This window comes from Ruegeria marisflavi (assembly GCF_025673445.1).
GTDB lineage: Bacteria > Pseudomonadota > Alphaproteobacteria > Rhodobacterales > Rhodobacteraceae > Ruegeria_B > Ruegeria_B marisflavi.
Window position 1 is genome coordinate 164,500 of sequence record NZ_JAOVQN010000001.1, and the last position, 113,566, is coordinate 278,065.

General features: G+C 63.1%; 100 protein-coding genes (2 of these 100 running past the window's edge). 45 read left to right on the top strand and 55 right to left on the bottom strand.

Annotation, left to right across the window (positions count from 1 at the left end; all coding sequences use genetic code 11):
* Both recF and dnaN read right to left on the bottom strand, forming a co-directional pair.
* Positions 1-394 carry the beginning of a DNA replication/repair protein RecF gene (gene recF, locus OEZ49_RS00845; protein WP_397545640.1) on the bottom strand. Its footprint begins 731 nt before the window's first position, so 394 of the gene's 1,125 nt are visible here — the first part of the coding sequence; the start codon lies at positions 392-394; its stop codon lies off the left edge, out of view.
* A gap of 44 nt (positions 395-438) precedes the next feature.
* A complete protein-coding gene (gene dnaN / locus OEZ49_RS00850; RefSeq protein ID WP_263386552.1) occupies positions 439-1,557 on the bottom strand; it encodes a DNA polymerase III subunit beta in 1,119 nt (372 codons plus the stop codon).
* A 130-nt stretch (positions 1,558-1,687) separates the two neighbouring features.
* Here dnaN and OEZ49_RS00855 point away from each other — a divergent pair, with 130 nt between their 5' ends.
* Positions 1,688-2,635 carry a phytanoyl-CoA dioxygenase family protein gene (locus OEZ49_RS00855; RefSeq protein ID WP_263386553.1) on the top strand — a complete coding sequence of 316 codons (948 nt, stop codon included), beginning with the start codon at positions 1,688-1,690 and terminating at the stop codon, positions 2,633-2,635.
* A gap of 52 nt (positions 2,636-2,687) precedes the next feature.
* Here OEZ49_RS00855 and dnaA read toward each other — a convergent pair whose 3' ends face one another.
* The 4 genes from dnaA to mutM all read right to left on the bottom strand — a co-directional run bounded on the left by dnaA (position 2,688) and on the right by mutM (position 6,795).
* A complete protein-coding gene (gene dnaA, locus OEZ49_RS00860; RefSeq protein WP_263386554.1) occupies positions 2,688-4,067 on the bottom strand; it encodes a chromosomal replication initiator protein DnaA in 1,380 nt (459 codons plus the stop codon).
* A gap of 547 nt (positions 4,068-4,614) precedes the next feature.
* The gene (rpsT, locus tag OEZ49_RS00865) at positions 4,615-4,878 is read right to left on the bottom strand and encodes a 30S ribosomal protein S20 (protein WP_164131160.1); all 264 of its coding nucleotides are present in this window, start codon (positions 4,876-4,878) and stop codon (positions 4,615-4,617) included.
* 222 nt (positions 4,879-5,100) lie between these two features.
* On the bottom strand, positions 5,101-5,877 hold the full coding sequence (locus OEZ49_RS00870) for an enoyl-CoA hydratase (RefSeq protein WP_263386555.1): 777 nt from the start codon (positions 5,875-5,877) through the stop codon (positions 5,101-5,103).
* 66 nt (positions 5,878-5,943) lie between these two features.
* Positions 5,944-6,795: a bifunctional DNA-formamidopyrimidine glycosylase/DNA-(apurinic or apyrimidinic site) lyase gene (mutM, locus tag OEZ49_RS00875; protein WP_263386556.1), complete on the bottom strand. Its 852-nt coding sequence runs from the start codon at positions 6,793-6,795 to the stop codon at positions 5,944-5,946.
* Between the two features lie 85 nt (positions 6,796-6,880).
* Between mutM and ubiE the strand changes: the two genes are divergently transcribed.
* The 3 genes from ubiE to OEZ49_RS00890 are packed head-to-tail and all read left to right on the top strand — an operon-like array spanning position 6,881 to position 10,191.
* Positions 6,881-7,633, top strand: coding sequence for a bifunctional demethylmenaquinone methyltransferase/2-methoxy-6-polyprenyl-1,4-benzoquinol methylase UbiE (gene ubiE / locus OEZ49_RS00880; RefSeq protein WP_263386557.1), 753 nt, complete (start codon positions 6,881-6,883; stop codon positions 7,631-7,633).
* 3 nt (positions 7,634-7,636) lie between these two features.
* A complete protein-coding gene (gene ubiB / locus OEZ49_RS00885; protein ID WP_263386558.1) occupies positions 7,637-9,166 on the top strand; it encodes a 2-polyprenylphenol 6-hydroxylase in 1,530 nt (509 codons plus the stop codon).
* Positions 9,167-9,204: 38 nt separating this feature from the next.
* Complete coding sequence (locus OEZ49_RS00890) at positions 9,205-10,191, top strand: 4Fe-4S dicluster domain-containing protein (protein ID WP_263386559.1); 987 nt, start codon at positions 9,205-9,207, stop codon at positions 10,189-10,191.
* A 69-nt stretch (positions 10,192-10,260) separates the two neighbouring features.
* Here OEZ49_RS00890 and OEZ49_RS00895 read toward each other — a convergent pair whose 3' ends face one another.
* Entirely contained in the window at positions 10,261-11,436 is a 1,176-nt protein-coding gene (locus tag OEZ49_RS00895) for an acetyl-CoA C-acyltransferase family protein (RefSeq protein WP_263386560.1), read from the bottom strand.
* A gap of 123 nt (positions 11,437-11,559) precedes the next feature.
* Here OEZ49_RS00895 and OEZ49_RS00900 point away from each other — a divergent pair, with 123 nt between their 5' ends.
* A complete protein-coding gene (locus tag OEZ49_RS00900; protein WP_263386561.1) occupies positions 11,560-12,126 on the top strand; it encodes a helix-turn-helix domain-containing protein in 567 nt (188 codons plus the stop codon).
* 6 nt (positions 12,127-12,132) lie between these two features.
* Here the strand turns inward: OEZ49_RS00900 and OEZ49_RS00905 are convergent, their stop codons facing one another.
* Positions 12,133-13,827, bottom strand: coding sequence for an alkaline phosphatase family protein (locus OEZ49_RS00905; protein WP_263386562.1), 1,695 nt, complete (start codon positions 13,825-13,827; stop codon positions 12,133-12,135).
* Between the two features lie 76 nt (positions 13,828-13,903).
* On the bottom strand, positions 13,904-14,476 hold the full coding sequence (locus OEZ49_RS00910) for a DUF1285 domain-containing protein (RefSeq protein WP_263386563.1): 573 nt from the start codon (positions 14,474-14,476) through the stop codon (positions 13,904-13,906).
* Between the two features lie 65 nt (positions 14,477-14,541).
* Here OEZ49_RS00910 and OEZ49_RS00915 point away from each other — a divergent pair, with 65 nt between their 5' ends.
* From OEZ49_RS00915 to OEZ49_RS00930, 4 genes are read left to right on the top strand one after another with little or no spacing between them, the layout of a single operon-like run.
* Positions 14,542-15,549, top strand: coding sequence for an AAA family ATPase (locus OEZ49_RS00915; protein WP_263386564.1), 1,008 nt, complete (start codon positions 14,542-14,544; stop codon positions 15,547-15,549).
* Positions 15,546-16,421: a DUF58 domain-containing protein gene (locus OEZ49_RS00920; protein WP_263386565.1), complete on the top strand. Its 876-nt coding sequence runs from the start codon at positions 15,546-15,548 to the stop codon at positions 16,419-16,421. The genes OEZ49_RS00915 and OEZ49_RS00920 overlap by 4 nt, the downstream gene beginning before the upstream one ends.
* Positions 16,418-19,186 carry a DUF4159 domain-containing protein gene (locus OEZ49_RS00925; RefSeq protein WP_263386566.1) on the top strand — a complete coding sequence of 923 codons (2,769 nt, stop codon included), beginning with the start codon at positions 16,418-16,420 and terminating at the stop codon, positions 19,184-19,186. The genes OEZ49_RS00920 and OEZ49_RS00925 overlap by 4 nt, the downstream gene beginning before the upstream one ends.
* The gene (locus tag OEZ49_RS00930; RefSeq protein ID WP_263386567.1) at positions 19,183-21,228 is read left to right on the top strand and encodes a hypothetical protein; all 2,046 of its coding nucleotides are present in this window, start codon (positions 19,183-19,185) and stop codon (positions 21,226-21,228) included. The genes OEZ49_RS00925 and OEZ49_RS00930 overlap by 4 nt, the downstream gene beginning before the upstream one ends.
* A gap of 21 nt (positions 21,229-21,249) precedes the next feature.
* Here the strand turns inward: OEZ49_RS00930 and pbpC are convergent, their stop codons facing one another.
* From pbpC to OEZ49_RS00945, 3 genes are read right to left on the bottom strand one after another with little or no spacing between them, the layout of a single operon-like run.
* Positions 21,250-23,229 carry a penicillin-binding protein 1C gene (pbpC, locus tag OEZ49_RS00935; RefSeq protein ID WP_263386568.1) on the bottom strand — a complete coding sequence of 660 codons (1,980 nt, stop codon included), beginning with the start codon at positions 23,227-23,229 and terminating at the stop codon, positions 21,250-21,252.
* A gap of 49 nt (positions 23,230-23,278) precedes the next feature.
* Complete coding sequence (locus OEZ49_RS00940; protein ID WP_263386569.1) at positions 23,279-23,845, bottom strand: putative glycolipid-binding domain-containing protein; 567 nt, start codon at positions 23,843-23,845, stop codon at positions 23,279-23,281.
* A complete protein-coding gene (locus tag OEZ49_RS00945) occupies positions 23,842-29,268 on the bottom strand; it encodes an alpha-2-macroglobulin family protein (protein ID WP_263386570.1) in 5,427 nt (1,808 codons plus the stop codon). The genes OEZ49_RS00940 and OEZ49_RS00945 overlap by 4 nt, the downstream gene beginning before the upstream one ends.
* A 134-nt stretch (positions 29,269-29,402) precedes the next feature.
* Between OEZ49_RS00945 and OEZ49_RS00950 the strand changes: the two genes are divergently transcribed.
* Entirely contained in the window at positions 29,403-31,625 is a 2,223-nt protein-coding gene (locus OEZ49_RS00950; RefSeq protein ID WP_263386571.1) for a response regulator, read from the top strand.
* A 2-nt stretch (positions 31,626-31,627) separates the two neighbouring features.
* On the opposite strand, the gene OEZ49_RS00955 is transcribed toward OEZ49_RS00950, so the two are convergent.
* The 9 genes from OEZ49_RS00955 to OEZ49_RS00995 form a co-directional block, all read right to left on the bottom strand.
* Complete coding sequence (locus tag OEZ49_RS00955; protein WP_263386572.1) at positions 31,628-32,170, bottom strand: isopentenyl-diphosphate Delta-isomerase; 543 nt, start codon at positions 32,168-32,170, stop codon at positions 31,628-31,630.
* A gap of 220 nt (positions 32,171-32,390) precedes the next feature.
* Positions 32,391-32,804 (bottom strand): c-type cytochrome, encoded by a 414-nt coding sequence (locus OEZ49_RS00960; RefSeq protein ID WP_263386573.1) that lies wholly within the window; start codon positions 32,802-32,804, stop codon positions 32,391-32,393.
* Between the two features lie 110 nt (positions 32,805-32,914).
* On the bottom strand, positions 32,915-33,931 hold the full coding sequence (locus OEZ49_RS00965; RefSeq protein WP_263386574.1) for a P1 family peptidase: 1,017 nt from the start codon (positions 33,929-33,931) through the stop codon (positions 32,915-32,917).
* A gap of 24 nt (positions 33,932-33,955) precedes the next feature.
* Positions 33,956-34,702 carry an SDR family oxidoreductase gene (locus OEZ49_RS00970; protein WP_263386575.1) on the bottom strand — a complete coding sequence of 249 codons (747 nt, stop codon included), beginning with the start codon at positions 34,700-34,702 and terminating at the stop codon, positions 33,956-33,958.
* Positions 34,703-34,758: 56 nt separating this feature from the next.
* The gene (gene arfB / locus OEZ49_RS00975; protein ID WP_263386576.1) at positions 34,759-35,178 is read right to left on the bottom strand and encodes an alternative ribosome rescue aminoacyl-tRNA hydrolase ArfB; all 420 of its coding nucleotides are present in this window, start codon (positions 35,176-35,178) and stop codon (positions 34,759-34,761) included.
* Between the two features lie 257 nt (positions 35,179-35,435).
* On the bottom strand, positions 35,436-36,086 hold the full coding sequence (locus OEZ49_RS00980; protein ID WP_263386577.1) for a queuosine precursor transporter: 651 nt from the start codon (positions 36,084-36,086) through the stop codon (positions 35,436-35,438).
* A gap of 92 nt (positions 36,087-36,178) precedes the next feature.
* A complete protein-coding gene (locus OEZ49_RS00985) occupies positions 36,179-37,027 on the bottom strand; it encodes an esterase-like activity of phytase family protein (RefSeq protein WP_317853154.1) in 849 nt (282 codons plus the stop codon).
* A gap of 11 nt (positions 37,028-37,038) precedes the next feature.
* Positions 37,039-37,890, bottom strand: coding sequence for a penicillin-insensitive murein endopeptidase (gene mepA, locus OEZ49_RS00990; protein WP_263386739.1), 852 nt, complete (start codon positions 37,888-37,890; stop codon positions 37,039-37,041).
* Between the two features lie 29 nt (positions 37,891-37,919).
* Positions 37,920-39,284, bottom strand: a complete 1,365-nt coding sequence (locus tag OEZ49_RS00995; protein ID WP_263386579.1) for an MFS transporter — start codon at positions 39,282-39,284, stop codon at positions 37,920-37,922.
* Positions 39,285-39,412: 128 nt separating this feature from the next.
* Between OEZ49_RS00995 and OEZ49_RS01000 the strand changes: the two genes are divergently transcribed.
* The 6 genes from OEZ49_RS01000 (at position 39,413) to OEZ49_RS01025 (ending at position 46,642) form a co-directional block, all read left to right on the top strand.
* The gene (locus OEZ49_RS01000) at positions 39,413-39,700 is read left to right on the top strand and encodes a YggT family protein (protein ID WP_263386580.1); all 288 of its coding nucleotides are present in this window, start codon (positions 39,413-39,415) and stop codon (positions 39,698-39,700) included.
* Between the two features lie 392 nt (positions 39,701-40,092).
* A complete protein-coding gene (rsgA, locus tag OEZ49_RS01005; RefSeq protein WP_263386581.1) occupies positions 40,093-41,175 on the top strand; it encodes a ribosome small subunit-dependent GTPase A in 1,083 nt (360 codons plus the stop codon).
* 7 nt (positions 41,176-41,182) lie between these two features.
* A complete protein-coding gene (locus tag OEZ49_RS01010; protein ID WP_263386740.1) occupies positions 41,183-41,947 on the top strand; it encodes a VOC family protein in 765 nt (254 codons plus the stop codon).
* Between the two features lie 530 nt (positions 41,948-42,477).
* Complete coding sequence (gene recQ / locus OEZ49_RS01015; protein ID WP_263386582.1) at positions 42,478-44,517, top strand: DNA helicase RecQ; 2,040 nt, start codon at positions 42,478-42,480, stop codon at positions 44,515-44,517.
* Between the two features lie 33 nt (positions 44,518-44,550).
* Positions 44,551-45,321, top strand: coding sequence for a peroxide stress protein YaaA (gene yaaA, locus OEZ49_RS01020; protein ID WP_263386583.1), 771 nt, complete (start codon positions 44,551-44,553; stop codon positions 45,319-45,321).
* 61 nt (positions 45,322-45,382) lie between these two features.
* Positions 45,383-46,642, top strand: a complete 1,260-nt coding sequence (locus OEZ49_RS01025; RefSeq protein ID WP_263386584.1) for a flavin-dependent oxidoreductase — start codon at positions 45,383-45,385, stop codon at positions 46,640-46,642.
* Here OEZ49_RS01025 and glpK read toward each other — a convergent pair.
* The 3 genes from glpK to panB form a co-directional block, all read right to left on the bottom strand.
* A complete protein-coding gene (glpK, locus tag OEZ49_RS01030) occupies positions 46,639-48,117 on the bottom strand; it encodes a glycerol kinase GlpK (RefSeq protein ID WP_263386585.1) in 1,479 nt (492 codons plus the stop codon). The two genes, OEZ49_RS01025 and glpK, sit on opposite strands and share 4 nt — an antisense overlap.
* Positions 48,118-48,187: 70 nt before the next feature.
* On the bottom strand, positions 48,188-49,045 hold the full coding sequence (panC, locus tag OEZ49_RS01035; RefSeq protein WP_263386586.1) for a pantoate--beta-alanine ligase: 858 nt from the start codon (positions 49,043-49,045) through the stop codon (positions 48,188-48,190).
* On the bottom strand, positions 49,042-49,881 hold the full coding sequence (panB, locus tag OEZ49_RS01040; RefSeq protein WP_263386587.1) for a 3-methyl-2-oxobutanoate hydroxymethyltransferase: 840 nt from the start codon (positions 49,879-49,881) through the stop codon (positions 49,042-49,044). The genes panC and panB overlap by 4 nt, the downstream gene beginning before the upstream one ends.
* A gap of 169 nt (positions 49,882-50,050) precedes the next feature.
* Between panB and OEZ49_RS01045 the strand changes: the two genes are divergently transcribed.
* From OEZ49_RS01045 to OEZ49_RS01060, 4 genes are all read left to right on the top strand, one after another.
* Complete coding sequence (locus OEZ49_RS01045) at positions 50,051-51,538, top strand: ABC transporter substrate-binding protein (protein WP_263386588.1); 1,488 nt, start codon at positions 50,051-50,053, stop codon at positions 51,536-51,538.
* Between the two features lie 108 nt (positions 51,539-51,646).
* Positions 51,647-52,594 carry an ABC transporter permease gene (locus OEZ49_RS01050; RefSeq protein ID WP_263386589.1) on the top strand — a complete coding sequence of 316 codons (948 nt, stop codon included), beginning with the start codon at positions 51,647-51,649 and terminating at the stop codon, positions 52,592-52,594.
* The gene (locus OEZ49_RS01055) at positions 52,591-53,406 is read left to right on the top strand and encodes an ABC transporter permease (RefSeq protein WP_164130672.1); all 816 of its coding nucleotides are present in this window, start codon (positions 52,591-52,593) and stop codon (positions 53,404-53,406) included. Before OEZ49_RS01050 ends, OEZ49_RS01055 begins: the two co-directional genes overlap by 4 nt.
* On the top strand, positions 53,403-55,004 hold the full coding sequence (locus OEZ49_RS01060; protein ID WP_263386590.1) for an ABC transporter ATP-binding protein: 1,602 nt from the start codon (positions 53,403-53,405) through the stop codon (positions 55,002-55,004). The genes OEZ49_RS01055 and OEZ49_RS01060 overlap by 4 nt, the downstream gene beginning before the upstream one ends.
* Here OEZ49_RS01060 and OEZ49_RS01065 read toward each other — a convergent pair.
* Complete coding sequence (locus OEZ49_RS01065; RefSeq protein ID WP_263386591.1) at positions 54,938-55,300, bottom strand: hypothetical protein; 363 nt, start codon at positions 55,298-55,300, stop codon at positions 54,938-54,940. The genes OEZ49_RS01060 and OEZ49_RS01065 overlap by 67 nt on opposite strands.
* 165 nt (positions 55,301-55,465) lie before the next feature.
* Between OEZ49_RS01065 and OEZ49_RS01070 the strand changes: the two genes are divergently transcribed.
* Positions 55,466-56,917: an aldehyde dehydrogenase family protein gene (locus OEZ49_RS01070; protein ID WP_263386592.1), complete on the top strand. Its 1,452-nt coding sequence runs from the start codon at positions 55,466-55,468 to the stop codon at positions 56,915-56,917.
* 2 nt (positions 56,918-56,919) lie between these two features.
* Positions 56,920-57,819 carry a DMT family transporter gene (locus OEZ49_RS01075; RefSeq protein WP_263386593.1) on the top strand — a complete coding sequence of 300 codons (900 nt, stop codon included), beginning with the start codon at positions 56,920-56,922 and terminating at the stop codon, positions 57,817-57,819.
* A gap of 5 nt (positions 57,820-57,824) precedes the next feature.
* Here the strand turns inward: OEZ49_RS01075 and pncB are convergent, their stop codons facing one another.
* From pncB to pncA, 3 genes are all read right to left on the bottom strand, one after another.
* Positions 57,825-59,114 carry a nicotinate phosphoribosyltransferase gene (pncB, locus tag OEZ49_RS01080; RefSeq protein WP_263386594.1) on the bottom strand — a complete coding sequence of 430 codons (1,290 nt, stop codon included), beginning with the start codon at positions 59,112-59,114 and terminating at the stop codon, positions 57,825-57,827.
* Positions 59,115-59,204: 90 nt separating this feature from the next.
* Positions 59,205-61,439 (bottom strand): PAS domain-containing sensor histidine kinase, encoded by a 2,235-nt coding sequence (locus OEZ49_RS01085; protein ID WP_263386595.1) that lies wholly within the window; start codon positions 61,437-61,439, stop codon positions 59,205-59,207.
* A 68-nt stretch (positions 61,440-61,507) separates the two neighbouring features.
* Positions 61,508-62,101 (bottom strand): bifunctional nicotinamidase/pyrazinamidase, encoded by a 594-nt coding sequence (gene pncA / locus OEZ49_RS01090; RefSeq protein WP_263386596.1) that lies wholly within the window; start codon positions 62,099-62,101, stop codon positions 61,508-61,510.
* A 142-nt stretch (positions 62,102-62,243) separates the two neighbouring features.
* Between pncA and OEZ49_RS01095 the strand changes: the two genes are divergently transcribed.
* From OEZ49_RS01095 to OEZ49_RS01105, 3 genes are all read left to right on the top strand, one after another.
* Positions 62,244-63,467: an Hsp70 family protein gene (locus tag OEZ49_RS01095; protein ID WP_263386597.1), complete on the top strand. Its 1,224-nt coding sequence runs from the start codon at positions 62,244-62,246 to the stop codon at positions 63,465-63,467.
* Between the two features lie 76 nt (positions 63,468-63,543).
* Complete coding sequence (gene trhO / locus OEZ49_RS01100; protein WP_263386598.1) at positions 63,544-64,449, top strand: oxygen-dependent tRNA uridine(34) hydroxylase TrhO; 906 nt, start codon at positions 63,544-63,546, stop codon at positions 64,447-64,449.
* Between the two features lie 67 nt (positions 64,450-64,516).
* On the top strand, positions 64,517-65,023 hold the full coding sequence (locus OEZ49_RS01105) for a potassium channel family protein (protein WP_263386599.1): 507 nt from the start codon (positions 64,517-64,519) through the stop codon (positions 65,021-65,023).
* A gap of 6 nt (positions 65,024-65,029) precedes the next feature.
* On the opposite strand, the gene OEZ49_RS01110 is transcribed toward OEZ49_RS01105, so the two are convergent.
* The 7 genes from OEZ49_RS01110 to OEZ49_RS01140 form a co-directional block, all read right to left on the bottom strand.
* On the bottom strand, positions 65,030-66,106 hold the full coding sequence (locus tag OEZ49_RS01110) for a DUF1513 domain-containing protein (RefSeq protein ID WP_263386600.1): 1,077 nt from the start codon (positions 66,104-66,106) through the stop codon (positions 65,030-65,032).
* Positions 66,107-66,109: 3 nt separating this feature from the next.
* On the bottom strand, positions 66,110-67,108 hold the full coding sequence (locus OEZ49_RS01115; protein WP_263386601.1) for an imelysin family protein: 999 nt from the start codon (positions 67,106-67,108) through the stop codon (positions 66,110-66,112).
* Between the two features lies 1 nt (position 67,109).
* Complete coding sequence (locus OEZ49_RS01120) at positions 67,110-68,531, bottom strand: di-heme oxidoreductase family protein (RefSeq protein WP_397545643.1); 1,422 nt, start codon at positions 68,529-68,531, stop codon at positions 67,110-67,112.
* A 28-nt stretch (positions 68,532-68,559) separates the two neighbouring features.
* Positions 68,560-69,561, bottom strand: a complete 1,002-nt coding sequence (locus OEZ49_RS01125) for a porin (protein WP_263386602.1) — start codon at positions 69,559-69,561, stop codon at positions 68,560-68,562.
* A 58-nt stretch (positions 69,562-69,619) separates the two neighbouring features.
* On the bottom strand, positions 69,620-70,882 hold the full coding sequence (locus OEZ49_RS01130) for an imelysin family protein (protein WP_263386603.1): 1,263 nt from the start codon (positions 70,880-70,882) through the stop codon (positions 69,620-69,622).
* Positions 70,883-70,987: 105 nt separating this feature from the next.
* Positions 70,988-71,317, bottom strand: coding sequence for a hypothetical protein (locus OEZ49_RS01135; protein WP_263386604.1), 330 nt, complete (start codon positions 71,315-71,317; stop codon positions 70,988-70,990).
* Between the two features lie 428 nt (positions 71,318-71,745).
* Positions 71,746-74,031, bottom strand: coding sequence for an arginine/lysine/ornithine decarboxylase (locus tag OEZ49_RS01140; RefSeq protein WP_263386605.1), 2,286 nt, complete (start codon positions 74,029-74,031; stop codon positions 71,746-71,748).
* 219 nt (positions 74,032-74,250) lie between these two features.
* On the opposite strand from OEZ49_RS01140, the gene OEZ49_RS01145 reads away from it, so the two are divergent.
* The gene (locus tag OEZ49_RS01145) at positions 74,251-75,501 is read left to right on the top strand and encodes an aminotransferase class V-fold PLP-dependent enzyme (protein ID WP_263386606.1); all 1,251 of its coding nucleotides are present in this window, start codon (positions 74,251-74,253) and stop codon (positions 75,499-75,501) included.
* 99 nt (positions 75,502-75,600) lie between these two features.
* Positions 75,601-78,018: a GcvT family protein gene (locus tag OEZ49_RS01150; RefSeq protein WP_263386607.1), complete on the top strand. Its 2,418-nt coding sequence runs from the start codon at positions 75,601-75,603 to the stop codon at positions 78,016-78,018.
* A gap of 95 nt (positions 78,019-78,113) precedes the next feature.
* On the opposite strand, the gene OEZ49_RS01155 is transcribed toward OEZ49_RS01150, so the two are convergent.
* Positions 78,114-79,001: a LysR substrate-binding domain-containing protein gene (locus tag OEZ49_RS01155; RefSeq protein WP_263386608.1), complete on the bottom strand. Its 888-nt coding sequence runs from the start codon at positions 78,999-79,001 to the stop codon at positions 78,114-78,116.
* 182 nt (positions 79,002-79,183) lie between these two features.
* On the opposite strand from OEZ49_RS01155, the gene OEZ49_RS01160 reads away from it, so the two are divergent.
* Positions 79,184-80,557 (top strand): MmgE/PrpD family protein, encoded by a 1,374-nt coding sequence (locus tag OEZ49_RS01160; protein ID WP_263386609.1) that lies wholly within the window; start codon positions 79,184-79,186, stop codon positions 80,555-80,557.
* 4 nt (positions 80,558-80,561) lie between these two features.
* The gene (locus OEZ49_RS01165) at positions 80,562-82,097 is read left to right on the top strand and encodes a trimethylamine methyltransferase family protein (protein ID WP_263386610.1); all 1,536 of its coding nucleotides are present in this window, start codon (positions 80,562-80,564) and stop codon (positions 82,095-82,097) included.
* Between the two features lie 3 nt (positions 82,098-82,100).
* Here OEZ49_RS01165 and thpR read toward each other — a convergent pair whose 3' ends face one another.
* From thpR to OEZ49_RS01195, 6 genes are all read right to left on the bottom strand, one after another.
* Positions 82,101-82,658: an RNA 2',3'-cyclic phosphodiesterase gene (gene thpR / locus OEZ49_RS01170; RefSeq protein WP_263386611.1), complete on the bottom strand. Its 558-nt coding sequence runs from the start codon at positions 82,656-82,658 to the stop codon at positions 82,101-82,103.
* A gap of 65 nt (positions 82,659-82,723) precedes the next feature.
* A complete protein-coding gene (locus OEZ49_RS01175) occupies positions 82,724-84,928 on the bottom strand; it encodes a hypothetical protein (RefSeq protein WP_263386612.1) in 2,205 nt (734 codons plus the stop codon).
* On the bottom strand, positions 84,928-85,797 hold the full coding sequence (gene motA / locus OEZ49_RS01180; RefSeq protein ID WP_263386613.1) for a flagellar motor stator protein MotA: 870 nt from the start codon (positions 85,795-85,797) through the stop codon (positions 84,928-84,930). Before motA ends, OEZ49_RS01175 begins: the two co-directional genes overlap by 1 nt.
* Before the next feature lie 63 nt (positions 85,798-85,860).
* Positions 85,861-86,460, bottom strand: a complete 600-nt coding sequence (locus OEZ49_RS01185; RefSeq protein ID WP_263386614.1) for a MotE family protein — start codon at positions 86,458-86,460, stop codon at positions 85,861-85,863.
* On the bottom strand, positions 86,457-86,897 hold the full coding sequence (locus OEZ49_RS01190; protein WP_263386615.1) for a DUF6468 domain-containing protein: 441 nt from the start codon (positions 86,895-86,897) through the stop codon (positions 86,457-86,459). The genes OEZ49_RS01185 and OEZ49_RS01190 overlap by 4 nt, the downstream gene beginning before the upstream one ends.
* A gap of 9 nt (positions 86,898-86,906) precedes the next feature.
* Positions 86,907-87,413, bottom strand: a complete 507-nt coding sequence (locus tag OEZ49_RS01195; RefSeq protein WP_263386616.1) for a flagellar basal body-associated FliL family protein — start codon at positions 87,411-87,413, stop codon at positions 86,907-86,909.
* A 118-nt stretch (positions 87,414-87,531) separates the two neighbouring features.
* Between OEZ49_RS01195 and fliF the strand changes: the two genes are divergently transcribed.
* Genes fliF through fliP form a run of 4 tightly spaced genes read left to right on the top strand, consistent with a single transcriptional unit; the run spans position 87,532 to position 90,758 of the window.
* Positions 87,532-89,136 (top strand): flagellar basal-body MS-ring/collar protein FliF, encoded by a 1,605-nt coding sequence (gene fliF / locus OEZ49_RS01200; protein WP_263386617.1) that lies wholly within the window; start codon positions 87,532-87,534, stop codon positions 89,134-89,136.
* Positions 89,136-89,726 (top strand): ABC transporter ATP-binding protein, encoded by a 591-nt coding sequence (locus tag OEZ49_RS01205; RefSeq protein WP_263386618.1) that lies wholly within the window; start codon positions 89,136-89,138, stop codon positions 89,724-89,726. Before fliF ends, OEZ49_RS01205 begins: the two co-directional genes overlap by 1 nt.
* A 1-nt stretch (position 89,727) precedes the next feature.
* Positions 89,728-90,012, top strand: a complete 285-nt coding sequence (locus tag OEZ49_RS01210) for a FliM/FliN family flagellar motor switch protein (protein WP_164130725.1) — start codon at positions 89,728-89,730, stop codon at positions 90,010-90,012.
* Positions 90,009-90,758, top strand: coding sequence for a flagellar type III secretion system pore protein FliP (gene fliP, locus OEZ49_RS01215; protein WP_263386619.1), 750 nt, complete (start codon positions 90,009-90,011; stop codon positions 90,756-90,758). Before OEZ49_RS01210 ends, fliP begins: the two co-directional genes overlap by 4 nt.
* Positions 90,759-90,995: 237 nt before the next feature.
* On the opposite strand, the gene OEZ49_RS01220 is transcribed toward fliP, so the two are convergent.
* The 8 genes from OEZ49_RS01220 to OEZ49_RS01255 all read right to left on the bottom strand — a co-directional run bounded on the left by OEZ49_RS01220 (position 90,996) and on the right by OEZ49_RS01255 (position 99,949).
* Positions 90,996-92,096 carry a flagellar basal body P-ring protein FlgI gene (locus OEZ49_RS01220; protein ID WP_263386620.1) on the bottom strand — a complete coding sequence of 367 codons (1,101 nt, stop codon included), beginning with the start codon at positions 92,094-92,096 and terminating at the stop codon, positions 90,996-90,998.
* Positions 92,093-93,100: a flagellin gene (locus tag OEZ49_RS01225; RefSeq protein ID WP_263386621.1), complete on the bottom strand. Its 1,008-nt coding sequence runs from the start codon at positions 93,098-93,100 to the stop codon at positions 92,093-92,095. Before OEZ49_RS01225 ends, OEZ49_RS01220 begins: the two co-directional genes overlap by 4 nt.
* Before the next feature lie 3 nt (positions 93,101-93,103).
* The gene (gene flgK, locus OEZ49_RS01230) at positions 93,104-94,555 is read right to left on the bottom strand and encodes a flagellar hook-associated protein FlgK (RefSeq protein WP_263386622.1); all 1,452 of its coding nucleotides are present in this window, start codon (positions 94,553-94,555) and stop codon (positions 93,104-93,106) included.
* A gap of 26 nt (positions 94,556-94,581) precedes the next feature.
* Entirely contained in the window at positions 94,582-95,877 is a 1,296-nt protein-coding gene (locus OEZ49_RS01235; RefSeq protein WP_263386623.1) for a flagellar hook protein FlgE, read from the bottom strand.
* A gap of 90 nt (positions 95,878-95,967) precedes the next feature.
* On the bottom strand, positions 95,968-96,819 hold the full coding sequence (locus OEZ49_RS01240; protein WP_263386624.1) for a flagellar motor protein MotB: 852 nt from the start codon (positions 96,817-96,819) through the stop codon (positions 95,968-95,970).
* Between the two features lie 90 nt (positions 96,820-96,909).
* Complete coding sequence (locus OEZ49_RS01245) at positions 96,910-97,935, bottom strand: ABC transporter substrate-binding protein (RefSeq protein WP_263386625.1); 1,026 nt, start codon at positions 97,933-97,935, stop codon at positions 96,910-96,912.
* A complete protein-coding gene (locus tag OEZ49_RS01250) occupies positions 97,905-99,287 on the bottom strand; it encodes a sensor histidine kinase (protein WP_263386626.1) in 1,383 nt (460 codons plus the stop codon). The genes OEZ49_RS01245 and OEZ49_RS01250 overlap by 31 nt, the downstream gene beginning before the upstream one ends.
* Positions 99,284-99,949: a response regulator transcription factor gene (locus OEZ49_RS01255; RefSeq protein WP_164130744.1), complete on the bottom strand. Its 666-nt coding sequence runs from the start codon at positions 99,947-99,949 to the stop codon at positions 99,284-99,286. Before OEZ49_RS01255 ends, OEZ49_RS01250 begins: the two co-directional genes overlap by 4 nt.
* Positions 99,950-100,056: 107 nt before the next feature.
* Between OEZ49_RS01255 and OEZ49_RS01260 the strand changes: the two genes are divergently transcribed.
* The 3 genes from OEZ49_RS01260 (at position 100,057) to OEZ49_RS01270 (ending at position 103,350) form a co-directional block, all read left to right on the top strand.
* A complete protein-coding gene (locus OEZ49_RS01260) occupies positions 100,057-101,037 on the top strand; it encodes a tripartite tricarboxylate transporter substrate binding protein (RefSeq protein WP_263386627.1) in 981 nt (326 codons plus the stop codon).
* 299 nt (positions 101,038-101,336) lie between these two features.
* Entirely contained in the window at positions 101,337-101,831 is a 495-nt protein-coding gene (locus OEZ49_RS01265; RefSeq protein ID WP_164130748.1) for a tripartite tricarboxylate transporter TctB family protein, read from the top strand.
* 1 nt (position 101,832) lies between these two features.
* Positions 101,833-103,350 (top strand): tripartite tricarboxylate transporter permease, encoded by a 1,518-nt coding sequence (locus OEZ49_RS01270; RefSeq protein ID WP_263386628.1) that lies wholly within the window; start codon positions 101,833-101,835, stop codon positions 103,348-103,350.
* 33 nt (positions 103,351-103,383) lie between these two features.
* Here OEZ49_RS01270 and OEZ49_RS01275 read toward each other — a convergent pair whose 3' ends face one another.
* A complete protein-coding gene (locus OEZ49_RS01275) occupies positions 103,384-104,721 on the bottom strand; it encodes a FliI/YscN family ATPase (protein WP_263386629.1) in 1,338 nt (445 codons plus the stop codon).
* 86 nt (positions 104,722-104,807) lie between these two features.
* Between OEZ49_RS01275 and OEZ49_RS01280 the strand changes: the two genes are divergently transcribed.
* The 9 genes from OEZ49_RS01280 to OEZ49_RS01320 are packed head-to-tail and all read left to right on the top strand — an operon-like array spanning position 104,808 to position 109,399.
* Positions 104,808-105,197: a FlgB family protein gene (locus OEZ49_RS01280; RefSeq protein ID WP_263386630.1), complete on the top strand. Its 390-nt coding sequence runs from the start codon at positions 104,808-104,810 to the stop codon at positions 105,195-105,197.
* A gap of 12 nt (positions 105,198-105,209) precedes the next feature.
* On the top strand, positions 105,210-105,602 hold the full coding sequence (gene flgC / locus OEZ49_RS01285; protein ID WP_263386631.1) for a flagellar basal body rod protein FlgC: 393 nt from the start codon (positions 105,210-105,212) through the stop codon (positions 105,600-105,602).
* A gap of 26 nt (positions 105,603-105,628) precedes the next feature.
* Positions 105,629-105,919, top strand: a complete 291-nt coding sequence (fliE, locus tag OEZ49_RS01290) for a flagellar hook-basal body complex protein FliE (protein WP_263386632.1) — start codon at positions 105,629-105,631, stop codon at positions 105,917-105,919.
* A 3-nt stretch (positions 105,920-105,922) separates the two neighbouring features.
* Positions 105,923-106,195, top strand: a complete 273-nt coding sequence (locus OEZ49_RS01295) for a flagellar biosynthetic protein FliQ (RefSeq protein ID WP_263386633.1) — start codon at positions 105,923-105,925, stop codon at positions 106,193-106,195.
* Positions 106,195-106,908 (top strand): flagellar hook-basal body complex protein, encoded by a 714-nt coding sequence (locus OEZ49_RS01300; RefSeq protein WP_263386634.1) that lies wholly within the window; start codon positions 106,195-106,197, stop codon positions 106,906-106,908. Before OEZ49_RS01295 ends, OEZ49_RS01300 begins: the two co-directional genes overlap by 1 nt.
* 21 nt (positions 106,909-106,929) lie before the next feature.
* Positions 106,930-107,715: a flagellar basal-body rod protein FlgG gene (gene flgG, locus OEZ49_RS01305; RefSeq protein ID WP_263386635.1), complete on the top strand. Its 786-nt coding sequence runs from the start codon at positions 106,930-106,932 to the stop codon at positions 107,713-107,715.
* Positions 107,715-108,131, top strand: coding sequence for a flagellar basal body P-ring formation chaperone FlgA (gene flgA / locus OEZ49_RS01310; RefSeq protein ID WP_263386636.1), 417 nt, complete (start codon positions 107,715-107,717; stop codon positions 108,129-108,131). Before flgG ends, flgA begins: the two co-directional genes overlap by 1 nt.
* On the top strand, positions 108,131-108,868 hold the full coding sequence (flgH, locus tag OEZ49_RS01315; protein WP_263386637.1) for a flagellar basal body L-ring protein FlgH: 738 nt from the start codon (positions 108,131-108,133) through the stop codon (positions 108,866-108,868). Before flgA ends, flgH begins: the two co-directional genes overlap by 1 nt.
* 9 nt (positions 108,869-108,877) lie before the next feature.
* Positions 108,878-109,399, top strand: a complete 522-nt coding sequence (locus OEZ49_RS01320) for a flagellar basal body-associated FliL family protein (protein WP_164130770.1) — start codon at positions 108,878-108,880, stop codon at positions 109,397-109,399.
* A gap of 30 nt (positions 109,400-109,429) precedes the next feature.
* Here the strand turns inward: OEZ49_RS01320 and OEZ49_RS01325 are convergent, their stop codons facing one another.
* The 4 genes in view from OEZ49_RS01325 to flhA are tightly spaced (each overlapping or abutting the next) and all read right to left on the bottom strand, a layout consistent with a single transcriptional unit that may run on beyond the window.
* Positions 109,430-109,852, bottom strand: a complete 423-nt coding sequence (locus tag OEZ49_RS01325) for a hypothetical protein (protein ID WP_263386638.1) — start codon at positions 109,850-109,852, stop codon at positions 109,430-109,432.
* Positions 109,849-110,937, bottom strand: a complete 1,089-nt coding sequence (flhB, locus tag OEZ49_RS01330) for a flagellar type III secretion system protein FlhB (RefSeq protein WP_263386639.1) — start codon at positions 110,935-110,937, stop codon at positions 109,849-109,851. Before flhB ends, OEZ49_RS01325 begins: the two co-directional genes overlap by 4 nt.
* The gene (locus OEZ49_RS01335) at positions 110,934-111,707 is read right to left on the bottom strand and encodes a flagellar biosynthetic protein FliR (protein ID WP_263386640.1); all 774 of its coding nucleotides are present in this window, start codon (positions 111,705-111,707) and stop codon (positions 110,934-110,936) included. The genes flhB and OEZ49_RS01335 overlap by 4 nt, the downstream gene beginning before the upstream one ends.
* On the bottom strand, positions 111,704-113,566 hold the 3' portion of the coding sequence (gene flhA, locus OEZ49_RS01340; protein WP_397545641.1) for a flagellar biosynthesis protein FlhA. 210 nt of this gene lie beyond the right edge of the window; the window shows 1,863 of its 2,073 coding nt (coding positions 211-2,073); its start codon lies beyond the right edge, outside the window — the gene reads right to left on this strand; its stop codon occupies positions 111,704-111,706. Before flhA ends, OEZ49_RS01335 begins: the two co-directional genes overlap by 4 nt.

A 113,566-nucleotide genomic window follows, 5' to 3' on the forward strand; every position in this document is an offset into this window, starting at 1 on the left:
ATAGCCTGTCCATTGCGGGGACAAGCCAGACCATGCGCACGAGACGACCCAGGGCAACCTGGCTTGCCGGCTTGCCGTCGATACGAATCAGTCTGGAGGCACCTTCCTCCGACCAGGTTTCAATTTCGTGCGACTGTTCCTGAGATCGCAACTCTGCCGACAGCTTCCACCCCGGCGCGCCGGGGCGGCGGGTCATGTCCGCGGCGCTTGCCCGTCTGATGCCCCGCCCTGGCGAAAACATCGAGACCGCTTCCAGAATGTTGGTCTTGCCTGCGCCATTGGGCCCAAAGATCGCCACGGGGCGGCCATCGAAGTTCAGGCGCGCCAGTTGGTGCGAGCGGAAATGCGAAATCGTCAAGCGAGTCAGGGCCAGCACCAGGACCCCTCCCTTCATCTATTCAAAGATACGCCCAACGGTCGTTCAAAACGCAGGCGGCGTCAGACACGCATCGGCATGACGACATAGACCGCGCTTTGGTCATTGCCTTCGCGCATCAGGGTCGGATCGCCGGATGAGTTGAACAGGAACACCGCGTTTTCGCGATCCACCTGGCTGGCAATCTCCAGCAGGTACTTGGCATTAAATCCAATTTCCAACCGTTCATCGTCATAGGCAACGGCCAGCTCTTCTTCGGCGGCACCGCTGTCCGGGGCGTTCACCGACAGCACCAGCTTGTCGTTTTCCAGTTGCAACTTGACCGCGCGGGACCGTTCCGAACTGACGGTTGCGACCCGGTCGACAGCCTTGGCGAATTCCGCCGCATCCACCTCAAGCCGCCGTGAATTGGCTTGCGGGATCACTCGTGTATAGTCAGGGAAGGTTCCGTCGATCACCTTGGACGTCAGCGTGATATCCGGCGTCGCGAAACGTACCTTGGTCTCGCTCACCGATACGGCGATATCCATCTCGTCGTCGTCGAGCAGCTTGCGCAGTTCACCGACTGTTTTTCGGGGAACGATTACGCCGGGCATGTCTACTGCACCGGCAGGCAGGTCGGCATCGACCCGCGCCAGACGGTGGCCATCGGTTGCAACGCAGCGAAGTACCTTGCCGTCCGGGCCATCTGACACGTGCATGTAGACGCCGTTGAGATAATAGCGCGTCTCCTCGGTCGAAATCGCGAATTTCGACTTGTCGAACAGCCGGCGTAGCACGGCGGCATTGGCAGCAAAGTTCGACTGATACTCGGATGAGGCCATGACGGGGAAGTCTTCGCGTGGCAGGGTGGCCAGCGAGAAATTCGAGCGCCCGGCGTCAACTGTCAAGCGGCCTGCGGCCACGTCCGCCGTCAGGGTTACCAGCGCGCCGTCCGGCAGTTTCCGAACGATTTCGTGTAGGGTCGTGGCCGCCACTGTGGTCGCCCCCGCCCGTTCGACCATGGCCGGGGCCTTGTCGACCACTTCGATATCCAGATCCGTGGCACGGAACTGAACACTATCGCCTTCGGCCTCAATCAGAACATTAGCCAGGATCGGGATTGTGTTGCGCCTTTCGACAACAGACTGTGCCTGTGCCACGGCTTTCAGCAGGGCGCCGCGTTCGATGCTGATCTTCATTTCCCTTCATCCTCCGAGTAGGCCGGGAAGGGCAAACTAACGGTTTCCCCCTTCGACACAAGGCTTTTTATGGATTTCTCGGGTGTATCGGGAAGGGCGTCAAGGGGGCGAGGGCATCTGGGGCAACGATATGGCGCGGATGCAATTGTTTGACGCCTGGAACAGTGCCATTGTGCACGTGTTTAGGGAGGGCACGATCGTGATTTCTCAAACCCAGGCCCGGGCAGCCGCTGACCAGTACCGCGAAGAAGGATACGCATTGGTCCGTCAGTTCATCGACGGCGACGAAGTGGTCCGTCTGCGTGCAGAAACCCGACGGATTTATGAAGAGGGCATGAATCATCCCTCCACATGGCGCCATGGGAATTTGTGCTTTGAAATCCTGCCAGAGGCCGATTTCGGGGCCAGATATTTGATCCAGGCCTATTGGATGAGCTGGATATCGGAATATTTCGAGAGGTTTCGCCGGTCGGACGCCTACTTGACACTTCTCGGGCCTGTTCTTGGCGACAGCATCAAGCAGGTGGCGCAACAGATTCACTGGAAGCCACCGGGGTCACGGTTGAATGGCTATCGCTTTCACCAGGACCTGCGGTTCCGGGAAGCCCGGGATGCTTACCGCGATATTGCAGGATCGACAGTCAACACCGGTCTGGCAATTGATCCCGCGACCCGGGAGAACGGTTGCCTTCAGGTGATCCCCGGGTCGCACAAGATGGGGTATCTGGGGCTGTCGGACGATAGCGAAGGGGGGCAGATCATGAAGGGGTTGACCGCCGAAGATGAGTTGCGCGCCAAAGGGCTGGATCCCGACACCATCGTCTGGCTCGAGCAGGAACCCGGCGACATTGCGCTGTGGGGCCTGCTGACGGTGCATGGATCCTTGCCGAACATGTCGGACAAGGATCGGGCCTTTGCGATTTCCAGCTATGTGCGTGCCGAGAACTCGGAACGTGGCGAGTGGGCGTTTCGCGAAGGTGTTTCCGTCTCGCTCGGGACGGCGCCGCAACTATGCAAATACGAGGCATTGCATGACCGGCCCGAACCGCACTACGTAGATACCAAATGGTACACTTGATGAGTTCCCCGGGGCGGGGCTTCGGGACGGCAATTGCCGTCCCGTAAAGGTGTTACGCTTCCAGCGCCCGGCGCAGCATTTCCACGTCTTCGGCGATTTGGCCATCGACCATCTTCAGCTCTTCGATACGCTTGACGCCATGCATCACGGTGGTGTGGTCACGGCCCCCGAAACGGCGACCGATCTCGGGCAGCGACCGGCTGGTCAGCTGTTTGCACAAATACATGGCGACCTGCCGCGGCCGTGCATAAGAGCGCAGACGCTTGGGCCCGATGATGTCGCTTAGGCGGATGTTGTAGTAGTCGGACACCTTCCGCTGGATTTCTTCAACGGTGATCTTGCGCTCCGAGGCGCGAAGAACGTCGGCCAGACAATCCTGGGTCAGTTCCATATCGATTTCGCGACCAACCAGCGACGCAAAGGCAAAGAGTCGCGTCAGCGCGCCCTCGAGTACGCGGACGTTGGTTGAAATCCGATGGGCCAGAAACTCCAGAACTCCATCGGCGATCACAAGTTCGGGATAGTTGGCGCGGTACATCTGAACTTTGGTTTGCAGGATGCCAAGGCGCAATTCATAGTCGGTCGGATGCAGGTCAACCACCAGACCGCATTGCAGACGGGACTTCACTCGATCCTCGAGATCCTTTATCTCGCCCGGCGCCCGGTCAGCGGAAATGATGATCTGCTTGTTCTGGTCCACCAATGCATTAAAAGTGTGAAAGAATTCTTCCTGCGTGCTGTCCTTTCCGGCGATAAATTGAACGTCATCCACCATGAGGACGTCAACAGACCGGAAGAGGTGCTTGAAGTCCATCATTCGGCGTTCCCGCAGGGCTTGTACAAAGCGGTACATGAACTGTTCCGCGGACAGATAGAGCACGTTGAGATCCGGGCGCCTTGCCTTCAACTCCCAGGCAATTGCATGCATCAGGTGAGTCTTACCGAGCCCGACGCCGCCGTAGAGAACCAGGGGATTGAAGGTGACCGGGCCTCCTTCGGAGACACGGCGCGCCGCGGCATGGGCCAATTCGTTCGGCTTGCCCACGACAAAGCTGTCGAAAGTGAAGCGCGGATCGAGTGGTGCCGCTTGCAGGGCATCCATCGGGTCGGCGGCCTCCGTCACACGGGCGCTGGGCACCTCGTGGTTTGCTGGGCGTGCCGTTGCGCTTCGCATGGGGCGAACTGGTGAATTGGCCGCGACGCGGAATGCGAGGCGCTGAACCGCTTCGCCGGAATTGTTCAATTCGTACAAAATCAGATCAGAGAAGTTCTGGCTGACATAGTTCCCCATGAAATTAGTTGGAACGGAGAAAACAGCAACGCCATCCTCGAGCGCCTTGAACTCTAGCGGTTCGATCCAGGTCGTATAGTTGTTCTGCCCCACTGTCTTGAGCAATTTCTGACAGAGTTGTCCCCATTTTTCTTGTGTCATTAATGCCTCACGCGTCCCGTTCAATAGCCATTTCGGCCTTATTGCCCATCCAAGGTTAGCCGGGGTGCCCCGACCCGAATTCACCTCCCAATGGGCACAGCGTAACGCCCCGTGAAACACGGTGCGCGTTGCCCGTCCGGGCAACTGAAATGAACACGTGTATGATCCCTATTGAGCCAGCCAAAGACTCACAGGTACTGAGTACACCGTTCAAAACACACTTCAGACAGGGCGGATCGCCGGGGCAGCCCGGTTACCACAAGGATCGAGAGGTCCATCAATAAACGCTCTCAACTATCTTACGACTGCTTCGTATGTCGATCAAAGCCACCGCAAGATGCCTGTCCCCCCAAGCGAGTGAATCGCTGGGACAGTGGTAGCAATTTGGCCAGCGGAGCGGCAACGAAACTATGATGTTGACTCCGGATTTCGCTGCAAAGAATCTCTCGGCATCGTGCCAGAGAGGATTCAATGCAACACGACGGAAAAAGGCGCTGCCCAAGCAACGCCTTTTGCTGAAAAAGATTTTCAGGATTCGTTTTTTGGATCAGGCCATCGCTTTGACGCGGGCCGACAGGCGCGACATCTTGCGAGACGCGGTGTTCTTGTGGAACACGCCTTTGGTGACGCCGCGCATCAGTTCCGGCTGAGCGACGCGCAGAGCGGTTGCCGCTGCATCCTTGTCGCCCGAAGCGATCGCTTCTTCGACTTTGCGCAGGTAGGTGCGGATCCGCGAACGGCGGGCTTTGTTGATTGCGAAACGTTTTTCGTTTTGGCGGGCGCGTTTAGCAGCCTGGGGCGAATTAGCCATTTTGTACGTACCTCGGATCGGGTTGTGTTCGTTTTGTACACGCATGGCACGCCCGAACCGGATTTGGTACCGGTCTGATTCTAGCCTAAGCGGGCCCCACGCGCATGTATGACGGCGGCATCTATCGGATGCGGCAGAAAAAGCCAAGCCCAATCTGCCCGGAATCGAAATCAGGCGGGAATGACCCCGCCTGACCCATGCAAGTGATTCCCTTACGCGACGTCATTTGTCGCGGAATTGAGCCGCGCGTTTTTCCAGGAAGGCGGCCATGCCTTCCTTTTGATCCTCGGTTGCGAACATCGAATGGAACACCCGGCGTTCGAACAGCAGCCCCTCGCTCAGCGTGGTCTCGTAGGAACGGTTGACCGCCTCCTTGACCGCAAAGGCGGTGATCATCGACTTCTCGGCGATCTTCTGGGCCGCGCTCAGCGCCTCCTCGATCAGCTTCTTGGCCGGGACGACACGGCTGACCAGTCCGGCGCGCTCGGCCTCTTCGGCATCCATGAACCGTCCGGTCATGTTCAGGTCCATCGACTTGGACTTGCCGACAAACCGAGTCAGACGCTGAGTGCCGCCGATACCGGCAATCACGCCCAGATTGATCTCGGGCTGGCCGAACTTGGCGGTGTCCGCTGCGATGATGAAATCGCACAGCATCGCCAGTTCACAACCACCGCCCAGAGCATAGCCCGCCACGGCCGCGATGATCGGCTTGCGGATCGCCGAGATCCGGTCGTTGGCATCGGCAAACAGGTTCTCGTCGAACACTTCGACAAAGGTCTTTTGCGACATCTCGCGAATGTCGGCGCCGGCGGCAAAGGCCTTTTCGCTGCCGGTGATGACAATGCAGCGGACCTTGTCGTTGGAATCGGCTTCTTCCAAAGCGGCGCACAACTCTCCCACCAGTTGGGAATTGAGTGCATTCAGCGCATCCGGACGGTTCAGCCGGATGAGGGCTACGTGGGTGTCCACTTCGACGATGATCGTCTCAAAGGCCATGGGGCTTTCGCTCTCGCTTGTTCCGTTTCGGGACGATTCCTTATCACGGGGGCACGATGGTTCAAGTTATCTTTGGCATTGCACACAATAGAAAGACGATCTTCCCGATTGGGTGATTCTCTTGATCGACCCCGAGCATGAGGGGCGCCGACAGGGTTCGCCATCGCGTCCGTACACATCGAAGCTGTGCTGAAAATATCCAAGTTCTCCATCGGCTTGCCGGAAATCCCGCAGCGAGGAACCGCCCGCCTCGATGGCCTCGGACAGGACCTGTCGGATGATCGGAACCAGGGCGCCGACACGGGGGGCCGCGATCTGACCGGCCTTGCGACGCGGCGACACACCGGCCCGAAACAATGTTTCACAGACATAGATATTGCCCAGCCCTGCGACGATTCCCTGATCGAGCAGGGCGGATTTGACCGGGGTGTTCTTGCCCTTGAACGCCGCAATCAGGTGGTTTTCGTGGAAATCGTTTCCCAGCGGCTCGGGTCCAAGAACTGACAACAGCTTGTGATCTTCGGCGTTTGCGGTCGGCATCAGGTCCATCGCGCCGAACCGGCGCGGGTCATTGAAGGTGATGCGGGCGCCGTTGTCCATGTGGAACACCACATGGTCATGTTTCTGCGCCGCCGGGTGGGCGTGCACGAACTGGCCCAGCGGATCGCCCGATACGGTCATCCGCCCTGACATGCCCAGATGGATGAGCAGCGTCTCGCCCCCCGACAGATCGGCCAGAATGTATTTCGACCGCCGCCGCAGCCGTTCGACCCGCTGGCCTGTCAGCCGCTCGGCCATGCGATCGGGGAAGGGCCAGCGCAGGTCGGGCCGGTTGACCTCGGCCCGCGCGATCACCGCGCCCTCCATCGCGGGGGCCAATCCGCGCCGAACGGTCTCGACCTCGGGCAATTCAGGCATTAGACGCTCCTCATCCAAAGGGCCGCATTGTGCCCCGGTCTCAGCACCCTATAACAGGGGCGAAATGCGAGGAACGGCAAGACCCATGTCCGACACATCCGACAAGACCACCCATTTCGGCTTTGAAACCGTGCCCGAGCATGAAAAGGCGGGTCGGGTGCGGGGCGTGTTCGGGTCGGTCGCCTCGAAATACGATGTCATGAACGATGTGATGTCGATGGGCATCCACCGGGTCTGGAAAGACGCGATGATGGACTGGCTGGCGCCGCGCCCTGGTCAGCGGCTGCTGGATGTGGCGGGGGGGACCGGCGATATCTCTTTCCGGTTTCTGAAACGCGCGGGCCATGGTCAAGCCACCGTTCTGGACCTGACCGAGCCGATGCTGGTCGAGGGCCGCAAACGGGCCGAGGCCGAGCGCATGGCCGACAGTCTCGACTGGGTGGTGGGCGACGCGATGGCGCTGCCGTTCGAGGATAACACGTTCGACGTCTACACCATCTCGTTCGGCATCCGGAACGTGACCCGGCCGCAAGAGGCCCTGAACGAAGCTTACCGCGTGCTGCGCCCCGGTGGCCGCCTGATGGTGCTGGAGTTCAGCCAGTTGCCCAATGACGGGCTGCAAAAGCTCTATGATCTTTATAGTTTCAACGTCATTCCGCGCATGGGTCAGTTGATCGCAAACGACCGCGACAGCTATCAATACCTGGTGGAATCGATCCGCAAGTTTCCCGATCAGGAAACGTTCCTGGGCATGGTCAAAGCGGCGGGTTTCGGCAATGCCAAGTACAGCAACCTGAGCATGGGTATCGCCGCGCTGCATTCCGGCTGGAAGATCTGATCAATGCGCGGCCCCCACAATATCATCCGCCTGATCCGCACGGGCGCCACGCTGGAGCGCAACGGCGCCATGGGCGCGGTGCTGGATGCGTTTGACGCGCCGCGCCCGCTGCGCATTCTGGCCCGCATGCTGGGCAAGCCGTTCCAGTGGCTGGGCTTCAAGGGCGACCCCAGTCTGCCGCCCGCCACCCGCGCGCTGATGGCGATGGGACCGGCCTATATCAAGTTCGGTCAGGTGCTTTCGACCCGGCCCGACGTGGTGGGGCAGGATCTGGCCGACCAGCTGCGCGTCTTGCAGGATCAATTGCCACCCTTTCCCCGCGCCACCGCCATGCGCGAGGTGGAGCGGGAACTGGGCCGCCCGCTGCCCGAAATGTTCAGCGAGTTCAGCGAACCGATTGCGGCGGCGTCCATCGCGCAGGTACACCGGGCGCGTCTGGCCGACAGCGGCGAGGATGTGGCCGTCAAGGTGCTGCGCCCCGGTATCGAGCGCGCCTTTCGCAAGGATGTGGATGCGTTCTATTTCGCCGCCCGCATCGTCGATCTGTTTGCCCCCGGTGCTCGCCGCCTGCGCCCGATGGAGGTGATCGAGCATTTCGACGGCGTCGTGCGCGGAGAGCTGGATCTGCGGCTGGAAAGTGCCGCCGCCTCGGAATTCGCCGACAACACTAAGGAGGATGCCGGGTTCCGCCTGCCGCCGGTGCGCTGGTCGCTGTCGGCGCGGCGGGTGATGACGCTGGGCTGGGCCGATGGCGTGCCGCTGGGCGACAATGCCGCGCTGGACGCCGCCGAACACAACCGGCGCGACCTTGGCGAACGGGTGCTTCGCCTGTTCCTGCTGCACGCGCTGCGCGATGGCTTTTTCCACGCCGACATGCATCAGGGCAACCTGAAGGTCGCCGCCGATGGCGATATCATCGCCTATGACTTCGGCATCATGGGCCATATCGACGAATACACCCGCAGGGTCTATGCCGAGATCCTGTTCGGCTTCATCCGCCGCGACTACAAACGCGTCGCCGAGGTGCATTTCGAGGCCGGTTACGTGCCCGCAACACAGGATGTCGACGAGTTTGCCCGCGCCCTGCGCGCGGTGGGCGAACCGATCTTTGGCATGGATGCGACCCATATCTCAATGGGTCGGCTGCTGAGCTACCTCTTCGAGGTCACCGAACGTTTCGGCATGGAAACCCGGACCGAGCTGATCCTCTTGCAACGCACCATGGTCGTGGTCGAAGGCGTGGCGCGCTCGCTCGATCCGCATATCAACATCTGGGAGGTGGCCCGCCCGGTGGTCGAGGATTACATCAAGCAATCCATCGGCCCGCGCGCGGTGCTGGCCGATCTGGGCAAGACGGCGCTGGTAGTGGCCCGCTTCGGCCCGCGCCTGCCCGATCTGGTCGAGCGGGCGCTGGTGGCGCAGTCGCAACCGGGTCTGGACGAGAAGCCGGGTCGCAGCGCCGCGTTCTGGCCCGCCCTGGGTGGCGCGCTGATCGGTGGCGGAGTGGTGCTACTGGCCAACCTGCTCATGTGAACGGGTGACAGGCGCGGCCTTCGTGCTAGGCTGCGCCCATGGCTCGCACCAATCCATATCGCCCATTTACCCCAGATCCCGAACAGGCAGCCCTTGCGCCCGGGATCAGCGGGAACGACATCAATGGGCTGGGCGAAACAGCGTTTCGCCGCCCGCGCATGGTCTATTGGGCACCCGATCCGGGCGACATCCCGCACGGGCTGCTGCAACACTATTTCTACCGGCAATCGGCAAAAGAGCCTGACTTTGCCAGCCGACGTGCCGCGCGACAGGCGGTACTGGACGCGCCCCTGCCTCCACTGGCCGACATCGCCATCATTCGCGCGCCCGCGGATTGGACCGCCGCGCTGACGCAGTTCGTGGACAGCGGCGCCTGTGACCTGACCGGTGTCGCCGAGATGAACCCTGACTGGGTCTTCGAAGGGTACGAGATCCCTCAATCCCGTGTCATCATGATCGGTGTGGGTCATGATTTCGACGCCATAGCCACCGCGCCCCGGCCAAGCGCAGGGCTAGAGGTGATGACGCAATACAGTCGCGCCGCTCAGGCCGCCAAGATCATCGCCGGATGGCTGCGGGTGCAGGGGTGGGAGGCCGAGCCCCTGACCGGTCCGATGACCGGCGCTCTGGCGATGATCCCACCGGCGCTGGCCTGCGGCTTTGGCGAGTTGGGCAAGCATGGGTCAATCATTAACCCCGACCTCGGTGCCTCGTTCCGCCTGTCGGCGGTGCTGACGGATGCGCCCTTTGCCCCGACCCCGGCTCAGGATCACGGCATCGACGCTTTTTGCGCAAACTGCCGCATCTGTCAGGACGCTTGCCCACCCGAGGCGCTGTTCGCGGAAAAACAGACCGTGCGCGGCGCCCGCAAGTGGTATGTCGATTTCGACAAATGCCTGCCCTTCTTCAACCAGACCCATGGCTGCGCCATCTGCATCGCCGAATGCCCCTGGTCGCGCCCGGGCGTTGGCCCGAATCTGGCTGCGAAACTGGCCCGCAAACGGAACAGGGACGCGACCGGCTGATCGCGCCCCTGCTTCTTTCTGGTCTGAAATACTCCGGGGGTCTGGGGGCAGCGCCCCCAGCCTCTCCGCTCAGAGCCGCTCGATGGCGATCGCAATGCCCTGTCCGCCACCGATGCACATGGTGATCAGACCTTTGGATCCGCCGATGCGCTCCAGTTCATAAAGCGTTTTCAGCGTGATGATCGCGCCGGTCGCACCGACCGGGTGGCCCAGCGCAATCGCGCCGCCATTGGGGTTCACCTTGGCCGCATCCAGGCCCAGTTCCTTGTTCACCGCCAGTGCCTGAGCCGCAAAGGCCTCGTTCGATTCGATCACGTCAAAATCACCGATGCTCAACCCGGTGCGCGCCAACAGGTTCTGCACCGCCGGAACCGGGCCGATGCCCATCACCTCGGGGCGGACACCCGCATGGGCATAGCCCAGAATGCGCGCCTTGGGTTTCAGCCCGGACTTTTCGGCCGCATCCGCCGTGGCGAGCACCATCGCTGCCGCGCCGTCGTTGATGCCGCTGGCGTTGCCTGCGGTGACCCGGCCATCCTTCTTGAACACCGGCTTCAGCCCCGCCAGCGCCTCGACCGAAGTTGCCTTGGGGTGTTCGTCGACCTTGAAATCGACCATGTCGCGCTTGACCTTGACCTGCACGGGCGTGATCTGGCCGTCGAAATGGCCCGCCGCAATTGCCGCCGCTGCGCGGTCTTGCGAGGTTATGGCGAACTGGTCCATCTGCTCGCGGCTGATCTGATGCTCGTCGGCGACATTCTCGGCAGTCACGCCCATATGGCCGGTTCCGAACGGGCAGCTCAGCGCACCCACCATCATGTCGAGCGATTTGACATCGCCCATCTTGGCGCCCCAGCGGGCCTGGGTCATGATGAACGGGCTGCGCGACATGCTTTCGGCACCACCGGCGACGGCAAATTCCGCATCGCCCAGCATCAGCGACTGCACCGCAGAGACGATGGCCTGCGCGCCGGACCCGCACAGGCGGTTCACGTTCATAGCAGGCGTTCCGTTCGGGATGCCCGCCTGCATGGCGGCAACCCGGCTCAGGTACATGTCGCGCGGCTCGGTGTTGATCACGTGGCCGAACACCACATGGCCGATCTGGCCGCCTTCGACGCCCGAACGTTCCAGCGCTGCCTCGGTCACCACTGTGGCCAGGTCGATGGGCGCGGTCGAGGCGAGTGCCCCGCCAAAAGTACCGATGGCGGTGCGGGCACCATCGAGAATCACGATGTCAGTCATGTTGTCCTCCTCAGGGTTTGGCGCATTATGCAGGTGCAGCATGATTCGTCTCCTGAGACGTGCCGTCGCGCCCCAAGCGGCCCGGAATTGACAATTCCCCTGAATGAGCGCAGAGAATCCGTCATGACGGACGAAGCCGACGATATCCTGAACCTGCTGCCCGCGCGTCTAAAAGAGGCGCGGCGCGCGCAGGGCCTGTCGCTGGAAGCTGTGGCGAACCTGAGCGGGGTCTCGCGTTCGATGGTCAGCCAGATCGAGCGGGGCGAGAGCAGCCCGACCATTGCGACCCTGTGGAACCTGACCCGCGCGTTGCAGGTCGATTTCGCGGGTCTGCTGGAAACCTCGGAGAGCGCCGACCAGATCGACACGCTGCGCGCGGCGCAGGTGCCCAGCATCGACAACATGGGGCAGGGCTGCCGGATCCGCATCCTGTCGCCGCCCGAGGATGCCGGCGGGCACGAGGTCTATGATATCGCCTTTCGCCCGGGTGAGGCATTGGTCAGCCAGCCGCATGGCCGCGGCACCCGCGAACAGCTGACCGTGCTCGAAGGCGCGGTCAGGGTGACGTCGGGCACCGCCGTTCAGGATCTTGGGCCCGGCGACACCGCGCGCTATGCCGCCGATATCGCCCATTCGATCACCGCGACGTCAGACGGGGCGCGGGTGTTCCTGATCGTCAAGTCGGCCTGAGCCGACCTATTGCCCCAACACTTCGAGCAGGACCTCGCCCGCCGCCGCCGACGGCGGGGTGGTGCCTGCGATCATCGCCAGGGTCAGTGCCACATCCACCGTGTGCACGCGGCGCGAGACCCGGCGCGGTTCCAGCCCGAATCCGGCAAAGAACACTGGGACATAAGTGTCATAGCGCCAGGGCGAGCCATGGGTCACTGTAACGGAAAGCCCATCCATATCGTTGATGAACCAGCCGGGATCGAAGACCACATAGATATCGCCAGACCGGTCCGGGTGATAATTGTTCAGAACCGCCCGGGTCATGGCGTTTTCGGGCAGTGCCCCAAGGCGCAGGCGCGCGCTTGGCACCGCATAGGCCACCCCGTCAAAGGCCATGAGTTCCTGCGCGATGACGGTTTCCAGCGTGCTCTGGACGATGGCAGGATTCCGGCGCACCGCTTCGTCGAGGTAGAGATAGGGGTGATCGTAGCCGGTGATCAGCGGGCCGCTGATGCCGAACCGGGCCTTGATCCGCGCTATCGCGGCGTCGGTGTCCCATGTATCGGGCGAGACATATCCGCCGAGACTGCCCAGTTGCTCCAGATAGCCCGGCGCCTCGGGCGCGCCGTGATCGGCCGACAGCACCACCAGCGTGTTTTCCAGCCCGACCCGGTCGTCCACATGGGCCAGCAGATCGGCCAGCGTGCGGTCGAGATGCATCAGGTTGTCTTCGCTCTCCAGGCTCGACGGGCCGTAGAAATGGCCGACGTAATCGGTTGAAGAGAAGCTGACGCCAAGGAAGTCTGTCACCTCGTCCGCGCCCAGGTTTTCGTTGTCGATCAGGGCCTTGGCAAAGGCCGCCGTCAGTTCGTCGCCTGCCGGGCTGACGGTCAGCAGGGTGGTGAAGTACTTGTTGTCCGATGCCGGAAACGAATGCGGAAAGGTGCGGCCGAACCCTGCAAAGTCAGGCTCCCACGGTTGATCGTCGCGGGTGCCGAACAGGTAGGATTCGGGCGGGTTCAGCAGGGACCAGGAGGTACCGGCATAGGTTTCCGGCAGGCGTTGATCGTTCCATTCGGTCACCCAGTCTGGATACCGATCGTAGTAATAGTTGCTGGTGACGAACTGGCCTGCGGATTTCGAGAACCAGAACGCTTTGCCCACATGTCCGGCCATGGTGACGGCACCGCGATCCTTGACGGAAACGCCGAAAACCTTGGCCTGCCCGGCCGTATGCCCGGACAGCTCATCCCCGAACGTTGTGGTCAGAATCGCCTTGGGCGAACGCCCATCTGTCTTGGCGGCACGTTGCGTCGGGTCGATTTCGGTTTCTGCGTCGACCCCGGCACCACTGGTCAGGATGGCATAACCGGGATCCTCGATATTATACACGGTGCGCCCCTGGCCGCGATCGTACCAGAGGTTCCCGACCATTCCATGCCCCGCCGGATGTGCGCCGGTGGCGAGCGTGGCATGACCTACCACGGTTTCGGTGTTCGCGTGGGCATGGTGGGCGTTGTCGAAATGAATGCCCTGTTCCATCAGGTACCGAAAGCCGCCTTCGCCGAACTGATCCGAATAGCGCATGGGCAGGTCGCCACGCAGCTGGTCGATGGTGATTTGCAGGATCAGCCGGGGTTTTTCCCGGGCATCAGCGACGCTGGACATCGCGGCGAGGCAAACGGAAACAACGAAAGAAACGCGAAGAGAATAGCCCATGTGAACACCCGAAAGCTGAAACACATTCAGGCTAGCATATGTTCAGCGCGCGAACCAAGCGCGACGCTTCAGTTCGTCAAAGCTGGTCCGCCGGAGCAAGCGGGAAAAACTGGCCGGATGACCAGACGCCGAACCATCCCTGATGCTCGGTTCCCTGGTCCACCAGACGATAAAACGTCTTGCGGTCGATCAATGCCTCGAGCCCGGCGCGTACATGGACATAGGGCGACGGCTCACCCGTTTCCGGATCGCGCTCCAGTCTGATTCTGTTTTCTGGTCCGGCAATGGTCGTATCACCGACGTTGGTGGTAAAGGTCAGCACCTGATCCCGCCCGTCGCCGGTCACATCGCAGTCGACTGCGACAAAGGGCGCATCGTCGACGGTGATGGCCACTTTTTCGACCGGTGTCACCAGAAAGAACTGCCCGTCCTCCAGTTTGAGAATGGAGGAGAACAGGCGCACCATGTTGGACCGGTTTATCGGTGTGCCTTCGTGATACCAGGTACCGTTGCGGGCGATCCGCATGTCCATTTCGCCGGTCAGCGGTGGATTCCACAGGTGAACGGGCGGCAAACCCCTTGGTTTCACTGTCCGCACCGCTGCCGCCAGACTGTCGGCAGATGGTTTCACAGGCTTTTGTCCGCTCATTGTTTTTGCCATTTCCTGTCAGCGCGATACACTCATACCCATATAGTTGTCGCGGAGGGAAAACCATGTCCGAACCTGCCGATCTTATCGGGGAAATCGACGCGCTTGGAGAGAAGCTGAGGCAGGCGCGCGCGTCGATCACCCGGCGGTTCATCGGGCAGGAACGCGTGGTGGACCTTACCCTGACCGCGCTTTTGTGCGGTGGTCATGCGTTGCTGATCGGCCTGCCGGGACTGGGCAAGACGCGGCTGGTCGAGACGCTGAGCACCGTGATGGGGCTGCATGGCAATCGCATCCAGTTCACGCCAGACCTGATGCCCGCTGATATCCTGGGGTCCGAGGTGCTGGATACCGCCGAGGACGGCAGCCGCCATTTCCGGTTCATTCCCGGCCCGATCTTTTGCCAGCTTTTGATGGCGGACGAGATCAACCGGGCCAGCCCGCGCACCCAGTCGGCGCTGTTGCAGGCGATGCAGGAAAGGACCGTGACGGTCGCGGGCGAGAATCGTTCGCTGGGCACCCCGTTCCATGTGCTGGCGACACAGAACCCGATTGAGCAGGAGGGGACCTATCCGTTGCCAGAGGCGCAGTTGGACCGGTTCCTGGTGCAGGTCGACGTGCATTACCCGGACCGCGCGACGGAACGCGAGATCCTGCTGGCCACCACTGGTGCCGAAGAGGCCGAGGCGCATCAGGTGATGACACGGGACGAGTTGCTGGCAGCGCAGGTTCTGCTCAGGCGGATGCCGGTAGGCGAATCGGTGGTCGAGATGATCCTGGATCTGGTGCGCGCGTTCCGGCCCGACGAACCCGGCGCCAGTGAGCGGGTGCGTGACACGGTTGCATGGGGTCCCGGACCACGCGCGGCGCAGGCGCTGATGCTGACGGTGCGGGCGCGTGCCTTGTTGCAGGGGCGGTTGGCGCCCAATGCCGAAGACGTGATCGACATGGCCCGCCCGGTGTTGAGCCACCGGATGGCACTCAACTTTGCCGCCCGTGCGCGCGGCGACAGCCTGGCGCAACTGATCGACGCGACCGCTGCCGGATTGGCCCGTACCGAGGCCGCCGCGTGAGCGCCCCGCGCGCCCTGAGGCAACGGGCCGAGGCACAGGCCGAGACCCTGCCGCCTCTTTTGGCGCGCGCGGAACATCTGGCCGGTACGGTCCTGCTTGGCGATCATGGACGCAGGCGAGCCGGGCTGGGGGATGATTTCTGGCAGTATCGCCCGGCGCAGCCGGGCGACAGTCGGCGAATGATCGACCACCGCCGTTCGGCGCGCGGAGATGTGCAATACGTGCGCGAACGCGAGTGGGAGATCGCGCAATCGGTCATGCTGTGGGTCGATCAGGGCGCGTCCATGCGGTTCACCTCTGACAAGGCGCTTGAGACCAAGGCCGATCGGGCTCGGTTGCTGAGTCTTGCGGTGGCGATCCTGCTGGTGCGGGCGGGCGAACGGGTTGGACTAACCGGAACCACCTTGCCGCCGCGGCGGGGTAACGGCCAGATCCACCGGCTTGCCGAAGCCTGGTCGCGGGATGTGGCGACCGACTATGCGCCGCCCGAGCATCGGGCGATGATCCCACATGCGCGCGCGCTGTTCATATCCGATTTCCTGGGCGACATGGCCGAGGTGGAGCTGGCCCTGACCAAGGCCGCCGACCGGGGGGTCAGGGGCGTTGTCTTTCAGGTTCTCGACCCAAGCGAGGAAAGCTTTCCCTATCAGGGGCGGACCATTTTCGAAAGCGTCGGCGGATCGATCCGTCATGAAACCCTGAAGGCAGGTGAATTGCGGGGCCGTTACCTGGAGCGGCTCGCCGAGCGGCGGGATGCCCTGACCCACCTTTGCCGTGCGACCGGGTGGCAACTGGGCCTGCACCATACGGGTGACAGTGCGCAAACTGCCTTGCTCTGGCTGTGGCGCGCGCTGGATGGAGGCACGCGATGACGGTGCTGGGCGGTATCGGTTTCGCGTCGCCCTGGTTGTTGACCGGGCTTCTGGCGCTGCCGATCTTGTGGCTGATCCTGCGTGCGGTGCCGCCGGCGCCGATCCGGCGTATGTTCCCGGCGGTGACGCTGCTGCTTGGCCTGCGCGACGACGAAAGCGTGTCGGATCGCACGCCATGGTGGCTGTTGCTGATCCGAATGCTCGCGGTCGCGGCGGTGATCGTCGGGCTGGCCGGTCCGGTCTTGAATCCTCAGCGCGAGGCGGATGGCACAGGTCCGCTCTTGCTGTTGCTTGATGCCAGCTGGGCCGGGTCGGCAGGGAGGGGTCAGCGGATGGAGCTGCTCGATACCCAACTGACCGAGGCAGGCCGGGCCGACAGGCCGGTGGCGGTGATGAGACTGTCCGCGCCAGAGGCGCCCGTGTTCCAGTCGGCGGTCAGCTGGAAAACCCGTCTTGCGGGGCTGAAGCCGGAACCATGGCAGCCGGGGGCTGCGCAAATTGCTGCGGCTGTGGAAGACATCCGGTCGGTCTCTGGCGGGTTTGATACGCATTGGTTGAGCGACGGTTTGGATTTCGACGGGCGGGAACAGGTTTTGTCGGCGCTTGCCGACCGCGGCGATGTGACGGTTTTTCAATCGCCCGACCCGGTGATTGCACTGCGCCCGGCGCAATACGCTGACGGTGCAATTCAGCTTTCGCTGGTGCGGTCCGCTGGTGGCAGCGAGCGGGTGCAGGGGGTCGTCGCGCTTGGCCCCGATCCTTCGGGCACCGTGCGGGTACTGGAACGGGCCGAGGTTGGTTTTGACGTCGAGGCGACCGAGGCAACGATTGCCTTGTCGCTCCCCTCGGAACTGCGGGCGCGGATCACCCGGTTTGAACTGGAGGGCCAACGCTCGGCTGGGGCAGTGGCCTTGACCGATGACGGTTTGCGCCGGCGCGAAGTGGCCCTGTTCGCGGGGCGTCAGGACCGCGAAGGTTTGGAGCTTCTCTCGCCGCTGCACTATTTGACCCAGGTTCTGGTCCCGACCGCTGATTTTGTCGACGGCGCGCTGCTTGACGTGCTTCCGGCCAATCCGGACGTGATCGTTCTGGCCGATGTCGCGACGTTGGCGCCGCCCGAAACCAGCGCCCTGATCGAATGGGTCGAAAACGGGGGCCTGTTGCTGCGGTTCTCGGGGCCACGGATGGCGGCCAGCGACATCGGCCGGGATGAGAGCGATCCGCTCTTGCCGGTGCGCTTGCGCAGCGGCGGGCGCACCGTGGGCGGCGCCATGAGCTGGGGCGAAGCCAAGACACTTGCGCCTTTCGCGGAGAACTCTCCATTTTACGGGCTGAAAGTGCCGCCCGACGTGACCGTTTCGACCCAGGTTGTCGCGCAACCCGATCCCGATCTGGCGGACAAGGTCATCGCGGCGTTGAGCGATGGAACGCCCCTGGTGACGCGCAAGCCCCTGGGGCTGGGTCAGGTGGTTCTGTTCCATGTGACGGCAGACGCCGAGTGGTCGTCGTTGCCGTTGTCGGGGTTGTTTGTCGAAATGCTGGACCGGTTGGCGGTGTCGTCCAGCGCCAAACAGGTCGATGCCGAGGCGCTGGAAGGCACGGTTTGGAGCCCGGTCCGAGTCATGGACGGGTTTGGCCAACTGGAAGAGGCGGGCAACCTGCCCGGGGTCGATGGGGTTTCGCTGGTGTCCGATCCGCTTGGCCCTGAAATCAGACCGGGCATCTACAGCAACGAGAAACGGCGGCTGGCCCGCAATGTGCTGCGGTCGGACACGACACTGTTGGTTGCCGAGTGGCCGCCGTCTGTTCCGGTTGTCGGTCTTTTGATCAAGGCCGAACGGCCGCTTGGCGGCTGGCTGTTGTCCTTGGCGCTGATGCTGTTGGCGGTTGATATCGTGGCGTCCCTGGCCTTGTCGGGTCGCCTGGGGGCCTTGCGCCGGGCCGCCCCCCTGATCGCGGCGGTGTTCGTTTTCACCCCCGATGCGCAGGCGCAGACCGCCGAAGCGACGGAACGCTTTGCCCTGGAGGCGACGCATGAAATGGTGCTGGCTCATGTGTTGACAGGCAACAAGAGCGTGGATGACGTCGCCTGGGCGGGCCTGTTGGGACTGTCGCGCACGCTCTATTACCGCACCTCGGTGGAACCGGCCGATCCAATCGGTGTGGATCTGGAGCGGGATGAACTGGCGTTCTTTCCCATGCTTTACTGGCCGGTGACGCCGGATCAGCCAGCCCCGTCCGAAGCCGCCTATGCCCGGCTGAATACCTATCTGCGTCTGGGTGGCATGATCCTGTTCGATACGCGGGACGCGGATGTCGCGCGGTTTGGGTCTGGCAGCCCAAACGGCCGCAAGCTTCAGCAACTGGCCGCTCCGCTGGACATACCGCCGCTGGAGCCGGTGCCGGGCGATCATGTGCTGACCCGCGCCTTTTACCTGCTTCAGGATTTCCCGGGGCGCCATTCCGGCACCGATGTCTGGGTCGAGTCCGCGCCGATGGACGCGGAACGGATCGAAGGCATGCCGTTCCGAAACCTCAATGACGGGGTCACGCCCGTGGTGATCGGCGGCAACGACTGGGCTGCGGCCTGGGCGGTGGACCGCGATGGCCGCGCGCTTTTGCCGGTGGGGCGGGGCCTGGCCGGGGAACGCCAGCGCGAGCTTGCCTATCGATTTGGTATCAATCTGGTGATGCATGTGCTGACCGGAAACTACAAATCGGACCAGGTGCATGTGCCTGCTCTGCTGGACAGGTTGGGCCAATGACCGGAAGTCTTCTGTTCGATCCTTTGGTCCCGCTTGTCCTGTTGATCGTTCTGGCGGTGCTGACCGTGCTGGGTGTGGTGCTTGCGCTTTGGCGCGGGTTGTCGGGTTGGGCGTTGAGGGGGTTGTCGGCCCTGGTGCTGCTGGCGGCACTGGCAGGCCCGGTCTGGCAAATCGAAGATCGCGAGCCGCTGACGGACATCGTTCTGATGCTGGAGGACGAGAGCGCGAGCCAGACTGTATCGGACCGCCCGGAGCAGACCCGTTTGGCAGCAGATCGTATGGCCGCCGAGATCGAGAAACGGCCCAACACGGAGTTGCGCCGGATTCGCGTCGGTGATGGCGAGGGCGACAGCGGCACGCGTCTGATGTCGGCCTTGTCCGATGCGCTGAACGAAGAGCCGCGCGCCCGGATCGCCGGTATCATCGCCCTGTCCGACGGGCAGGTTCACGATACCGACCGGGCCCCCGACCTGCCTGCGCCGCTGCATCTGTTGTTGTCCGGTCGCGAGAGTGACTGGGACCGTCGCTTGGTAGTCAAGAATGCCCCCGCATTCGCCATCATCGGCGAGCCGGTCACCCTGAGCCTAAGGATCGAGGACAATGGCGCTGTCCCTGATGTTGTTGGGCCGATGGCCGAGCTTCGGATATCGGTCGATGGCGGTGAGCCGGACAGATTGAGCATTCCGGTGGGGCAAGACTTCGACCTGCCGATCACCTTGCCGCATGGCGGGCGCAATGTGATCCAGTTTCTGGTGCCGGTGGCCGATGGGGAACTGACCGACCGCAACAACTCCGCGCTGGTCCAGATTAACGGGGTTCGTGACAGGCTGCGGGTGCTGCTGGTGTCGGGGCAGCCGCACCCGGGCGGGCGCACCTGGCGCAATCTTCTCAAGTCCGACAGTTCCGTCGATCTGGTCCATTTCACCATCCTGCGCCCGCCGGAAAAACAGGACGGTGTCCCTGTGGACGAACTGAGCCTGATCGCCTTTCCGACCCGGGAACTCTTCCTGGAGAAGATCGACGATTTCGACCTGATCATCTTTGACCGATATAGGCGGCGGGGAATACTGCCCGCGATCTATCTGGACAATGTCGCCAACTATGTGAATGGCGGTGGCGCGGTTCTGGTGGCGGCGGGGCCAGATTTTGCCACCGCCGACAGCATTTATCGGTCGCCGCTGGCGCCGATCCTGCCAGCAGAGCCGACGGCGCGCGTCATCGAAGAGCATTTCCGCCCGGAGGTATCCAAGGACGGCGCGCGTCATCCCGTGACCTCAGGCCTGGACGGCGCGGGCGAATGGGGCGGTTGGCTGCGCCAGATCGACGTTCTGCCCCGGTCCGGACATGTATTGATGAACGGTGTCGAGGAGCGTCCGCTCTTGGTGCTCGACCGGGTGGGCGAGGGGCGCGTGGCGCTTCTGGCTTCGGATCACGCCTGGCTCTGGGGACGCGGATACGAGGGCGGCGGCCCGCAGATGGAGCTGTTGCGGCGGCTGGCGCATTGGATGATGAAAGAGCCCGAGCTTGAGGAAGACGCGTTGTGGGCAGAGGTTCAGAACCAGACCATGCGCATCATTCGTCGGACGCTTGAGGCCGATGTGGGCTCTGTCACGGTCACCAGACCGGATGGCACCACCGACGAAATCCCGCTGGCCGAGGTGTCGCCGGGCCGGTTTGAAGCCTTGTATGCGGGTCCCGAAATAGGTCTCTACAAACTCAGCGAGGGCGGCAAGACGGCAGTTGTCGGTCTGGGTCCTGCTGCGCCGCGCGAGTTCGAGGCGACCATCGCGACGCAAGAGGTTCTTGCGCCGCTGATCGCGCCGCTACGGGGCGGGGTTTTTCGAATGGAGGACGGTTTGCCGACAGTGCGCAATGTGCGCGAAGGGCGGCCTGCCTCGGGGCGCGGGTGGTTGGGTCTGACGCCTCGGGAAACCTATCAAACCCGCAACATTCGGCAAACGCCGCTGGCTCCGTCCTGGTTGGTTTTGCTACTGTCTACGGGGTTCCTGATTGCCGGTTGGCTGAGAGAAGGGCGCCGATAGGCCCTTGCCGGACCGGGGCCGTCAGCGCAGCGTGACGGTGGCCCGGTCCGCCTGCCCCTTGGCGTCGAGGACCAGCAAGGTGGTGAAACCGCGACCCGTGACCGGCATGGCGATTTCCCTGAGCGGCGATTTCGTCACGACCGGCTCTCCGTTAACCAGGACCGAGAATGGGGCCGCTCCCCCACGCAGCTTCAGCGTGATTTCACCGTCTTCGGCAGAAAGCGCCGCGCCGTCGGGCGGAAACAGCAGTTGCGGCGCGTTTGGGATCTCGTCGAATGCGGCGTTGCGTGGCCGAAACCGCTGCAACGGTGGTGGCAGTTCCGCCGATCCCAGAAGCAAGGTCGCGGGCGGGGGTGGGGGCAGCGGAGAAAAATCCGGTTTCAGCCGCCCGAATGCCTCGAACAGAACCGGGGCGGCGACGTCGCCGCCGAATGCGCCGGGTACCGGTGTTCCGTCGGGGCGGCCTAGCCAGACACCGATGACATGGTTCCCGTCATAGCCGATTGCCCAGGTATCCCTGTGCCCGTAAGACGTGCCGGTCTTGTAAGCCAGAACACCTTGCCGTGCACCCGGCGGCGGGATCAGTCCGGCCAGGATGTTGCCCACCTGCCAGGCAGCCACATCCGACATGATGCGCCCGCTGGTTGTGCGCGGCTGCGTCCGGTCATACCACAGCAGCGGCCCCTGGCCACCCTGCGCCAGACCGGCGTAAAGCTGTACGAGATCGTTCAGAGATATTCCGACACCCCCCAAAGCAACGGCAAGTCCGGGGCTGCCCGATGGCAGCCGCGCGGATGCGCCGCCGCGCGTCAGTGCGGCCATCAGACGGACAGGCCCCATTGCCTCCGTCAGTCGCACCACGGGGATGTTCAGCGACAATTGCAGTGCCTCGCGCACCCGGACCTCGCCGCGAAACTGGCCGTCGAAGTTGCGGGGGGCATAGCGGCCGAACATGACCGGGCTGTCCTGAATCAGGGTTTCGGGATGTGCCAGCCCTTGATCAAAGGCTAGCCCATAGACAAAGGGTTTCAGCGTCGAGCCCGGCGACCGCAGTGCCCGAGTCATGTCGACAAAGCCCTGTCGCGCGGGCTGGTAGGCCGGGGAGCCGACCGAGACGAGGATTTCGCCGGTTTGGTGGTCGGCGGCCACCAGCGCCGCCGACACCCGACCTCCGGCCTTGCGGGCGGCCTCGGCCACCAGCGCCTCCATCCGGCGCTGTATGTCAGCGTCGAGCGTGGTGTCGAACTGCCGCGCTGTGGGATCCTCCGCGCGCATCCGGTCGGCCAGGTGCGGGGCCAGTTGCGGGAACCCGTGCAGCGCCGTTGGTAACGGTTCGGACAGAGCTGCACGGACATCTGCGGTGGAAAGGATGCCCTGTTCGGCCAACCGGTGCAGCACACGGTCACGGGCCGATTTCGACGCATCCATGTTGCGGTCGGGGCGGCGGGCCTCTGGCGCCTGTGGCAGTGCCACCAGAAGTGCTGACTGCGCTGCGGTCAGCCGCCGCGGCTCCTTTCCGAACCAGGCCAGCGAGGCTGCGCGCACGCCTTCAACATTGCCGCCATAGGGGGCATGCTGGAGGTAGAGCGACAATATCCGCTCTTTCGGCAATCGCCGTTCCAGGGCCAGGGCGACGCGGATCTGCCGCAGCTTTCCGGCCCAGCGGCCGGTCGGCCCGTCTTCGATCAGGCGCGCCACCTGCATGGTGAGCGTCGAGCCGCCCGAGACTGTCTTTCCGTGCCGCAGGGCCTGTCCGGCCGCGCGCAGCATTGCCAGGGGATCGACGCCGGAATGGTGGTAGAAGCGCTTGTCCTCGTATCGAACCAGCATGGCGACAAACCCGGGATCGACCGGACCGTGATCCAGCCGCCAGATGCCGTTGCCGACCTGATAGACCCGGAGCAGCTTGCCGTTCCGGTCGCGCATCTCGACGCCCGTGTCTGCGAGGACCGGCGGCAACACGGTCGCGTCGATCCAGGCATCCAGGCGGTCGCGCGCCATCGCGCCCCCCCACAGGAGGACAGCGCAGGCCGCGAGCCATATGTGTGGCCTAGGCACCATCGACCCAGCCATGCCAAAGCCCCGGATAGCCGGTGACAAAGCCGCTCGCGTGAACCTCCAGTTCGGCGCTGAAGCCGGGGGAGGTGTAGCGCACCCGGCTATCATCCAGCCGGGTATAGACCTGATCGAGCCGGGCAACGCTGCCGAGATCGGGTTTGAGCCAGGCAGCGGGGACCTGCATTTCGCCGTTGCAGGCACAGCCCAGGCGCCGCAGCGGCAGCAGATTGGTGGCGGGTGTAAAGCTCAGGTCCAGATCGGTGCAGTCGGAGGTGTCCGGTTGCATCACATCATTCAGCAACCATCCATGTGCGGAGCGGAGAAGGCGCAGCTCTATCCGGCGCCCCGCCTGTTCGCCCGCCACGTCCGCCGAAAGGCTATGCCCGTCGGATCCGCAGCGGATGTCGTAGCTGAGTACCGTATCCTCATCCTCGCTGCGCCAATGCGCATGGCCCAGCAGCATCCAGCCCTGTGCCGCCTGCCACAGGGTGCAACGGTCGGACCCTTCGCAATCGAGCCGCCGCCAATGGGCGACGGCGATTTCGCGTTTGTCGGTCATTGCGTCACTTGTATGCGGTCGGCTTCGGTCCTGGCCCTGAACTGCGGGCGGTACATGTCCTCGACCGAGGCGGCGGGGCGGTGGAACATGCCGGGGCTGACCGCGCGCGCGACATAAGCCAGCGTCACCGGGCGAGCGCCGAAACTGTCGACAGCGGCGAGAAAGCGGTCGCTGCGGAATTCGGCATGAGAGGCCTCGTCCATCGACAACCAGTCGAGCGCGCGCACATCGCCCGAGCGCAACAGCGAAGGATTGTCGATCTCGAATCCGGCCGGGAGGGGATCGTTGACCATCAGGCGCCCACCGGTTGCCTCGTGTGGCGACACGGTCAGAACCGTGACAAAGCGTTCGCCTACTGCGAACGTGTCGCGGTTTATCGGCGCACCATCCATCGTGTAGAGGGCGCGGGTAATGGTATAGCCCATGCCGCCCGCCGGTGGGGCAACCTCGGGCACCCCGATGGTGGTCAGCGTAATGTCGGTTGCCTTTGCGTCAGACGCAGTGATGTTCAGAACATCGGTGCTGCCGCCATCGAGAACCTGAACAAAAGGCCCGTCGACCGGTGCGCCATTGACCCGCAAACCCGATTGTTCCGGGACCTTGACCAGCGCTTGTGCGGCCAGCAGCGCCCATGCCGCCTCTTGCGTGGACATCTGGCCCGCAGGCCGGTCGATCCGGGCCAGCAGCGCGTCACGGTTCACCACGGCGCTGCCCGCCTCGGCGGCAAGGGCCAGCAAGCCTGCGGCATCGCGCAGGTTGGTGCCATAGTCCGCACGCCAGACCGCATCCTCGACCCGCTGACCTGCTACCATACTTGCGGCGCGGGAGAACATGGCGTCGGCACGGGTCTGGTCGCCGTAATATGCAAGTGCGGCGCCAAGCTGTGCCGCCGCCAGCGGTGTTGTGAAGGCGCCCGCCTTGACATCCGCATAGTAGCGCAGGTCGCCCATGGCGGCTGCCCCTTCGCGGGCCAGCACCATCAGCGCATAGGCGATATCCTCACCACCCTCGTCGAAATCGGGGGCATAGCTGATGCGGTTGCGCAGGTTGTCCATCGCCATGGCAAAGGCACGGTCGGGGACCGTGTGGCCCGTTGCCCGGGCACGGCTGAGGAAGTCCGAGGCATAGGCATCAAGCCAGAAGTCCCCGCTTTCCGCCCGCCAGAGGCCGAAGGCGCCGTTTGACGCCTGCCGTGTCAGGATACGCCGGATCGCGGCGTCTATGCGGCCTGTGACCTGCGGGCCATGGCCAAGGCCCGCGGCCTCGGCCACCGCGCTGAGGTACAGGAGCGGCATCGCCTGCGAGGTCACCTGTTCGGTGCAGCCATAGGGGTAGCGGTCGAGAAGGTTCAACAGGCCCGGCGCATCGAACTTGGCCAGAGGCCCGGCGGAAAGGATTGCCCGGGCAGACCCGGGCCGCAGCCCGGTGAAGACATCGCCCGAGAACAGGAAACTGTCGCCAGCCCCCAACGCAAAGCGGCGGGTTTGCGCCACCACAGGGTCGTTGGATCGCACCGCCAGCGTCAATGTCTGGCTCAGTTCACGCCCATCCGGGGTGACCAGGCTGACGTCGATTGTCGGATCACCGATTGCATTGGCCGATACTGGGATTTCGAAAACCTGCTTGGCGCCGTCCACCAAGGTGAAACGCCCCGGCTGCACGCCGATGTCCAGCCCGCCCGTTGTCGTCAGAGCCAACTCCATCTCTCCGGCCGGGCCGTCCGCATGTGTCACGTCGAGGAGAATCCGGCTGCTGTCGCCGGGGGCGAGGAAACGCGGCACGGTTGCCGTGACGACCACCGGGTCGCGCACGATCATGTCACGCTCGGCCTGACCGATGGCGCCTTGGGACCAGGCCACCGCCATCAACCGTACGGTGCCGTTGAAGGCCGGCAGGCGGATATCGACCTGGGCACTGCCGTCGGCGCCGACCTCGACGGGTCCGCTGAAGGCGGCCATCAGCTCTTGCGTGGGCGGCGGCGATTGCATTCTGAGACCGTTGTCTGCGTCGCCCCCCGAACGTACTGTTCCAAGCGCACCGTTCATGCCGTCGATCAGCCGGCCATAGACATCGCGCAATTCGACACCCAGCCGGCGCTGGCCGAAGTAGTGGCCTTGGGGGTCTGGGCTTTGGAATCCGGTCAGGTTCAGGATACCCAGATCGACGGCGGCAAGGGTCAGCCATGCCTCTTCGCCCGGCTGTGCGCCCTCGACCTTGATGCGCACCTGCTGGGTGCGGCGGGGTTCGGCGATTTCGGGGGCGTCGATGGCAACGGCCAGTTTCTTGCCGACCGGTTCGACCTTGGCATGGGCCAGACCCAATGCGCGGGCCGGGTTCTGTCCTGCTGCTACGTCCATCGGGCGGATAACGGTCGCGGTCACATAGGCACCGGTGCCCCAATCGGGTGTGATCGCCAACGGAATGACGGTTTCCCCGGCTTCGACCTCTATGGCTTGACGCGAAATGATCCGGTCGGACATCACCGAAACCAACGCCGTTCCAGCGGCGCGCGGAACAAGGCGCAGACGCGCGGTATCGCCTGGTCGATAGCTGTCGCGGTCCAGCGACATCTCCAGCCGGTCGGGCGTGGCCGAGGCATCGGCTGCCTGGTACCAACCGGCGTAAAAATCAACCGAGGTCGCGACATAGCTGCCGTCGACCCGTTCCACCACCAGTTCGTATTCGCCCCATTTCACTGGCTGGGATAGCGACAGGGGGTCATTGCCAAGGGTCGCCTCGCCCGTTGCGATGCGGGTACGGCGGGTGATCGGCTCCCAGTTCCAGTTGCCGTAAAGCTGGTACCATTGATAGCGGGTCTCGACCCGGTTCAGGGTCCATTTCACCTGCATCGGTTCCGGGGTCAGGCCGGGGGTCAGCCCGATGACCTGAAACGCGGCGTCGGTGCCTTCGGCGACCACGTCTTCGAACAGGGGTTTGATGCCGATCACCGGAGTTTCGGGGGATACCGGCACCGTCAACCGCCGTTCGACCGGGCGGGCAGAGCCATCGGCCAGTCTTGCGATCACGGTGGCTGTCAGGGGCTTCCCCTCGGCATCCAGTGATGGGATGTCGATCGCAAGCCGGGCCTGGCCGCTGGCATCGGTGCGCTCGCCCCCGAAATAGCTGCTTTGGGTCGAGACATAGGCGTCATGCCGACCAAAGCGGTAGCCGGGCCAGGCTTCGATGCCCTCGGAGGCGCTGAGCAGCACCTGCCCGTCTATTGTCAGATCCGAGCCGGGGGCGCCGAAAAGATAGCGCGCCTCGATTGAAAGCGGTGGGTTGTCGCCAGGAAAGACCGGTGTATCGGGCAGCGACAGGGTGAAGTCGATACGTTCGGGCAGGAAATCTTCGACAAGCAGGCTCTGGCTTGCCAATGCGGGCCCCTTGGGGTCGGTCTTGATCTCCAGCCGCCAGGTCCCGCGCGGCGCGCTGGCGCCGACTGTCAAGGCAAAGACATGGCCGCCGGCAACGCCGCCGCCCGACACCTGGCGCGTGTACTCGACGCCATCGGGGCGGCTCAGGATCGCGGTCAGCGGCAGGTCCTCGATTGCGCGCGTGGTGCTGTCGCGGCTGAGCACGGTGGCGTTGATCGTCTCACCGGCGCGATAGGCGCCCCGGTCCGTGGTCAGGAATACATCCACCGGGCCCGATGGGTTGCGCCCCTCGACACCTCGGTCGGACAGGTCAAAGGCCGGATCGGTCAAGGACAAAAAGCCGATATCGTTATCGCCCATTGCGGCGAGGATCAGGGCAGGGGATGCGGACCCCGTTCCTCGGGTCAGGCCGGGGTCGAAACGGGCATAGCCCTCGTCATCTGTCGTGGTGGTGCCCAACACCGCGTTTGCGCGCGAAATCAGGGTCAGGTCAACGCCGCCGCGCGCTGCGGCGTCCGACAGGCCACGCACGGTGACGTGCAGGCCATCGTTGCCGGACACACTGGACAGGCCCAAATCGGACAGGACAAACCACTGCGTCGACCCCGGATCGTCATAGGGATCGACACCAGGAATCCGGGCGGTCAGCGCATAGATACCCGCCGGTTGCCCTTCAATCGCCTCGGACAGCGGCAAGCGTGTGGTCATGTCGCGGTTCAGATCGTTTGCGATTGTTGCCGCGCCGGTCCAGACCTCCTGCGCGATATCCGCTGCAAAGCTCTGATCCTCCCAATAAGACAGCGGGCGGCCGAAATATCCATCTTGCACAGCGCGCAGAAGGTTGCGGTCGCTGACGCGCCGCAGGGTGAGATCAAGCGCGGTGGTGTTTACCGTTTCCACGGGAATGGCCGCATCCGCTGCTTTGGGCAAGACATAGGACCGGCCCGGAAAGCGCACGGAGGGGCTGCGGTCGCGGACATAATGGGTGAGGGTCACGTCCTTCCACAGGGTTTCACCCGAAGCGTCGGGGAGTCCCTTGCGCAGCGTCACCCGGTAACGTTGTCCATGCTCGACCCCGTCCAGACACAACTGGTTGCCGTCAGCTTGGACCACCAGAGCAGCATTTGGAACTTGCACGAAAGGTTCATAGTCCACTCCGGATCTGGCCAGCGGTTCAGAGAACTGCGCGCAGATGCGTGGCAGGGCGCTGTCACTTTCCACCGTGCTTTCGACAACCCGAAAGCCGTATTTTGCGATAGCCGACTCGAGCGCCGCCAGGATGTCCGGGCGTGGCTGAACATCCACGGCGAGCCGCAGCGCCGCCACCATGTCGCGTCCCCGGCCGATGCGTCCAAGGGCATTGGCCATGGAGTCAAGCGCATTGACCTCGGTTCCGGGCTGATCCGCGCGCAAATAGGCGTTGGCCGAAGCAAGGAGCGCCCGACGCCGGTAGTCGCGCTGGGCGCCGCTGTCATTGCTGCGGATCGCCAGCAAGAGGCGGGCATACTCGGCCCATAGGTCAGTGCGGTCAGACAGGGAAACAGCCGCCCCGGCCCAGCCCATCGCCTCTGCCGGAGTAGAGGCCGCGCGCATCGCATCCAATACTTGATCGAGTTCCAGATCACCTGCCGGGTGGCGCAGCCCAAGCGTACGCGCAAGGTCGGAGGCGGCGGTCAGGTCCGAGGTCCCGAGAAACTCCAACCCCGCCACACGCGCCTGTGCCCTGTCCACCACGGCCTGCGGTAGGGGCCACTTCTGGGCCGAGATCGCGCCCTGGTAGGGGGTTTGCTGGCTGACGCCTTTTTTCGGAAAGCAGGCGTTAGAGCGGGCATTGAACGTGAACGCCCCGCAGGCGCGGTTGACGTCGCATGCCCGCACGCAAGATGGCAGGTCGGTGTCAAACAACGCATCCAGATCCTCGCCGAAAAAGTCCATGTCGCGGGTTACGACATAGCGGAAGTCCGGGATCGCCTGTTGTGCGCCAGCAGACGTCACCTCCGAGAAAAGCGCAAAAAAAGAAAGAATTAGTAAAAATCCAAAACGTCGCATTCCGACCTCCTGTTTGGCTCAAGGGTCGCATGGGCGCGCGGGACTTGGCAAGGATTCCCGGCCGACCGACTTTAAGCCCTTTTTCACGGATCTGTTCGATGTTGGCAGCCAGGTTGTGTTGAGGACTGTCACGAATGAGCCTGGTCAACAAGCTTGCCGAGGAGCGTCGCGCTCGCCTGGCTGCCGAAAGATTGTTGGAACTGAAACAGGCAGAATTGTCGGCTGCCAATCGTAAATTGGGTCGGCATGCCTTGGCCCTGACTAGGCAGATCGGCGAAAAACAGGCCGAAGTGGCCACTGTCCGGGACGAAAACGAAAAGGTCAAATCGGATCTGACCGTCGCAAATGCCAAGATTGAGGTGGCCGAGCGCCGGTTATGGCATTCCATTCAGACCATTGAGGATGGTTTTGCCTTTTTTGATGCTGAAAGTCGGTTGATCGGCGCAAACACAGCCTATCTTAACGTGTTCGACGGGCTGGACGAAGTGGCGCCCGGGATCACCTACAAGCGCATTCTGCAATTGATGGCCGAGGAAGGGATCATAGATACCGGCTCATTGTCGTGCCAGGATTGGCAAGGCATGATGCATGATCGTTGGGTTTCGCCGTCTCCGGAACCGGTCGTATTGCGGCTGTGGAACGACCAATATGTCAAGATGGTGGACCAGCGCGGGCTGGGCGGCGATGTGGTCAGCCTGGCGCTGAACATTACATCGACGGTCCGGTACGAGGCCGAGTTGCGCGCCGCTCGGGAAAAGGCCGAAGCGGCAAACCGGGCCAAATCCGCCTTTCTGGCCAATATGAGCCACGAGATTCGGACCCCGATGAACGGAGTTGTCGGTATGGCCGAGCTCTTGTGCGACACGGTTCTGGACGAAGAGCAGAAACTTTATGCCAACACGATCAAAAGCTCGGGCGAAGCGCTGTTGGTGATCATCAATGACGTTCTCGATTACTCCAAGATCGAAGCGGACAAGATGACGCTCCATCCCGAGCCCTTTGATCTGGAGCGCTGCATTCACGAAGTGACGATGCTGATGCAGCCCACCATCAGAAACAAGGCGCTGTCCTTGGTCATCGACTACGATCTTTTCCTGCCTACCCTCTTTGTTGGCGACCCGGGGCGGGTCCGCCAGGTTCTGACAAATCTGATCGGCAACGCGGTCAAATTCACGTCCGAAGGGCATGTGGTCATCCGCGTAACCGGAGTGCCGGATCCGGTTGTGGGCCGATGCGCTATCCATGTCGCGATCGAAGACACCGGGATTGGCATTCCGAAAGCGAAACTTGGCCACATCTTCGGTGAATTCAATCAGGTCGAGAATGACCGCAACAGGCAGTTCGATGGCACCGGGCTGGGGCTGGCGATAACTCGCAGGTTGATTCAGATAATGGGGGGCACGGTCTGGGTCGAAAGTGAAGAGGGGCGCGGATCGTGTTTTGGGTTCCGGGTCACCTTGTCGATGAGCGACGAGCAGCAACCCGTACTGCCGAGTTTTCCCAAGCAGTTGCGCAATGTGCTTGTTGTCGACCATCTGGCCGTGAACAGAGAGATACTGAGTCGGCAGCTTTCGCAATTATCTGTGAGCGTCATTTGCTGCGCTTCGGCGGCCGAGGCATCGCAGAAGATGGACGACGAGGTCGATCTGGTGCTCTGCGATTTTGACATGCCGGCCATGGATGGTCTGGAACTGACGCAGAAACTCAGGAACCGCGGATGGGCGGAGATACCGGTGCTCTTGCTCTCCTCCAACCCGGCGTCGGTCCAGAACCATCCGGGTCGGGGCCACGTTCAGGGAATATTGCAAAAACCACTTCCAAGGGCGGAACTGTTCGCGCGCCTGTCGAAACTTGTCAGCGGTCAGCCGACACAGGCAATACCGTCGTCGCCGGAACGTGAAAGCAGGGAAAGCGATCTACCAGAGAGTGACACTGTACCTGTCGCTCGACGAAAGATGAGGATACTGGCGGCAGAAGACAATCGGACAAACCAATTGGTTTTCTCCAAGATGCTAAAATCGCTAGACATTGATCTTCGCTTTGCCAGCAACGGCTTGGAGGCGTTGGAGGTCTGGCGAGAGTTTCGCCCGGATCTGATCTTCATGGATATCTCGATGCCCAAGATGGACGGCAAGCAGGCGACCGTCGAAATCCGTCGGCAAGAGGCCGGAACCGGCCGACACGTTCCAATCGTCGCGCTGACCGCGCATGCTATGACGGGTGATTCAGAGGGCATTCTGGCGGCAGGGCTGGATCACTATTTGACGAAACCATTGCGCAAGGATTTGATTCTCGCGCGCATCCTGGAATCGCAGCCAAGCGACTCTTTGCCAATCTGTCCTGGAAATGCGACCTGACCCTAGGCCTTGGCCGAGATTATCAGGTCCGGGCCGAAAATTGTATCCGCATGATGGTGCAGGTATATCTTGAGCCATGGGGTGAACTTTTCGGGGTACCGTTTCACCTCGGCCAGCAGATCGTGATACCCGATCCAGCGGATCTCCATCACTTCGTCCGGGTTCGGGTTGAGTTCCAGCGGCCCCCTGACATGTGCCAAAAAGACATCGACGACCTCGTTCTCGACCATGTTGTGGCCGACATCCGCGTGATACTCAAGCCGATGGCGATACTCGGGATACAGCCCCGTTATTCCCAGCTCTTCCCGCAGGCGCCGCACTGCACAGGCGGATGCGCTTTCATCCCAATCGGGGTGCGTGCAGCAGGTGTTCGCCCAAAGCCCGGGTGTATGGTACTTGCCCAGGGCGCGGCGTTGAATCAGGATATCCATACCGCGCACGGCGAAAACGGATACCGCCTTGTGCTTCAAACCCTTTTCGTGCGCTTCCAGCTTGTCCACCGGGACAAGCGCGCCATCGACCCAGGCCGGAATTAGGATACCCATACCATCCCCATGTCGACAACTCCTGCATGCATGATATCCGTCTGTATTCAGCGCGGGGGCCGATCCGGCCAAGAAAGGGTGTGTTGCTCGGCATTTGAAGCGATGCGGGCATCCCTTCGATTTACCGCCCTGCCAGAGTGAAAGTGTTCTGGCTTACATTCAATCGTATAAAAGGCCGCAGTCTGATACTGCGGCCTTGATCAATAAAAAGTGGTACGGCTTACTCAGCTGCCAGGCTCTGAAGATAGGCAAAGACGTCTTCGTTGTCTTTCTTCAGCTTGAACGTCATCTTCGATTTTGCGGCGGTGTCGTCCAGATAGGTCTTCAGGAAACCGGCGGGATCCATGGTGAAGGCGACAAACGTCTCTTCGTCCCAGACCAGCCCTTTTTCACCGGCGGCCATCAGGCTGTCACCGTACTTGAAACCTTCGGCACTACCCGCGGCGCGACCAACGACGCCATACAGGTTCGGACCGGTCTTGCCGCCTTTGACGATGGACTCGCCGTCCGGCGTCTCGATCATGTGGCAGGATTTGCATTTGTTGAACCCTTTTTCGCCTTTCTCGGCATCGCCGGAGGCCATGGCAGGCACGGCAAGGACACAGGCGACAACGGTGGCAACGATGCGGTTCATGATGTGATCTCCATGGATTTCGGTTGCGCCAAGAGAGACGTCAGTCTTGCCATGAGTCAACTGTCCGAATGTCTTATTCAGGCACTGTGTCGCACCTGATCACGGGCCTTTTACCCGGTTCGCCTGGAATGCCAGCACGGTAACAGATCTCCGGCTGCGGGACGCGCCAGATAGACGGCGCGGGCAATCGCCCGCGACAGGCATACCGCCGCCGCGTGCCCTATAAGGGTAAGATCGCGCTCGGGGGCATTCATCGGGCGGTCACCGGTCGAAAGAGAGAAGACCAGATCGCCGTCACCGGGGGAATGGGCGGGGACGGTGGCCCGTGCGATGCCGTCATGCGCCGCGATTGCCACGCGCTGACACTGCGCCTTGCTCAGGTCGGCATCGGTTGCGACGACGGCAATTGTGGTGTTGGCGCGCTCTTCGGTGCGGCTGCGCATGGCCTCAACCTTGCGGCTTTCCAACTGGCGGCCCAGGCCCATGTTGGTGTCGGGGCCAAGCCCGCCGAATTCACCGTCTATCTCGAACGGCGCGGCCCAGAAATGCCTATCGCCGGGGGTCGTGACGCTGCCCATCGGGTTGGCCGCGACCAGCGCCCCCACCGTTGTGCCATCCGGCAAGACCAGAGAGGCGGAGCCAAGCCCCCCTTTCAGCATTGCCGTCAGCGCTCCGGTTCCTGCCCCAGCGGTGCCTAGCGAGAAGTCTTCTGCGGCGGCGTGGTATGCGGCCCGCCCAAGGGCGCGATAGGGGTTTTCGGTCCAGTCCTTTTGTCCGCCATTCAGCAAGTCAAAGATGATGGCCCCTGGTACGATCGGGATCACCGCATCACCGACGCGAAAACCGCGCCCTTCGGCCCGCAGGGCATCCGAGACGCCCGAACAGGCATCCAGGCCATAGGCAGAACCGCCCGACAAAACCAATGCGTCCACGCGCGCCACCGATTTGTCCGGAGCGAGCAGATCGGTCTCGCGCGTCCCCGGTGCGCCGCCCATCACATGGACCGAGGCCATGAAAGGCCGGTCCGCCGTCAGGACGGTCGCGCCGGATTTCAGGGCTTCGTCCTCGGCGTTGCCGACCTTTAGGCCGGGCACGTCGGTGATCAGGTTGCGAGCGCCTGGAATCATGGTTTGCAGGTCCTTTCCAAAGACTCAGATACAGCGGCCGCCGTCGACTTCCATGGCGACGCCGGTGATCATGCTGGCCTCGTCCGAGCAAAGGAAACAGGCGGCGTTGCCCATGTCCTGCGGTGTCGAAAATCGCCCGAGCGGGATCGTCGCCAGAAATTTGGCACGCATTTCCGGGGTGTCCTCGCCCATGAAGGATTTGAGCAGGGGCGTTTCGCCAGCAACCGGATTCAACGCGTTGACGCGCACGCCTGACGGAGCAAGCTCGACCGCCATCGTTCTGGTCGCGGTGATCATCCAGCCCTTTGAGGCATTGTACCAGTTCAGCCTGGGGCGCGGTGAAACACCGGCGGTGGAGGCAACGTTCAGGATCGCGCCCTTGCCGCGATCCTTCATATGCGGAACAAGCGCGCGCGCGGTCAGAAAGACCGACTTCATGTTGACCCGGAAAACCCTGTCGAAATCCGCCTCGCTGACATCTTCCATAGGCGACGGCAGGTGTGTGACGCCTGCGTTGTTGACCAGAATGTCCACATGTCCGAAGCGCCGCAAAGCCGCCGCCGCCATCGCATCGACCGAGTTGCCATCGGACACGTCGACCTGGTGGGCAAAGGAGTCGCCATCCATTTCGGCCGCCGTTTTCTGCGCTTGATCCATGTTGATGTCGGCCACCATCACCTGGGCGCCTTCGGATACGAACTTGGCCACTATGCCCGCGCCAAAGCCCTGCGCGCCGCCGGTGACGATAGCGGTCTTTCCGTTCAGTCTCATGTGCTTGCTCCCTCTCCGCTGGCGTTACCCTAGCACCGGATCAAGGCGATGCCAGCCTATTCGTCACCCACCTTGCCGCGCAGTGACTTGACTTCGCCCCGGGCTTTCTTGACATCCAGGCGCCGACGGATCGACCCTTTGGTCGGCTTCGTGGCGATGCGGCGTTTGGGAACGAACAGGGCGCGCACGATGAGTTCGACAAGCCGTTCGCGGACGATCTCTCTGTTTCGCGCCTGGCTACGGGTTTCGTCACATTGCAGCAAGATTGCGCCTTCGTTGGTCCAGCGCCGACCGGCAATCCGTTTCAGCCGTGCCTTGACCGGTTCAGGCAGCGAGGGAGAGCGCGCCGCCTCGAACCGGAGTTCAACGGCTGTCGAGACCTTGTTGACATTCTGTCCACCCGGCCCCGAGGCACGGATGAAGCTTTCGCTCAGTTCCCAATCGTTGATGGCGATATCGTCGGTAACGTACAACATGGCGCGACAATAACCGTGCGGCGGCGCATGAAAAAGGCCGCCCGTGGGGCGGCCTTTCGAAAGTTCAGGAAGCTGTGCCAGTGGGCCAATAAGCTCGACCGGGGCGGATCACCGCCAAGGACTGCCTTGACCGGCGCCTGCCCTAGGTTCCGACACCTCTCTCCAATCCCTTTCTCGACACTGGACCACCTCCTTTGCTTTGCTGTTGAACTCACCTTCAGCGTGCCACAGGAAGTGATTTGCTCCAAACGTTTTTTTCAGGCGGTGCCACGGGTTGGCAGCAAGCGTTGTACGATCAGGCGAAACGGCACCAGCGCAATCAGCGCCAGCGACAGTTTGACCAGCCAGTCGGCAAAGGCGAGAGTCATCCACAACGGCGCGGGCGCACCGCGGTTCATGAAGGGCACCGCTTCCCACGCCCAATTGATCGCGGCATCGGCTTCCGGGCCGAAAACGGCGATGCTGGCCGAAAAGGCGATGGTAAAGAACAGGGCTGTATCAAGCGCCGATCCAATCAGGGTAGAGACCAGCGGTGCGCGCCACCAGCCGCCGTCGCGCAGCCGGTTGAACACCGCCACATCCGTCAGTTGCGCAATCAGGAACGCGGTGCCCGAGGCGACCGCGATGCGCAGCGGCACAGCGGTATAGGTGTATCCGTCACCCTGCAACATGATCTGGCTGCCGATCAGCGAACAGACAACGCCGGTGATAAATCCGGCGAACACCACGCGGCGAGCGGCCTCTGCCCCATAGACCCGGTTCATCACGTCGGTGACCAGAAACGCAAAAGGATAGGTAAACGCCCCCCAAGTCAGCAGACCATCGAGGATCAGGAACTGGACGAGGATGTTCGAGGCCACAACGATAGCGGCCATGGCAAGAATGCCGGGAAGATGTTTGCGGGTCATGTATTCAGAGTCCGTTTTGGCAAGGGTGCGGCGACTTGGCCCGCTTTGGTGCGCGGGCAAGCGCGGCCTTTAGCCTGCGCACGCGGCCCGAGTCAATCCGGCAGCCGGTATTCGACGATCTCTGTGCGTTGCAGGAACAGGAAATTGTCGTCCGAGATCATGGTGGCGCGCAGCTTACCCTGCGCGTCGCGCCAGACGGACAAGCCTTCAAGATTGTCATGGCGGCCTGTGCCGCTCTGAAACAGGATTTCCTCGTTGCTGGCGCCCCGTTCCGTCACCGTCCAGCGCCGCAGGCGCGAGCGAAAGCCAAGCGTTCCGGCTTTCCTTTCCAGAACATAAAGGAGACCGTCCGGGCCAAAGTCGGCGGCGACGGGCAGGAAACCTCCGACCTGATCGAGATGGAATACAGTGTCCCAGACCCGGCCATCCCAGCGATAGACCGGGATGGTGCCATCTGCGTCCCGGCTGCTTTCTGGCATGGTGTAGAGCCACCCCCTCGCATCCATGGCCAATGCCTCGAACGCTCCGTTCCTAGCCATATGATCAAAAGCTTTTGGGCGGGGCAGCACCTCGGCCAGTCCGCCAAGCTGGCGGTAACGAGCGATGCGCGCGACGCCCTCGAAGGATATATAGAACGAACCGTCGGGCGCGACGACCAGCCCTTCACTGTCTCCCACTCGCCCCTTGAGCACCTTGTTACGGCTCGATCTGACTTTGTGAGCCTCGCCCGGCACAACACTTGAAATCCGGTCACCGTCGCGGATGATCCGGGCTGTCAAGATCGTGGCGCGGTCGGAGAGCACCGTCACAGACATACCATCGGCACCGACTTCGATCGCCGAGAAACCACCAAACCAGGGTTCAGTTCCGCTCCAAGTGAAGCTGTCCAGGTACTCGGCCTTGTCCCGGTCGATCGCCCGGGCAGGCAGTAGGGACAACAACAGGGCGGCTCCTATTGCGAGCGTAAGACCGAGGCGCATTGCTTGGGCAGATCGGACAGAACGTATTCGCGGCGTTTCTTGGGCGGCGGGGCGTTTGGATCACGTGGTTTGGGCGGTGGTGGGTTCAAAATGTTGTTTACCCATTCCTGTGCTTCGGCACAGCCGTCACCCTTGGGGGGCGCGTCCTGATCGGCACAGCCAGACGATCCTTTGGGACAATTCAGCCGGACATGGAAATGATAGTGATGCCCCCACCATGGCCGGATCTTGCGCAGATAGGCGCGGTTTCCTTTTTCGTTGTTGCACATCCAGACCTTGGCGCCCGGAAAGACAAAGATCCGCGCCACCCGCTTGTCGCGGGCGGCTTCGCGGATGATGGCGTGATGCTGCGCGGTCCAGTTCGAATTGACATAGGCGCCCTCGGCCCGGCGCAGCGAGACCGAAGAGATCTTTTCGCGATGCGATCCTGTCAGACGCAGATTGTTGGCCGGCAGCATCCAGATGTCGATATCCAGCCCCAGTTGGTGGCTGCGATGTCCGGTCAGCATCGGGCCACCGCGAGGCTGGCTGATATCCCCGATATAGAGCCCGCTCCAGCCCCGCTGACCAGCGGCAAAGCCGCTGAGGTCTTTGATGAAGTTAATCGTTTCGGGGTGACCCCAGTTGCGGTTGCGGCTGAGCCGCATCGCCTGCCAGGTCGGTCCGGTCTCAGGCAACTGCTCTAACCCAGCTGCACAGCCCTTGGCATAGCTGCCATAGGCGGCGGGTTTTTGCCGAGAGGCGGTCTTTTGCGCCCCGAACAACTCCTTGGCCAAGGGTTCAGCATGGGCCTGTGAAACACCTAGAATCGGGCTCAGCGTCAGAAGAAAAACGGCAATGATTTGAAAAAACACTATTTCTGGTCCCCTTTAGGATGCACCCAAATCAACAGGATCAACCCCAGAATAAACAAGCCGACAACCGGTGAAACCCCCAAGCGCGCAGACCCGGTCGCCGCCGTGGCCGCCCCGATCAATGCAGGCGCAAGAAAGGCGGTGGCCCGGCCCGATAGACCGTAGAGACCGAAGCTTTCGGTCGGAGTTTTGGGATCGGTATGGCGCACCATCATCGACCGGCTGGCCGCTTGCAGGATACCGCCGAAGCCGCCAATTAGGACACCGCAAAAGAAAAAGACGAAATCGGGCAGTTTTGACCCATCAGCAAGCGCAATGCCATAGATCTGGTTCCGGTCCATTCCAACGATTGTCGCGCAGACAAGGATTAGTATCAGGATCGAAGTTACGATCACCGGCTTCGGGCCGAATTTGTGGTCGGCCAGACCGCCAAACCAACTGAAAAGAGCGGACGAAATCGCCGCAATGATCCCGAAGACGCCGATCATCGTGATTTCCCACCCGAGCACCAGCCGTGCATAGACGCCGCCGAACCCATACAGGCCATTGAGCGCATCGCGATAGAACATGGACGATGCGAGATAGCTGGCGAGGCTACCACGGTTTCTCAGGTTTCTGACGGATTTCACGACCACCGCCACGGCTTCGGCAAGCCTACCGCGGCGCCTGTTGCCATGGGGTTCTCGCACCCAAAGAAAATAGGGGATCATGAAGATAACAAACCACACCGCGGTGAATGGGCCTACTGAGCGTGTGCCTTCGCGCATACCGGCATCCAGGCCCAAGATCGGATCTAGACCTATTAGCGTCTTGCCATTTGCCTGTTCGACGAACAGCAAGAGCATAATAAACAACGCAACGACACCGCCGAGATAACCAAAGGCAAAGCCCGAGCCCGAAATCTTGCCCACTTCCTCCTTTGTCCCAAGCGATGGCAACTGGGCGTTGATGAAGATCAGTGCATATTCGGCGCCGATGAAGCCAAAGCCGAAACTTACCATCATCCACCACAGATTGCCGCCTGCGGGATCCATGTACCACAATCCCCAAGCGCCCACGACATACATGCCGCAAAACAGGGTGATCCAGGTCATCCGTCGCCCCGAAATATCCGCCATCGCACCGAGGAATGGTGCGCCGAACCCGATGATCAAACCGGTGATCATCAGGCATTGCGACCAGATCACCTGCGCCTGCGCTTTGGCGGCCTCGGTCTCCATGCCCTGATCCATAAAGAAATCGGCTGCAACCGCGGCGAAAAACGGGCTGAAAACGAACGTGACCAGCAGCGTATGGTAAGGTTGGCTGGCCCAATCAAAGAAGTACCAGCCCCAGATCCGCTTGCGCGCCGAAATCGTTGCCATTTCCGTCCCCCTGCCTCTTTTCTCGGTTATGGCGGGCGCTCTGGCGGTTAGGCAAGCTTTTCCTTGGGACTTGCGTCTTTTGCTTGCTGCTCTTAGGTCTCATGTCGGTCGGCGAACAAGGAGGGCCCATGCAGTCGCTGTTTCAAATCCTGATGCTGATCCTTGATGTGGTCTGGTTCTTTATCCTGGCGCATGTGATCATGAGCTGGCTGATCAATTTCCAGGTGCTGAACATGCGCCAGCAACTGGTGGCGCAGATCTGGTACGGGCTGAACCGGGTGCTGGAGCCGATCTATGGCCCGATCCGCCGGATATTGCCGCCGATGGGCGGGCTCGATCTGACCCCGCTGGTGGTGCTGCTGGCGATCATGGCGCTGCGCATCGTGCTGATCAACAACGCGGCACTGTTCTATTGAGCGGGTCCGGGGGCGCTGCCCCCTCTTGGCCTGACGGCCAATTCACCCCTTAGCGACTAACGACCTTTGCTGCGCCGTGGACATAGTGTGAGGTTGCGGGGCAGAGCTGACTACCCTTTTTCCGGCCGAATGGCCGCCACGATAACTGAAGAAGGGCCCCAAATCAGCCGTCAACTGTTGTCTTGTGCGCGTGTTCATCCTATATGAACAGCGTCTGAAATGGAGATTTCATGTCCCGGTAAGGAAGGGAGGTGGCGCGCCTCCCGGAGCACATCCAACATCTGAAGCAACACCGTCACTTTATAGCTGACGGACACGTTTGGTGTGCAGGCTCATTTCCTACCATCAGCGCCCAAGTCTAACCTGGGCCAGAGACATGAAAGTGACACCCCGTGATAAGGGATTACTCTGACTTCCTTCCGCGTCGCGCCTCCGACGCCGGAACACACGCCGACCTCAGCCCTCTTCAGGCACTGGGATGGCAACCGTTTTTCGCCCAGCAGATCAGCATAGAGGAATTGTCGGCAACCCCTCCTGTGCGCGTTGTCGAAGTGCATCGCAATGGGCTGCACGCCCTTGGTGACGGCATCGATACGACACTTCCGCCCAGAGCCGATTTAACTGTCGGGGACTGGCTCATGCTGGATTCTTCGCGCCCGCGATCCAGTCGGGTTCTCGAGCGCACGAGTCTCATCAAGCGGCGCGCGCCCGGAACCGACCGGCAGGAACAACTGATCGCGGCGAACATTGATACGGCCTTTATCGTCACCTCCTGTAATCAGGACTTCAAGGTGGCCCGGCTGGAACGCTATGCCGCCCTGGCGTTGGAAGCACGGATGACGCCCGTCATCGTCGTCACCAAGACCGATCTGGTGACGAACCCGCAAAGCTACATCGACGCGGCCCGCGCGGTATCTGACATGATCGACGTGGTCGCACTTGACGCCCGCGGAGACGCGCCCCGGACGGAACTGACCCGCTGGTGCAAGCCGGGCAAGACCGTGGCGTTCCTCGGCTCATCTGGTGTCGGTAAATCGACGTTGGCCAATGCGTTGCTCGAGAGCCAGTCCATTGCAACCCAGACCATTCGCGAGGACGACGCAAAGGGTCGGCATACGACGACGCGGCGCGAGCTTCATGCGATGCCCAATGGCTGCCTGATCCTGGATACTCCGGGCATGCGGGAATTGCAGCTCACCGATGCGGCGGAGGGGATCAATGATCTCTTTTCCGATGTTCAGAGGCTGGCCGCGCGGTGTCGGTTCAAGGACTGCCAGCACGAGACCGAGCCGGGATGCGCCGTTCTGAAGGCGATTGACGAGGGCGCTCTCGATGCAGGTCGGCTTGGTAGATGGCGCAAGCTCATGGCTGAAGACGCGTTCAATTCCGCGAGCCTTGCGGAACGCAGGTCGCGCGACAAGGCGTTTGGCAAGATGGTTCGCGGTATCAAAAAGCTCAAAGATGTCAGGAGGTAAGGCGATGATGCAGTCGAAAGCGGGTCGGATCGTATGGCATGACCTTTTCACATCGGACAGGGCGTGTTCGATGGCGTTCTACCAGCACGTCGCCAACTGGACGTATGAAGTCGAGCGGGCATCGGATTTTGCCTGGGGTGGCGGTGAGAAGGATATTGTTCTTGCCCTATCCGGTGACGAAGCAGGCGCAGGGTTGGTCGAGACGCCTCTGGAGCAGGAAAATGGCTGGATCGCTTATATCGAGGTCCCCGACGTGGATGCGGCGGCCAAGCGCGTCGACACGCTCGGAGGCAAGGTCGTTCGGGAGCCGTTCGAGGTGCCGGGTGTCGGGCGCAACGCACTTGTCCGCGATCCGCTTGGTGCTCTGGTGGGGATTTCGCTGTCCCGGCACAGCTTCCCTGTGCCGCAGCGGCAGTTCGGTCCTGAAGTGTATGTCAGTAACGGGAATGACTTTCCGCAGGCGTTCTACGTCGAACTCTTCGGATGGCAGGTTTCTCCCGAGCGGGACAAGGATCGGGTCACTCTCCTCGGGCCTTGGGGTGATCTTGTTGCAATCCAACATGCCGCGACTTGGCGACCCGGTTCAAACGCAGCTTGGATCCCGTGCATCAAGGCTTCTTCAACCTCTGATGCGTCCCGTGCTGCTGAAACCAAAGGGGCGCGTCCGGCTTCTGTAGAGGTGAATGAATCCGTTCAAGCCCATAACCCCATCCTGTGTGATCCAGACGGCGCACGGTTTACTCTCGGCGCCAAGCAGACAAACAATTTCTAGCAGCTCGCCAATTCTCCACAGGAGCTACAGAGCGGACATCTGTCCGCCCTGTAGCTCCGTGACTCAGGACTGATTCCGTTGAAAAAAGTCGACACACAGGCGTCGTTTCACGAGGACCCGAAGCCGACCCGCGAGACATTCGTACATGACATCTTCAACTTGTGAGGGTCAACAAAGTTTCGGTCAAAACGGTCGTTTGTGTCACCAGATGCCCAATCCCCGAAATTGCTGAAAAATCTTGTGCAACAATCCCTTGGCAAGACTCGGGTTGATTTTGTCACGTTTTTTGACCGCTCCACCATACCGGACTTTCATTCGGATCGCAGCATCCGGAAAAAAATGGGTTCTCTCGTTGAATCCGCCGCGCCAAAGACAAATGGCTGCTCTGCTGAAAATAGCTTGGTCAAAACAACACGGCAGTTGTTATCGAACAGAAGAAGACCGGCGCCAGTACTATTGTTTCCGGCGCTCCCGCACGTGTAAGGTGGCGCCAAAGGGCAGAGCGCAAAATCAGGACAGGCCACCCCCAGATGTTCGACGCCGCACCGCTGTTGCGAGATGTGTTTGGATTCGACGCCTTCCGCCCCGGGCAGGAGGAGATCGCGCGGGCCGTGGCCGAGGGCGAGAACGTGCTGGCGATCATGCCGACGGGGGGGGGCAAATCGCTGTGTTTCCAACTGCCGGCACTGATGCGCGAGGGGGTGACGGTGGTGATCTCGCCGCTGATCGCCTTGATGCGCGACCAGGTACGCGGCTTGCAGGAGGCGGGCGTCGAGGCGGGGGCGCTGACCTCAGGCAATACTTCTGAGGAGACCGAGGCGGTCTGGCAGGCGCTGGAGGCGGGTCGGCTGAAATTGCTTTACATTGCGCCCGAACGGCTCGCCTCGGGCGCGGCGATGGGGATGCTGCGGCGGATCGGGGTCAGCCTGATCGCGGTGGACGAGGCCCATTGCGTCAGCCAATGGGGCCATGATTTCCGCCCGGACTACCTGCGCATCGGCGAGCTGCGCCGCGCGCTGGGCGTGCCGCTGGCCGCCTTTACCGCCACGGCGGATGCCGAGACCCAGGCCGAGATCGTCGCGAAACTGTTCGACGGCGAGGAACCGCGCAGCTTTCTGCGCGGGTTCGACCGGCCCAATATCCATCTCGCCTTTGCCGCCAAGGACAGCCCGCGCCGCCAGATTCTGGATTTCGCGGGCGCCCGGCGCGGCCAGTCGGGCATCGTCTATTGCGGCACCCGCGCCAAGACCGAAACGCTGGCGCAGGCCCTGCGCGAGGACGGCCACAGCGCCTGTCACTATCACGGCGGCATGGAGGCCGAGGACCGCCGCATCGTCGAGACCCGCTTTGCCCGCGAGGACGGGCTGATCGTTGTGGCGACAGTGGCCTTTGGCATGGGCATCGACAAGCCCGATATCCGATGGGTCGCCCATGCCGATCTGCCGAAATCCATCGAGGCTTATTACCAGGAGATCGGCCGTGCTGGCCGTGACAGTGGGCCAGCCGAGACACTGACCCTGTTCGGTCCCGACGATATCCGCCTGCGCCGTAGCCAGATCGACGAGGGGCTGGCCCCGCCCGAGCGCCGCGCCGCCGACCATGCCCGGCTGAACGCGCTTCTGGGTCTGGCCGAGGCGATGACCTGCCGCCGCCAGACCCTGCTGGGTTACTTTGGCGAGACCGAGGTCAGCTGTGGCAAATGCGATCTGTGTGACAGCCCGGCAGAGCGATTTGACGGCACCACCGCGGTGCGCATGGCGTTGTCGGCAATGCTGCGGACCGAGGAATGGTTCGGCGCGACCCATCTGATCGACATCCTGCTGGGCAACCAGACTGACAAGATCCGCGAACGCCGCCATGACCAGCTGCCCACCTATGGCGTCGGCACCGAATGGAACCGCGCCCAATGGCAGGCGATCTTTCGCCAGATGATGGGCCGGGATTTGGTGCGTCCCGATCCCGAACGCCATGGCGCGCTGCGGATGACCGAGGCGGCGCTGCCGATCCTGCGCGGCGAGACGGGGATCGAGCTGCGCAAGGATACGGTGAGCAAGGCGGCGCGGCGCCCGGCGGTCAAGGCGATGGTCAATGACGAGGACGCACCGCTGCTGTCAGCGCTCAAGGCCAAACGCCGTGCACTGGCCGAGGCGGCGCGGGTCCCGGCCTATGTGATCTTTCCCGACCGCACCCTGATCGAGATCGCCGAAAAGCGCCCCGCGACGCTGGACCAGATGGCTTGCATTGGCGGCATCGGCGCCAAGAAGCTGGAGCGGTACGGCGCCCTGTTCCTGGAGGTGGTGAGCGGTGCAGCCGAAGAGCTGCATCCTGCCCGCCGCAAGCTGGCCGGACGGCAGACCGGCAACATCTATGACCGGCTTCTGGCGGTACAGGCCGATCTGGCGCGCGGCCCTGACGGGATCGACAAGCCGCTCAGCTGTTCGGCGGCGCAACTGGCCAAGGTGGCACAGATGCGGCCCGACGACCGGCGCGGGCTGGAAACGCTGTTGGGTGATCGACGCTGGGAACGATTTGGTGAGGCCTTTCTGGACGTGCTGGGCCAGACGACCTAGATACGTCCAAAATCAGGGACGAGGGGGCAGGACATGCTGGTGGTGATCTCTCCGGCCAAGCGGCTGGATTGGGCGGAACGTGACATTGCGGCGACTGAACCCGCCTTTCAGGACGATGCGGTGCGGCTGGCCAAGACCGCGCGCAACCTGACGCTCGGCGATCTCAAGAAACTGATGGGGCTGAGCGATGATCTGGCCCGGCTCAACCGCGACCGGTTCCGCGATTTCGCCGATGCGCCCGGTGCGGATGTGACCCGCCCTGCCGCGTTGGCCTTTGCCGGGGACACCTATCAGGGGTTCGAGGCGGCCTCGCTCGACCCTGAAGAGATGGACTGGGCGCAGCAGCACCTGCGCATCCTGTCGGGACTTTACGGCCTGTTGCGTCCGCTGGATGCGATCCAGGCCTATCGGCTGGAAATGGGCAGCCGGTTGAAGACGCGGCGGGGGACCTCTCTCTATGACTATTGGGGCGACCAGCTGTCCAAGACGCTGAACGCGCAGGCCGAAGAGATCGGCACCGATGTACTGGTCAACTGCGCCAGTCAGGAATATTTCGGCGCCGTGGATCCCAAGGTGCTGAAACTGCGGGTGATCACGCCGGTGTTCATGGAGGACAAGGGCGGCGCGCCGAAGATCGTCAGCTTTTACGCCAAGAAGGCGCGCGGGGCGATGGCCCGCTATATCGTGCAACGCCGCCTGACCGATCCACAGGCGCTGAGCGAGTTCGACAGCGGCGGATACCAGTACAACGCTGACTTGTCCGAACGCTACAAACCGGTATTCCTGCGCCCCTATCAGGGCTGATTTCCTCTCGACCTCTTGCGCGGCGCCGGGCAGTCTGTCGCCACGAGAGAGGGAGAAGGCCATGACCGTATTGATCGCCGGTGCCGGTATCGCGGGCCTCAGCCTGGGGCTGACGCTGTACCAGATCGGAGTGCCATTCCGCATCTACGAGGCGACGGCGGTGCTGCGCCCGATGGGGGTAGGGATCAACCTGCAACCCAATGCGGTGCGCGAATTGCTCGACATGGGGTTGGAAGCGGAGCTGGACCGGATCGGGGTGCGGACGCGCCAACTGGGTTTCTACTCGAAACTGGGCAAGACCATCTGGGAAGAGCCGCGTGGCATCTGGGCGGGTTATGCCTGGCCGCAATATTCAGTGCATCGCGGCGCCTTGCAGATGATGCTCTATGAGGCGTTGATCGCGCGGGCCGGGGCAGATTGCGTGGTGACGGGCGTTCGCGTCACCGGGTTCGAAACCGGGCCAGAGGGCGCCATTCTGATCCTGAGCGATGGGCGCCGGGTCGAGGGACGGTTGCTGATCGCCGCCGATGGCATCCATTCGGCGCTGAGGGCGCAGATGTACCCGGACGAGGGCGAACCGATCTGGAACGGGCGCGTCTTGTGGCGAGCCACCACCCGGGCGCCCGCCTATTTCGGTGGCGGCGCCATGGCGATGATCGGGCATGACGACCTTCGGCTGGTGTCCTATCCGATCTCCGACCCGGATAGCGACGGCATGGTCGAAATGAACTGGATCGCCGAGAAGCGCTTTCCCTTGGATGCCGCGTGGAAGAAAGAGGATTGGAACCGTGCAGCCGATATTGGTGACTTCCTGCCCGATTTCGCGGACTGGCGGTTCGACTGGATCGACGTTCCCGCGCTGATCAAAGGGGCCGAGGTGGTCTATGAGTATCCGATGGTCGACCGCGACCCGCTGCCCCGCTGGACGGACGGGTCGGTGACCCTGATGGGCGATGCGGCGCATCCCACCTATCCGGTGGGATCGAACGGGGCCAGCCAGGCGATTCTGGATGCCCGCATCATCGGTGCCCGGCTGCTGGAGCATGGGATTACGCCCAGGACGCTGGAAGCCTATGAGGCCGACGTCCGCCCGGTAACCACCGCCGTTGGCCAGGCCAATCGTGCGGGCGGCGGGCCGGACGGGGTGCTGCAACGGGTCGAGGATCTGTGCGGCGGGGATTTCGACGATATCGACACCGTGATCCCCCACGCGGATCTGGCCGCGCATGCGGCCAGGTACAAATCCATCGCCGGGTTCTCGATAGACGAGCTGAATGCGCGCCCCCGGACCATCGCCGAAGGCGCGCGGATACCAGCCTAGACCATCATCGCCGCCGCCACCGCCGCTTTCCAGCGGCGATAGGCGGCTTCGCGGTCGCCCTCGACCATCTTGGGGGTGAACCGGGCATCCAGCGCCCAGGTCGCCGCAAAGCCTTCCTGATCGGGGTAGATGCCCGCCCGCATCCCGGCCAGCCAGGCCGCGCCCAGCGCCGTGGTCTCCTGCATCACCGGGCGGTCCACCGGCGCGCCCAGACGGTCGGCCAGGCCCTGCATCGCCCAGTCGGACGCGCTCATGCCGCCATCGACGCGCAGGATCACATCCGCATCCGCCCCCCAATCACCCTGCATCGCCTCCCACAGGTCGCGAGTCTGATAGGCCACGCTTTCCAGTGCCGCCTTGCAGAACTCGGCCGGGCCGGAATTGCGCGTCAGCCCGAACATGGCGCCCCGGCAATCGGGCTTCCAATAGGGGCCGCCAAGGCCGGTAAAGGCAGGCACCAGGATGACGTTCTGTGACGGATCGGCGTGGGCCGCCAATTCGCCGCTCTGCGCCGCATTCTCGATGATCCCCAACCCATCGCGCAGCCACTGCACCGCCGCCCCGGCGATGAAGATCGAGCCTTCCAGCGCATAGGTGCGCTGGCCGTCCAACTGATAGGCGATGGTCGTCAGCAGCCGGTTTTGCGAGGCGACCGGCTGTATCCCGGTATTGAGCAGCGCGAAGCAGCCGGTGCCATAGGTGGATTTCATCATGCCGGGCTGGAAACAGGCCTGTCCGATGGTGGCTGCCTGCTGATCACCCGCAACGCCCAGGATCGGCACCTGCCCGCCAAACAGTTCCGTCGTGCCGAAATCGGCAGCGCAGTCGCGCACCTCGGGCAGCATCGACATCGGCACGTCGAGAAGCTCGCAGATGTCCTTGCTCCATTCCCCCTGATGGATATCGAACATCAGCGTGCGCGCGGCGTTGGTGGCATCGGTCGCATGAACCCGGCCACCGGTCAGCCGCCAGATCAGAAATGAGTCGACGGTGCCGAACAGCAGTTCGCCCGCCGCGGCCCGGTCCCGCGCGCCCGGCACGGTGTCGAGGATCCATTTCACCTTGGTGCCCGAGAAATACGGGTCCAGCAGCAGACCGGTCTGGGCGGTAAAATCATCCTCGCACCCCGCATGGCGCAGCCGCTCGCAGATGGCGGCGGTGCGCCGGTCCTGCCAGACGATGGCGCGATGCACGGGCGCGCCGCTGGCCTTGTCCCAGACCACGGTGGTTTCGCGCTGGTTGGTGATGCCGATCCCGGTGATCTGTTCCGGCCCGATCCCTTGCCCGGCGATCACCTCGCGGCAGACCGCGACCGTGGTTTGCCAGATCTCTTCGGCGTCGTGTTCGACCCAGCCCGCTTCGGGGAAATGCTGGGTGAATTCACGCTGCGCAGTTGCAACCCGCCGCATCTCGCCATCGAACAGGATCGCCCGGCTCGAAGTGGTGCCCTGGTCGATCGCCAGAATAAAGGTCATTCTCTGCCCCCTGTCATCGTCTCTTGACCCGGGACTGTAGCCGCATTTCCGGCGTGTCAGGAAGCCCCTACTAATCGTTTAGTCGAAGAACCGCGATATTGTCGATCAGCCGCACCCCGTCGAGCCAGGCCGCCACCAGCAGGCGCGCGGGTTCGGTGGGCCGGTCCAGCGCGCGCAGACTGCCCGCCGCGCGCAGGTCGAAGTATTCGATATCGGCAAAACCGGCGGCACCCAGAGCCTCGCGCGCCGCGGGCGCTAGATCACCAAATGAGGCGCCAGCCGCCAGCCGCTCGGCCACCTGCTGCATGACGGGATAGAGCCGACCCGCTCGCTCCAGCCCCTCAGCCGACAGCCGCATGTTGCGCGAGGACATCGCCAGTCCCGAAGGCTCGCGCACCGTGGGACAGCCAATCACCGTGATGGGGATATCCAGATCCTGCGCCATGCGGGTCACCAGCATCATCTGCTGATAGTCCTTTTCACCGAAATAGGCCCGGTCGGCCCCGGTTTGCAGGAACAGTTTCGCCACCACGGTCGCCACGCCGTCGAAATGGCCGGGGCGGCACGCACCCTCCATCACGTCGGTCAGACCCGAGACCGAGACGGTGGTCGCAAACCCCTCGGGATAGATCTGATCGGGATCGGGCACATAGATCGCATCGACCCCATAAGGCGCCAGCTTGGCGGCGTCAGCCCCTTCGGTACGGGGGTATTTGGCCAGATCCTCGGGGCTGTTGAACTGTTTCGGGTTGACGAAAATGGTCACCACCACCCGGTCACAAGCCGCCTTGGCCGCCGCGACCAGAGACAGGTGCCCATAATGCAGCGCACCCATCGTGGGCACCACGCCGATGCTCTCGCCCGCGCGCTTCCAACCGGCGGTGGCGGCGCGCAGGTCGGCCAGCTTGCACAGAATCGGCGCGCTCATGCCTTGGCACCCTTGGCTGGGGCCTGATCAGCAAACACATGTTCCGCCGCCGGAAAGCTACGCGCGCGCACCTCGGCGGCGTATTCGGCAATCGCCGCCTCGGCCAGCGGGCCCAGATCGGCATATCGCTTGACGAACTTCGGTTTGAACGCGGTGAAAAAGCCCAGCATGTCATCCACCACCAGGATCTGCCCGTCACACCCGGCCGAGGCCCCGATGCCGATGGTGGGAATAGCCACCTCGGCTGTGATCCGGTCGGCCAGCGTTGCGGGCACCTTCTCCAGCACGACCGAAAAAGCGCCCGCATCGGCCACCGCGCGGGCATCGGCCAGCACCGCCTGGGCCTGATCGTCGCGGCCCTGCACCTTGTATCCGCCCAGCGTGTTGACCGACTGCGGCGTTAGCCCGACATGGGCCATCACCGCAATGCCGCGCTTGACCAGGAAACGGATGGTCTCGGCCATCTCGACCCCGCCTTCCAGCTTGACCGCGCCAGCGCCGGTTTCGGCCATCAGTCGGGCGGCATTGCGGAACGCCTGCGCCGGGCCTTCCTCGTAGCTGCCGAATGGCATGTCGATGACCAGCATCGAGAGGTCCAGCCCGCGCGCCACCGCCTGACCGTGCAGGATCATCATCTCCATCGTCACGCCCAGGGTGGAACTCAGCCCGTGCAGCACCATGCCGACGCTGTCTCCCACCAGCACGAAATCGCAATGCCCATCCATCAGCCGCGCCATCGGCGTGGTATAGGCGGTCAGGCTGACCAGCGGCACACTACCCTTGCGCGCCTGGATATCCTGCGCATTGGGGGCGATCTTGCGGGCAGTTGCACTCATTTCCAGTCCTCCGCGGAAAATGTTGCATTGCAGCATAAGTCTTTCGCGCTCGCGGCGAAAGACCGGTTGCGCCAACAATTCCTTGATTGCCTCGAGGTTTAGGGAAACAGTGAGCCGTGACGCGGCCGCGATGTGGCCGAACCGTTGAAACCGATGGGGGAGAGTTGGAATGAAACGGATTGTAAGCCGCGGACTGGTGTCCGGTCTTGCGCTGAGTGCCGCACTTTTTGCGGGTGCCGCCTGGGCAAAGGATGACATCACCTTTGCCATGCAGCTGGAACCACCGCATCTGGACCCGACCAGCGCCGCGGCGCAGGCCATCGACTCGGTGGTCTATGTCAACATCTTCGAGGGGCTGACCCGCTTCATGGGCGATGGATCCATCGTGCCCGCCCTGGCCGAAAGCTGGGAGATCTCGGGTGACGGAACCGTCTATACCTTCAAGCTGCACGAGGGCGTGACCTTCCATGACGGTTCGGCCATGGATGCCGAGGACGTCAAGTTCAGTCTGGACCGCGCCCGCGCCGAAGACAGCGTCAATGCGCAAAAAGCGCTGTTCGCCGGGATCGACAGCGTCGATGTGGTCGATCCGCTGACCGTCAAGGTGACCCTGAAAGAGCCCAACGGCAATTTCCTGTTCAACATGGCCTGGGGCGATGCGGTGATCGTGGCGCCCGAGAGCATCGAAAACATCAAGACCGCGCCCGTCGGCACCGGCCCCTACACGCTGGGCGAATGGGTGCAGGGCGACAAGATCGTTTTGAACCGCAATCCCGGATACTGGGGGGCGCAGCCCGCGCTGGCGAAGGCGACGTTCAAGTTCATTTCCGACCCCACCGCCGCTTTTGCCGCGATGATGGCCGAGGATGTGGATGTATCCGCCAATTTCCCGGCTCCTGAAAATTTGCCACAGTTCGAAGTCGATCCCCGTTTCACAGTGACGGTCGGGTCGAGTGAAGGCGAAACCATACTGTCCACCAATAACAAGCAACCGCCTTTCGACAACATCAAGGTGCGTCAAGCGATAGCCCATGCGATCGACCGTCAGGCGATTATCGACGGGGCGATGTTCGGATACGGAACGCCCATCGGCACCCATTTTGCACCGCACCATCCGGCCTATGTCGACCTGACCGGCCTCTCGGCCTATGATCCGGAAATGGCCAAGGCACTGCTGGCCGAGGCCGGGTTCCCGGACGGGTTCGAAACGACGCTGCACCTGCCGCCGCCCAGCTATGCGCGTCGTGGAGGAGAAATCGTTGCGGCGCAACTGGCACAGGTTGGGATCAAGGCCGAGATCATCAACGTCGAATGGGCGCAATGGTTGGAAACGGTGTTCAAGGGTAAGAATTTTGGTCTGACCATCGTCAGCCATACTGAGCCTATGGACATCGGCATCTACGCCCGACCCGAGTACTATTTCCAGTACGACAACCCGGCGTTTCAGGAACTGATGACCACGCTGAACTCGACCACAGATCCCGACAAACGAACGGAACTGTTGCAGCAGGCGCAACGGATTATTTCCGAAGACTATGTGAATGGATTTTTGTTCCAGTTGGCTTGGCCGACAGTGGCCAAGGCCGGTGTACAGGGTCTGTGGGCCAATGCGCCCACCGCCGCGACCGATCTGTCGGCAATCAGCTGGTCCGAGTAAGGCGCGGGACCATTTTCTGACCCAGAAAATGGCTCAGAAAATCTGCGATTTTCTGGCTCGCCGCTCCGGCGGCGGGTCTTTTATCCGAATGGGTGGCATTGACCCGGCATGCTCCGCTACAGCCTGAAACGCGCGCTCTCGCTTTTGATCAGCCTGGCCGTCGCCAGCCTGGTCATCTTTGCGGTGATCGAGATCGCTCCGGGGGACCCGGCCTCGTTCATGCTGGGGGTCAACGCGCAGCCAGACACGCTGGCGGCGCTGCGCACAGAGTTGGGTCTCGATCAATCAAAGGCCGAACGTTATGTCAGCTGGATCACCGGTATGCTGCGCGGTGATTTCGGCACCTCCTACACCTATCGCACGCCTGTCTCGCAGATGATCGCAGACAGGATGTGGGTGTCGTTGCCTCTGGCGCTTTATGCGCTGGCGTTGTCGACGGCCATCGCCTTTCCTGCTGGCATCTATGCTGCGTCACGTCGCGGCAACGTGGGTGATCTGACCGTGATGAGTGCAACCCAACTGGGTGTCGCCATTCCGAATTTCTGGTTCGCCATGATGCTGGTGCTGGTCTTCGCCATCAATCTGCGCTGGTTCAACGCGGGCGGCTTTTCCGGCTGGGACAAGGGGCTGGTAGCGGGCCTGCATTCGCTGACCCTGCCCGCCATCGCGCTGGCCCTGCCGCAAGCCGCGATCCTGGCGCGGGTGATGCGCTCGGCGCTTCTCGATATCCTGGGCGAGGATTTCATGCGTACCGCCCGCGCCAAGGGGCTCAGCCGCCGTCAGGCGCTGTGGCGGCACGGGCTGCGCAATGCTCTGATCCCGGTGCTGACCATCATCGGGCTGCAATTCTCTTTCCTGCTGGCGGGGTCGATCATCATCGAACAGGTGTTCTATCTTCCCGGCCTTGGTCGGCTGGTGTTCCAGTCCATTTCCTCCCGTGACCTGATCGTTGTGGAATCGGTCGTCATGCTGCTGGTCTTTGCGGTGATCACCGTCAATTTTCTGGTTGATCTGGCCTATGCAGCCGTCGATCCGCGCCTGAGGTCCCGAACATGAGCCGCAACCTGATCCTGGGCGCGGGCTTGTCTTCGCTGGTGGTGCTGGCCGCGCTCCTCTCGTTCGTCTGGACGCCCTATGACTACGCCGCGCTGAACATTCCGGCCAAGCTGCAAACCCCGAATGCGCAGCACTGGTTCGGCACCGACCATTTCGGGCGCGACATGTTCTCCATGATCATGGTCGGCGCGCGAACCTCGATCGCGGTGGCCCTGCTTGCAGTGGGCATCGGCATGAGCCTGGGCGTGCCCCTGGGCCTGGCGGCCGCGGCGCGCAAGGGGTCGTGGCTGGACGAGCTGATCATGCGCGGCAACGATCTGGTCTTTGCCTTCCCCTCGCTGGTGATCGCGATCCTGATCACCGCCGTGTTCGGCGCCGGGGCTGTCAACGCCATTATCGCTATAGGCATCTTCAACATCCCGGTCTTTGCCCGCATCACCCGTGGCGCCGCGCTGAGCCTGTGGGAACGCGAGTTCATCATGGCCGCGCGCGTCGCGGGCAAGGGCGCGGCGCGTATCTCGGCCGAGCACATCCTGCCCAACGTGGCCAACCTGCTGATCGTGCAGGGCACCATTCAGTTCTCGCTGGGCATCCTGGCCGAAGCGGGGCTGAGCTATGTCGGCCTTGGCGCGCAGCCGCCGACTCCCAGTTGGGGCCGGATGCTGGCCGATGCTCAGACCATGGTCAGCTTTGCCCCGCATCTGGCTTTGATTCCGGGGTTTGCCATCATCCTGACCGTGCTCGGGCTGAACCTGATGGGCGACGGTCTGCGCGACTGGCTCGACCCGCGCATCCGGGTGGCCCGGTCATGAGCCTGTTGCAGATCAAGGACCTGTCATTGTCGATCCACGGGATCGAGATTCTGCGACGGGTCAACCTGACCATCGCTCCGGGCGAAATCGTGGCCGTCACCGGCGAAAGCGGGTCGGGCAAGTCGATGACGGCCCTGGCGGTGATGCAACTGATGCCCAATGGCAGCACGGCAACCGGGTCCATCCTGCTGGACGGCGAAGAGGTGCTCGACCTGCCCGAGGATCGGATGTGCCAGTTGCGCGGGGCCTCGGTTGGAATGGTGTTTCAGGAACCGATGACGGCGCTGAACCCGGTCAAGACCATTGGCGATCAGGTCATGGAAACGATCCTGATCCACCGGGCCATGCCCCGCGACAAGGCCGAGGAACGCGCGCGCGAGGTACTAGCGCGCGTGGGTCTGCCCCCCGAACGCTATCCGCTCGGCCGGTATCCGCATGAACTGTCGGGCGGTCAGAGGCAAAGGGTGGTGATCGCTATGGCGATTGCCCTGCGCCCAAGGCTGCTGATCGCGGATGAGCCGACGACGGCGCTGGACGTGACCACGCAGGCACAGATATTCGACCTGATCAAAGGTCTGGTCCGCGAGTACGGCATGGGCATGCTGATGATCACCCATGACCTCGCGGTTGTCGCCGATATGGCCGATCACATCGCCGTCATGCGACATGGTGAAGTGGTCGAAACCGCTCCAACCCGCCAATTGCTGACCGGGATGACGCATCCCTATACCAAGATGCTGTTCGCGGCATCAGAGCATCAGGTCACCTTGCCCGAATCAGGCAGCCAAGTGCCCTTGCTGGCTGTGGCCAATGTCGTTCGCGACTACCCGTTGCCACGCACAAGCCTTTTTGCACGACCGGGTCAACATCGTGCCGTGGACCATGTCAGCTTTACCCTGCACCAAGGAGAGCGTCTGGGTTTGGTCGGAGAATCCGGTTGCGGCAAGTCTACCCTGACCCGTGCGATCCTGGGATTGCAGCCGGTGCAAGCCGGCCATATCCTGCTGGATGGTCAACCGGTCTATACCGGCAACAAGGCCAATCTGGCAGTCCGCCGCAAGATGCAGGTGGTGTTTCAGGACCCATACGGGAGCTTCAATCCGCGCCACCGGGTCGACCGGCTGGTGACCGAACCCTTTCACCTTTTGGAACATCCTCCAGTGGGCTCGGAAAGGCGCGATCGTATTGCCGAGATGCTGACCGCGGTCGGTCTGTCACCCGACGACTCGGGCAAGTACATTCATGAATTCTCCGGCGGCCAGCGCCAGCGGATCGCCATTGCGCGTGCGCTGATCATCCGCCCACAACTCATCCTGTTCGACGAAGCGGTTTCGGCGCTTGACGTTTCGGTGCGTGCGCAGATTCTCGACCTGCTGGCCGATCTGTGTGCAACTTATGACCTGACCTATCTGTTCATCAGCCACGACCTGAGTGTTGTCCGGACGATCACCGACCGGGTGATGGTCATGCAGGCGGGCCGTATCGTTGAGCAGGGTGAGACAGAACAGGTCTTTTCGGACCCGCAGCACCCTTACACCGAGGCACTGATCGCTGCCGCACCAAAATTGCCCCACCGTCGTCCGATGAATGCCCGATGATCGTTCTCACCCGCATCCGCCGAGAGGAAAGCACGGATCTCATCGCGGCGATGGTTTCCTATCTGGCAGAGGTTGCGCCAGGGGTGCCGTTGCCGGTCGAGGAAATGGCGATGCGCCATTGGCGCGATACGGGCAGGATCGCTTATTGGATAATTCATCAGGGTTGGCGAGTTGGGTTTGCCCTGGTTCACATCCATCCCTGCGGACAACGGGAACTCGCCGAATACACTGTGCTCCCACCATTTCGCCGACAGGGTTTGGGCAAACAAGCCGCGCATTTGATCTTCGCCCTTCATCCCGGGAGATGGCGCTTAGGAGTCGCCTTGGGTTCGGTCGGGGCGGATGGGTTCTGGCAAGCGTGCCTTGCTGAGATGCAGGGGGTTGCCAATCTGCGCCGGTGCCCTCCAATTACACCGCATCAGGGTTACAGTTACGCTTTTTACTTCGGAAAGGAGACCGATATGTCCCTCCCTCTCTGGTTTGATCCCTCTCTTTGCCTAGTTGGCGGAACCTGGCAGCCGCCACATGGTGGTGCGACACTTCCTTTGGTCAATCCGTCCGACGGGTCGGAAATCTGTCAGATCGCGCGTGGTGGTGTCACCGATATCGATGCCGCTGTTGCTGCGGCCGATGCGGCATTAAATGGCCATTGGGGCCGGATGACCGCAACCGAACGCGGCCGAATCCTGACGCGCCTCGGCCAGCTGGTGCTTGAACGGGTCGAGGAATTGGCGGTGATTGAGGCCGCTGACGTGGGTAAGCCGTTGACCCAGGCACGCGCCGACGCCGTGGCGCTGGCCCGCTACTGTGAGTTCTACGGAGGCGCCGCCGACAAGGTGATGGGCGAGACGATCCCCTATCTGGATGGCTATACCGTCTATACCCTGCGCGAGCCACACGGGGTCACCGGCCATATTGTGCCCTGGAACTATCCGATGCAGATCATCGGCCGCTCGGTCGGGGCGGCACTGGCCATGGGAAATGCCTGCGTTCTGAAACCGGCGGAAGAGGCCTGTCTGACCGCGCTGGCCTTTGCCGATCTGGCGATGCAGGCGGGGCTGCCTGCAGGCGCGCTGAACGTGGTGCCGGGACTGGGCGCCGAAGCGGGCGCGGCGCTCTCTGGTCATCCGGGCGTGCATCATATCTCGTTCACCGGATCAGTCGCCACAGGCGCGCTGGTGCAACAGGCGGCCGGGCGCAACGTGGTGCCGGTGACGCTGGAACTGGGGGGCAAGTCGCCGCAACTGGTATTCGACGATGCCGATCTGGATGCCGCGCTGCCATTCCTGGTGAATGCGGGGTGTCAGAATGCCGGACAGACCTGCTCTGCCTCTTCCCGCATCCTTGCGCAGCGTGGCGTCTATGAAGTGGTCAAGGCGCGCATGGCTGCGGCCTATGCCGACCTGACCGTCGGCCCCGCGATTGAGGATCTGCGGGTGGGACCACTGATCTCGACCCGGCAAAAGGAGATCGTGACCGGGTTTCTGGGCAAGGGCGCCGACCTGACCATCGCAGCGCAGGGCCGGATCGTGGATCACGCCCCGGCGTCGGGGGCTTATGTCCGACCGACGCTGTTCGCCGATGTGCCTCCAGATCATGCGCTGGCACAGGACGAAATCTTTGGCCCGGTGCAGGTCCTGATCCCCTTTGACACCGAGGAAGAGGCAATCGAAATCGCAAACAGCACCGATTATGGCCTTGTCGCCAGTATCTGGTGCCGTGACGGCGCGCGCCAGATGCGGTTGGCCAAACGGCTTCGGGCGGGCCAGGTCTTTATCAACAATTACGGTGCTGGTGGCGGGGTTGAACTGCCTTTTGGCGGGGTTGGCAAGTCCGGCCATGGCCGGGAAAAGGGGTTCGAAGCGCTTTACGGTTTCTCTCAACTCAAGACCGTCGCCGCGCGGCACGGCTGACGATGAATGGGCGCAGCGGCGATAACGTGATCCTTGCCATCGCTCTGTCGCTGCTGGCGCTTGTCCTGTTCGATCTGATGGGGCTGATCATCAAGCTTTTGTCGCCGCGATACTCAGCCGCCGAGCTTTCAGCCTATCGCAACTTTTTCGGCATCTTTCCCAGCCTCATTGCGCTGTGGTCCTCGCGTGCTTGGCACACGGCCGGTCGGCCCTGGCGGCTGCGTCAGTGGAAACTGGGGTTTCTGCGCGGAATCTACGTCACTTTTGCGCAGTTCCTGTTCTACTATTCCCTCGGCGTGATGGCCTTTGCCACCGCGTCGACCATCACCTATGCCAATGCCATCTTCATGACCGCGCTGGCCGTCCCGCTGTTGGGCGAGCGGGTGGGCGGGATGCGCTGGCTGGCGGTGTTGCTCGGTTTTGCCGGTGTGCTAATGGTGATGAAACCGGGCAGCGAGACATTCACGCTGGATGCCCTCGCACCTTTGGGGGCGGCGTTTCTCTACGCGCTGGCCGGGGTTTCGGCCCGTCTGATGGACCCAGAGGTGCCCAGTCCGCTGATCAATCTCTATTCGGTGATCTCTGCACTCGTCGGTGCGCTGGCGCTGGCGTTCTACGCGGGCGGTTTTACCCCTATCGCCGATATCCGCGATCTGGCTTGGGTTGCGGCAATGGGAGCTTTTGGCGGCACTGCGGTTTTGTGCCTGGTGGTCTCGTACCGCATGACCGAACAAAGCAACCTTGCCCCGTTCAGCTATTTCGGCATCCCCATCGCCTTTGTCGCCGGCTGGCTGGCCTTTGACGAGGCACCCTGGGGCGACCTGTTCCCGGGGGCACTGTTCATCGTCGCCGGTGGTCTGCTGGTCATCTGGCGCGAACGACGGTTGGCGCGGCGTCCGTGACGGGTTCAGACAACAACCTGGATGCGGTCCTGTTCCCCAACCCCGAACACGCGCTTGTAGCGGGCGACCTCATCCGCCGGTCCCATCGCCTTTTCGGGGTTGTCGCTGAGCTTGACGGTCGGATGTCCATTTGCCGAAACGGCCTTGCAAACCAGCGAAAATGGCGCCAGCCCATTGTCCGGGACAAGGCCGCGAAAATCGTTGGTCAACAGCGTGCCCCAGCCGAACGAGACCTTCGCCCGGCCTGAAAACTGCCGGTGCAGTTCGACGATCTTGTCCACGTCCAAACCATCGGAAAAGATGATGCGTTTCTGTGTCGGGTCCTCGCCGCGTGACTTCCACCAGGCAATCGCAGTTTCGGCCCCCTTCGCCGGGTCGCCACTGTCGATGCGGATCCCTGTCCATCCCGCCAGCCAATCCGGTGCCCGGTCAAGAAAACCCACTGTTCCATAGGTATCGGGCAGGATGATGCGCAGATTGCCATCGTGCTCTTCGTGCCAGTCGCTGAGCACATCATAGGGGGCCCGCGCCAGGGCTTCGTCGTCCTTTGCCAGGGCAGAGTAGACCATGGGCAGTTCGTGTGCATTCGTGCCGATAGCCTCGACCTCACGCCGCATGGCGATAAGGCAGTTCGAGGTGCCGGTAAATTTTGTCCCCAGACCTTCGATCATCGCCTGCACGCACCAGTCCTGCCACAGAAACGAATGCCGCCGCCGCGTCCCGAAATCGGCAATGGTCAGCCCGTCGATCTGGCGCAAGCGTTCAATCTTTTCCCAGACGCGGGTCATGGCGCGGGCGTAGAGGATCTGCAATTCGAACCGGCGCATGTCATTGAGTACCGCGCGCGACCGCAATTCCATCAAGACGGCAAGTGCGGGGATTTCCCACAACATCACCTCGTGCCACTTGCCTTCAAACGTCAGCTCGTATTGGTCGTTTCTGCGTTCCAGATGATAGGGCGGCAATTGCAGGCCTTCGAACCACTCCATAAAATCCGGGCGGAACATCTGGCGTTTGCCATAGAACGTGTTGCCGCGCAGCCAAGTGCTTTCGCCCCGGCTCAGCCGCAAGGAACGGATGTGGTCCAGTTGTTCGCGCAGCTCGCCTTCGTCGATCAGGCGGGCCAACGGGATACGTGTCGTCCGGTTGATCAGGGAAAATGTTACATCCGTGTCGGGCTTGTTGCGGAACACCGACTGGCACATCAACAGCTTGTAAAAATCAGTGTCGATCAGCGACCTCACAATCGGATCGATTTTCCATTTGTGGTTATAGACTCGGGTTGCAATATCCACTGGGCCTGCCTCGTCATCTGGGTTTGCCATGGATACGCCAGCAGAACCGTTATGGCAATTCAGGGCAATACGGTTCGCTGTCCCGGCTGATCAGGCGGTTCGGTGCACCGTGGCCGGATCGGTACGATGCGCAAGATGCTCGAGCAGACAGGAGATCAGTTCGGACCTGCCCACTGGTTTGCTCAGAAAGTCGTTCATTCCGGCATCCAGGCACGCCTTGCGGTCACTGTCATAGGCATTTGCCGTAAGCGCCACGATCGGGAGCCGGGTACTCCAGGACTCCCGGATGAGCCGGGTGGCCTCGATCCCGCTCAAGTGCGGCATCGACATATCCATGAACACGATGTCAGGACCCAGGGACTTGGCTTTTTCCACGACCTGCCGACCATCACACGCGAATTCGAGCTGTACCGGCAGATCCGCCAGGAATTTCGCGATCAATAGCCTGTTGATCTTGTTGTCATCTGCGACAAGAACAATGCGCCCGTCCAGCTGTGCAAGAACGTCGTCCGCGATCTTCATCTGCCGGCCAGGGCCGTTGCTCTGAGCCGGGGGCCCTAGGGGCAACCGCAGAGAGAAACACGACCCCTCTCCCAGGGTCGATTCCACCGTGAGCTTGCCTCCCATCAACCCGACCAGTTCGCGAGAGATGGCCAGACCCAACCCGGTACCGCCATAAGTCCGGGTGGTGTTGGCCTCGGCCTGCGAGAAACGTTCGAAAATATGCTCGATCTTTTCGGCCGGGATACCAATGCCGGTGTCTTCGACCTCGATACCCGCGGTATGGCCTATGGCTGCCTCCTCTACCGACAGACGTAGGCAAACGTTGCCGTGTTCAGTGAACTTCACCGCGTTTCCCAGCAGGTTGATCAGAATCTGTCGCAGACGTCCGTCATCGGCGTGCACGATTTCCGGTACTTCGGTCAGCGTCTCAAGCGAAAGCCTTAACCCTTTGCTGTTTGCCTGAGGTCGGATCAGGCGCACCGTGTCCGAGAGGCAGGCCAGCAGATCAAAGTCGACCGGATGGATTTCCATCTTGTGGGCATCCAGCCGGGACAGATCCAGAACGTCGTTGATGATCGCCAGCAGGGCGGCCGCCGAACTCTTTATCGTTTCGACATATTCATTCTGCTCCTCGGTTAGGGCGGTTCCAGAAAGCAGCTCGGCCATTCCGACCACGCCGTTCATCGGGGTTCTGATTTCGTGGCTCATCGTTGCCAGGAAGTCGGCTTTCGCCCTGGCCCCATCCTCAGCGGCTTCGCGCGCTGCGGCCAGTTCCTGTTCGTGGGACTTGCCCAAGGTAATGTCGCGCTCCACCGCCACCGTCATTTCGACATTGCCGTCTTCGTCGACGATGGGCACCATGTTTACATCCATCCAGATCGGCTGACCGTGCTTGGTCACGTTCTGGATTACGCCGCGAAAATTCTTCCCTGCGGTGATCGCGGCTGCGATTGCGTCCGAGATTGCCAGATCGGTTGCAGGCCCGTTCAACAACTCGCCCGGCAGCTTGCCTCTGGCTTCTTCGGCCGAAAAACCGGTGATCCGGGTAAAAGCCTCGTTCGTCCACACAATTCGCCCGTTCGCATCCGACATGATAACGCTGTCGTTGGCGTTGCGCGCGACAAGTGAAAGTTGCTGTGCTTCTTTCTGGTGCCGGACCAAATCGCGGCCTTGCTCCATCAGGCGTAGGGTCGTGCGCCGATGCGCGTTGAAACCCGAGTTCACGAACATCAGAAAAAGCGCCACCATGAATGCGAGCATTGCGGCGCCGCTGGCGTCCATCAGGAAAACGGAATCCACGCGTTTCGCGGCCAGGACATCAAATGCAAAAATCGACAGCGTGACTAAGGCATAGACGGTCAACCGGGCTGCTCCGGCCGCCGGATGAAACGGCAGCACCAGACCGGCATTGATCGCCGCCCCGGCCACAAAGGCAATTGTAAACAGGGGCGAATACCCGCTGAATTCACCGAACCACGCCAGCAAGACACATGCCGCTATTGTCAGGGACTGCGCTAAGGCCGTGATTGAGCTGAAAAACAGCATTGTACGGAGATCGTGACCCGTCTCGAGGAGGCGCGGCAGGCGTGAAAGGAACAGGCAATCGACTAGTTCACCGAACAAAGCCACAAGAACAGCAATGGCCCCCGTTTCAGGGCCTTCGGACAAGGTCAGTGCCAGACCGCCGCTGAATGTCATGATCTGGCGGTTGCCGAAATTCCTGACTCGACCCTTTGCATAGCGGATCAACAGGCCGCGGCGGCTATACCGCCGCTCGAATTCCGCCAGTTGGTCGGCTTCGTGCGACCCGGTATCTTGCATCGGCGAACCCCGGGATAACGTGGACATGTGTCCAAGGTTCTAGCCCGGCAGACCTTAACAAATGGCAACTATGAGATCAGTTTCACACCGGCCGACGTCATCGCGTCGATCCCGGCCTGCAAGGAGCCGTCAAGGTCGATCGCACGGCAGGCGTTCATCTGCACCGTGACGTCGAAACCCAGGCGCGCCGCATCTACGGCGGAATAGTGAACGCAAAAATCGGTCGCAAGACCGACGAGGGTCAGCCGGTCTATGCCGCGGTTGCGCAGATAACCCTCCAGTCCGGTCGGCGTTGTCTTGTCGTTTTCGAAGAACCCCGAGTAGCTGTCGATCCCGGCGCGAAACCCCTTGCGAATGATCAGATCCGCATCGGTGACAAGGTCGGGATGGAATTCTGCCCCGCGTGTATTCTGAACGCAGTGATCCGGCCAAAGAACCTGGGGGCCATAAGGCATCTGGATCAGCTCGAACGGCGCGGCGCCTGAATGGGCGGACGCAAAGGACGAATGCCGCACCGGGTGCCAGTCCTGTGTCAGGATCACGGCGTCGAAATCGTGCATCATCGCATTGATCAATGGCACAATCGCGTCGCCATCCGGAACCGCCAGCGCGCCACCCGGGCAAAAATCGTTCTGAACATCAATGACGATCAGGCCATGCATGGCTATCTCCCTTTTTGGATCGACACTAGCGTGCGGGCGAGGCATGCAAAAGCACCCTTTGAACCTCACGCCGCGCAAAGACCGTTGCGGCGGGCTGCTCCCGGATGTATCCGGGCGCTTTCGCGCAGACCGGGAGAGGATTATGGCACGTCTTGGCGTGGATTTCGGAACGTCGAATACTGCCGCCGGTCTTTTGCAGGCGGGGCATCGCCGGATTCTGCCTCTCGAGCCTGGTGCGCAGACCCTGCCAACGGCGGTGTTCATCGACTTTGACACCCGCCGCTACGTCTATGGCAGCGACGCCGCCCGCGCCATGATGGACGGGCAAGAGGGTCGCTTTCTCCGTGCGCTGAAGAGCGTCATGGGCACCCCTCTGGCGCGCGAACCCCGTGTGTTTCTGAACGAGCGGCTGACCCTGGTCGAGGTGATCGCCCGCTTCCTTGCCGAGATCCGGATGCGCGCCGAAAAGCTCAGCGGGCAGCGATTTGATCGCGCCCTGTCGGGTCGACCCGTCCATTTCCATTCAGCAGCACCTGATCGTGACGCCCAGGCCCAGATCGACTTGCACGACGCCTATCTGCTGGCCGGGTTCCGCGAGGTCGACTTTCTGCCCGAGCCCGAAGCGGCTGCGCTTGCGGTTGCGGGACAGGGCCGGATGCTGATCGTCGATATCGGCGGCGGCACTTCGGATTTCACCCTGTGCGACCGGCAGGGCTTGGCCACCCAGGTTCTGGCGAGCCGCGGCTTGCGTATCGGCGGCACCGATTTTGACCGGGTGCTGAGCCTGGAATACGCGATGCCGTTGCTGGGTTACGAGACCAGGATCGGCGCCGAACTGGGCGATGCCAGCCACAGCGCGCCCCGGGCGCTGTTCCACGATCTGGCGAGTTGGGAAAAAATCGCCTTTGTCTATGACCCCGCCATCTTGCGCGAGGTGAGACGCTGGGCACGCCTGGCTGAACAGCCGCGCCTGTTCGAACGCCTGACCGAGGTGCTGGAATCGCATCTGGGCCACGATGTGGCCTATGCGGTCGAAACGGGCAAGATCGCTGCCAACGGGGCCGAGGCGGGTCGCATTACGCTCGATATTGTCGAACGCGGTCTAGGGGCTGATCTGTGTAATGCCGCGATGCAAGCGGCGCTGGCCGGTTTCGCCGATGAAATTGCAGGCTGCGCGATGCAGACTGTGCGCGATGCGGGGGTCTCGCCGGACAGTGTCGATCAGGTCGTTTTTGTGGGCGGTTCCAGCCTGATGGGGGTGATCCGGTCGGCGATGGGTCGCGTCTTGCCCGGAGCCCGGCAACAGGATTCCGAGGTGTTCACCGCCGTGGTGCATGGCCTTATCCTGGCCAGTGAGACTCAATAAAACAACATCGAAAACGCATGTTTCGCCATATATCGCGCCTCTTGAAATCGCGGGCAGCGGGGCGTATGGCGCGGGCATGTACACGATCGCCGCTCTCTATCATTTCACCCGTTTCCCCGATCCTGCCGCGCTGAAACCGGCGTTGTTGACCCTGTGCCTGGCGCAGGATGTCAAGGGCACGCTGTTGCTGGCAAAGGAAGGCATCAACGGCACCATCGCCGGCACCCGCGCCGGGATTGATGCGGTGCTGGCCCATATTCGCGCCCTGCAGGGTTGTGCCGATCTGGAGTGGAAAGAAGCCCAGAGCGACCATCCGCCCTTTGGCAAGATGAAGGTGCGGCTGAAGAAAGAGATCGTGACCATGGGCCAGCCTGATGTCGATCCGCAGGCCAAGGTCGGACACTACGTGGAGCCAGAGGACTGGAACGACCTGATCCGGTCCGAGGATGTCGTGGTGATCGACACCCGCAATGATTACGAGGTGGCGATCGGCACGTTCGAAGGCGCCATCGACCCCAGGACGGACAGTTTCCGGGAGTTTCCCGCCTGGTGGGAGGCCAACAAGGAGCGGTTTCACAACAAGCGGGTGGCGATGTTCTGCACCGGTGGTATCCGGTGCGAGAAATCCACCAACTATCTGCTGGGGCAGGGGGTCGAGCAGGTCTATCACCTCAAGGGCGGCATCCTGCGCTATCTCGAAGAGATGCCGGCAGAGAACAGCACCTGGCAGGGCGAATGTTTCGTGTTCGACAACCGGGTCTCGGTCGGCCACGGATTGGTCGAGGGGCCGTACGAGCTGTGCCACGGCTGCCGCCGCCCGATCCTGCCCGAGGACCGCAAGCGCCCGGAATATGAACATGGTGTAAGCTGTCATCTGTGCATCAATGAAACGACTGACGCGGACAAGAAGCGATTTCGCGAACGGCAGAAACAGATCGCGCTGGCCCGCGCGCGCGGAGAAGAACACCTCGGCAACCACTGAACCGCTGCGCGCTTGCTAGATCTCGACGGACAAGAGATGATCAAAGCCGGAGATCAAGGAGCAGGATATGGCCAAACCGCATTCCCTGACGCGCGAGTGGCGCGGAACCATGATAGCCGCAGGCGGCATGGTCATCGTCAGCAGCCTGGCATTCCGTATTTTGTCAAATGTTGACGAAGGCCTTGCTGGCGGCACCCTGGGTACGATTTCTACACTCGTCCTGGCGGCCTGGCTGCTGATGCAGCTCTGGACCTATGTCGTGCGCATCGGTCAACCCAAGCATCAGGTGGTGCTGATGGGCATCTCCTTTATCCAGTCAGTGCCTTTTCTTTATGCGGCGGTCTATGCCTCCTTCGGATACACGGACAGTTGCGTTCTGGGGGCGGATCGTGCCTCGGAACTGCTCTATTTCTCTTATGTCACCTTCACCACGGTCGGTTATGGCGATCTGCAACCGGTCGGCATGTGCCGTGGCCTGGCCGTGGCCGAGGCGGTGACCGGCTACATCCTGCTTGGCCTGTTCGTGTCGGCGGCGGTGGCCGTCGCCTCGCATCATCGGCATTCGCAGGAATAGCCCTGCCTAGCCCGCGTTGACGCGAACCAGGTGATTGTCCCATGCAATGTTGGTCAGGCTCAGCGCCGCGCCATCAATCCATTGCAATTGTCCCGTCCCCGACGAGGTCAGCAAACGGTCACCCAGCAGACCCAGCCCGCACACGTCCTCGACCTCGACACTCTGCGCAATTCTGCCTGTGGTCACGTTGCTCAGCTGAACCCGGCCACCGCGCGGCGATGATACGGCGACCTGAGCGCCGCCGTCGAAAAACGCGACACTGCCGCCATAGCCTTTCATCCCGCGCATTTCGGCCTCGCTCCCCTCGACCTTCTGGGGGGCATGTCCCCTCTTGTGCAGACCCAGAAGCGGGCGCAGTTCGGTCTCCTCGCCTTGCCACTGCATGGCAAAGGCCACCAACCCGTCGCCCCTGACATCAAGATGCCGAATCGAGTTCTGCCGGTGTTCGGGCGGCATCTGTACCACCTCCAGAACTGAACCCTCAAGCGACAGATAGGCGAGGTTGGGTTGCATCACCGGCAGGTTCAGCTTGGCCCGGCCACTGTCCGGGTGGGTCTCTACCCCGCCATTTGCGACGACCAGCGTCCGGCTATCGGGCATCAGCCGGATGTCATGCGGCCCGACCCCGGACGAGGGCACCTCTCCCATCCGGCGATATCCTCCGGTCACGTCCCACAAGCCGATACGACCCTCACCCGCCTCATAGTCGTTTTCCGTTGCATAGAGGGTCGTCCCATCGGGCGAAAACACGCCGTGGCCGTAGAAATGCCGCCCCTCGGGGGCCGAAAGCCGCGCGATCTCGGCGCCGGTCACACAGTTCAGCACCACCGCAAACCGCCCTGGGCGGCGTGCAAAGGCGACCGCCTCGGGGCGGTCGGGATGGGCAGCGGCGGCATGACCCCGGTCGGGGATGGGGATACGAAAGACCGGCCTTCCCTGATGGTTGACGCCGTAGAGGGAATAGGCGCCATCCGGCGCCCGCCCAGCGCTCAGGAATGCCGGGGCGCCCGCGTCGGCCCAACTTAGCCTCGGCGTCAGGCTCGCCGCTACCAGTCCTGCCAGAAAGCCGCGTCGGTTCCGCATCGCTCAATCTCCGTCCAATGAGTTGAACCCGGCTGAAACGCCCAGCTTGGGTCCAAGGTCCTTTGCGACCGCTTCGCGGATCTCGTTCACCCGTTGTTGTAAGGCCTCGATACGAACCCGACCGCTTGGGCTTGCGACCCCAGCCAGTGTGGGGTCGTCAATCCGGCTTGCCGTTTCGAGCGCCAGATCGAATTTCGCGGCCAGTTCCATTTGCAGGTCGGCATCATCTTTGGCCAACAGCAGCGCCAACTCTCGTTGCGACCTCAGCGACGCCCGGATCAGGTCCAATGACAGGCCGGATCGCCACATCTCGGCCCGTAGCGGGCGCGGCTTGTCATAGGTACCTAGCGGCCGTCCCAACCGTAACTCAGCCGTCATTTGCAGGCCGGTTCCCAGTGCCTTGAAGAACTCCTGAATCACCTCCGCCTCGGACTGATAAGTACCTCCCGGTCCCGGGCTGCGCATCAGGGCGGCATAATGGTCGTGCCAGTCGGCGGCCATGTCACCTGCCAGCCGAGCACCATCGGCGGCGATTGCGCGGATCAGGGCGCAGCGGTATTCGGCGTTTCCGGCTGTTGCGATCCTGTCGTCAAACAACAGGTGTTCCAGCGCATAGAGACCCCGCGCCGCTACCGAAACCTCGGCAAAGGCGGTGCTGTCGGAAACGGCCTGATCTTGGGCCAAGATCAGCCAGGTCAACGCCTTGGGGGTCAAGCCCCGATTGTCCGGCCAAAAGGCAAGCGCGAAGCTGCGGTTTTCCGCCTCGGTCGGGCCGAACCGCAAGTGGCTGACAGCGGCCCAAGCTTTGACGGCGTCGGTAAACGCCCCTCTCGGTGGGGCTGAGGCCGTGCCACAGTCTGCGTCGGCCATGGCGGACAAAGCCTGCGTTCGGGCCTCCAGCCGGTCGAACCGGGGCAGGACATGGGCATCCAGAATGCTATCCCGTGTATCGGCCCCTGCCATACCGGCCAAGAACAAAGAGAGGAGCAACATACGGATCATTTCAGAGACTCTCCAAAAAGCGGATCAGGGCGGCTCGATCCGCAGGCGTCATTGCGATTACTGCCGCCTGCTGAGACTCTGCCTCGCCTCCGTGCCACAGGATCGCCTCCAGAAGCGACCGCGCGCGCCCGTCATGCAGGAACCGGCTGTAGCCGCTGACCTCGGCGGTCAAACCAATGCCCCAGAGCGGCGGCGTGCGCCATTCGCGTCCATCGGCACGGCCTTCGGGCAGCGCGTCTGCCAGACCGTCGCCCATGTCGTGCAGCAACAGGTCTGTGTAAGGCCAGATCAGTTGAAAGCTCTGTTCCGGCTGATCCGCCAGGCGGGCCGTGACATGCTTGGGCGCGTGGCACCCGACGCATCCGGTGTCATAGAACACCTGCTTTCCACGCAGGACCTCGGGGTTATCTGGCAAACGCCGCTCGGGCACCGCCAGGTTGCGGCTGTAGAAACTCACAAGTTCCAGCCCCGCACCGTCAATCTCGGTGTTGCGGATGTCGCCATCGCCATGCGGCGCGGCGCGGCAGGTCGCTTGCGCCGCGCTACAATCGCCCCATCCGTCCGGAAACAAAGGCGAGGAGATGCCGATATCATTGGCAAAGGCTGCGGCTGATTGATCGCGGATCGTGCCCTCTCCCGCCTTCCAGCCAAAGCGCCCCAGCATAGGCTGTTCGCCATCCCGCGACCAAACCCTATTGGCCCGCCCCGAGATGCCGTTGCCATCCCGGTCGTCCTCGTCAACTAGGGCAAGGATATCCTGTTCGGGGATCGCCTCCAGCAGCCCAAGCCCGATCATCGGGGGAGCAACCCGCGCGCTGAACACGGTCTCGCCATTCAGCGGGCCATAACCCAGCGTGCCTAAATCGTATTCAGGCTGTCGCAGGACCACAGTTTCACCACCCGCCAGCTCGACTGGGATCTCGCGATAAAGCACCGCTATTTGCGCCTCGGCGGCATGGCCGGGTAGGGCGAGGTCCTGCAATTGACGGCCATAGACCGGGTCCGGTCCGCCGCCGGGTTGGGCCAGTCGCACGATCATCGACACGGATCCATCCTGATCAGGGGGTTGCCCTCGCCCGTCGCGGATATGGCAGGCCTGGCAGGATCGCGCGTCATACAGCGGGCCCAGCCCGTCCGAGGCCTGCGTGGACGAAGGCGACGACACCCAGATCTTTTCGAACAGGGCCTTGCCCAGCAGAAAATCCAGTTCCCGCTCAAAACTCATGTTTGCCGACGGATGCGAAAACGCGTCGCGATCCGTCGCATTCCTGAGCGTGGCGGCCCCACCGGGCAGGGCCTCATAGGGTTCTGACTGTTCAAACGCCTCGGCCGGGCGGATGACCTCGGCAATGCGAGCGGCATCCTCTTTGACGGGTGATGCCGCAAGCGCCTGACCGCATGCAGCGGTCAGGCAGGCAGAGATCAGACCCAGAACCAGTCGTTCAAACACGTCAGTTTCCCAAGGCGATTTCAAAATTCACGCCGAATACATAATCGGTTACACTGGCTTCCTCGATCCGGGCCAGCGCAGCGCCGACCAGATAGCGGTCTCCGAACTCGTATTCGGCGCCAATGGATAGCAGTTCGGTCTTGCCCAGGCTATCGACATCCCGGGTCGCCACCGTACCCGACAAGGTCACATCGCCGACCGCATAGGCAGCGTTGAGCGTGACAAAACGGGCATTGTCGGCGGTGCCGCCATAGCCATCAAACACCGCAGCCTCGGCAAAGAAATCGAGCGCGCCGCGGAATGTATGGCCAATGGCCAGAAACCCGCCGGTCTCGTCCGAGACATCGCCAGCACCCGCACTGAGATGCCGGGCACCTGCCCAGACCCGGGTGTCACCGAACGTGCCGTGCCATTGCAGGCTAGCATTGTCGAGCCGCCTGGTATTGCCTGCACCGCCCAGGGCCGTGCTGTTGCGCCCTCGGTTGAACCCGGCTGATTGGCTGAGCGCGGTGTCGTCGGCGTAGAACAGTCCGACCGACAAGACACCCGCTGCACCCAGGTCAAGATCGGTCAGCGCGCCGATCTGCTCGGACAGCTCGTAATCCTCGGCCAGTGTGCTGCCGAAATATCCGGCAGCCTCGTCCCAGGCGGTGCCAAAGGCCGGGTGCACCTTGCCCAGTTGCACCGTGGCCGGGCCGATTCCGAACTCCAGGCCCAGTTGATCCAGGTACAGACCATAGCCGGTGTTCGCGGCGGCATCTTCGACCTCTTCAAAGGTCAGTCCGGCAAAGATCGAAACGCCGTTGCCAAAGGCGTAGATGCCCAGGAACTCGCCCTTGGCATAGGCGGTATCGGTCTCGTTTGCCGGGGTGTCTGACGAATAGACGGATTCAAAGCCCAGTTCCACCAACCCTTCCCAGGCAAACCCGGATTGGTCTTGGGCTTGGGCGGCGGTGGCACAGGCAATGGTGCCGACCAGAGCCGCAAATCTTTGGATGTACATTTTGCTACTTTCTTTGATGAGCAGCTTGGCGGGCCATCAAGGCTGGCTGGGTGTAAGCCTATTGGAAAACCGCGCCCGGATTGTCGAGCGTTTCCGAGCCTTCGAAGTTGATTTCATCCAGGCCCAGCGCCGGAACCAGGCGTTGGATCGAGCGGGTCTGATCGATCAGCCCTTCGACCCCGGCCATGATCAGGGCTTCGCCTTCGGCATTGCCGCGCGCCAGCATCTGGTCATAGGCCATCCCGTCCTTGACCGCCGTCCGGATCGCCTCCAATGCCACCATGGTCGTGTCGAGCTTGCTACGCAGTTCCGCGTCCAGGCCCGGGTCGGTTTCGGCCACCAGATCGGACAGCGATGGGCCGGCGAGCACGTCATCATTCAGCCGCTGATACCGGCCGAGGTAGACGTTCTGAACGCCTAGCCCGTCATAGTAGTGGCTGTTGTGCGTGTTGTCCGAGAAACAGTCGTGTTCCTCTTCAGGATCGTTCAGCAGAAGGCCCAGCCGCATCCGCTCACCTGCCTGTTCGCCATAGCTTAGGCTGCCCATGCCGGTCACGATGGCGATCAGCCCGGCGGCTTCATCCGCCATAACCGCTGCACGCGCGGCACCCCCCTGGGCCCATTGCGCGGCCATCCACTCCAGGTCGTCGACAAGCAGGGTAGTGGCGGCTTGCAGGTAGGCTGCGCGGCGGTCGCAGTTGCCGTTTGTACAATCCGTACCCTGCGCATAGTCGGTCCAGGGCCGGTTCCCGGCGCCCGGGCCGGTGCCGTTCAGGTCCTGCCCCCAGAGCAGGAATTCGATGGCATGATAGCCCGCCGCGACATTGGCATCGACGCCGTCGGCCTCGTGCAGGGTGTCGGAAAGCAGGGTTGGCGTGATGCTGGTCGCGTCCACTTGGGTTCCGGACAATTCGAACTGCGGCGTCGCGATGACATTCAACGACGCATAGAGGTTGTCATCGGTCGGCCCGGTGTAGGAGGCATCGACATAGTCGATCAGCCCTTCGTCGAGCGGCCAGGCGTTCACGCGGCCTTCCCAATCGTCGACGATCGGGTTGCCGAAACGGTAAACCTCGGTCTGCTGATAGGGGATGCGGGCGGCCAGCCAGGCCTCGCGGGCAGCGGCAAGCGATGCCTCGGAAGGCTTTGAAATCAGGTCGTTTATCGCGACTTGCAGAGCGCGCGACGTGATCAGGCTGTCCTGATATTTCGCCTCGGCGATGTTGGCATAGGTGACAAGTACGGCGGCTCTGTCCGTGGCCAGGGCGGGCGCGGCGCAGAGCAGGGTCAGCGCGGAGGCTGCGAGCGTTTGGGGTGTCATGGATGTCCCTCGGATGTGAGTCAGGCTTGGCTTGACCCGGAGGGATCTGGCAAGACATTTAACTGACTAAATAAGTCAGGCTTGTCAACCGGGAGTTAGCTCGGCTCACCTGTTGCGGTCGATCCAAGCGGACATGGCGGCCTTGTCATGAAAACACTCGGGCGGCACGGCCCGGCGCTTGGCCCGCGCGATCCGCTCGGCAAAAGCCACTTGTTTTCCAGAGGGATAGCGGTCGAACGGCGACTCGGATGCGGGCCGGTGGGCCGAGATCCAGGCGGACAGAACACGGCGATCACGCTGCGCCTCGACCGGGATTTCCAGGGCCGAGCGTTGTGCAATCGCGCGGGCGTATCGCAGTTGTTTTTCGGTGACGGGCAGCAGGTGATAGTCGTTGCTGGGGCCGTTGGACGTGTGCATGCGCGGGACCGTCAACATGGGAAAATCCTCCATTCCGCTATAGAACAAAGATAGAACATTTTGCTGAGAATTTCAAGATGCCGGTCGGATCAACATAGTGTTGCCCCCCGGAAACTCCGCCGAATTGACCGTTTTGTACCGGCCAAACGACCCCGATTGACCGTTTTGTACAAGCGTTCGAGGGGAAACGGGAGGCGGCGACAGGCATATGTCGCGGAACAAGCTTTGGGTAATCCCACGCCAAGGCGGGGCTGTGTCAGGACGGAGTTCTGCGCAACGGAGTAAGGGATTCGCTGCGGAGGAGGCCCGGCCTGAGACCGAACATCAAAACAGACGTTCGGATTGCGCCGACTACGGTTGATGTCCGGTTCGCGCACTGCTGGCGAAAGCACAAGCCCGCCATTCTGGAGGCAAACGCCCCGTTGTCACCCCGGGGCGTTTGCCTTTCACTCCGCGACACAGTCGGCGAAATACCGGACCTCGCCGTTCTCGCCGACCTCGTGAAGCAAGCCGTGGATATCGGTTTCGAAGCCGGGGCATTCGCGGGCAAACTCGCGGTTGAACCGAAGATAGTCCACGATCTCCTTGCTGAACACTTCGCCGGGTACCAGAAGCGGGATACCGGGCGGATAGGGGGTGACGAGGCTTGTGGTCACACGGCCTTCGAGATCGTCGATTGCGACCCTTTCGGTCTTGCGCCGCGCGATATGGGAAAACGCGTCGAGCGGGGACATCGCAGGGCGGTGATCGCCCAGATAAATCTCGGTCGAAAGCCGCGCCACGTCGTATTTGGCGTAGAGATCATGCACGTGCTGGGACAGGTCCTTGAGCCCCATATGTTCATAGCGTGGCTGTTTGGCGCAGAATTCGGGCATCACGCGCCACAGCGGCTGGTTGCGGTCATAGTCGTCCTTGCACTGCTGGAGCGCGGCGAGAAGCGTGTTCCAGCGGCCCTTGGTGATACCGATGGTGAACATGATGAAGAAGCTGTAAAGACCGGTCTTTTCGACCACGACACCATGTTCGGTCAGGTATTTCGACACGATCGAGGCGGGAATCCCGGTTTCTTCAAAGCGGCCGTCGATGTTCAGGCCCGGGGTGATGATCGTCGCCTTGATTGGGTCGAGCATGTTGAAGTTGCGGGCCATGTCGCCGAACCCGTGCCAGGCGTCCTCGCCCGAGCTTTCGATGGCATCGCTGTCGGTCTTCTTCAGCTCCCACGCTTTGGCGCGGCCAATCCCCTCTTCGGCCAGTTCGTCGGGGCCCCAGACCTGGAACCACCAGTCGTTGCCATATTCCTCGTCGACCTTGCGCATGGCGCGCCGGAAATCGAGCGCCTCCATCAGGCTTTCCTCGACCAGCGCGGTGCCGCCCGGGGGCTCCATCATGGCCGCCGCGACATCGCAGCTGGCGATGATCGAGTATTGCGGGCTGGTGGACGTGTGCATGAGGTAGGATTCGTTGAAGAGATGCCGGTCGAGTTTTGCTTCTTCCGCATCCTTCACGAGAACATGGCTGGCCTGACTGATGCCCGCCAGAAGCTTGTGGACCGATTGCGTCGCATAGACCATCGAGCTTTTCGTGCGCCCGCGCTTGCGCCCCATCGCGTGGTAGGTGCCGTAGAACGGGTGGAAGGCCGCATGCGGCAGCCAGGCCTCGTCGAAATGCAGCGTCTCGACATAGCCGTCGAGGATCTCTTTTACGACTTCGGTGTTGTAGAGCACCCCGTCATAGGTGGATTGCGTAAGCGACAGGATGCGCGGCTTTACCGTGTCGGGGTCGATCCCTTCCAGAAGCGGGTTGGCCTCGATCTTGGCCCTGATGGCTTCGGGTTCGAATTCGGATTTCTGGATCGGGCCGATGATCCCCCAATGGTTGCGCGTGGGCTTGAGAAAGATCGGGATGGCGCCCGTCATGATGATCGAATGCAGGATCGACTTATGACAGTTGCGGTCCACCAGAACAACGTCGCCCGGCGCGACGTTGTGGTGCCAGACCATCTTGTTCGAGGTCGAGGTCCCATTGGTGACGAAAAAGCAGTGATCGGCGTTGAAGATCCGCGCCGCGTTGCGCTCTGACGCCCCGATGGCGCCATTGTGGTCGAGCAGCTGGCCCAGTTCCTCGACCGAGTTGCAGACATCGGCGCGCAGCATGTTCTCGCCATAGAACTGGTGATACATCTGCCCGATGGGCGATTTCAGAAATGCGACGCCGCCCGAATGCCCGGGACAATGCCACGAATACGAGCCGTCCTCGGCATAGTCGAGAAGCGCCTTGAAGAACGGCGGCTGAATGTATTCGAGATAGTTCTTCGCTTCGCGGATGATGTGGCGGGCGACGAATTCGGGGGTGTCCTCGAAGGCATGGATGAAACCGTGCAGCTCGCGCAGGACATCGTTCGGCAGGTGCCGCGACGTCTTGGTCTCGCCATAGATGTAGATCGGGACATCTTCGTTCTTGTAGCGGACTTCTTGTATGAAGCTGCGGAGGTTCAGAACCGCCGGGGCGAGGTCGGGGCCGGGGCTGAATTCTTCATCGTCGATCGACAGGACAAAGGCCGCTGCGCGGCTTTGTTGCTGCGCGAATTGCGAGAGATCACCGTAGCTTGTCGCGCCGAGGACTTCGAACCCTTCGGCTTCGAGGGCTTGTGCAAGAGCCCGAATGCCGAAGCCCGAGGTGTTCTCGGACCGGAAATCCTCGTCGATGATGACAATGGGAAAGCAAAACTTCATCTGCCGGTCCTTGATGCGACGTGCGAACTTCAACTGTTGTCGAAGTCTGGGGGGAAGACGTCAAGTGGCGAAAAGGCCATCGGGAGGCGACATTGTCCACGGTGCGGGTGTCTTGCCTGCCGTAAAGCGGCCCCTTGCTCCTCAAAAGTTTTGCGTGTCATTGCCCGCGTCCGCGCGTAGCGTGCGCGCGAATCCATGGACGAGCCTTTTGGAGCCTGCATGACCCAGATCACCCCCGCGTTGCTGACCGAAATCCGCAGCCGTTTCGCGCAAGTCGACCAGTGCCCGGTGCAGGGCCCGCGCGTGTTCTTTGAAAATGCCGGTGGCGCGCTGACGCTGAATTCGGTGGTCGAGACCTCGGCCCGTTATGCGGCGATCCCCGACAACCAAGGACGCGACAACCCGGGCAGCCACGAGCTGGTGCGGGTGATCGACAAGGCCAAGGACGACATGCGCGTGTTCATGAACGCGCCGGAGGGGCAGTTCTTTGTCGGCGAAAGCGGCACCGAGCTGACGTTCCGTCTGATCATGAACGCCTGTCTGGGCGCCGGGCCGGGGGTGGTGCTGGGCACGACGCTGGAGCATCCGGCCTCGCGCAGTGCCTGTGACCGCTGGGCGCGGGTGGCGGGGCAGCGGCATGTGCTGGTGGCCCATGACGATGCGACAGGCACGGTGACGGCCGAGGCCTATGCCGCGGCGGTGACGCCCGACACGGTGGTGGCGACCATCGTACATACCTCGCCCGTGACGGGAATGGGGGTGGACCTGGAGGGGATCGCGGCGGCGATCCGGGCGGTGGCGCCCGAGGCCTATATCATCGTGGACGGCATCCAGCATGCGGCGCATGGGCGGATTGATCTGACGGCTTATGGTGTCGATGGCTATGTGATATCGCCCTACAAGATGTTCTCGCGGCATGGCTATGGGCTGGCCTGGATCTCGGACCGGCTGACGAAATTGCCGCATAACGGGCTGCTCAATGGACCCGCGGACAATTGGGAGATGGGGACGCGGGACACCGGCAGCTATGCGACGCTGACCGATGTTGCGGATTACCTGGAATGGCTGGGCGCGCAGGTGAGCGATGCGACCGACCGGCGGGCGCGGTTCGTGGCGGCGGGTGAGGCGATCCATGCGCAGGAAAAGGCACTGACCGACGCGATGATCCATGGCACCGGCAACCTGCCCGGGCTGAAGGACATGGAGAAGGTGCATATCATCGGCGGCATCGACAACCCGGCGCGCGAAGGGCTGGTGTCGCTCTGGGTCGAGGGCGTGGCCTCGGCCGAGGTGGTGGCGCAGCTGAATGCGCAGGGCATCCGCACCCATGTGCGCAAGGCCGATCACTACTCGGGCAATATCCTTGATCCGCTGGGTCTGGACAGCTGCGTGCGGGTGTCGATGTGCCATTACAACAGCGTTCACGAGGTGGCGCAGTTTCTGGCGGCGATGAAGACAATCGCAGCCTGACGCAAAACAAAAACCGGCCCCCCACCCCAGAATTTTTGGCGGGTGCGGGGCCGGGTCTGCGGCTAGGGTCGTTCGGGACATAGAACGGAGACCCGCCCCATGAAAACCCATGCCCAGGCCGTCGTGATCGGCGGTGGTCTTGTCGGTTGCTCGATCCTCTATCACCTGGCCAAACTGGGCTGGCGCGATGTCGTGTTGCTGGAGCGGGACGAGCTGACCAGCGGATCGACCTGGCATGCGGCGGCGAACATCCACGGGCTGCACGACAATAACAACGTCACCCGCATCCAGCATTACACGATGAACCTGTACAAGGAGCTGGAGAAGGAGACCGGGCAGGGCTGTGGCTTGTTCCAGGCGGGCTCGCTCTATCTGGCGCAGACCGAAGCGCGCGAACACCAGCTGCGGCTGCAAGAGGCCAAAGCGCGGTATTACGGGCTGAATTTCTACGAGATCGACAAGGATCGCGCGAAGGAACTGCACCCGCTGGCGCAGTTCGACGATATCCGCTGCATCATGTACGAACCCGATGGCGGCAACGTGGACCCGTCGGGCGTGACCTATGCCTATGCCGCCGGAGCCCGCGCTATGGGCGCCACTATCGAGCGGTTCTGCCCGGTGATCGGCACCGAACCCCAGCCCGATGGCAGCTGGATCGTGCGCACCGAGAAGGGCGACATTCACACGCAATGGGTGGTCAACGCGGCGGGCCTGTGGGGGCGCGAGGTGGCGGCGCTGGCGGGCATCACCCTGCCGCTGCAACCGACCGAGCATCAGTATTTCGTGACCGAGGCCATCCCAGAGGTGGCGGCGCTGGGCCGCCGCCTGCCCTCGATCGCGGACCGGGATGGCGAATATTACTTCCGGCAGGAAGGCAACGGGCTGCTGATCGGCGCCTATGAGAAGGACATGAAGTTCTGGGCCGAAAACGGCACGCCGCTGGATTTTGCCCATGACCTGTTCCCAGACGATCTGGACCGGATCATGGAAAACGTGATCCGCGCGACCGAGCGGGTGCCGGTGGCGGCGACGGCGGGCGTCAAGCGGGTGATCAACGGGCCGATGATCTGGTCGCCGGATTCGAGTGCCTTGTGGGGGCCGGTGCCGGAATTGCGAAACTATTTCGTTTGCGGCGGCATCATTCCCGGTTTTTCGCAATCGGGGGGTCTGGGCCTGTTGGCGGCGCAATGGATGATCGAGGGCGAGCCGCAATACGACATGTTCGCCTGGGACCTGGCGCGGTTCGGCGATTGGGCCGACAAGAAGTTCACCAAGGCGCGGGTACAGGACCAGTATACCCACCGCTTTGCCATCCATTTTCCCAACGAGGAGCGCAGCGCCGGGCGACCGGCGCGGGTGCGTCCGGCATACGAGATGCAAAGGGAGATGGGCGCGGTGTTTGGCATGAACTGCGGCTGGGAGCATCCGCTGTGGTTCGCGGACCGCCCCGGTGTAACCGAGACCATTGGCTTCACCCGGCAGAATTGGTGGGAGCCGGTGGGCCGCGAGGTGCGCATGCTGCGCGAGCAGGTCGGCGTGATCGACATCTCGAACTTTGCCAATTACGAGATCAAGGGGCCGGGTGCGCGGGACTGGCTGGACCGGCTGGTGGCGAACCGGGTGCCCACTGTCGTGGGCAGTTCCTGTCTGACGCCGCTGATCGGCGTGCGAGGCGGGATCGCGGGCGATTTCACCATCACCATGACGGGCGAGGACGCCTATATGATGGTGGGGTCCGGCATGGCCGAACGCTATCACCAGCGGTTCTTCAACATGGTGGATTTGCCCGGCGGCACCACGCTGGAGGTCGCGACCAACCGCATCGCGGGCTATAACGTGGCCGGACCGAAAGCGCGCGATATGTTGCAGCGGCTGACCAATGCCGACCTGTCGAACGAGGGCTTCCCCTTCATGCGCTCGGCCACGATCGAGGTGGCGGGGGTGACCTGTCTGGCGATCCGGGTCAGTTTCACCGGCGATCTGGGTTGGGAGCTGCATTGCGCCGAGGCGGATCAGGTGCGGCTTTACACTGCGCTGATTGCGGCCGCGCGCGAGATCGGCGGCGGGCCGGTGGGCAGCCGGGCGCTGGGCAGTCTGCGGATCGAGAAGGGCTATGGCTCCTGGGGTCGGGAGTACAGCCCGGAATACTGGCCGCAGGAAGTGGGACTGGAGCGGCTGATCAAGGCGGACAAGGATTTCCTGCACAAGGCGGCCTGGTTGAAGATCAAGGACAACCCGGTGCGCGAGGTGCTGTCGGTGTTCGAGATCGAGGCCGCGCATGGGGCTGACGCCAGTGGCGGCGAGCCGATCTTTACCCCCGACGGACAGCCGGTGGGGCGGGTGACCTCGGGCGCCTACGGCTACTCGGTGGGCAAATCGCTGGCCATCGGCTATGCCAACCCGGCGGTGGCGAAACCGGGCGACGTGCTGGAAGTGTTCCTGCTGGGCAAGCCGCACAAGGCGGTGTTGCTGGCCGAACCGCCATTCGATCCGGCGGGCGCGCGGTTGCGCGGATGAGCTTTGTCCTGACCCTGTGCGCATGTGGTCAGGTCGGAATTTGAGTATTTGGGACCAGAAAGAAGCTCGATCGGGTTTTTTTGGGTTGGGGGCGGTCAGCCTTCCATTCGGGCGGCGGCGTCGAGCAGCCAGGACTTGAAAAGCCGGACCGAGGGGGTTGGTGTGCGGCTTTTGAACCGGGCGCAATAGACCCAAGGATTGCGGATGTCGGTCTGGAACGGTTCGATCAGTTCGCCCTGGTCCAGATAGGGGCGGGCAAGCACGCGCGGCAGGGCGGCGCAGCCGAGGCCCTGGGCCGCCAGGCGGGCGGCGAGGGTGGAGACATCGGTCTTGTGTCCGCCGGTGGCCTCGAAGGACTTGATACCGAAATGGCGCGCCATCAGTTCCCAGTAGATCGGGCGGCCGAGCACCTGGATCCGGCGGGCGCGCACCAGTTGCGCCGGGTCGGTGAGCGGGGCGCCGTCGACCCGGAAATCCGGGGCACAGACCAGGACCAGCCGTTCATCCCAAAGCTGAACCGCGCCATCGGGGAGGTCATCGGTGTGATCCATGGTGATCGAGATGTCGGATACGTCCTGTTCCACATCGGACCAGACGGTGCCGTGTACCGTGACCAGGATATCGGGATGGGTGAGGTGAAAGTCGCGCAGCACGCCTGCCAGCCAGACCGAGGCCAGGCTGGTGGGGCAGGAGACAACCACCTCGCGCCGTCGCTTCTGGGACAGAAGCGCCTCGGTCGCGACGTCGATCTCTTGCAGGGCGTGGCGGACCGAGGGGAGATAGGCCTCGCCCACCTCGGTCAGGGCCAGCGTGCGGGGCAGGCGGACGAAGAGGGGGCGGCCGATGTATTCCTCAAGCGAGCGGACATGGTTGCTGACCGCCGATTGGGTGCAGTTCAGTTCCTCGGAGGCAGCGGTGAAGCTCAGGTGCCGGGCGGCGGCCTCGAACGAGCGCAGGAAGGTGAGATGCGGCAGGTGTTTCATGGTGCAAGTCTATTGCCGGTTGTCCGGCCTACGGCAAGCCCTGTCCGGCCCGGCTTTGGTCAAAGCGAAAGCGCCCGAGGCAAAAATAACCGGGGCATAGGCCCCGGCATTTTTGCGTGTGGTGGGGCGGGCAGGCGTCTAGCCTTGGTTTCGGAGACGCCCGGCTGGGCGAAGGAGGCCAGATGACTGCACCGATGAGCAAACCCCTCTCTACTTTTGACCGGATTGCCGATTTTGCGCTGGACCGCGCGCCGGGCGAGATACCTGCCAGCACGCTGGAGGCCGCGGCCCTGATGACACTGGATACGCTGGGGATCATCGCTGCAGCGGGCCCGATGGAGGCGGGCGTGATCGCGCGCCAGACCGCAACCCTGCTATATGGCAGTTCCGATCCGGGCCACAGCGCGCGGATGATGTTCGACGGGCGGCGCGTGAGCCTGGCGGGGGTGGCCTTTGCCGCCGCCACCCAGACCGACAACCTGGACGGCCATGACGGGTACAACCCGACCAAGGGGCATATCGGTGTCGTGGTGATCCCGACCCTGGCGACATTGGCGCAGCATCTGCCCGATCTGACCGGCCCCGAGGCGCTGGCCGCGATCACCGTGGGATACGAGGTGGCCGGGCGCGCGGGGATCGCGCTGCATGCCACGGTCAGCGACTATCACACCTCGGGTGCGTGGAACTGCCTGGGCGTGGTGGCGATGGCTGCCCGGCTGCGCGGGCAGGGGCGCGAGACGATGCGGCAGGCGCTGGGCATTGCCGAGTATCATGGCCCCCGCAGTCAGATGATGCGCGAGATCGCAACGCCCACGATGCTGCATGACGGGTCGGGCTGGGGTGCGTTGGTCGGGGTGTCGTCGATGATCCTTGCCGAGCACGGGTTCACCGGCGCGCCCGCGATCACCATGGAGGCGCCCGAGGCGGCGCCGTTCTGGGAGGATCTGGGCCGGTTCTGGCAGATGGAGCACCAATATGTGAAACCCTATCCGATCTGCCGCTGGGCGCATGCGGCGGTGGACGGGGTGCGTGCGATCATGCTGGAGCATGGTCTGAGCCATACGGATATCGCGCGGGTGCATGTGAACAGCTTTCATCAGGCGGCGTGCCTGTACCAAGGGCTGCCGCCCACCACCGGTATCGCGCAATATGCGCTGCCGTTTCCGGTTGCGGCCTACATCGCCTATGGCCGGATCGGGGTCGAGCACATCTCGGGCCCCGGCCTGTCCGACCCGCTGGTCGCGGATATCATGAGCCGTATCACCGTGGCCGAGACCGAGCGGCATTCCACGCGGTTCCCGGTGGGGCGCTGGGCCGATGTGGAGATTACCACGACAGGCGGGCAGGTGCTGGTGTCGGGCGACATCCATGCGCGGGGTGGACCCGAGGCGCCGATGTCCCGTGACGAGGTGGTGGGCAAGTACATGGATTTTGCCGCGCCGGTACTGGGAGAGGAACGCGCGGCGTCGCTACGCGACGCGATCCTGGGGTTGACAGATCCGGACAGCCGGTTCGCCGATGCGGCGGCACATCTGTTCGAGCCGGTTCAGGGTTGAGAGCATGAGTGATCGCAGGACCGGCGGCCGACGCGGCAAGAGCGCGCGCAGCGGTGGTGGCATCGAGCAACTGCCTTGGCAACAGGTGCGCAACCCCTATCCCGGGTTCGAGCTGGCCTCGCCCAAAGAGATGGAGCGGCTGCACGCCACCTCGATGCGGATTTTGTCCGAGCTGGGTATTCGGGTGATCGGTGACAACGTGCTGGACCTGTTCGCAGAGGCGGGCGCGCTGGTCGACCGCGATACAGGTATCGTGCGGATCGACGAGGAGTTGGTAAATGCGGCGCTGGCCACCGTGCCGCGCACCTTTACTCTGACCAGCCGCAATCCCGCGAAACGGATCGAGATGGGCGGCAATGCGCTAAATTTCGGTCTCGTGGCCGGGCCGCCCAATGTGCATGACCGTGTGAACGGGCGGCGGTCGGGCAATTATACCGACTATTGCAACTTCATCCGGCTGGCGCATCATTTCAACGCGATCCATATCATCGGAAACCAGGTGATGGCGCCGGTCGAAATGCCCGCGAATACACGGCATCTGGACACTTATCTGGCCAATCTCACCCTGTCGGACCTGTCGTTTCACTGTACCGCCATCGGGCGGGGCCGGGCGCTGGACGGGATCGAGATGATGGCGATTGCGCGCGGTCAGACGCTGGACCAGATGGCAACCGACCCCGGGGTGATCACCATCATTTCGGTCAATTCGCCGCGCCTCTTCGATGACGCGATGGGGGACGGGCTGATCGCCATGGCCGAGCATGGCCAGCCGGTGACGATCACGCCCTTTACCCTGATGGGGGCAATGACGCCGGTGACACTGGCCGCCGCGCTGGCGCAGCAGAATGCCGAGGCGCTGTTTGGTGTGGTGTTGACCCAGCTGGTGCGGCCGGGCACGCCGGTGATGTATGGTTCATTCACCTCGAATGTCGACATGCGCTCGGGCGCGCCGGCGTTTGGCACGCCGGAAAACACCAAGGCGAACATCATCGGCGGGCAGTTGGCGCGGCGCTATGGGCTGCCCTATCGCACGTCGAATTCCAACGCCTCGAACGCGGTCGATTTGCAGGCCGCTTACGAGACGATGATGGCGACCTGGGGCGCGGTGCTGGGCGGGGCCAATATCATCTATCACGCCGCCGGATGGCTAGAGGGCGGGCTGACCGCGTCGTATGAGAAATTCGTCCTCGACGTCGAGATCATGCAGAACATGATGGAGTTCCTGCGGCCGGTGGATTTCTCGGATGACGCGCTGGGGTTCGATGCGATGGCGGGTGTGCCGCCGGGCGGGCATTTCTTTGGCGCGACGCATACAATGGAGCGCTACGAGACCGCGTTTTACCGCCCGATCCTGTCGGATTGGCAGAATTACGAGAGCTGGGAGGCCGCCGGGGCAGCGGATGCACTCGAACGCGCCACCCGGATCTGGCAGCAGGCGCTGCGCGAGTACGAGGAGCCGGCGCTGGAGCCGGACGTGCGCGATGCGCTGGAGGCCTATGTGGGGCGGCGCAAGGAAGAAATCGGTAGCGGCGAACCCTGATGCCTAGGCCGAAAGCGGGTACTCGGCCAGGATTTCGTGCCGCGCGCCCTTTGGGTGCAGCGTCGAGCCATAGAGCGCGATGCCCGTGACAAGCAGGTCCGGCAGGTCGGTTTCGGCCAGACCGGGCGGCAAGGGCGGCGGCGCTGCGCCGGGGCGCAGGCGGGCGAGGGTCACATGCGGCCGGAACCGGCGTTTTTGGAGCTCTATCCCGGCGCGACGGCAGGCCCTGGTGATGGTATCGTGCAAACGGGTCATGCGCGCGTCATCGGCCACGTGAACGAAAAGCGCGGTACCGAACGTGCCGATGCCGCCCATCGCCACGGCAAAGGGTGCGGCGCGCAGGGCCAATAACGCGTGATGGAGTTCCTCCAGCACCTCTTCGGGCTGGTCGTCGAGAAAGGCGAGCGTCAGGTGCAGGTTGTCGCGTGGCACCGGGCGGCCCGCACCCAGCCGGCGCTGGAGCCTTTCAAGGTGGTCGGCGGTGTCGCCCGGGACCGGGACGGCAATGAAGCTGCGCATGTGCTCCTTGTTGCCGACCGGAGCGGTTCGGTAAAGACCCATTGCCCAGCGCCTGCCGGTTTTCGGCGGCCGTTGCGGGGGAAACCGGCGCGATTTGCGCCGAACGGTCAGTCCAGCCGCCCGAGCATCTCTGCGATCCGGTCACGCATCGAACTGCTGTTTTCCACGATGCTGCGGGCCTGGGCCAGCGGGGTTTCGGGATATTCGGTCTCGGGCTCCAGCAGGTCCTTGCCGATGGCATGAATTTCCGCATATCCCGTCCCCTCGGTGCCCGGCATCGGATCGGACGCGCCGGAGATCCAGGCATAGCGGCTGGCACGCTCCAGGTCCCCCGACTGCGCCAGCAGATCGGCGGCCCCGGAATAATCGCCGGTCCGGTACAAGGCCTCGGCCCGGATCCGGTTCGCCTCGTCGCTTTCTATGCCTGCCAGTTCAAGCAGGGCACGGTGGGGCCGACCAGTGCCCAGCGTCGCCCGCGCGATCAACTCGGCACGTTCGTGCCGCCCCTTGCGGTCCTGCGGGCGATCGGCGTAGCGCAGCGCAAGTTCATGAAATCCAAGCGCGATCAGCCGCTGGGCGATCGGTTCCGCGTTTTCGATTTCCGCCGCAAGGAACTGGTCATTCGGCAACATCGAGACATGCCGTAGGAAGGTCACGTCGTCGGACCGCGCGGTCAGGCGCGAGAGGACCCGGTTCAGGGTCTCGGTCCATGCCTGCTGATCCCGATCCGCCCCGGTCGCGCCAACCGCCAACATGGCCTGATCGAAGCGGCCAGCCAGGGCCAGGCCGATGATATGCGCGGCCTCGAGCCTTGGGCCGATTTGCGATTTGCGGTATTCGTGCGCAAAGGCGGCCGCCAGTTCCAGGTCGCGTTCGGAGATATCGCCGCCCTCGGCCCAGCGTTTCTCGATCAGATCCGCCAGCGCCAATGGGGCGTGGATGGATGCCTTGTCGTCCGTCACGATCCGCGAGAGTTTCTCCTCCTGCACATCGGGTTTGTTTTCGAGCTCTGCCAGCTTGGCCTCGACCACCTCGATCGACACAGGGTCGGCGGTTCTGGTTCTTTCGGTGCCGCGCAGGGTCTGGCGCGCGGCGTCGACGAAACCTGCCTCGGTCAGACGATCGCCCAAGGTGGGCCCCAGATGGGCGCGCAGATGCTGCGGCAGGGCGGCAAAGCTGCGCAGCATCGCCTTGGTATCGGCATTCTCGGCGACCCGGCCCTCGGTCAGGGCCGACCACAAGGCGGCCGGCCCATCGCAGGCTTGTTGCCCGGCCAGCGGGTTCCCGGGGCGTGGCGGTTCGCCATCGACCGCGTCGGCAAGGGCGGAGAGCAGAGAGTGGTCCTGTGCGTTGGCCCCGGCCAGGGACAGGATATCCCGGGCTTCGGCGCCGAACCCGAAATAGAGATAAAGCCGCGCCATTTGCAGCGCCACATCCGTGTCTACAGCGTCGAATTCCCGGTAGAGACCGGCGCGAAGCCCGGCGAGCTGGCTCTGAAACGGGGCATCGTTGCCCCAGGTTTGGACTGCAAGCCGCGATGCGTCGGTACAGGGCAGTTGGCTGTCCGGTGATGCGATCCCATCCCGTGTCCTGCCCAGGTCACGGTCGACAACGGTGCTCACCCTGAGGTTTGACAGGCCAAGACCCTGTTCCAGGGTTTCTGCAAGCGCGATCTGTGCCGCCAGCGTATCCGGCGCGGCGCGGCCTGTGTTCTCGGGGTCGAGGGTCAGCACGTCCTGATCGACGCCGCGCAGGATGCGCGAGTAAAGCCGGGTTTCGACGGCGCGGCCGGCTTGCCGCACTGGAAGCGCGGAAAACGCCGGCGGATGCGTCGCGCCGATCCGCCCGACCGAGGGGCTGTCCTGGGGGGACGATCGGGAAAGCCGGTCCGGGACCAGCGGCAGGGCTATCGGTGGTGCGAGCGGCGCCAAAGCGGGCGGCACCGGCGCGCTTTCCGGGCGCGGACGAATGTCGACCACAAGCAGCGAACCGGATTGGACAAACCCACGCGCGTCGCAGGGACAGGCCAGCTCCATTTCCAGCGGCGCACCCGGCGCGGTCTGGGTCAGCGCTGCCAGGCGGGTGCGTGGGATCCGGCCAAACACCGTATCGTACCGGTAGACCACGTCAGGAAGGTCGATGGTCAGGCGCGCAGCATTCGCACCGCTTTCCAGGTTCCACTGGGTGTCTGGGGCGATTCGGAACACGAGCCGGGTAAACCCGTCGTGTTCACCCGAGCGGATGTCGATCTCGGTGGCGTGCACCGCCGTTCCGATCAGGCCGATGAGGACAATGATCCAGACCCTGGCCATCAAGCGGCACCCTGCTTCAGGCCCTTCAGAGTCTGTTCCAATTCGGCGAAATCGGGCCTGTTATGCGCCGGCGTGTTCTGGCGGCCGACCTCGATGCACATGGACGCGTTGTGATTGTGCAGATTGGCGACCAGCACCTCCTTGATCAACAGATAGAAATGATTGTCTTCTTCGACCACCGCCTTGACCTTGGCCGCGAAGGGGCCGACCAGCCCATAGGCCAGAAAGACGCCAAGAAAGGTGCCGACCAGCGCGCCGCCGATCAGTTTGCCCAGCACCTCGGGCGGCTGGTCGATCGAGCCCATCGTCTTGATCACGCCCAGAACTGCTGCGACGATCCCAAGCGCGGGCAGGCCGTCGGCCACCGTCTGCAACGCGTGGCTGGAATGCATGGCGTGATGCAGATTGGCCTCCATCCGCTTTTCCAGCACCTCTTCGACCTGATGCGGGTCGTCATAGTTCATCGAGGCCGAGCGCATCGTGTCGCAGATCAGGGCAACCGCCTCGCGATCGGCCTGAATCCGGGGGTATTTCGAAAATAGCGCCGAACTGCCGGGATCCTCGATATGCTGTTCGACCTCGACCGGATTCTGCCGGGCGATACGGATCAGCGAGAACAAGAGGCACAACAGGTCATGGTAATCCGCAGGCTTCCACTTGGGTCCCTTGAACACCTTGCCGATGTCCTTGAGAGTGTGCTTGATGGCGCCCATGTCGTTGGAAATTAGGAAGGCGCCGGTCGCCGCCCCGCCGATCATCATCATCTCGAAGGGGAGCGATTTTAAGATGATGGTCATCTTTCCGCCGGCCGCAAGGTAGCCACCGAACACCATCGCGAAGATCACCACGATACCGATTATGCCGATCATTTTCCGTCTCCGCTCTCCCCGAACTCTTTATGACCTAAACAGCAGATTCCTAATTTCCGGTTTTCACTCCTTGGGAACCGACGCATTTCTGCCCGCCAGAACTACGCTAATTGTATAGGCGGCCTTAGGACTGAGGCCGGCCATCACGGCGGCGGCCGTTTCGGGCTGCATCCGGGCCAGGAAGCCGGCGGCAAAGGTCGGGTCCATTTCCTCGAACAGCGCCGCCGCGTCCTTGGGCTTCATCTTGTCATAGACGTCGGTCAGGCGGCTCAGGTCGCCTTCGGCCGCGACGCTGGCCTTGGCCAGCGTATCGCTCAGCGTCTGCTCGGCCGCGTTCAGTTCCGCCAGTTTCGAGTCGATCGCGGTCTCGGCGATCTCCAGCGCCCGCATGCGTTCCATGACACGGGATTCGCGCGCATCCAGATCCTGTTCCCGCTGGCGCAGCGTGATCAGCAACTGATTCAGATCGGCGTCCGAGGCTTTTTCGCGCCTTTCTTCGGGTTTCGCATCGGCCGCGTGTTCGGGCTCGCTGCCCCGGGCAAAGGCTGGCCCGGCCTCGAGCGCGATCCGGATCACGGCAGAACCGATCATCAGCGAGGAAATCAGCAGCAGGGCACCGCCGCGCACGCGGGCGGCGGTTGCCGGTTTCGCAGGCGTGGTCATGAGTCGGCTCCGCCGGAACTGCGCTCGTGCCGCATGAACATCACGCCGGCTGGCGGGGGCGTCGGTTGTTTGGGCGGTTGGACCATCGCTGTCTTGGGCTCCTCCCGGATCACCTCGTGCAACTCCTGCGGCGGGTTCGCCGGGGCTGCCTGTGGTGCCAGGTCATGCATCGAGGCCATCATCAGCTCCAGCCTCTGCGCTACCGATTCCGCGCGCGTGGTCAGATCCTGCAGGGCCGATCCCGAATTGTCCGAGGTCTGTCGCGCCACGGTCAGGGTTTTGTTCAGCTCGTCCACCTGCGCCGATAGGACGGCAACCGCGCCGCCGACCCCCTTTTCCAGGTCGTTGAATTTCTTCAGGCGCCGGGCCAGCACGAAACAGTAAAGCCCGGCCCCGAGCGCGCCTGCCACCAGAAGAATATCCGCAATCAGTTCCACATTTTTCTCCTAGTTCAGCACGAATTCCATGATCAGCACGTCGGTGATCCGCCCTTCGCCAGCAACGATGTTGATGCGGCGTTGCATGTGCCCCCTGAGCCGGGCCAGCGACATCGGGCCGTCCAGATCCGAGACTTCGACCGCCCGCAGATAGCTGTTGAGGACGTCGACGATTCGCGGGCGTATCTTTTCGACATCGGCAATATAGGCCTCGTTCACCTCGAGCTGTGCGTGAAACCGCAGATGCCGTTGTTCACCGCCGCTTGCGAGCGAGACCATGATGGGCTGGAGATCGACATAACCCACATTGGGCAGCGCCGTGGGTGTGCCGTGATCGCCACGTACTGGGGTGTCGTGAGTCGAGTCCTGGGCATGCGCGCCCAGGGGAATCAGCCCCGACACAGTCGCGAAGTAGCCGCCGCCAGCCCCGGCGATTGCCAGCGCAAGACCCACGATCAGCCCTTTCTTGCCGGACTTCTTCTCCGGTTCGATCGCGTCGGCGGTTGCGTCAGCCATGTCACTCTCCAGCTTGGTTCGCCTACTGGAATACCCCGTCAGGAACTAACCGATTGTTAAGGCCAATCAGGGAAACAGAAGAGGCGCCGCGCAGAAGGTCGGCAGGACGGAGGGCTACGTGCAGCAGATTAGAACGGTCTGGGCAAATCTTGACAGAAAGCGCCAGCTTGTGGTCGCGGGGGCCGTGCTGGCGGTGTTCCTCGGTGTGCTCGGCCTGTCGAGATTCGCCGCGACCCCGAACATGCAGCTTTTGTATGCGGGCCTGGAAAGCGGCTCGGCGGGCGAGGTCGTGCGATCACTGGAACAGCAGGGCATCCCGTATGAAGTGCGCGGCGGGTCAATTTATGTCCCGGCCGCCCGTCGTGACGAATTGCGTCTGACACTGGCGTCCGAGGGACTGCCAGCCAACGGTGGACGAGGCTACGAGCTACTCGATTCGCTCAGTGGCTTTGGTACCACCTCACAGATGTTCGATGCCGCCTATTGGCGCGCCAAGGAGGGCGAACTGGCCCGCACCATCGTGGCGAGCCCCCACATCGCGCAGGCGCGCGTTCACATTGCCAACGGGTCTGCCAACCCGTTTCAACGCATGATCGAGCCGACGGCCTCGGTCTCGATCGTGCCGTCGGGCGGGCAGATCACTGCGGCGCAGGCCAACGCCGTGCGGTATCTGGTGGCCTCGGCGGTGTCGGGAATGACTGCCGAAAGCGTGACGGTGATCGATTCGAACGGCAGCGTCATCGGCACTCAGGAAGCCGCTGGGAACAGAACGTCGGAGGATCGCGCGCAGCAGATGCGCGAGCGGGTTCTGCGTCTGGTCGAGGCGCGGGTCGGCCGGGGCAATGCAATTGTCGAGATCAGCATCGACACGGTGACCGAGACCGAATCGATCCGCGAACGCCGGTTCGACCCGAACGGGCGGGTGGCGATCAGCACCGATGTCGAAGAGCGGTCCGATGCCTCAAAGAACCTGTCGTCAGAGGTCACGGTGGCGTCGAACCTGCCGGACGGGGATGGCGCCACCGGCGACGAGTCGAATTCCTCGGCCAGCTCGACGCGCGAACGCGTGAATTATGAAGTGTCGGAAATGGAAAAGGAAATCCACCGTGTTCCGGGCGCGATCAAACGGCTGACGGTCGCGGTTTTGGTCAACGGGCTGCGCACGGCCGGCGCCGATGGCACGGTGGTATTTGAACCCCGGCCGGAAGAGGAACTGACTGCGCTGCGCGAGCTGGTGCAATCCGCGGTCGGATTTGAAAGTGGGCGTGGTGACGTGATCACGCTCAAGTCGATGGACCTGCCCAATCTCGAACCGCAGGGCACGCTGGCCAGCGGTTCGCTGTTGCAGGGCCTGTCCCTGGACGTGATGACGCTGATCCAGATGGCGACCCTGGCCGTGGTCACTCTGGTTCTGGCCCTGTTTGTAGTGCGGCCGATCCTGACGCGCCCGACCGCTTCGCCGAACCTTTTGTCCGGACCCATGCCGCTGGGACGCGCCGCGCCGGTGCCGGCGCTGACCGGAGAGATCCAGGAGGGGGGAGCGAGCGAGGACAAGACCACCGGTCTTGCCGTCGGGCAGGCCGGTGTGGCGTTGCCCGCACTGCCGGGGGGGGCGGGAACGGCCGCCGTGGACCGCCTGCGCGCGATGATCGGCGACAAACAGGAAGAAACGGTTGAGATACTGCGCAGCTGGCTGGATGAAAACAACGGGGAGAAGGTCTGATGTCCATCGCTCACCTGCTTGAGGATTTCGAGATCAATCTGATGGATCCCGGTCTGGTCCGGCTGATCGACGAGGACGGGCTGGAGGAAATCCGGCTGACTGCCTTCGAAAAGGGCTATTCGGCCGGTTGGGACGACGCCGTTCAGGCCCGGACCGAGGACAATGGCCGCGTCACGGCGGCTCTGGCGCGCAACCTTGAGGACCTTTCCTTTACCTATAACGAGGCGCTGACCCAGATGTCGCTGTCGTTGGAGCCGATGTTCGAAAGCCTGATGACCACGGTTCTGCCAGGCACCATGGATAAGAGCTTCACGCATCACATCGTCGAGCAGCTCAAATCCATGGCGCGGGAACAGGTGGCGCAACCAGCGCTGCTGATCGTGCCCTCGGGCGTAGGCGCGGTGCTGAAACCGGTTCTGGATCAGGAGTTTTCCTTTCCGGTCCAACTGGTCGAAGAGGCATCCCTTCCGGATGGGCAGGCCTGTTTGCGGATCGGGGCGCAGGAACGCGATGTCGATTGTTCATCGATCCTGGTCTCCATTTCCGAGGCGATGGAATCCTTCCTTTATCAGGCAAAAGAGGTGTCCTGACATGCGTGAGCCGGCACAATCTGGTGAACCCAAGAACCCGTTCAACTCTGTCCCGATTGAGATCACCGTGTCCGTTGGGCGTGCCCGCCCGCTGATCCGCGACCTGATCGGGTTGGGCGAAAACGCGGTGCTGACCCTGGACAAACGGGTTGAGGACCCAGTGGAACTTTACGTTGGCGACCGCCTTGTCGCGCGCGGCCAGCTCGAAGAGCTGAGCGGCGATCAGGCCGGACAACTGGCAGTTCGGTTGACGGAAATCTCGGATCTGTCGAACGGTCTGGGATGAGACGCGCCCCCTGCCTGGCGGCTGCGGCCGGGTTGTCGCTCTGTCTGGTTCTGGCCACGTCCGGACCCGCCCTGGCGCAGGAGATCTCTGTCTCCTTCGGAGAAGGCGGCTCAATCTCGGCGCGAACCATTCAGCTGATCGTTTTGATCACCGTGCTGAGCCTGGCCCCGGGGCTGGCGATCATGATCACCTGTTTTCCGCTGCTGGTCACCGTTCTGGGGATCCTCCGGCAAGGCATAGGTCTGCAACAGTCGCCGCCGAACATGCTGATCGTCAGCCTGGCGCTGTTTCTGACGTATTTCGTGATGGAACCCGTCTTTGCCGAGGCCTGGGTCAACGGGATCGCCCCGATGCTGCGCGAGGAGATTACGGTCGAGCCGGCGATGGAGCAGGCCTTGCAACCCTTTCGCGTCTTTATGGCCGGCCGGCTGGATGCCGACACGTTTCTGGCCATGGCGGCGCTGCGCCCAGGGGGCGAGGTGCTGACGCCCGCGCCGGAAGCGCCGCTTTCGGTCCTGATCCCTTCGTTCATGCTGTCCGAAGTCGCCCGCGCCTTTCAGATCGGGTTCCTGGTGTTCCTGCCATTCCTGATCATCGATCTGGTGGTTGCGGCGGTGCTGATGTCTATGGGCATGATGATGGTTCCTCCGGCAACCGTGGCTTTGCCGTTCAAGCTGGCTTTCTTTGTTCTGGCGGATGGTTGGTCGCTTATCGCCAGCGCCCTTGTGCGCGGTTACATGGGCTGATCGGCCCGGAATTCGCACCCGGCCCCGGCTGACAGCGCTTTTGGCGGGCCCTCTTCCTGAACCGCTTTCCCGTCTTTTGGACAATTGCGTGCTCAACCCGCTGAATGCGAATTCCGGGCAGGCTTGGTCAAGCACCTGGCAGTTGGTCCGGGGCGCAATGCAGGGCTGCGCTCCGTGCTTCAGTCATCGTGGGGAGTATGGCCCGCCAATGCGGCGCGGTCCGTTTGACAGGCCGCCTCAGCGCACGACGAACTCAGCGTGCAGTGCCCCGGCGGCCTTGATCGTCTTGAGGATTTCGATCATGTCATGCGGTGACACCCCCAGTGCATTCAACCCGGCAACCACATCCGACAGCGAGGCGCTTTCGGGGAGTTCCGCGAGCTTGATGCCGGGATCCTGTTCGATCTCGGCCGTGGTGCGCGGCACCACGACCGTGTCGCCATCGGCAAACGGGTTGGGCTGCACCGCGATTGGGGTTTCTTCGACCCGCAATGTCAGGCTGCCCTGCGACACCGCCACGCGTGAGATCCGCACATCGGCTCCCATCACGATTGTGCCCGAACGCTGATCGACGACCACGCGCGCCTTTCGTTCCGGTTCGACCAGGATGTTCTCGATCCGGCCGATTGCATGCGCGGTCGAGCGGGCACGGGTGGCCGCGATATCCAGTTCCACCGTGCCGGAATCGCGCATGATCGCGACCCGCGAGTTGAAGGTGGCGTTGACCGCCGCCTCGATCCGGCCCGCGGTGGTGAAATCCGGCTCTCTCAAGGCAAGGCGCAATTGTGTGAGTGAGGCCAGATCGAACTCGATCTCGCGTTCGACTCGCGCGCCCGAGGGGATCACCCCGGCGGTCGGAACGCCGCGCACGACAGAGGCCGCCTGACCCTCGGCCGAGGCGCCGCCCGCCAGAACTGTCCCTTGCGCCACGGCATAGATCTGGCCGTCGGCGGCGTTCAGCGGTGTCATGATCAGGGTCCCGCCCAGCAGACTCTTGGAATCCCCGATAGCGGAAACCGTGATGTCGATCTGGCTGCCGACGCGGGCAAAGGGCGGCAGGCTGGCGGTGACGAACACGGCCGCCACGTTCTTGGGGCGGAACTCCTCTCCGGTGACGTTGACTCCCAGCCGTTCGAGGATGGTCGACATGATCTCTTCGGTAAAGGGCGCGTTGCGCAACCCGTCGCCGGTTCCATTGAGACCGACAACCAGCCCATAACCGACCAGGTCGTTGCCGCGCACCCCGTCGAATTCGACGAGATCTTTCAGGCGGACGGCCCCGGCCTGGGCCAGGGTGGGGAGCAGGAGGAGACAGGCGAGGAGACGAAACAGGGTCATCGCAGGAAATTCACCAGGGTCAGGCGCGAATTGCGCACGGTTGTCGTGTAGAGGCTTTCAAGCTGGAACTGCACCGCCTCGAGCCGGATCGCGGTTTCATAGGGGTCCGCGCCGATCAGTTCGCCGCGTGCCAGCTCCAGGCTGGTTCGGGCCATGGAATTGCCTGTCTTGGCCTGCTCGACCCGGGCCTGGGTATCGCCAACCTCGGCTTGCAGTTCGACTAGGCGTTCACGGGTTCCCAGCAGGCCGGTTCCGGTCGCCTCGAAGATCGCGCTTTGGGTTTTTGTGTTGAGCGACAGGGCCGGATCGTTTGCCAGGGCGGCGACTGCCGCCAGCATCAAGCCCTCGCGGAACACTGGATCGTCGGCGCGGCGGGCAAGAGCCACCTGGCCGTTTGCCGATACCTGAACCGGGTTTCGGGATTGGCCCGAACCTGCATAGATCACAGTTTGGAACCCTGCCGGGTCATCGAACCAGTCCTGCGCGGCCTGAAGGATGTCGGACGGCGTGGATTGGCCTGATATGGCGGTGCGAAGCTCGCTCAGCAGGGTATCGGCAGATTGCAACGGCGACTGGTCCTCGGCAATGCCTGCAAACAGCGATCGGCCAGCGAGCGATGTGTTGAGCGCCGAGACCATGGTATCGAGTGCCGACCGGGCCTTGACTGCCGCCTGGGTATGGCTGACGGCCTGGTTCGACATCGAAACCGACAGCAGCGAGTCGGACAGATCCGTGGCTGCGGTGTTGACGGTTTCCAGGCTGGCCTGGGTCGCGTCGGCCAGCAAGCCGGTTTCGGCGGCGGCGGTCGACAGCGCGTGCAGTCGTTTGAGCGACCGGTCCATGTCGGCGAGGTGCGAGAAGTCACCCCGCAGCCGACCTGTGACATCGGCGACCTGGCCCGAGCTCAGCTCTTGCGTAAGTGTATCGATTTGCATCCGGATGCGGGTGCCCTGGCTGCGCAGCATCAGGTTTTGCGCCAGATCTCCGATCGAATTCAATGACATGGTCTACAACCTCAACAAGGTGTCCATCAGTTCGGACACGGTTTCGATGACACGGGCGTTGGCGGCAAAGGCCTGTTCGATCTGCATCAGGGTTTGTAGCTCGACATCGGTATCGACCCCTTGTTGCAGTTCGATCCGGTGCATTTCGGTCTGGCTGGCGGTGGCAAAGGTCAGTCGTTCGGTCGCCCGGCTGGCGTTTTGCGATACCGAAGACAGCAGGGCGGCACCAAGATCGGCGGCGGTCATGTCAGCGGTGCCAAACACCGCGCCAGCGACGGGGCGTTGGGTCGTCAGCGCCTGATGAAAAGCCTTTATCTGGGTGGCATCGCCGGGCGCGCCGGGGTGGGTCGCGCCCAAACCGTCGCGCAGACGCCAGGACTGGCCGCCCCGCGCCGGATCAACGGCGGCGTTTACCTCCAGCCGTCCGGCCAGTCCGACCTCGCCGGTGGACGAAAACCGCGCCCCGTTGTCGGTGAGAAGACCCGGATCGATCGGTGCGGCGGTTGGGTCCAACCCGGGTGCCTCGAACCGCTCGATCAGGTCACGGGCGACGGAATCGAGCCCCTTTTGTGCCTCGACCGCAAGCGTGTCGCGCACCTCGAAAGCGGCGGCCAGGGTGCCGCCCGCGATTGGCGCTCCGGTGCCGGCGGTGCGGATCGGTGAGCCGTTGAACTGCAAGCCGGACAGCAGACCGTTCTCCACCGTCATATGCGGCATCGCCTGCGGTGTCTGCGCAAACGAGAATTGCCCTGCCTTGCCATCAAGCAGGATCGCTCCGCCGTCGGTGAACAGTGCAATGCTGCCGTGGTCACGGCTGACGACGTTGACAGGCACAATGGTGTTGACCTCGTCAATCAGCCGCTGGCGCTGATCCAGAAGCGCGGAGGTATCGCCGCCAGAAAGTTTGGTGGTCTGAACCCGGCTATTGATCTCTTCGATATCCTTGAGGATCAGATTCAGCCGGTCGACCTGTTGGCCGATGCTGCGATCGGCCCCGATCCGCGCGCTGCGCAGCCCGTCCGAAGCCTGGTTCAGTGCCTGTGCCAGATCGACGGCTGCATCAACGGCCGCGTCCAGCCGCACCTGGGCGCCCGGATTGCTAGCCGCCGCGATCAGGCTGCTTTCGAACTCGGCCATCAGGTTCGGGATCGAGGTGGGATCGTCCACCCCGCCAACCAGCCTGGCCATTTCCCCATGGAACCGGGAGACGGTTTCGGCATGACCCTGAGATGCATCGGCGCCGCGCCGGTTGGCCACCAGAACCGGATCAGAATGCCGGGTGATGCCGGCGACGCGAACGCCGGTTCCGCTGACGATGTTTCCCGTCAGTTCCAGCGTGCGGCGAGCGTATCCCGGGGTCAACGCATTGGCGATGTTGTCGGACACAAGGCCCGAAGCCCGGCTTGCGGCGGTCAGGCCGGTGAGGGCGGATTGGAGCGCTGTTGAGATGGTCATGGGTGGCCTCCGGACTCAGGGCGCGCTCAGCGCTTGATATTGGTGGTTTCCTGCAACATCTCGTCGACCGTCTGGATCACCTTGGCGCTTGAGGAATAGGCGCGCTGGGTTTGGATCATCGCCGTCAGTTCGGTCGCGACATCGGTAGTCGATTCCTCGCGCGCAAATGAAATCAGATCGCCGGTGGGCCCGTCGCCCGCATCCCACAGGAAAAAGGTTCCACTGTCGCGCGAGGGGGCGTAGGTCTGGCTGTCCAATGCAACCAGGCCGTTGGGATTGGGCATGTCGACCAGCGGGATCTGGAATACCCGCTGGCTGACACCGGTATCGAAAAAGGCATATACATATCCGTTTTCGTCGATCTCGACCCGGTTCATGGTGCCGACGGCGTTGCCGTCCTTGGTGATCGAAACTGGTGCGAATGTATCCGACAGTTGCGTGATGCCATCAGCAGTTCCGAGTTGACCGACGTTGATTTCCATCGGTCCGCCGGCCACGTTGACCACCATACTGCCGGTCGCGGGGTCATAGGCCCCTCCGGTGACTGCTGTGACCGATTGCAGGGTGCCGCCTGAGGCGCGACCATCGTCGAAAACCAGGGTAAACTCCCCGACAATGGCCCCCCCAGATGCGGTGTCGCGCAGGATCATCGTCCATTCATTGCTGGTGCCGGTCGCGGGGACGGTCGGGATCAGTTCGATCTGCACATTTTCCGATTTTCCTAAGTTGTCGAAATATTCCACCGACAGCGGCTGGGTGTCGCCCGGCGCTCCTGCATCTGTGGCAGTCGCGGGCAAGTTCATCCGCAACACCATCTCTGTGGTGGGCGAGCCGGACAATTGATTGACGCTGAGCTGTACCGGTTCCAGCCCGTCCGATGTGTCACGCGGCAGGTTAGGAATGGAGCCGTCCGCATTGGCGCGCCATCCCATCAGGACCAGGCCGGATTCTGTGACCAGATAGCCTTCGTCGTTGGTGCGGAACGAGCCGGTCGTGGCCAGCATCATCTCCTGTGTGCCCAGTGCCAGTTGCGAACTGCGCATGACCGGCAGCATGCCGCGCCCCCGCACGGCAAGGTCGGTGGAATTGCTGGTCGAAACCAGCGAGCCGCGTTGGTCGATCAGGCGCTGGTTGGTCGTGCGCACCCCGCCCGCCGAATAGGTACCCCGGCCGCTGGCGTTCACCATCGCGTGGAAATCCGTTTCCACGCGCTTGTACCCGAAGGTGGACGAATTCGCGATATTGTCCGAAATCGTAGCCAGGCGGCTGGCATTGGCGGTCAGCGCCGCGACCCCGGCATTGAGCGAAGATGAAATGGTCATGGACACGCCTTTCTGATGCATCTCGGAAAAAACCTGATGCAACAGCTAGCGCACGACCGCTTAACACCGTTCTAACGTCTAAAATGCCGTCTATCCCTGGGGCGAGGCGCTGCGCAGAAAGGTTACCTCGATCCTGTCGTTGCGCGCGGCCATCGGGTTGCTGTCGGTCAGCTTGCGGTCGGCATGTCCGGTAACACGCTGAATTCGCTCCGGCTTCAACCCCTGTCCTTCAAACAGGACACGGGTGCGTTCGGCCCGCGCGGTCGACAGTTCCCAAACCGGATTTCGTGCCAGCACCACCGGGTGCGCGCGTATGTGCCCCCCAACTGCGATACCGTTCGTGACCATGTCCGAGGCGCGCACGATGAGGTTTGCAAGGTCCTTCATCAGCGTGGTCGGCCGGTCCGTGCCCTGTTCGAACAGGGGCGATTCGTCGGTCGAGAAAAGCTCCACGATCAGGCCCTCGTCGGTGACCCGGGTGACGATATGCTTGCGCAGCTGCTCGCTGACCAGGCTTTCGCCGCCGCGTCCCTGAAGGACCGCTTCGAGTGTCTTGAACTCTTCGAACGGCGCCCGGTCGCCGCCCTGCCGGTCGACCCCGGTCGACCCGCGCGAGCGTTCGGCATCGGCGCGCCTGCGGTTCACCCCGCCGGTGCCATTTGTCACCAGCGTGTTTTCCGAGAACATGCTGTCGCCGCCGAACGATCCGTCTCCGCCGCCGGATACCGGGTTGACCGGTATGGTATCGGAAAAGTAATCGGCCAGGCCCTTGCGTTGTTTTTCTGTCGTTGCGTTCAGCAGCCACATCAACATGAAGAAGGCCATCATGGCGGTCACGAAGTCGGCATAAGCCACCTTCCATGCGCCGCCGTGGTGGCCATCGCCACCACCCGATTTCTTCCTCTTGATGATGATCGGCGCCGCATTGGAATGCGTACCCATCTCCACCACCTTCTTATTCACCCAAGTAACGGGATACCAATGCAGGCGTTAAGGGATGCATAACAGGTAAAACTCTAGAGAAAACGACGGTCAGTTCTGCTTTACGGCATCGCCCCATTCGGTGAGGAAGCGGTTCCGCTTCAACGTGTCGAGAAACACCAGCAAGCCCGGCCCCAACTGGATCGGCCGCAGGGTCGAGCCAAGCGCCCGCACGCTTTGCGGCGGGTCCTGGAACGGGTATTCGGGCGCGGGCGGCACCGACCAGGCGGCCGCGATCAGGTGATCGGTGAAGGCGCCCGCCAGCTCCGGTTCGGTCGAGTCCTTCAGGATCACCGCTGTGCGCATCATCATGTTGGTGTATTCCTCGGGCTCAATCACCACGATACGGTCGGCCAGGTCGCGCCGGGCCCGGGCATAGCTGCCCAGCACGTTATAGGCCACGTCGATCTGGCCATTGGCCACCGCCTCGATCATCTCGCCCGAGCAGCAGTAGAGTTTCACCCGCAGGCTTCCCAGAACCTCCATCAGCCGCCAGAAGCTTTCGGCGGTGCGCGCGTCTTGGGTGGCAAAGAGATAGCCCAGGCCGCTGACCGCCACGTCATAGGTTCCGACCCGGTCGCGGAACTTGTCCGGGTCGCGCCGCAGCACGTCGATCAGCTCTTGTCGCGTGCGCGGCGGGGCGATGCCGGAAAACGCGGCGCGCGAGATCACGATGGCCGCGGTTTCCTGGGAAAAGGCAAACACATGGTCGCGCCAGTTGGCCCAGTCGGGCACCATCGGTGTCCAGGCCGACCGGTGCGCGCGGGTGAACCCGTCATTGGCCAGCTTGACCTGAAGGTCCATGGCCGAGGACAACGTCATGTCGAACCGCTCACCCTCGTCCGCGATGGCCTGCATCACCTGGGCGCTGCTGGCCACGGTATAGTCGATGGCGACACCGGGCCGGGCGCGCAGAAAGCTGTCGATCAGCGGCCGCAGAATGTCGATATCGGTGGTCGACAGCACGCGCAGAACCCGGCCGTCGACCGGGCCAAACCGTTCGCGGCCCTCGATTTCAAAGGCCGAGACGGCACAGGCCCAGAGGATCAGGCAGAGGGAAAGACCAGCGTGACGCATGCTCCGGCTCCGTCTTGAGTGTTTCTTATCTCCAACCGCCCGCCATGAGCCTCGGCCACTTCGCGGGCGATGGTCAGGCCCAGACCCGAGCCAATGGTGCCCTCGGCATTGCGCCCACGCACGAACCGTTCGGTCAACTGGTCAAGCTGGTCGGTCGGGAAGCCGCCGGCCTGATCGCAGATGGTGACCGTCTGCATCCCGCCTTCGGTGTTCAGCGCGACCCGGACCAGGCTTTCGTCGGGGGCGTATTTGATCGCGTTGTCCAGCAGATTACGCCCGGCATTCTGCACCAGGATCGGATCGCCCAGGATCGGATGCGGCGCGGTCGCCTCCAGCTCCAGCGTGATGTCCTTGAGATCGGCCACCGGGCGCAGGCGATCGACAAGTTCATGCATCAGTTCGGTCAGGTCGACGGGGCTGCGCTCCAGGCTGTCGACCCGGAAACTGACCATGGCATGGTCCAGCAATTGTCCGGCGGCGCGCGAGCTTTCGTCGATGGCGCGGATCATCTCGCGCAGGGCGGCGCGGTTTTCCGGCCGCTCGATCCGGTGCAGCGTGTTCTCGGCCTGGGTCCGCACCGTGGCCAGCGGCGTGCGCACGCGATGCGCGGCCTCGGCGATAAAATCCTCGGACCGGGACAGCGACAGGCGCAGCCGCTCGATGAAACTGTTGAGAGACGAGACAAGCGGCGCCATTTCCGAGGGCACCGGGCGGGTCACCGAGCGCAGGTCCTTGGGCCCGCGACGCGCCACCATTCCGGCAAGATCGCGCAGCGGCCGGATCGAGGATTGCGCGGCCCAGACCGCCAGCAGAACCGCAACCGCAAAGAATCCCGCCCCCAGCATTAGCGCGGTCCGCGACAAGGCGTCCAGCCGTTCGACCTGACCGGTGCGGGTTTGCGCGACCGAGATCGCCAGATGGGTCGGCACGCCATTCTGCGACAGCCGCCGCACCGCTGTTGCCACGCGCACGCTTTCCCCCTTGAAATCCAGTGTCTGGAACAGCGGGTCATCATCGCCTGGCAGCGGCTCGGGCAGCGGCAGATCCGGATAGCCGGTCAGGGTCTCTTGCCCCAGCACCACCCGATAGAACACCCGGTCGTCGCTGACATTGCTCAGCATCGACAGCGCGGCATAGGGCAAATCCACCGTCACCTCGCCCGACCGGATAGAGACGGCGTCCATGATCGAGGTGGCCGAGGCCAGCAGGATACGGTCATGGGTCTCTTCGGCCAGGTCGCGGGTAAAGGTCTGGACGATGACAAAGAGCAGCGCCGCAAGGATTGCCGCACTGCCGACCAGTTGCAGGGTCAGCCGCCGCCGGATCGAGCCGCTGAGGCGGACGCCGCTCATGCCAGCCGCATCCGGTAGCCCAGGCCGCGCTCGGTGACGATCTCGACCCCGGAACCCGCGATTTTTTTTCGCAACCGGCCGACATAGACCTCGATGGCGTTTTCCGAGACATCTTCGTCATAGGAAAACAACCGGTCCACCAGCCGGGCCTTGGACAGGATCTGATCGGGAGCAGCGAGGAATGTTTCGAGCAGGCGCAGTTCCTTGTTGCGGAGCGCGACAGGTTGGCCGGCCACTTCGAGCGTTCCAGCCAAAGGGTCGAAAGTGAGCGCGCCGATTCGTTTCTGATTCGACGAGCGGCCGCCGCGACGGCGCAGAACGGCCCGGCAGCGGGCTTCGAGCTCGGAAAAATCGAAGGGTTTTGTCAGATAGTCGTCGGCACCCAGATCCAGCACACCAACTCGGTCCGATACTTCGGACCGCGCGGTCAGCACGATCACAGGCGTTTCGTTCTGACCGTCGCGATGCGCCTTGAGGAAGCTGCGACCGTCGCCGTCCGGCAGCATAATATCCAGCAAAATCAGATCGTAATCTGTTGTGATCACAAATGATTCGGCGGTGTCGATATCGGCGGCATGATCGGCGACATGCCCATCCAGGCGCAACCGGTCAAGGATGGCCGCCGCCAGGCTCTGATTGTCTTCGACCAGCAGGAATCGCATCCGTCCCCCTCCTTTCCGACCTTGCCGGCGACAGGTTGGTGTCAGCTTGGCATGGCTTTCCTTTCACATGGGCGACCGAAATTCGCTTTGTCAAACGGGAGGACAAGATGACGAAACTGAACCTGACCCGCCGGGTCATGATGGCCGCCGCATCCGCGGCATTTGCCTTTTCCACGTCGGCTTTGGCCGAACCTGTGGTCGACAGCATCCATTTCCTCGTTCCGGGCGGCGCTGGCGGCGGCTGGGACGGCACCGCGCGCGGCACCGGCGAGGCGCTGACCGCAGCGGGTCTGGTAGGTACCGCCAGCTATGAAAACATGTCCGGCGGCGGCGGCGGCAAGGCAATCGGCTACCTGATCGAAAATGCCGCCTCGAACCACGGCACGCTGATGGTCAATTCGACCCCGATCATCATCCGCTCGCTGACCGGCGTGTTCCCGCAGAACTTCCGTGACCTGACGCTGGTCGCCGGAACCATCGGCGACTATGCCGCCATCGTGGTGGGCAAGGACAGCCCGGTGAATTCGATGAGCGACCTGCTCGCCGCCTATGACGCCAACCCGAGCGGCACCGCCATCGGTGGCGGTTCGGTGCCCGGTGGCATGGACCACCTGGTGGCGGCAATGGTGATGGAGGCCGCGGGTAAGGACGCGCTGGCGGTGAAATACATCCCCTATGACGCAGGCGGCAAGGCGATGGCGGCACTGCTCTCGGGCGAGATCGCGGCGCTCAGCACCGGTTTCTCCGAAGCGATCGACCTGGCCAATGCCGGCGAAGTCAAGATCATCGGCGTCACCTCGGATGACCGGGTCGCCGCCTATCCCGACGCGCCGACGATGAAGGAGCAGGGGATCGACACGACCTTTGTGAACTGGCGCGGTTTCTTTGGCGCCCCCGGCCTGCCGGAAGACCGGCTTTCCGCCTATCAGGCCGTGATTGCAAAGATGTATGACACACCGGAATGGGAAGCCGTGCGCGCCCGCAATGGTTGGGTCAACATCCACAACAGCGGCGACGATTTCCGCGCCTTCCTGGAAAAGCAGGAACAGCAGATCGGCGACCTGATGCGCAAGCTGGGTTTCCTGTAACCCAAAGGTGCGGCTGCGCCGCGCTTGTTCGTGATGTGCGAGAGTTCCACCCTCGCGCTCCCGGGATATTTGAAGCAAGAGGAAGGGGAGAGCGCCCGGCCCTCCCCTCCGCCGAAGAAGCATAACCTTCCCCTTGCACGGTCATCGGCTTCCCAGCCTGTACCGTGAACCAAGCCTGCGGGATCAAGGTTAACATTGTCTTTCCTCTTGCAGAAAATATCCCGGGGGAGTCGCCCGGCACGGGCGGCGGGGGCAGCGCCCCCATAACCGCCTCAACCCAACACACCCCGGAGGATCTTATGGCACTCGACCGCTGGATCGCGCTGGTCATCCTGATGATCTGTCTTGCCTATGGCTATGCCGCCTTCTTCACCATGGACGCGGGCCTTGCCCCGTTCATGAAACGCAACCCGATCTGGCCCAGCACCTTTCCCAAGATCCTGTCGGTCCTGGCGGTTCTGACCGCCTTGTCGATCCTGCTGGGGCTCGAGAAGGGCGCGGCCGATCCCAAGCCGATGGACATCAACTATCGTCGTCTGACCGATTACAAACTTGGGCAGGCCCTGGCGCTGCTGGGCCTGATGGTGGCCTATGCGCTGCTGCTCCGGCCGCTGGGTTTCCTGCTCTCGACGCTGGGATTTCTGAGCGTCGGCGCCGTGATCCTGGGCGAGCGGCGGTTCCATATCCTGCTGCCGGTGGCCGCGGCGGCGGCAGGCATCGTGTGGTACCTGGTTCAGGTCGTGCTGGGGATCTTCCTCAGCCCCTGGCCTGTTTTCCTGACAAACGGAGGCTGACATGCTCGAAGGTATCCTGATCGGTCTGGGCACTGCCTTTTCGATCACAAACATCCTCATGGTCATCGGCGGCTGCCTGATCGGCACGTTCATCGGCATGTTGCCGGGGCTGGGGCCGATGTCGATCATCGCCATCATGATCCCCGTGGCCATCTCCATCGGCGACCCATCCACGGCGCTGATCCTGCTGGCAGGCGTCTATTACGGCGCGATCTTCGGCGGATCGACCTCGTCGATCCTGATCAACGCGCCTGGTGTCGCCTCGACCGTGGCGACCAGTTTCGACGGTTATCCGCTGGCGCGGCAGGGCAAGGCCGGCAAGGCGCTGACCGTGGCCGCGATCTCCAGCTTCTGTGGCGGCACCATCGGGGCGATCCTGCTCATGGTGTTCGCGCCGGCGCTGGCCTCGGTCGCGCTGCTCTTTCATTCGGCCGAGTATTTCGCGCTGATGGTGGTGGGGCTCAGTGCCATCGCAGCCTTTGCCGGATCCGGTCAGGTGGGCAAGGCGCTGTTGATGACGCTGTTGGGTCTGATCATGGCCACGGTGGGCGAGGGTGCGCTGTTCAACATGCCGCGCTTCACCATGGGTGTCATGGACCTGCAATCCGGCTTTGGTTTCATCACGCTGGCCATGGCCATGTTCGCCCTGCCCGAGGCGATCTATCTCGTGCTCGACCCGTCCCGCTCGGCCCAGGGCGGCGAGGGCGGCGAGATCAAGGATCTGCGCATCACCCGGGACGAGGCGCGCACCATCGCGCCGGTGATCGGGCGGCAGTCGATCCAGGGGTTCCTGATCGGCGTGCTGCCGGGCGCGGGCGCGACGATCGCCAGTTTCCTCGGCTATGCGGTCGAGCGTAACATCGCCACCAAGGAAGAGCAGGAGGAATTCGGCAAGGGCTCGCTCAAGGGGCTGGCGGCGCCGGAAACCGCCAATAATGCGGCCTGCACGGGGTCTTTCGTGCCGCTGCTGACACTGGGTATTCCCGGCTCGGGCACCACGGCGATCCTGCTTGGAGCGCTCATTGCGCTGAACGTCACGCCGGGGCCACGGCTGATGCTGGACGATCCGCAGATCTTTTGGGCGGTGATCATCTCGATGTATCTGGGCAACCTGATCCTGTTGATCCTGAACCTGCCGCTGATCCCCTATATCGCCAAGGTTCTGGCGGTCCCGCGCACCTTCCTGATCCCGTTCATCCTGTTCTTTACCTTGATGGGGGCCTATATCGGCCAGAACAATGCCACCGAGCTTCTGATCCTTGTCGGCCTTGGCGTTTGTGCCACCGTGCTGCGCTTTGCCGATTATCCGCTGGCACCGTTGCTGATCGGGTTCATCCTGGGCTCGATGCTGGAAAACAACTTTGCCCGCGCATTGCAGCTTTATGACGGGTTGGGGTTCGTTCTTGAGCGGCCGATGACGCTGGGCCTGCTGGCGCTTGCGGTCATCCTTGTGGTGCTGCCCAGCTATCGCGCCCGCCGCGCGCGGCTCAGGGCCGAGGGGGTGGCGGACGCCGACTAAGACACTGGAGAGGCCCCGGCACGCCGGGGCCTGTCACTTTCTGGGGCCGGATTTGGCCCGGCGCAGGATCAGTTGCAGGCGCGAGAAACTGTGTTCGATCCCTTGCTGGTCGGCCCGGGCCAGGAAACTGTCCAACTCCGGCCACAGCCGCACCGCCTGATCCAACAGCGGATCCGATCCTTCGGCATAAAGCCCGGCCTTGATCATCACCTCGGACTGTTCATAGGCGCCCAACAGGCGTCGCGCCTCGGCAATCAGCTCGTTCTGCTCGGGTGTGGCGGCGGCAGGCAGGCTGCGCGAGACCGAGCGGCCCACATCGATGGCCGGAAAGCGCCCGCGCTCGGCAATCTCGCGGCTCAGCACGATATGCCCGTCGAGCACGCCGCGCAGAATGTCGGCCACGGGTTCATCCATGTCCGACCCGGCCACCAGCACGCTGAACACGCCGGTAATGTCGCCCTGCTTCGCGGTGCCCGGCCCGGCGCGTTCGCACAGGCCCGTGATCAACGGCGTCACCGAGGGCGGATAGCCGCGCAGCGCCGGCGCCTCGCCCATGGCGGCCGAGATCTCGCGATGCGCCTCGGCGAAACGGGTGATCGAATCGGCCAGGAACAGCACGTTCAGCCCCTCGTCGCGCAGCGCCTCGGCGACGCTCATCGCCGCCCAGGCGCAGCGGCGGCGCACCAGTGCCGACTGATTCGAAGTGGCGGCGACCACCACGGAGCGCGCCATGCCGTCGCGGCCAAGCGCCTTGTCCACGAACTCGTTCACCTCGCGCCCGCGTTCCCCGATCAGGGCCACCACCACCGCATCCGCCTGAATCGAACGCGCCAGTGTCGCCATCAGGCTGGATTTGCCCACGCCCGAGCCTGCAAACAGGCCCACCCGCTGGCCGCGCACGATGGGCAGCAAGGTGTTGAGCGCCGACAGCCCGGTCGCCATCCGGGCGCCCATCGGTTTGCGCTGCACCGCAGGCGGCGGCGGCGCCATCAGGTCGCGGGATTTACCCCCGCGCAGCAGCGGGCGGCCATCGAGTGGCCGTCCGAACGGGTCGATGACACGGCCCAGCCAGTGTCGGCCGGGCGAGAATGCGGGGATCTGGTGCAGCACCACCCGGTTGCCCATCGCCACGCCTTCGGGCGCGCCGTCGGGCAGCATGTTCACGATGCCGTCCTCGACCTGAAGCACCTCGCCCCACAAGGCGGCGCCAAAATTGCGTTTCAGTTCCAGCCGGTCGCCGATCTGTGCCTTGCTGGAGAGGCCCTGGATGCGGATTACCCCGCGCGCCACGCCTATCACCCGGCCCACATGGCGGACCAGGCTGAGATCGTCAAAGGCCGCTTTGAGCGCGCGCAGATCGGGTGCCGTCATCGGGGGTCTCCTTCTCTTCCCTGACAACGGTTTCTAAACGAATCGGGGTTAAGCCTTGATTGAAATTGATCGAGGGAGAAGCCCCGATGTTCTCGGACTTGAACGTCTTTAAGATGGCGTACGCCATGGCAACACACGCGGGTCAACGACAGGCTGTCGTGGCGCGGAACATGGCCAATGCCGACACGCCCGGATACCGCGAGCGCGACATCGCGGGGTTTGCCGAAGCCTTTGCCGGAACCGGAGCCGAGCGCCCGATGCAGGCGACGCGCGACCGTCACCTGAACGGCGCGGGGCAGGCCAGCCAGAGCTGGGAAACCTTCGAAACCGATGCGCCGGGTGATCCGAACGGCAACAATGTCAGTGTTGAAGGTCAGATGCTCAAGGCCGTCGAGGTCAAGCGCCAGCATGACCGCGCGCTGGCGATCTACAAATCCTCGTTGAACATCCTGCGCGTCGGCCTGGGCCGCGCCTAAGGAGGTTTCGAGATGAGCGAATTTTCCAAATCCCTTGCCGTCACCGCAAGTGCGCTGAACGCCCAGGCCACCCGCCTGCGTCATGTGTCCGAGAATATCTCGAACGCCGACACGCCGGGATACCGGCGCAAGACGGTCCCGTTCGAAACCGCCCACGATCGCGACCAAGGTACTGATCTGGTGCGCACGGGCCGGGTCAAGGTCGACCGGCGCGATCTGCCCGAAATATACGACCCCTCGCATCCGATGGCCGATGAAACCGGGCATTACAAAGGGTCGAACGTCGATCTGATGATCGAGATCGCCGACGCCCGCGAGGCCCAGCGCAGCTATGAGGCCAATCTGAAGCTATTCGATCAGGCACGGCAGATGTCGTCAGGCCTGATGGATCTTCTCCGCAAGTAACGACAGAACTCAGAAGGACAGCCAGAATGGATATCCGCTCCCTTTCCGCCGCCCAGGCTTATGCCTCGGCGCGCCCCGCCACCCAGGCCGACCCCGCCACGGAAACTGCGTCACAAGGGCTGCGCAACACCTTCCGCGACTTTGCCGCCACCCTGCAACACAGCGAGGATACCGCCAAGGCGGCGATGATCGGCCAGGCCGATCCGCATGCGCTGGTGCAGGCGCTGGCACAGTCGGAACTGGCGGTGGAAACCGCGGTCACCGTGCGCAACAAGGTGGTCGAGGCCTATCAGGAAATCCTGAGGATGCCGGTCTGAGCCATGATGACCGAGGGTCTGTTCTTTGACACGGTGCGGCAGGGGCTGTGGATTGCGGTCATCACCTCGTTCCCAATCCTCGCGGTCGCGCTGGTCACCGGGGTCGCGGTGGGCCTGTTCCAGGCCCTGACCTCGATCCAGGAGATGACCCTGACCTTTGTGCCGAAACTGGCGGCCATCGTCGTGGTGTTCTGGATCTCGATGGGGTTCATGGCGCAGACGCTGGTCAATTACTTCACCACCACGCTGATACCCCTGATCGCAGGAGGCTACTGATGGGCGCCGCAAGCTATTCGATCCTGTCCCGGCAGGCCGGTCTGATGAACGAGACCCGGGTGATCGCCAACAACATCTCCAACGCCGCCACCACCGGTTACCGGCAAGAGGGGCTGGTATTTTCGGAATTCATCCGTGGCGGGTTGGGCGACACATCCCTATCCATGGCCCGAGGCCAAGTCCGCAACACCTCGCAGCAGCAGGGGGTCCTGTCCCAGACCAACGGCGATTTCGATCTGGCGATCGAGGGGGATGGGTTTTTCCTGCTGGAAACACCCGGCGGCGAACGCCTGACGCGGGCCGGTACCTTTGTTCCCAATGCCCAGGGCGATCTGGTCAATCCCGACGGATACCGGTTGATGGATGCCAACGGCGCGCCGATCTTCGTACCGCCGGATATCGACGGGATCACGGTCGGGGCTGATGGCACCGTCAGCGGCGGTGGCCGCCTGCTGGGCCAGATCGGGCTCTATCAACCGGTGGACGTCATCGGGCTGATCCGCGAAGGCGGGGTGATGTTCCGCGCCGAAGGCGGGGTCGAACCGGCCGAGGGCGCAACCATCCTGCAAGGGTTTCTCGAAGGCTCGAACGTGGACGCCATCGACCAGATGACCCGGATGATCGAGATCCAGCGCGCCTATGAGCTTGGGCAGAGTTTTCTTGAAACCGAAGACCAACGCATTCGCAACGCGGTTGACACGCTGTTGCGCTGATCCAGACAAGAGGAGCCTGATATGCGCGCCCTGAAAATCGCCGCCACCGGCATGACCGCCCAGCAGATGCGGGTCGAGACCATCTCGAACAACCTCGCGAACATGAACACCACCGGCTATAACGCGCGGCGGGCCGAGTTTGCCGACCTGCATTACCAGCAGGCCTCGCGCGCGGGCACGGTGAACGCGGCGGATGGCACCGTGCTGCCCACCGGGGTGCAGCTGGGGCTGGGGGTGCGCCCGGCGGCGGTGACCGTACACCTGCAACAGGGTGCGCTGTCGGCCACCGGTAACGACCTGGATCTCGCCATCGAAGGGCGCGGCTATCTTGAAGTGACGCTGCCCTCCGGGCAGTCGGCCTATACCCGTGACGGGGCGTTGAAACGCTCGGCCGAGGGGTTAGTGGTCACCTCCGAAGGTTACGCCGTGGCGCCCGAGATCACCATTCCGACCGATGCGCGCTCTTTGTCGATCAATGCCGGGGGCGAGGTCTATGCCTATTTCGACGATACCGCCGAAGGGCAGCTCTTGGGCCAGATCACTCTGGTGAGCTTTGCCAATGCCAAGGGCCTCGAGGCGGTTGGCGGCAACCTGTTCAAGGAGACCGAGGCCTCGGGCAATCCGATTGTCGGCAACCCGGGCGAAGACGGCCTGGGCACCCTGCGGCAAGGGTACCTGGAGGACAGTTCTGTCGACGCGGTGCGCGAGGTGACCGAGCTGATCGAGGCGCAGCGCGGATACGAGATGAATGCCAAGGTGATTTCGGCGGTGGACCAGATGATGAGCGCCACCACACAGGTGCGCTGATGCGTACCCTGGCCCTGGCCCTGGCGCTCTGCCTGCCACAGGCGGCGACGGCCGAGATCCTGGTGCCGTCGCGCACGATCCGCGCCAAGGCGATCATCGGCCCCGAGGATCTGGTGCTGAAATCCGTGGACATGGCGGGGGTCTATGCCGACCCGTCCGAGGTTGTCGGGCAAGAGGCGCGCGTCGCCCTCTATCCCGGCCGGCCGATCCGTTACGACGATATCGGCCCGCCCGCCATCGTCGACCGCAACGACCTGGTCACGCTCTATTTCGATCGTGGTTCGCTGGTCATCTCGACCGAAGGCCGCGCCCTGGGGCGCGGGGCCGCGGGCGATGTGATCCGGGTCATGAACCTGAGTTCCCGAACCACCGTCTCCGGGCAGATCCGCCCGGACGGCTCCATCGAGGTGAAATGATGCTCCACTCCCGCCCTGTTCCGCGCCTGATCGCCCTTGCCCTGGTCCTGTCCGCCTGCGGACGGGCCGACCATCTGGGCAAGGCGCCGAGTTTCACGCCCAACACCGAGTCGCCCGAACAGGTGGCAATGCTCTGGCCCGGTCTGCCGCTCTATACCCAGCCGCAGCGCACCGTCGACCGCGCCTCGCTGTGGAGCGGCGGGCAAAGCTCGCTGTTGGGTGACCAGCGGGCGATGAAAAAGGGCGATATCCTGACCGTGGTGATCGAGATCGACGAAAAGGCCGAGATCTCGAACGACACCAACCGCTCGCGCTCGGGCTCCGAAAGCCTGTCGGTCCCCGGCCTCTTCGGCCTGCCGCAGCGGATAGACGAACACCTGCCCGAAGGCGCCTCGCTGAACGAGGCGGTCTCGGTCGATTCCACCAGCGCCTCGGGCGGCCGTGGCTCGGTCAAGCGCAAGGAGAAGCTGACCCTGCGGGTTGCGGCCACCGTGGTGGACGTGCTGCCGAACGGGGTCCTGTCGATCTCCGGCTCGCAAGAACTGCGGGTAAATTTCGAACTGCGCGAGCTTTTGGTATCGGGATTTGTCCGGCCCGAGGACATCTCGCGCCAGAACGAGATAACCTATGACAAGATCGCGTCGGCCCGGGTTTCTTATGGCGGGCGCGGCCAGATCACCGATGTGCAGCAACCGCGCTATGGCCAGCAGGTGCTGGACATGGTCCTGCCGTTCTGAGGGGGCGCGATGCTGGGAAAACTTCTTCCGGTCCTGATGCTGGTCCTCGGAGTCGGCGCGGGGATCGGCGCGGGCATCGCGCTGGGCCCCAAGGGGTCCGGCGCTGGCAACCAGGCCGAAACCGCGGCCAAGCCGCCAACCGAGGACAGCCATGGCAAGCCCCCGAGCGATCACGCCAGCGACAAGGGCGAGGGCGCCGAGGCGAGCGGCAACGAATATGTCAAGATGAGCAAGCCCTTTGTGGTGCCGCTGGTCAGCAATGACCGGGTCGCCGGGCTGGCCACCGTAACGCTCAGTCTCGAAGTGAAGACCGGGTTCTCGGACAATTTCTTTGCCAAAGAGCCCAAGCTGCGCGACGGTTTCCTGCGGGTGCTGTTCGACCATGCCAATATCGGCGGGTTCGATGGCGCCTTTACCCGGCCCGGCACGCTCGACCCGTTGCGGGTCGCGTTGCGCGAATCGGCGCAAATGACCTTTGGCGATCAGATCGTCGAGGTGCTGATCGTGGATATCGCGCGTCAGGATTCCTGACGCGCCCGGGCCGGTCGTTGACGGACCGGTTCAAATCCCGTCCGGGGGCGCGGCATGATCAGCGCACAACCTGTCCTGGAACCGCTTGTTGCGCGTCCGAAGGGTGTCGTTCCGGTGGTTCTGCGCCAGTTCGGCAATCGCCTGTTTGCGACCAAAGGCCAGCCGCAACCCATCCATCATCGACAGCCGTTTCGCGCGCACACGCGCCAGGCTCTGGTTCAGAGCCCGGCGCGTACGGGTTTCCCAAGCCTGCCACAGGATATCGGCGCCCACGGATCTGTAGCCGTGGTCGGATGCATCCCTGTCGCGCAGGCTGGCCAGTTGCGCGTCCAGCTGGGCCAGTTGCGCCGCGATCCGGGCCTCCTCGGCCATCACGACGCGAATGCGCTCGTATTCCCGCAGATAGAGCGCGTCGGCGGCCTGGCTCATGCGGTCAAACATCTGTCGTTTCATCTGATCTTGCCTCGTGCCCGCCGCCGCATCGCCTCGGCAAAGCGGATGGCCGCGGCAACCGGGCTGTAGTGTTCCGCGCCGATCTCCTGCCCGATCTCGACCACCGCATGCAGGGCCCGGGCGGTGGGCGGATCCGAATGGATCGGCACCCCGGCCTCGATCGCGGCGCGTCGGATCGCGGTGGCGGTCTCGTCGACGCCCTTGGCCACACAAACCGGCGCGGCTCCCTTTTGCCGCGACCATTTCAGGGCGACCGCGTAATGTGTCGGGTTCACGATCACCACGTCCGAGCCGGGCACATCGGCCAGCATCTGGTTCATCGCGATCTCCTGCCCGCGCTGGCGGCGCTGGCTCTTGACATGCGGGTCGCCCTCGGCGTCCTTCATCTCGTCCATGATCTCCTTGCGGGACATCATGTTCTTGCGGATGTGCTCGGCGTGCTGCCACAGAAAGTCGACCGCGCCGATCACCAGCGCGACCGCGACCACCAGGAACATGAAGCCGGACAAGAGTCGCGCCATGATCAGAACCGACTGGCGGGCGTCCATTCCGGCGGTGGCCACGATCTCGGTCAGGTTCACCCGGATAAAGAGGCCCAGCGTCACCGAGTAGAGGAGTAGCTTGACGAAGCTCTTGCCAAACTCGAACAGGCCGCCGCGCCCGAACTTGTTCTTGGCGTTCGACACGATCGAGACGCGCGACAGTTTCGGCTCCAGCTTGGAGGGCGCCATGACAAATGCGCGCTGTGCCACCACCGACAGGATCACCGCTGCGGCGGGGATGACAAAAACCGGCAGCAGCGCGACCGATACGGCGCCGAGGAGGCCGCCGACAAGGCCGGCCGCGGGACCGTCGAAAATCAGCCGCGACAGCCCGTCGGACTGGTCGATGAGAACGACCAGCGGGTTGGCCAACTGCGTCATCCCGGCCGCACCCAGCCCGGTCAGCGCCAGGGTCATGCCGGCATAGCCCGCTACCATCGACAGGTCGGCCGACCGGGCGACCTCGCCGCGTTCGCGCGCCTTCTGCAACTTGTGCGGCGTCGGTTCGAACGACTTTTCGCTGTCGTCGTCCGGCCCGCTCATGGCCGCGCTCCGACCGGGTCCTGGAAGAACGCCATCAAGGCGTCAAGCCAGACCGACAGGATCACCGGCGTTGCCACCAGGAGCAGCGCCATGCCGCCAAAGGTGATCAGCGGCGCGCCGACAAAGGCGACCATCAGCTGTGGCATCGCCCGGTTGATCGCCCCAAGCGCCAGGTTGTAGATCAGCGACAGGATGACAAAAGGCGCGGCCAGGCCAAAAGCCAGGGCAAACATCCGGCCCACCTGCGCCACGCCCCATTGCGTCAGGCTCGCCGCAGCCGGCAATTCGCCCACCGGGAACAGGGTATAGGACCGGATCAGGAACTCGGCGGCGCGCACATGCAGCCCGGCCATGACCGCCAGGGTCAGGCCCGCCATCGTCAGCAGATGCCCCATCGCCGGTGTCGGCTCGCTGACCGCGCCACCCAAAAGCTGCGACAGCGAGGTGGCCTGGGCCGCGATCATCCCCGCCACCTGAAGCGCCATGGCAAAAAGCCGGATGCCGAGGCCCATGGCCAGCCCGGCCAGCGCCTCGATGCCGGCCAGGGCGGCAAACTGCACCGGGTCCGCGACGGCGGGCGCGGGCGGCGTCGCGGGGGCGATGATCATCGAGAACGCCGCCGCGACCCCGAACCTGACGCGCATCGGGATCGACGATTCTCCAAACGCGGGCAGCACCGAAACCAGGGCCGAGACCCGCAGGAACACCGCGAACACCTGCCAGAGCTCGGCCGAGAATAGCGTCAAGAGCTCGGGCGGCAGCGCGATCATGCCGGCACCTGCCCGACCAGCGAGGGCCGTGCCTCGAGCCCGATTTCCTCGAACGAAAGTACCGGGTTCGAGATGCCGCGCGCCCGAAGGATGGTGCGCAGGAACCGCCGCCTGCGGGTCGAGGTGACAAGTGCCGCGAAAATCCCCTGGCTTGCGGTCTGTCCCAGGCGCCCCGCGATCCCGTCGGCCAGCCTGTTGAACAGGTCGGGCGGCAGCGCGATGTCCAGCCCGCCGCCCGCGCCATCCAGCTGATAGGTGGCAAAGGTCTCTTCCCATTCCGGGGCCAGCTGCACCAGCGGGATCGAGCCGTCGGGCCGCTTCATCTCGGCCACCAGCTGGAAGCCCAGCCGCTGGCGGACATGTTCACAGATTGCCTCGGGCTGGGTGGTAGCCAGCCGCGCCTCGGCCACCGCCTCGAGGATCAGCGGCATGTTGCGGATCGACACCCGTTCGTCCAGAAGCAGGCGCAGCACCGCGTGCAGCGTGTCGATCGGCACCTTGTCGGGGATCAGCTCGTCCAGCAGCTTGCGGTTGGCCTCGGCGCGGGCCGGATCGGACAACAGCGTCATTTCGGACAGCAGCCGGCGCAGCGATTTGAGCGTCAGCAACCGGGCGAAGTTCTGCTTGATCACCTCCAGCAGATGGGTCGCCAGGATCTCGGGCGGGGCCACGATTGTGGCCCCGGACAGGGCGGCGGTCTCCTGATCTTTGGGCAGGATCCAGCGGGCGGGCGCGCCATAGACCGGCTCGCTCACGTCCTTGCCATCGGGCAGGGCGTCGGGCTGGTCGGTCATCAGGGCTAGGATAAGATCGGGGTGCAGCACGCCACGGGCCTGCTCGACCCCCTGCACCTTGATCACATAGGTCCCGGCGGGCAGCTCGGCCTGATCGGTCAGCCGGATGTCGGGCAGGATCAGCCCGTAGGCCGAGGCGACATGGGTGCGCATATTGGCGATCCGGGCGTCAAGACCTGTGCCCGGGTCCAACGCCATGCCCACCAGGTCGGGGGCGAACTCCAGATGCACGTCGTCCAGATCGAGGATATCGCCGATGCCCTGACGTGCCACCGGCGCCGCCTCGGCCCCGGCCCTGGCCGCGCTTTCCGCCGCCGCCCTTTGCTTGCGGTACATCGACCAGGCGGCATATCCCAGCACCGCACCGCCCGCGATAAAGGGCAGAAAGGGCAGGCCGGGCACGAGCGCGAACAGCACCATCAGCACCGCCACCGTGGCCAGCGCCGCCGGGTGCCGCCCCAGTTGCGCGAACAGCGCGGTATCGGTCGCCCCCTGGGTGCCGCCGCGCGCCAACAAGAGGGCCGAGGCGATCGAGATGATCACGGCGGGGATCTGCGACACCAGCCCGTCGCCCACCGTCAGGATGGCATAGGTCTCGAACGCGGCGCCAACCGGCATGCCGTGCACGATGACCCCCATGATCAGCCCCATCACCAGGTTCAAGAGCGTGATCAACAGCCCGGCGATGGCATCGCCCTTGACGAATTTCGACGCCCCGTCGAGCGAGCCGAAAAACGTGGTTTCCTGCTGTTCCAGCTCGCGCCGAGCCTTGGCCTGTTGGTGGTCGATGGCGCCCGCCGACATGTCGCTGTCGATGGCCAGCTGCTTGCCCGGCATCCCGTCCAGCGCAAAGCGCGCGCCGACCTCGGCCATGCGGGCGGCGCCCTTGGTGATCACCATGAAATTGACGATCAGCAGCACACCGAACACCACAAGGCCCAGAAAGACGCTGCCGCTCATCACGAACTGGGCAAACCCCTCGATCACATCGCCCGCGGCATTGGGCCCGGTATGCCCCTGACCGATGATCAGCTTGGTCGAGGAGACATTGAGCGACAGCCGCAG

What these genes read in the sequence shown, in the direction of transcription:
- OEZ49_RS00950 (WP_263386571.1), top strand. Translation starts at nt 29,403, where the DNA reads ATGAGCCTGGTCAACAAGCTTGCCGAGGAGCGTCGCGCTCGCCTGGCT.
- mutM (WP_263386556.1), bottom strand. Translation starts at nt 6,795, where the DNA reads ATGCCTGAATTGCCCGAGGTCGAGACCGTTCGGCGCGGATTGGCCCCC.
- flgC (WP_263386631.1), top strand. Translation starts at nt 105,210, where the DNA reads ATGAGCGAATTTTCCAAATCCCTTGCCGTCACCGCAAGTGCGCTGAAC.
- OEZ49_RS01065 (WP_263386591.1), bottom strand. Translation starts at nt 55,300, where the DNA reads ATGAAGGGCGAAGATCAAATGCGCGGCTTGTTTGCCCAAACCCTGTCG.
- OEZ49_RS01010 (WP_263386740.1), top strand. Translation starts at nt 41,183, where the DNA reads ATGCAGTCGAAAGCGGGTCGGATCGTATGGCATGACCTTTTCACATCG.
- OEZ49_RS01265 (WP_164130748.1), top strand. Translation starts at nt 101,337, where the DNA reads ATGGCACTCGACCGCTGGATCGCGCTGGTCATCCTGATGATCTGTCTT.
- OEZ49_RS01260 (WP_263386627.1), top strand. Translation starts at nt 100,057, where the DNA reads ATGACGAAACTGAACCTGACCCGCCGGGTCATGATGGCCGCCGCATCC.
- OEZ49_RS00955 (WP_263386572.1), bottom strand. Translation starts at nt 32,170, where the DNA reads ATGGGTATCCTAATTCCGGCCTGGGTCGATGGCGCGCTTGTCCCGGTG.
- OEZ49_RS01240 (WP_263386624.1), bottom strand. Translation starts at nt 96,819, where the DNA reads ATGGGTACGCATTCCAATGCGGCGCCGATCATCATCAAGAGGAAGAAA.
- OEZ49_RS00905 (WP_263386562.1), bottom strand. Translation starts at nt 13,827, where the DNA reads ATGGGCTATTCTCTTCGCGTTTCTTTCGTTGTTTCCGTTTGCCTCGCC.
- OEZ49_RS00970 (WP_263386575.1), bottom strand. Translation starts at nt 34,702, where the DNA reads ATGAGACTGAACGGAAAGACCGCTATCGTCACCGGCGGCGCGCAGGGC.
- OEZ49_RS00910 (WP_263386563.1), bottom strand. Translation starts at nt 14,476, where the DNA reads ATGAGCGGACAAAAGCCTGTGAAACCATCTGCCGACAGTCTGGCGGCA.
- OEZ49_RS01280 (WP_263386630.1), top strand. Translation starts at nt 104,808, where the DNA reads ATGTTCTCGGACTTGAACGTCTTTAAGATGGCGTACGCCATGGCAACA.
- fliP (WP_263386619.1), top strand. Translation starts at nt 90,009, where the DNA reads ATGAGACGCGCCCCCTGCCTGGCGGCTGCGGCCGGGTTGTCGCTCTGT.
- OEZ49_RS00900 (WP_263386561.1), top strand. Translation starts at nt 11,560, where the DNA reads ATGACGGACGAAGCCGACGATATCCTGAACCTGCTGCCCGCGCGTCTA.
- OEZ49_RS01335 (WP_263386640.1), bottom strand. Translation starts at nt 111,707, where the DNA reads ATGATCGCGCTGCCGCCCGAGCTCTTGACGCTATTCTCGGCCGAGCTC.
- OEZ49_RS00940 (WP_263386569.1), bottom strand. Translation starts at nt 23,845, where the DNA reads ATGACCGACAAACGCGAAATCGCCGTCGCCCATTGGCGGCGGCTCGAT.
- thpR (WP_263386611.1), bottom strand. Translation starts at nt 82,658, where the DNA reads ATGGGTCTTTACCGAACCGCTCCGGTCGGCAACAAGGAGCACATGCGC.
- OEZ49_RS00930 (WP_263386567.1), top strand. Translation starts at nt 19,183, where the DNA reads ATGACCGGAAGTCTTCTGTTCGATCCTTTGGTCCCGCTTGTCCTGTTG.
- OEZ49_RS01130 (WP_263386603.1), bottom strand. Translation starts at nt 70,882, where the DNA reads ATGACACCCCAAACGCTCGCAGCCTCCGCGCTGACCCTGCTCTGCGCC.
- OEZ49_RS01250 (WP_263386626.1), bottom strand. Translation starts at nt 99,287, where the DNA reads ATGAGCGGCGTCCGCCTCAGCGGCTCGATCCGGCGGCGGCTGACCCTG.
- OEZ49_RS01235 (WP_263386623.1), bottom strand. Translation starts at nt 95,877, where the DNA reads ATGACCATTTCATCTTCGCTCAATGCCGGGGTCGCGGCGCTGACCGCC.
- OEZ49_RS01195 (WP_263386616.1), bottom strand. Translation starts at nt 87,413, where the DNA reads ATGGCTGACGCAACCGCCGACGCGATCGAACCGGAGAAGAAGTCCGGC.
- OEZ49_RS01245 (WP_263386625.1), bottom strand. Translation starts at nt 97,935, where the DNA reads ATGCGTCACGCTGGTCTTTCCCTCTGCCTGATCCTCTGGGCCTGTGCC.
- arfB (WP_263386576.1), bottom strand. Translation starts at nt 35,178, where the DNA reads ATGTTGTACGTTACCGACGATATCGCCATCAACGATTGGGAACTGAGC.
- OEZ49_RS01295 (WP_263386633.1), top strand. Translation starts at nt 105,923, where the DNA reads ATGATGACCGAGGGTCTGTTCTTTGACACGGTGCGGCAGGGGCTGTGG.
- trhO (WP_263386598.1), top strand. Translation starts at nt 63,544, where the DNA reads ATGTACACGATCGCCGCTCTCTATCATTTCACCCGTTTCCCCGATCCT.
- OEZ49_RS01275 (WP_263386629.1), bottom strand. Translation starts at nt 104,721, where the DNA reads ATGACGGCACCCGATCTGCGCGCGCTCAAAGCGGCCTTTGACGATCTC.
- ubiE (WP_263386557.1), top strand. Translation starts at nt 6,881, where the DNA reads ATGTCCGACACATCCGACAAGACCACCCATTTCGGCTTTGAAACCGTG.
- OEZ49_RS01125 (WP_263386602.1), bottom strand. Translation starts at nt 69,561, where the DNA reads ATGTACATCCAAAGATTTGCGGCTCTGGTCGGCACCATTGCCTGTGCC.
- OEZ49_RS01045 (WP_263386588.1), top strand. Translation starts at nt 50,051, where the DNA reads ATGAAACGGATTGTAAGCCGCGGACTGGTGTCCGGTCTTGCGCTGAGT.
- OEZ49_RS01095 (WP_263386597.1), top strand. Translation starts at nt 62,244, where the DNA reads ATGGCACGTCTTGGCGTGGATTTCGGAACGTCGAATACTGCCGCCGGT.
- dnaA (WP_263386554.1), bottom strand. Translation starts at nt 4,067, where the DNA reads ATGACACAAGAAAAATGGGGACAACTCTGTCAGAAATTGCTCAAGACA.
- OEZ49_RS01270 (WP_263386628.1), top strand. Translation starts at nt 101,833, where the DNA reads ATGCTCGAAGGTATCCTGATCGGTCTGGGCACTGCCTTTTCGATCACA.
- OEZ49_RS00960 (WP_263386573.1), bottom strand. Translation starts at nt 32,804, where the DNA reads ATGAACCGCATCGTTGCCACCGTTGTCGCCTGTGTCCTTGCCGTGCCT.
- OEZ49_RS01075 (WP_263386593.1), top strand. Translation starts at nt 56,920, where the DNA reads ATGAATGGGCGCAGCGGCGATAACGTGATCCTTGCCATCGCTCTGTCG.
- OEZ49_RS01320 (WP_164130770.1), top strand. Translation starts at nt 108,878, where the DNA reads ATGCTGGGAAAACTTCTTCCGGTCCTGATGCTGGTCCTCGGAGTCGGC.
- OEZ49_RS01160 (WP_263386609.1), top strand. Translation starts at nt 79,184, where the DNA reads ATGACTGCACCGATGAGCAAACCCCTCTCTACTTTTGACCGGATTGCC.
- OEZ49_RS01025 (WP_263386584.1), top strand. Translation starts at nt 45,383, where the DNA reads ATGACCGTATTGATCGCCGGTGCCGGTATCGCGGGCCTCAGCCTGGGG.
- dnaN (WP_263386552.1), bottom strand. Translation starts at nt 1,557, where the DNA reads ATGAAGATCAGCATCGAACGCGGCGCCCTGCTGAAAGCCGTGGCACAG.
- OEZ49_RS01140 (WP_263386605.1), bottom strand. Translation starts at nt 74,031, where the DNA reads ATGAAGTTTTGCTTTCCCATTGTCATCATCGACGAGGATTTCCGGTCC.
- flgK (WP_263386622.1), bottom strand. Translation starts at nt 94,555, where the DNA reads ATGACCATCTCAACAGCGCTCCAATCCGCCCTCACCGGCCTGACCGCC.
- OEZ49_RS00915 (WP_263386564.1), top strand. Translation starts at nt 14,542, where the DNA reads ATGTCCGAACCTGCCGATCTTATCGGGGAAATCGACGCGCTTGGAGAG.
- OEZ49_RS01205 (WP_263386618.1), top strand. Translation starts at nt 89,136, where the DNA reads ATGTCCATCGCTCACCTGCTTGAGGATTTCGAGATCAATCTGATGGAT.
- motA (WP_263386613.1), bottom strand. Translation starts at nt 85,797, where the DNA reads ATGATCGGCATAATCGGTATCGTGGTGATCTTCGCGATGGTGTTCGGT.
- OEZ49_RS01070 (WP_263386592.1), top strand. Translation starts at nt 55,466, where the DNA reads ATGTCCCTCCCTCTCTGGTTTGATCCCTCTCTTTGCCTAGTTGGCGGA.
- glpK (WP_263386585.1), bottom strand. Translation starts at nt 48,117, where the DNA reads ATGACCTTTATTCTGGCGATCGACCAGGGCACCACTTCGAGCCGGGCG.
- rpsT (WP_164131160.1), bottom strand. Translation starts at nt 4,878, where the DNA reads ATGGCTAATTCGCCCCAGGCTGCTAAACGCGCCCGCCAAAACGAAAAA.
- OEZ49_RS00965 (WP_263386574.1), bottom strand. Translation starts at nt 33,931, where the DNA reads ATGATTCCAGGCGCTCGCAACCTGATCACCGACGTGCCCGGCCTAAAG.
- OEZ49_RS01225 (WP_263386621.1), bottom strand. Translation starts at nt 93,100, where the DNA reads ATGTCATTGAATTCGATCGGAGATCTGGCGCAAAACCTGATGCTGCGC.
- OEZ49_RS00925 (WP_263386566.1), top strand. Translation starts at nt 16,418, where the DNA reads ATGACGGTGCTGGGCGGTATCGGTTTCGCGTCGCCCTGGTTGTTGACC.
- OEZ49_RS01050 (WP_263386589.1), top strand. Translation starts at nt 51,647, where the DNA reads ATGCTCCGCTACAGCCTGAAACGCGCGCTCTCGCTTTTGATCAGCCTG.
- OEZ49_RS01110 (WP_263386600.1), bottom strand. Translation starts at nt 66,106, where the DNA reads ATGCGGAACCGACGCGGCTTTCTGGCAGGACTGGTAGCGGCGAGCCTG.
- OEZ49_RS01210 (WP_164130725.1), top strand. Translation starts at nt 89,728, where the DNA reads ATGCGTGAGCCGGCACAATCTGGTGAACCCAAGAACCCGTTCAACTCT.
- OEZ49_RS00870 (WP_263386555.1), bottom strand. Translation starts at nt 5,877, where the DNA reads ATGGCCTTTGAGACGATCATCGTCGAAGTGGACACCCACGTAGCCCTC.
- OEZ49_RS01105 (WP_263386599.1), top strand. Translation starts at nt 64,517, where the DNA reads ATGGCCAAACCGCATTCCCTGACGCGCGAGTGGCGCGGAACCATGATA.
- OEZ49_RS01150 (WP_263386607.1), top strand. Translation starts at nt 75,601, where the DNA reads ATGAAAACCCATGCCCAGGCCGTCGTGATCGGCGGTGGTCTTGTCGGT.
- pncA (WP_263386596.1), bottom strand. Translation starts at nt 62,101, where the DNA reads ATGCATGGCCTGATCGTCATTGATGTTCAGAACGATTTTTGCCCGGGT.
- OEZ49_RS00890 (WP_263386559.1), top strand. Translation starts at nt 9,205, where the DNA reads ATGGCTCGCACCAATCCATATCGCCCATTTACCCCAGATCCCGAACAG.
- OEZ49_RS01220 (WP_263386620.1), bottom strand. Translation starts at nt 92,096, where the DNA reads ATGACCCTGTTTCGTCTCCTCGCCTGTCTCCTCCTGCTCCCCACCCTG.
- OEZ49_RS00995 (WP_263386579.1), bottom strand. Translation starts at nt 39,284, where the DNA reads ATGGCAACGATTTCGGCGCGCAAGCGGATCTGGGGCTGGTACTTCTTT.
- OEZ49_RS01000 (WP_263386580.1), top strand. Translation starts at nt 39,413, where the DNA reads ATGCAGTCGCTGTTTCAAATCCTGATGCTGATCCTTGATGTGGTCTGG.
- OEZ49_RS01325 (WP_263386638.1), bottom strand. Translation starts at nt 109,852, where the DNA reads ATGAAACGACAGATGTTTGACCGCATGAGCCAGGCCGCCGACGCGCTC.
- flgA (WP_263386636.1), top strand. Translation starts at nt 107,715, where the DNA reads ATGCGTACCCTGGCCCTGGCCCTGGCGCTCTGCCTGCCACAGGCGGCG.
- panC (WP_263386586.1), bottom strand. Translation starts at nt 49,045, where the DNA reads ATGAGCGCGCCGATTCTGTGCAAGCTGGCCGACCTGCGCGCCGCCACC.
- OEZ49_RS01135 (WP_263386604.1), bottom strand. Translation starts at nt 71,317, where the DNA reads ATGTTGACGGTCCCGCGCATGCACACGTCCAACGGCCCCAGCAACGAC.
- ubiB (WP_263386558.1), top strand. Translation starts at nt 7,637, where the DNA reads ATGCGCGGCCCCCACAATATCATCCGCCTGATCCGCACGGGCGCCACG.
- flgG (WP_263386635.1), top strand. Translation starts at nt 106,930, where the DNA reads ATGCGCGCCCTGAAAATCGCCGCCACCGGCATGACCGCCCAGCAGATG.
- OEZ49_RS01255 (WP_164130744.1), bottom strand. Translation starts at nt 99,949, where the DNA reads ATGCGATTCCTGCTGGTCGAAGACAATCAGAGCCTGGCGGCGGCCATC.
- OEZ49_RS00895 (WP_263386560.1), bottom strand. Translation starts at nt 11,436, where the DNA reads ATGACTGACATCGTGATTCTCGATGGTGCCCGCACCGCCATCGGTACT.
- fliE (WP_263386632.1), top strand. Translation starts at nt 105,629, where the DNA reads ATGGATATCCGCTCCCTTTCCGCCGCCCAGGCTTATGCCTCGGCGCGC.
- flgH (WP_263386637.1), top strand. Translation starts at nt 108,131, where the DNA reads ATGCTCCACTCCCGCCCTGTTCCGCGCCTGATCGCCCTTGCCCTGGTC.
- OEZ49_RS01055 (WP_164130672.1), top strand. Translation starts at nt 52,591, where the DNA reads ATGAGCCGCAACCTGATCCTGGGCGCGGGCTTGTCTTCGCTGGTGGTG.
- OEZ49_RS01185 (WP_263386614.1), bottom strand. Translation starts at nt 86,460, where the DNA reads ATGACCACGCCTGCGAAACCGGCAACCGCCGCCCGCGTGCGCGGCGGT.
- OEZ49_RS00855 (WP_263386553.1), top strand. Translation starts at nt 1,688, where the DNA reads ATGGCGCGGATGCAATTGTTTGACGCCTGGAACAGTGCCATTGTGCAC.
- OEZ49_RS01165 (WP_263386610.1), top strand. Translation starts at nt 80,562, where the DNA reads ATGAGTGATCGCAGGACCGGCGGCCGACGCGGCAAGAGCGCGCGCAGC.
- OEZ49_RS01145 (WP_263386606.1), top strand. Translation starts at nt 74,251, where the DNA reads ATGACCCAGATCACCCCCGCGTTGCTGACCGAAATCCGCAGCCGTTTC.
- OEZ49_RS00945 (WP_263386570.1), bottom strand. Translation starts at nt 29,268, where the DNA reads ATGCGACGTTTTGGATTTTTACTAATTCTTTCTTTTTTTGCGCTTTTC.
- yaaA (WP_263386583.1), top strand. Translation starts at nt 44,551, where the DNA reads ATGCTGGTGGTGATCTCTCCGGCCAAGCGGCTGGATTGGGCGGAACGT.
- flhB (WP_263386639.1), bottom strand. Translation starts at nt 110,937, where the DNA reads ATGAGCGGGCCGGACGACGACAGCGAAAAGTCGTTCGAACCGACGCCG.
- OEZ49_RS01085 (WP_263386595.1), bottom strand. Translation starts at nt 61,439, where the DNA reads ATGCAAGATACCGGGTCGCACGAAGCCGACCAACTGGCGGAATTCGAG.
- OEZ49_RS01060 (WP_263386590.1), top strand. Translation starts at nt 53,403, where the DNA reads ATGAGCCTGTTGCAGATCAAGGACCTGTCATTGTCGATCCACGGGATC.
- recQ (WP_263386582.1), top strand. Translation starts at nt 42,478, where the DNA reads ATGTTCGACGCCGCACCGCTGTTGCGAGATGTGTTTGGATTCGACGCC.
- OEZ49_RS01300 (WP_263386634.1), top strand. Translation starts at nt 106,195, where the DNA reads ATGGGCGCCGCAAGCTATTCGATCCTGTCCCGGCAGGCCGGTCTGATG.
- panB (WP_263386587.1), bottom strand. Translation starts at nt 49,881, where the DNA reads ATGAGTGCAACTGCCCGCAAGATCGCCCCCAATGCGCAGGATATCCAG.
- OEZ49_RS00980 (WP_263386577.1), bottom strand. Translation starts at nt 36,086, where the DNA reads ATGACCCGCAAACATCTTCCCGGCATTCTTGCCATGGCCGCTATCGTT.
- OEZ49_RS01155 (WP_263386608.1), bottom strand. Translation starts at nt 79,001, where the DNA reads ATGAAACACCTGCCGCATCTCACCTTCCTGCGCTCGTTCGAGGCCGCC.
- pbpC (WP_263386568.1), bottom strand. Translation starts at nt 23,229, where the DNA reads ATGGCGCGCGACCGCCTGGATGCCTGGATCGACGCGACCGTGTTGCCG.
- OEZ49_RS01175 (WP_263386612.1), bottom strand. Translation starts at nt 84,928, where the DNA reads ATGGCCAGGGTCTGGATCATTGTCCTCATCGGCCTGATCGGAACGGCG.
- OEZ49_RS01115 (WP_263386601.1), bottom strand. Translation starts at nt 67,108, where the DNA reads ATGATCCGTATGTTGCTCCTCTCTTTGTTCTTGGCCGGTATGGCAGGG.